General features: G+C 68.2%; 70 protein-coding genes and 1 tRNA gene (1 of these 71 running past the window's edge). 39 read left to right on the forward strand and 32 right to left on the reverse strand.

Going from position 1 to position 89,907, the window contains the following annotated elements; all coding sequences use genetic code 11:
* The 7 genes from L8G49_RS04345 to L8G49_RS04375 form a co-directional block, all read left to right on the forward strand.
* Positions 1 to 615, forward strand: partial view of a ribonuclease gene (locus tag L8G49_RS04345; protein ID WP_242182694.1) — the 3' portion only. 354 nt of this gene lie to the left of the window's left edge; the window shows 615 of its 969 coding nt (coding positions 355-969); its start codon lies off the left edge, out of view; it ends in the stop codon at positions 613 to 615.
* Positions 615 to 800, forward strand: a complete 186-nt coding sequence (gene yacG, locus L8G49_RS04350; protein ID WP_242182696.1) for a DNA gyrase inhibitor YacG — start codon at positions 615 to 617, stop codon at positions 798 to 800. The genes L8G49_RS04345 and yacG overlap by 1 nt, the downstream gene beginning before the upstream one ends.
* Positions 801 to 840: 40 nt before the next feature.
* A tRNA-Phe gene (locus tag L8G49_RS04355) sits at positions 841 to 916 on the forward strand.
* A gap of 249 nt (positions 917 to 1,165) precedes the next feature.
* A complete protein-coding gene (locus L8G49_RS04360; RefSeq protein WP_242182699.1) occupies positions 1,166 to 2,206 on the forward strand; it encodes a hypothetical protein in 1,041 nt (346 codons plus the stop codon).
* Between the two features lie 524 nt (positions 2,207 to 2,730).
* Positions 2,731 to 3,492 carry an SDR family NAD(P)-dependent oxidoreductase gene (locus tag L8G49_RS04365; protein WP_242182701.1) on the forward strand — a complete coding sequence of 254 codons (762 nt, stop codon included), beginning with the start codon at positions 2,731 to 2,733 and terminating at the stop codon, positions 3,490 to 3,492.
* 79 nt (positions 3,493 to 3,571) lie between these two features.
* Positions 3,572 to 6,046 carry a DegT/DnrJ/EryC1/StrS family aminotransferase gene (locus L8G49_RS04370; RefSeq protein WP_242182703.1) on the forward strand — a complete coding sequence of 825 codons (2,475 nt, stop codon included), beginning with the start codon at positions 3,572 to 3,574 and terminating at the stop codon, positions 6,044 to 6,046.
* Complete coding sequence (locus L8G49_RS04375) at positions 6,043 to 7,113, forward strand: glycosyltransferase family A protein (RefSeq protein WP_242182705.1); 1,071 nt, start codon at positions 6,043 to 6,045, stop codon at positions 7,111 to 7,113. Before L8G49_RS04370 ends, L8G49_RS04375 begins: the two co-directional genes overlap by 4 nt.
* A 314-nt stretch (positions 7,114 to 7,427) precedes the next feature.
* Here the strand turns inward: L8G49_RS04375 and L8G49_RS04380 are convergent, their stop codons facing one another.
* From L8G49_RS04380 to L8G49_RS04390, 3 genes are read right to left on the reverse strand one after another with little or no spacing between them, the layout of a single operon-like run.
* Complete coding sequence (locus L8G49_RS04380; protein ID WP_242182707.1) at positions 7,428 to 8,033, reverse strand: alpha-ketoglutarate-dependent dioxygenase AlkB; 606 nt, start codon at positions 8,031 to 8,033, stop codon at positions 7,428 to 7,430.
* A gap of 59 nt (positions 8,034 to 8,092) precedes the next feature.
* A complete protein-coding gene (locus L8G49_RS04385) occupies positions 8,093 to 9,481 on the reverse strand; it encodes an ATP-binding protein (protein ID WP_242182709.1) in 1,389 nt (462 codons plus the stop codon).
* A complete protein-coding gene (locus tag L8G49_RS04390) occupies positions 9,468 to 10,145 on the reverse strand; it encodes a response regulator transcription factor (protein ID WP_242182711.1) in 678 nt (225 codons plus the stop codon). Before L8G49_RS04390 ends, L8G49_RS04385 begins: the two co-directional genes overlap by 14 nt.
* Positions 10,146 to 10,315: 170 nt before the next feature.
* On the opposite strand from L8G49_RS04390, the gene L8G49_RS04395 reads away from it, so the two are divergent.
* Complete coding sequence (locus L8G49_RS04395; RefSeq protein ID WP_242137789.1) at positions 10,316 to 10,882, forward strand: DNA starvation/stationary phase protection protein; 567 nt, start codon at positions 10,316 to 10,318, stop codon at positions 10,880 to 10,882.
* A gap of 352 nt (positions 10,883 to 11,234) precedes the next feature.
* Here L8G49_RS04395 and L8G49_RS04400 read toward each other — a convergent pair whose 3' ends face one another.
* The 4 genes from L8G49_RS04400 to L8G49_RS04415 are packed head-to-tail and all read right to left on the reverse strand — an operon-like array spanning position 11,235 to position 15,935.
* Positions 11,235 to 12,776: a DHA2 family efflux MFS transporter permease subunit gene (locus tag L8G49_RS04400; protein WP_242182713.1), complete on the reverse strand. Its 1,542-nt coding sequence runs from the start codon at positions 12,774 to 12,776 to the stop codon at positions 11,235 to 11,237.
* Positions 12,773 to 14,029: an HlyD family efflux transporter periplasmic adaptor subunit gene (locus L8G49_RS04405; RefSeq protein ID WP_242182715.1), complete on the reverse strand. Its 1,257-nt coding sequence runs from the start codon at positions 14,027 to 14,029 to the stop codon at positions 12,773 to 12,775. The genes L8G49_RS04400 and L8G49_RS04405 overlap by 4 nt, the downstream gene beginning before the upstream one ends.
* Positions 14,026 to 15,456, reverse strand: coding sequence for an efflux transporter outer membrane subunit (locus tag L8G49_RS04410; protein ID WP_242182717.1), 1,431 nt, complete (start codon positions 15,454 to 15,456; stop codon positions 14,026 to 14,028). Before L8G49_RS04410 ends, L8G49_RS04405 begins: the two co-directional genes overlap by 4 nt.
* On the reverse strand, positions 15,453 to 15,935 hold the full coding sequence (locus L8G49_RS04415; protein ID WP_242182719.1) for a MarR family transcriptional regulator: 483 nt from the start codon (positions 15,933 to 15,935) through the stop codon (positions 15,453 to 15,455). The genes L8G49_RS04410 and L8G49_RS04415 overlap by 4 nt, the downstream gene beginning before the upstream one ends.
* Positions 15,936 to 16,246: 311 nt before the next feature.
* Between L8G49_RS04415 and L8G49_RS04420 the strand changes: the two genes are divergently transcribed.
* From L8G49_RS04420 to L8G49_RS04435, 4 genes are read left to right on the forward strand one after another with little or no spacing between them, the layout of a single operon-like run.
* On the forward strand, positions 16,247 to 17,326 hold the full coding sequence (locus tag L8G49_RS04420) for an efflux RND transporter periplasmic adaptor subunit (protein WP_242137793.1): 1,080 nt from the start codon (positions 16,247 to 16,249) through the stop codon (positions 17,324 to 17,326).
* The gene (locus L8G49_RS04425) at positions 17,326 to 20,388 is read left to right on the forward strand and encodes a CusA/CzcA family heavy metal efflux RND transporter (RefSeq protein ID WP_242182721.1); all 3,063 of its coding nucleotides are present in this window, start codon (positions 17,326 to 17,328) and stop codon (positions 20,386 to 20,388) included. Before L8G49_RS04420 ends, L8G49_RS04425 begins: the two co-directional genes overlap by 1 nt.
* A complete protein-coding gene (locus L8G49_RS04430; RefSeq protein ID WP_242137795.1) occupies positions 20,385 to 20,660 on the forward strand; it encodes a hypothetical protein in 276 nt (91 codons plus the stop codon). Before L8G49_RS04425 ends, L8G49_RS04430 begins: the two co-directional genes overlap by 4 nt.
* Positions 20,657 to 21,931 carry a TolC family protein gene (locus L8G49_RS04435; RefSeq protein WP_242137796.1) on the forward strand — a complete coding sequence of 425 codons (1,275 nt, stop codon included), beginning with the start codon at positions 20,657 to 20,659 and terminating at the stop codon, positions 21,929 to 21,931. Before L8G49_RS04430 ends, L8G49_RS04435 begins: the two co-directional genes overlap by 4 nt.
* Positions 21,932 to 22,017: 86 nt before the next feature.
* On the opposite strand, the gene L8G49_RS04440 is transcribed toward L8G49_RS04435, so the two are convergent.
* Complete coding sequence (locus L8G49_RS04440) at positions 22,018 to 22,617, reverse strand: L,D-transpeptidase family protein (protein ID WP_242137797.1); 600 nt, start codon at positions 22,615 to 22,617, stop codon at positions 22,018 to 22,020.
* A gap of 265 nt (positions 22,618 to 22,882) precedes the next feature.
* Here L8G49_RS04440 and L8G49_RS04445 point away from each other — a divergent pair, with 265 nt between their 5' ends.
* From L8G49_RS04445 to L8G49_RS04460, 4 genes are all read left to right on the forward strand, one after another.
* Complete coding sequence (locus L8G49_RS04445) at positions 22,883 to 23,530, forward strand: murein L,D-transpeptidase catalytic domain family protein (protein ID WP_242182723.1); 648 nt, start codon at positions 22,883 to 22,885, stop codon at positions 23,528 to 23,530.
* Between the two features lie 108 nt (positions 23,531 to 23,638).
* Positions 23,639 to 23,881, forward strand: a complete 243-nt coding sequence (locus L8G49_RS04450; RefSeq protein ID WP_242137799.1) for a hypothetical protein — start codon at positions 23,639 to 23,641, stop codon at positions 23,879 to 23,881.
* A 97-nt stretch (positions 23,882 to 23,978) separates the two neighbouring features.
* Positions 23,979 to 24,962 (forward strand): polysaccharide deacetylase family protein, encoded by a 984-nt coding sequence (locus L8G49_RS04455; protein ID WP_242137800.1) that lies wholly within the window; start codon positions 23,979 to 23,981, stop codon positions 24,960 to 24,962.
* Positions 24,959 to 25,741 carry a glycoside hydrolase family 75 protein gene (locus tag L8G49_RS04460; RefSeq protein ID WP_242137801.1) on the forward strand — a complete coding sequence of 261 codons (783 nt, stop codon included), beginning with the start codon at positions 24,959 to 24,961 and terminating at the stop codon, positions 25,739 to 25,741. The genes L8G49_RS04455 and L8G49_RS04460 overlap by 4 nt, the downstream gene beginning before the upstream one ends.
* A gap of 95 nt (positions 25,742 to 25,836) precedes the next feature.
* On the opposite strand, the gene L8G49_RS04465 is transcribed toward L8G49_RS04460, so the two are convergent.
* Entirely contained in the window at positions 25,837 to 26,844 is a 1,008-nt protein-coding gene (locus L8G49_RS04465) for an NAD(P)-dependent alcohol dehydrogenase (protein WP_242137901.1), read from the reverse strand.
* A gap of 145 nt (positions 26,845 to 26,989) precedes the next feature.
* On the opposite strand from L8G49_RS04465, the gene L8G49_RS04470 reads away from it, so the two are divergent.
* Complete coding sequence (locus L8G49_RS04470) at positions 26,990 to 27,838, forward strand: oxidoreductase (RefSeq protein ID WP_242182725.1); 849 nt, start codon at positions 26,990 to 26,992, stop codon at positions 27,836 to 27,838.
* Between the two features lie 268 nt (positions 27,839 to 28,106).
* Here the strand turns inward: L8G49_RS04470 and lysA are convergent, their stop codons facing one another.
* The 5 genes from lysA to L8G49_RS04495 form a co-directional block, all read right to left on the reverse strand.
* Positions 28,107 to 29,411, reverse strand: coding sequence for a diaminopimelate decarboxylase (gene lysA, locus L8G49_RS04475; protein WP_242182727.1), 1,305 nt, complete (start codon positions 29,409 to 29,411; stop codon positions 28,107 to 28,109).
* Entirely contained in the window at positions 29,404 to 29,664 is a 261-nt protein-coding gene (locus L8G49_RS04480; protein ID WP_242137804.1) for a hypothetical protein, read from the reverse strand. The genes lysA and L8G49_RS04480 overlap by 8 nt, the downstream gene beginning before the upstream one ends.
* On the reverse strand, positions 29,661 to 30,182 hold the full coding sequence (locus L8G49_RS04485; protein ID WP_242182729.1) for an SAM-dependent methyltransferase: 522 nt from the start codon (positions 30,180 to 30,182) through the stop codon (positions 29,661 to 29,663). Before L8G49_RS04485 ends, L8G49_RS04480 begins: the two co-directional genes overlap by 4 nt.
* Before the next feature lie 35 nt (positions 30,183 to 30,217).
* Positions 30,218 to 30,490: a hypothetical protein gene (locus L8G49_RS04490; protein ID WP_242137806.1), complete on the reverse strand. Its 273-nt coding sequence runs from the start codon at positions 30,488 to 30,490 to the stop codon at positions 30,218 to 30,220.
* Between the two features lie 140 nt (positions 30,491 to 30,630).
* Entirely contained in the window at positions 30,631 to 31,674 is a 1,044-nt protein-coding gene (locus L8G49_RS04495; RefSeq protein WP_242137807.1) for a rod shape-determining protein, read from the reverse strand.
* A 394-nt stretch (positions 31,675 to 32,068) separates the two neighbouring features.
* Here L8G49_RS04495 and L8G49_RS04500 point away from each other — a divergent pair, with 394 nt between their 5' ends.
* Positions 32,069 to 32,365 carry a hypothetical protein gene (locus tag L8G49_RS04500; RefSeq protein ID WP_242182731.1) on the forward strand — a complete coding sequence of 99 codons (297 nt, stop codon included), beginning with the start codon at positions 32,069 to 32,071 and terminating at the stop codon, positions 32,363 to 32,365.
* 18 nt (positions 32,366 to 32,383) lie between these two features.
* Here the strand turns inward: L8G49_RS04500 and L8G49_RS04505 are convergent, their stop codons facing one another.
* On the reverse strand, positions 32,384 to 34,690 hold the full coding sequence (locus tag L8G49_RS04505; RefSeq protein ID WP_242182733.1) for an EAL domain-containing protein: 2,307 nt from the start codon (positions 34,688 to 34,690) through the stop codon (positions 32,384 to 32,386).
* Positions 34,690 to 36,318 carry a ShlB/FhaC/HecB family hemolysin secretion/activation protein gene (locus L8G49_RS04510; RefSeq protein WP_242182735.1) on the reverse strand — a complete coding sequence of 543 codons (1,629 nt, stop codon included), beginning with the start codon at positions 36,316 to 36,318 and terminating at the stop codon, positions 34,690 to 34,692. The genes L8G49_RS04505 and L8G49_RS04510 overlap by 1 nt, the downstream gene beginning before the upstream one ends.
* 189 nt (positions 36,319 to 36,507) lie before the next feature.
* On the opposite strand from L8G49_RS04510, the gene L8G49_RS04515 reads away from it, so the two are divergent.
* Complete coding sequence (locus L8G49_RS04515; RefSeq protein WP_242182737.1) at positions 36,508 to 38,601, forward strand: FecR family protein; 2,094 nt, start codon at positions 36,508 to 36,510, stop codon at positions 38,599 to 38,601.
* Positions 38,602 to 38,646: 45 nt separating this feature from the next.
* Here the strand turns inward: L8G49_RS04515 and L8G49_RS04520 are convergent, their stop codons facing one another.
* The 3 genes from L8G49_RS04520 to L8G49_RS04530 form a co-directional block, all read right to left on the reverse strand.
* A complete protein-coding gene (locus L8G49_RS04520; RefSeq protein WP_242182739.1) occupies positions 38,647 to 39,129 on the reverse strand; it encodes a hypothetical protein in 483 nt (160 codons plus the stop codon).
* A 35-nt stretch (positions 39,130 to 39,164) separates the two neighbouring features.
* The gene (locus tag L8G49_RS04525) at positions 39,165 to 39,458 is read right to left on the reverse strand and encodes a hypothetical protein (protein ID WP_242182741.1); all 294 of its coding nucleotides are present in this window, start codon (positions 39,456 to 39,458) and stop codon (positions 39,165 to 39,167) included.
* Positions 39,459 to 39,746: 288 nt separating this feature from the next.
* Positions 39,747 to 42,818 (reverse strand): TonB-dependent receptor, encoded by a 3,072-nt coding sequence (locus tag L8G49_RS04530; protein WP_242182743.1) that lies wholly within the window; start codon positions 42,816 to 42,818, stop codon positions 39,747 to 39,749.
* A gap of 171 nt (positions 42,819 to 42,989) precedes the next feature.
* Between L8G49_RS04530 and L8G49_RS04535 the strand changes: the two genes are divergently transcribed.
* From L8G49_RS04535 to nagE, 6 genes are read left to right on the forward strand one after another with little or no spacing between them, the layout of a single operon-like run.
* Positions 42,990 to 43,997 carry a N(4)-(beta-N-acetylglucosaminyl)-L-asparaginase gene (locus L8G49_RS04535; protein ID WP_242182744.1) on the forward strand — a complete coding sequence of 336 codons (1,008 nt, stop codon included), beginning with the start codon at positions 42,990 to 42,992 and terminating at the stop codon, positions 43,995 to 43,997.
* Positions 43,998 to 44,029: 32 nt separating this feature from the next.
* Entirely contained in the window at positions 44,030 to 44,767 is a 738-nt protein-coding gene (locus L8G49_RS04540) for a copper homeostasis protein CutC (protein WP_277923101.1), read from the forward strand.
* A 49-nt stretch (positions 44,768 to 44,816) separates the two neighbouring features.
* Positions 44,817 to 45,887 carry an SIS domain-containing protein gene (locus tag L8G49_RS04545; protein WP_242182746.1) on the forward strand — a complete coding sequence of 357 codons (1,071 nt, stop codon included), beginning with the start codon at positions 44,817 to 44,819 and terminating at the stop codon, positions 45,885 to 45,887.
* On the forward strand, positions 45,884 to 47,041 hold the full coding sequence (gene nagA, locus L8G49_RS04550) for an N-acetylglucosamine-6-phosphate deacetylase (protein ID WP_242182748.1): 1,158 nt from the start codon (positions 45,884 to 45,886) through the stop codon (positions 47,039 to 47,041). The genes L8G49_RS04545 and nagA overlap by 4 nt, the downstream gene beginning before the upstream one ends.
* Before the next feature lie 54 nt (positions 47,042 to 47,095).
* Entirely contained in the window at positions 47,096 to 49,618 is a 2,523-nt protein-coding gene (gene ptsP, locus L8G49_RS04555) for a phosphoenolpyruvate--protein phosphotransferase (protein ID WP_242182750.1), read from the forward strand.
* On the forward strand, positions 49,615 to 51,336 hold the full coding sequence (gene nagE / locus L8G49_RS04560) for an N-acetylglucosamine-specific PTS transporter subunit IIBC (protein ID WP_242182752.1): 1,722 nt from the start codon (positions 49,615 to 49,617) through the stop codon (positions 51,334 to 51,336). Before ptsP ends, nagE begins: the two co-directional genes overlap by 4 nt.
* Positions 51,337 to 51,444: 108 nt before the next feature.
* On the opposite strand, the gene galA is transcribed toward nagE, so the two are convergent.
* Together galA and L8G49_RS04570 are read right to left on the reverse strand one after the other, a co-directional pair.
* Positions 51,445 to 54,372: a beta-galactosidase GalA gene (gene galA, locus L8G49_RS04565; protein ID WP_242182754.1), complete on the reverse strand. Its 2,928-nt coding sequence runs from the start codon at positions 54,370 to 54,372 to the stop codon at positions 51,445 to 51,447.
* Between the two features lie 36 nt (positions 54,373 to 54,408).
* The gene (locus tag L8G49_RS04570) at positions 54,409 to 55,146 is read right to left on the reverse strand and encodes a GntR family transcriptional regulator (RefSeq protein WP_242182756.1); all 738 of its coding nucleotides are present in this window, start codon (positions 55,144 to 55,146) and stop codon (positions 54,409 to 54,411) included.
* A gap of 244 nt (positions 55,147 to 55,390) precedes the next feature.
* Between L8G49_RS04570 and L8G49_RS04575 the strand changes: the two genes are divergently transcribed.
* From L8G49_RS04575 to L8G49_RS04605, 7 genes are all read left to right on the forward strand, one after another.
* Entirely contained in the window at positions 55,391 to 57,745 is a 2,355-nt protein-coding gene (locus L8G49_RS04575; protein WP_242182758.1) for a family 20 glycosylhydrolase, read from the forward strand.
* Positions 57,745 to 60,348, forward strand: a complete 2,604-nt coding sequence (locus L8G49_RS04580; RefSeq protein ID WP_242182760.1) for a glycoside hydrolase family 2 protein — start codon at positions 57,745 to 57,747, stop codon at positions 60,346 to 60,348. The genes L8G49_RS04575 and L8G49_RS04580 overlap by 1 nt, the downstream gene beginning before the upstream one ends.
* Positions 60,345 to 62,894, forward strand: a complete 2,550-nt coding sequence (locus L8G49_RS04585; RefSeq protein WP_242182761.1) for a glycoside hydrolase family 3 C-terminal domain-containing protein — start codon at positions 60,345 to 60,347, stop codon at positions 62,892 to 62,894. Before L8G49_RS04580 ends, L8G49_RS04585 begins: the two co-directional genes overlap by 4 nt.
* Positions 62,891 to 64,321, forward strand: coding sequence for a glycoside hydrolase family 125 protein (locus L8G49_RS04590; protein WP_242182764.1), 1,431 nt, complete (start codon positions 62,891 to 62,893; stop codon positions 64,319 to 64,321). Before L8G49_RS04585 ends, L8G49_RS04590 begins: the two co-directional genes overlap by 4 nt.
* The gene (locus L8G49_RS04595) at positions 64,318 to 66,642 is read left to right on the forward strand and encodes a GH92 family glycosyl hydrolase (RefSeq protein WP_242182766.1); all 2,325 of its coding nucleotides are present in this window, start codon (positions 64,318 to 64,320) and stop codon (positions 66,640 to 66,642) included. The genes L8G49_RS04590 and L8G49_RS04595 overlap by 4 nt, the downstream gene beginning before the upstream one ends.
* Positions 66,643 to 66,656: 14 nt before the next feature.
* Positions 66,657 to 68,585: an alpha-L-fucosidase gene (locus L8G49_RS04600; RefSeq protein ID WP_242182767.1), complete on the forward strand. Its 1,929-nt coding sequence runs from the start codon at positions 66,657 to 66,659 to the stop codon at positions 68,583 to 68,585.
* 150 nt (positions 68,586 to 68,735) lie between these two features.
* Positions 68,736 to 71,129 carry a DUF3772 domain-containing protein gene (locus L8G49_RS04605; RefSeq protein WP_242182768.1) on the forward strand — a complete coding sequence of 798 codons (2,394 nt, stop codon included), beginning with the start codon at positions 68,736 to 68,738 and terminating at the stop codon, positions 71,127 to 71,129.
* A gap of 82 nt (positions 71,130 to 71,211) precedes the next feature.
* Here the strand turns inward: L8G49_RS04605 and L8G49_RS04610 are convergent, their stop codons facing one another.
* The 4 genes from L8G49_RS04610 to L8G49_RS04625 form a co-directional block, all read right to left on the reverse strand.
* A complete protein-coding gene (locus L8G49_RS04610; RefSeq protein ID WP_242137829.1) occupies positions 71,212 to 72,015 on the reverse strand; it encodes an IclR family transcriptional regulator in 804 nt (267 codons plus the stop codon).
* A 144-nt stretch (positions 72,016 to 72,159) separates the two neighbouring features.
* Positions 72,160 to 73,110 carry a 3'-5' exonuclease gene (locus L8G49_RS04615; protein ID WP_242182769.1) on the reverse strand — a complete coding sequence of 317 codons (951 nt, stop codon included), beginning with the start codon at positions 73,108 to 73,110 and terminating at the stop codon, positions 72,160 to 72,162.
* 14 nt (positions 73,111 to 73,124) lie between these two features.
* The gene (locus L8G49_RS04620; protein WP_242182770.1) at positions 73,125 to 74,135 is read right to left on the reverse strand and encodes an alpha/beta hydrolase-fold protein; all 1,011 of its coding nucleotides are present in this window, start codon (positions 74,133 to 74,135) and stop codon (positions 73,125 to 73,127) included.
* A gap of 143 nt (positions 74,136 to 74,278) precedes the next feature.
* Positions 74,279 to 74,845, reverse strand: a complete 567-nt coding sequence (locus L8G49_RS04625) for an ankyrin repeat domain-containing protein (RefSeq protein WP_242137832.1) — start codon at positions 74,843 to 74,845, stop codon at positions 74,279 to 74,281.
* Positions 74,846 to 75,014: 169 nt separating this feature from the next.
* Between L8G49_RS04625 and L8G49_RS04630 the strand changes: the two genes are divergently transcribed.
* Complete coding sequence (locus L8G49_RS04630; RefSeq protein WP_242182771.1) at positions 75,015 to 76,625, forward strand: M28 family peptidase; 1,611 nt, start codon at positions 75,015 to 75,017, stop codon at positions 76,623 to 76,625.
* Positions 76,626 to 76,851: 226 nt separating this feature from the next.
* Complete coding sequence (locus L8G49_RS04635; RefSeq protein WP_242137834.1) at positions 76,852 to 77,178, forward strand: hypothetical protein; 327 nt, start codon at positions 76,852 to 76,854, stop codon at positions 77,176 to 77,178.
* Positions 77,179 to 77,299: 121 nt separating this feature from the next.
* Here L8G49_RS04635 and L8G49_RS04640 read toward each other — a convergent pair whose 3' ends face one another.
* Positions 77,300 to 77,491 (reverse strand): helix-hairpin-helix domain-containing protein, encoded by a 192-nt coding sequence (locus L8G49_RS04640; protein ID WP_242182773.1) that lies wholly within the window; start codon positions 77,489 to 77,491, stop codon positions 77,300 to 77,302.
* A gap of 105 nt (positions 77,492 to 77,596) precedes the next feature.
* Between L8G49_RS04640 and L8G49_RS04645 the strand changes: the two genes are divergently transcribed.
* Together L8G49_RS04645 and treF are read left to right on the forward strand one after the other, a co-directional pair.
* A complete protein-coding gene (locus L8G49_RS04645) occupies positions 77,597 to 78,013 on the forward strand; it encodes a TonB-dependent receptor (protein WP_242182775.1) in 417 nt (138 codons plus the stop codon).
* Between the two features lie 58 nt (positions 78,014 to 78,071).
* Complete coding sequence (gene treF / locus L8G49_RS04650; protein WP_242182777.1) at positions 78,072 to 79,667, forward strand: alpha,alpha-trehalase TreF; 1,596 nt, start codon at positions 78,072 to 78,074, stop codon at positions 79,665 to 79,667.
* A 151-nt stretch (positions 79,668 to 79,818) separates the two neighbouring features.
* On the opposite strand, the gene L8G49_RS04655 is transcribed toward treF, so the two are convergent.
* Both L8G49_RS04655 and L8G49_RS04660 read right to left on the reverse strand, forming a co-directional pair.
* Entirely contained in the window at positions 79,819 to 82,314 is a 2,496-nt protein-coding gene (locus tag L8G49_RS04655) for an FtsX-like permease family protein (protein WP_242182779.1), read from the reverse strand.
* Positions 82,311 to 83,015 carry an ATP-binding cassette domain-containing protein gene (locus tag L8G49_RS04660; RefSeq protein ID WP_242182781.1) on the reverse strand — a complete coding sequence of 235 codons (705 nt, stop codon included), beginning with the start codon at positions 83,013 to 83,015 and terminating at the stop codon, positions 82,311 to 82,313. The genes L8G49_RS04655 and L8G49_RS04660 overlap by 4 nt, the downstream gene beginning before the upstream one ends.
* A 44-nt stretch (positions 83,016 to 83,059) precedes the next feature.
* On the opposite strand from L8G49_RS04660, the gene L8G49_RS04665 reads away from it, so the two are divergent.
* Both L8G49_RS04665 and L8G49_RS04670 read left to right on the forward strand, forming a co-directional pair.
* A complete protein-coding gene (locus tag L8G49_RS04665; RefSeq protein WP_242182783.1) occupies positions 83,060 to 83,677 on the forward strand; it encodes an arylesterase in 618 nt (205 codons plus the stop codon).
* A gap of 4 nt (positions 83,678 to 83,681) precedes the next feature.
* The gene (locus tag L8G49_RS04670; RefSeq protein ID WP_242182785.1) at positions 83,682 to 83,942 is read left to right on the forward strand and encodes a hypothetical protein; all 261 of its coding nucleotides are present in this window, start codon (positions 83,682 to 83,684) and stop codon (positions 83,940 to 83,942) included.
* Between the two features lie 231 nt (positions 83,943 to 84,173).
* Here the strand turns inward: L8G49_RS04670 and L8G49_RS04675 are convergent, their stop codons facing one another.
* Positions 84,174 to 84,782, reverse strand: coding sequence for a peptidylprolyl isomerase (locus L8G49_RS04675; protein ID WP_242182787.1), 609 nt, complete (start codon positions 84,780 to 84,782; stop codon positions 84,174 to 84,176).
* A gap of 338 nt (positions 84,783 to 85,120) precedes the next feature.
* Between L8G49_RS04675 and L8G49_RS04680 the strand changes: the two genes are divergently transcribed.
* Positions 85,121 to 87,313: a xanthine dehydrogenase family protein molybdopterin-binding subunit gene (locus L8G49_RS04680; protein WP_242182789.1), complete on the forward strand. Its 2,193-nt coding sequence runs from the start codon at positions 85,121 to 85,123 to the stop codon at positions 87,311 to 87,313.
* Positions 87,314 to 87,517: 204 nt separating this feature from the next.
* Here L8G49_RS04680 and L8G49_RS04685 read toward each other — a convergent pair whose 3' ends face one another.
* From L8G49_RS04685 to L8G49_RS04695, 3 genes are all read right to left on the reverse strand, one after another.
* On the reverse strand, positions 87,518 to 88,462 hold the full coding sequence (locus tag L8G49_RS04685; RefSeq protein WP_242182791.1) for a WGR domain-containing protein: 945 nt from the start codon (positions 88,460 to 88,462) through the stop codon (positions 87,518 to 87,520).
* 13 nt (positions 88,463 to 88,475) lie between these two features.
* On the reverse strand, positions 88,476 to 89,381 hold the full coding sequence (locus L8G49_RS04690) for a diacylglycerol kinase family protein (protein WP_242182793.1): 906 nt from the start codon (positions 89,379 to 89,381) through the stop codon (positions 88,476 to 88,478).
* A gap of 134 nt (positions 89,382 to 89,515) precedes the next feature.
* The coding region (locus L8G49_RS04695; protein WP_242182796.1) for an aldo/keto reductase at positions 89,516 to 89,907 on the reverse strand (392 nt) is incomplete at its 5' end.

An 89,907-nucleotide genomic window follows, 5' to 3' on the forward strand; every position in this document is an offset into this window, starting at 1 on the left:
CGAATCACCGCCAGCGGCATCCCCGTCCGCACGCTCCATCCGCACGAACCCGATCTGCTCGAGGCGGCGGGCTGGTCCGAGCTGCTCGAGGAAGCGATGACCGGCGACATTCCCTTCCACGGGCCGGTCGGCGGCGCGCTGCGGATGAGCCCGACGCCCGCGATGACGCTGTTCGACGTCGACGGCTATCCCCCGCTCGAACCGCTCGCGCTCGCGGCGGCAAAGGCGGTCGCGGCGGCGATCGTGCGGATGGACATCGGCGGGTCGATCGGCATCGACTTCCCGACGCTCACCGGCAAGGCGGCGCGCGCCGCGGTCGATGCCGCGATCGACGCTGGCCTCCCGCAACCGTTCGACCGGACCGCGATGAACGGCTTCGGTTTCGTCCAGATCATCCGCCGTCGCCCGCGCGCGTCGCTCCCCGAACTGCTCCGCGCAGATCCGGCCGCCGCGCAGGCGCGCGCGCTGCTGCGGCGAATCGAACGGACCCCGCCGCCGGTCCCGGCGAATCACCGAATCGCGGCGCGAGTCCATGCGACCTTGCGCGCGCACCCGGACTGGACCGCCGCGCTTGCGAAGCGTACCGGCGTCACTCCCATCTTCGAAAGCGTCTGATGCCCCGCACCAAACCCTGCCCGCTGTGCGGAAAACCGCCGTCCGCGGCGCATGCGCCCTTCTGCAGCCAGGGCTGCCGCGACCGCGACCTGCTGCAATGGCTGGGCAAGGGCTATGCGATTCCGGTGACAACGCCGCCCGGAGATGAAGAAGACGGGCTAGACAGCACGAAATCAGCCGACTAAGAGGCCGCTTCCCAGACGGCCCCGGCGGGTCGCCCGGTGTGCCCGAGTAGCTCAGTTGGTAGAGCATGCGACTGAAAATCGCAGTGTCGGTGGTTCGAATCCGCCCTCGGGCACCATTCTCTCACGGTGGTGATCCCCTGTTCGATGTGGCGTCCTGCAAGGCCGAGCCGCAGCACGGGATATCGTCCATTCCACCCAAGCCCTCGCGTAGGACAGGACGATCATCGGCCAGCGACGCCGATCGTTTTGTTGCCCGCCGCCCTGCCAATCCAGCCCCTTGCAAGTGTCTAGGCCTTGGGCCCTGACAACACGCACCGCGCGGCGTTGCCGGACAATTCCGTTCGGGGCGGCCCAAGGGAGAATGGATGTCCTGGCGGAAGAAAGTGGAAGCCCACATCCTGAAGCGCCTGCTCGCGCTGGTCACCAAGGATTCCCGGCCGAACCTCAACGCGCTCAACGACGTCGTCAAAGACATTCGCATCATCGAACTCAATATGAAGGCCTTTGGCTACGACTTGGCACGCCGGATGGCGACCGCGCTGCCGCCGCGATCGGGCACCGGCGCGCAGTTCGTCGGGCTGGCGTCCAAGGCAGCCGTGCAAAACGACATCGAAAGCGACTGGACCGCGCATTGGGCCGCCGAGCTCAAGACCAGCGTGATCTATCACCGCAAATTGTGGGAACTCGCCTATGTCTTGCAGGCGATCTTCGAACACGGCCTGATGGAACCCGGACGCCGGGGCCTTGGCTTCGGTTGCGGGGCGGAACCCATTCCGAGCTACCTCGCATCGCGTGCCGTCCTGGTGACCGCCACCGACACCTCGACCGAGAGCGCGCATGCAGCCGGCTGGATCGACAGCGACCAGCATCTCGGATCGGCCTCGAGCCCCTTCCTTTCGCACCTCGTCGATCGGGACACGTTCGATCGATTTGTGGTCACCGATACCATCGACATGAACGCCGTGCCCGACACGTTTCGCGACTATGACTTTTGCTGGTCGATCTGCGCGCTGGAACATCTGGGCAGCATCGAACGCGGGTTCCGCTTCATCGAACGGTCGCTGGCCACCCTGCGCCCCGGGGGCCTCGCCGTCCATACGTTCGAACTCAACGTCGAGAACGACGGGCCGACTCTGGACAATTGGATCACGGTGCTGTTCCAACGCAACCATATCGAAGCGTTCGCCGCCAGAATGGCGGCGCAGGGCCATGTCGTTTCCCGCCTCAATTTCGACTATGGGACCGGCGCGATGGATACGTTCATCGACCTGCCGCCGTGGTTGCACGACATGTCCGCGGAAGACCGTACCCGCCTCGGAGCGCCGCTGCACCTGAAGCTCGCGATCGATGGCTTCATCTCGACCTCCTTCGGTCTGATCATCACCAAGGGGGCCGAGGACCGCTAGCGCCGCCGACCGCGAGCGACCGCGCAGCGGATCCGCACGGCGCCTGTGCCCGCCGCCCGGCGAATTCGTCCGCGCCCTCGGGAAACCCGCAGTATAGCAGAAATAGACCCGCCACGCCGCATCTTGCCTCGCCTTGGAAGAATGTCGGCGTGACTCTGCGCTTTGCATGAACGTGCTTTGGTCCTGGCGGCGTGAAGCCGAAGCGGCGACGAGACGAGCCTTGCGGGCGTTGGACGCCCCTGACGGTGCGAATGCCGTTGTCCGGAACCGCAGCACCGGGGTCGTGGAGCTCGGAACCTCTCCGGGCAAAATCCTGGACGGTCCGGTTTGCGATGGCGCATCCCCCGTCACCGGACCTATGCTCCTGCCGACCCGCATCCCTGCCGGCTGCTGGAACAACCGTTCGACGGAAGCATTCCGATGAGACCGTGCCCAAGGGCAGTATTGACGATGGCCGCGAACAAGGTGCTCGGGTCCATCGCGACCCAGCTGCCCCCCTCCAAATCTCAATGGATTCAACACGCATGACCCAGACCAAGCGCACTGCCTTCATCACCGGCGGCACTGCCGGAATCGGCGCGGCTGCCGTTCACGCGTTCGTCGCCGCCGGCTGGCGCGTCGTCACCACCGGCCGTCGCGCGGACCGGCTCGCCAAGCTGCGCGAATCGCTGGGCGCGGACAACGTGCACACGCTGACGTTCGACATCCGCGACAAGGCCGCACTGGACAGCGCGATCGCCGGCTTGCCCGCGGCCTTCGCCGACATCGACCTGCTGATCAACAACGCAGGGCTCGCGCTTGGCACGTCGCCCGCCGATGAGGCGAAGCTCGACGACTGGCAGACGATGATCGACACCAACGTTACTGCGCTGGTTACCGTGACGCGGCTGCTGCTCCCCGGGATCGTCGCGCGCAAGGGTGCGATCATCAACCTGTCATCGGTCGCGGCGACCTACCCCTATGCGGGCGGCAACGTATATGGCGGGACCAAGGCGTTCGTGCGCCAGTTCAGCCTCGGGCTGCGCTCGGACCTGCACGGCAAGGGCGTGCGCGTCACCTCAATCGAGCCCGGCATGGTCGAGACCGAATTCACCACGATCCGCACCGGCGGCGACAAGGCCGCGTCAGACAAGCTGTACGGCGGCGTCAACCCGATGACCGCCGAGGACATTGCGTCGACCATGCTATGGGTCGCCGAACAGCCGAAGCACCTCAACATCAACACACTGGAACTGATGCCGGTCAACCAGTCGTTCGCCGGCTTCGCGGTCGCGCGCGAGGGATGATATCGCGGGCGTAACGCCTTTTTAGGGGGCGGTGGGGCACAAGGCGCGGGACCATTCCCGAGCCAGGCGGCCCCATTCGATGCAGCGCTACCCCCTGATTGCCCCAAATCCCCCGAGGCTGAGCGAGCGGGTCGCCGCGCTCCGGCGGGTCGAAGCCTCGGGCATTTACAGCAATCACGGCCCCGAAGTCTGCGCGTTCGAGGCGGAGGCGACCGAACGCATGTTCGGGGGGCGGGGCGCGTGCCTCGCGGTTGCCAATGCGACGCTGGGCCTGATGATCGCGCTGCGCGAGGCGGCGGGCGACAAGCCCGGCACGCGCTACGCGCTGATGCCCGCGCTGACCTTCGCGGCGACCGCGCAGGCGGCGCTGTGGGCGGGGCTGACCCCGCTGATCTGCGACATCGACCCGTCCGACTGGACCGCCAGCGCGGCCGAGGAGGAACGGTTGCTCGCCGATTATGGCGACCGGATCGCGGTGATGCTGCCTTATGCCACCTATGGCACCGCGATCGACCTCGACCGCTATGCCTGGTTGCAGCGGCAGACCGGGGTCGGCGTGGTGATCGATGCCGCGGCCTCGCTCGGCACGATCGACGAGAGCGGCGCGGGGTTCGGCAGCGGTGCCCCCTTCGCGGTCGTCTATTCGATGCATGCGACCAAGACCTTCGCGGTCGCCGAGGGCGGGCTGATCCATGCGGGCGACGCGCGGCTGATCGACCGGTTGCGCGCGATGACCAATTTCGGGTTCGAGACCGGGCGCAGCGCGACGCTCCCAGGGATCAACGCCAAGCTGCCCGAGGTGATCGCGGTGATGGCACGCGCCAAGCTCGCCGAGATCGATGCCGTGTGCGATCATCGCGCGGCACTGGAAGAAGCGTATCGCGCACAGTTACGGGGCGTCACGTTCCAGCAGGGCGAAGGCCGCCGCCGCGCGAGCCAGTTCATGCCGGTGCTGCTACCCGAGCATCTCGCGGGGCGGCGTGATGCGATCAGCGCGGCGATCGAGGCGGCGGGCGTTGGCGTCGGCCGCTATTTCAGCCCGCATCTCGGCGAACAACCGCTGTTCCAGCGCTGCGCCACGATCCTGCCGACGCCGCACGCCGATGCGATCGCGGCGCGCTCGCTGTCGCTTCCCGTCACCGATGCAATGACGGTCGAGGACGTCGCGGTGATCGCCGAGCGCGTCAACCGCATCCTCGCCGCCGAAGCACGCGTTCCGGCGCGCCCGCGTGGCCAGGCGGTCGCGTCGGTGCTGATCGTGGGCGGCGGGCCGGCCGGCACCGCCTTGCTCACCGCCGCCAGCAAGCGCGGACGCCTGCCCGATCTCGCGGCTTCGGGGCTGGTCGTCGCCGAACGCGGCGGCGCCCTCGGCGAGGGGCGGATCGGGCGCTATGCGATCACGTCGGACAGTACGGCCGAGACCTTCCTGAGCGCGGTAAAGGACAATCCGCACCCCGAGATCGCAGCGCTGGTCGATCACCCGACCGGCCGCGCGGTCGGGCAGCATATCGGGGCGCTCGGCGTGCCGCTGATCGAGGCGGGACCGTTCGTCCGCGCAACGGGCGAGCGGCTGCACGGCCTGATCGGTCAGCACGGCGGGACCGTGCTGACCGGACATGAGGTACTGCGCTCGACCCGGACCTCCAGCGGCCTGTGGTCGAGCCGGCTGCGGCGGCTCGCCGACGGGCAGGAGTTCGACCAGATGTCGCGCGCGCTGGTCGTCGCGACCGGCGGGCATCAGCCGCTCGATCGGCTCGCGGCGCAGCGAATCGGCGGCGTGTCGCTCGTCAGCGACGTCGGCGACCGGCTGATCCAGTCGGACGAGGCGCTGGCGCTCGGCGGCCCGGCGCGGATCATCGACCTGCTCACGCGCAAGCGCGATCCGAAGATCGTGGTGATCGGCGGCTCGACCAGCGCGCTCGCGACGATCGTGCTGCTGCTCAAGACCAGCGCGATCCCGTTCGGGGCGAACGCGATCACCCTGCTCCACCGCCGCCCGCTCCGGCCCTTCTACCCCACGCCCGAGGCGGCGCATGCCGAGGGCTTTACCGATTTCGGCCCGGACGACATCTGTCCGGTCAGCGGGTTCGTCTATCGCCTGGCGGGGTTCCGGCTCGAGGCGCGCGACCTCGTGCTGCGGATGCTCCGCGTCGACGGGCGCACCCCCGACCCGCGGGTATTCGCGCACCGCGTCTCGGCCGAGAACGATGCGGTGGCGCGTACCGCGCTTTCCGAGGCCGACCTGGTGATCGCGGCGCTCGGCTATCGTCCGCGCGCACATGACCTGCGCGCGGCCGACGGCAGCGCGATCACGCTCGCCGCACAGGACGGGCGGGCGATGGTCGACCGGCATTGCCGGATCGTCGACGCAGCCGGCGATGCGATCCCCGGGCTGTACGGGATCGGGCTCGCCGCGGGGTTCGTGCCATGGGGGCACCTCGGCGGCGAAGCGAGTTTCTCGGGCCAGGCCAATGGCCTATGGCAATGGCAGAACGATGTCGGCGCGATGATCGTCGATCAGGTGCTGGGCGAAGCGCAGCGGGCGGTCGCATGACCGATCCCGTCGTCAGCGTCCTCATCCCGACCTACAATGGCGCCGCGCTGATCGGAGAGACGATCGCGTCGCTACAGGCGCAAACGCTCGGCGCGTTCGAGGCGATCGTGATCGACGATTGTTCGCGCGACGACACCGCCGCGGTGGTCGCGGCGATCGACGACCCGCGGATCCGCCTGATCCGCGCCGAGCAGAACCGCGGCGTCGTGCTGACCCGCAACGCCGCGCTGGCGCTGGCACGCGGGCGCTGCATCGCCGCGCTCGACCAGGACGACCTGTGCCATCCCGAACGCTTCGCGCGGCAGGTCGCCTATCTCGATGCGCATCCCGGCATGGCGCTGGTCGGCACCGCGACCAACGTGCTGCAGGATGGCGCGATCCTGCCGTCCGCGCTGGCGCCGGTCTCGACCCCGCTGCTGATCCAGTGGCTGATGCGGATCGAGAACCCGCTGGTGTGGTCGTCGGTGATGATCCGCACCACCGCGGCACGGCAGCTCGATCCGTTCAATCGCCCGGCGCTGCAATATGCCGAGGACTTCGACCTGTACCACCGGATCGCCGCGATCGGCGGGGTCGCACGGCTCGATGCCGAATTGCTGACCTACCGGCGGCATGGCGACGGTGCATCGCAGCGGCAGGTGCTGGCGATGCGCGACAGTGCCACGCGCGTGCTGGCGGAGGTCTATGCGCCGCTGTTCGGCGAGACGGCGGCGGCGGTCGCGGGGCTGATCGTGCGGCATGTGATGGGGCAGGAACCGGTCGGTGATCGCGCGACGCTCGAGCGGATCGGCGATGCGTTGGTGCGATTGCAGGAGGACTTCCTCGCCACGCACCGCCCGGACAAGGCGAGCAGCAAGCTGATCCGCTGGGAAACCGCGCGCCGCTGGGCACGGATCGGGCGCGCGGGGCTGCGCACCGGGGGGTTGCGGCTGGGCGACGCGACCGGGGTGCGACCGAACCATCTCGGGCTGGGCTATGCCGGGATCGAGGAGCTGGTGCTGTCCCGACTGGTGGGAACGGTCCGCGCGGTGCAGCGCCGGCGCGCGGCGCGATCGGCGGCGCGGTAGGGCTCGGTTGGGTGAAGCGCCGTCACCCCGGCGTAGGCATGGCCTCTGCGAAAGTCGCACTGTTGCTCCTTCCCGTCACCCCGGCGCAGGCTGGGGCCGCCATGCAAGGGGGCAAAACCGGTGATACCGCACGCAGCCGTCTCGCCGCGCCCGGATAACCACACGGCCCCGGCCTTCGCCGGGGTGACGGATGCGGGATCGAGCGACTTTCGCAGCGGTCGCGCGTACGCGGGGGTCGCCATGCAACAGCAGCCGACGGACAGACCGGATGCCACACCCCCGGCGGCCCCTGGCTGCGCCGAGGTGACGGCTGGTCAGCGCGCACGCTCGTCCCGCTCGCGCGCGGAAAGGCTACGGAACGTCACCGACCAGCGCGTTTCTTCAATTGGGGCGATGCTATGCTCCCAATCCCAGCGTGCCTCGCCCGAGAGATGGTAGATCGAACGCGGCTCCAGCGGTTGGGTCTCGCGGCGATATTGGATCCGGCCGTCGCGTTCCCCGGTCCGCCGCCGGAACCGCATCGCCGCCGGCGCGCCGAGCGACAGGCCGACCACATGGTCGAACATCGGGCGGTCGCGATGCCAGCCGATCCCCGCGCCCGGATCGTAGCGGATCACCAGCGCCTGGACGAGCGCATCCGCTTCCAACCCTGCAAAAGCCGCCGCCCGCGCGCGGATCGGCAACAGCGCGTCCGGCATCGGCTCGGCCGCGGCGAAAGTCCCACGCTCGAAATCATAGTGCCAGCCGAACGACGCGGTCAGCCGCTTGCCCAGCCATTGCTGGAAGCGAAACGGAGCAAGCCGCGCGGAATCGACCAGCGCAATCAGCGCCGCCTCCTCCGCAGCGGCAAGGAACCGCTCCGCCGCCGCCAGCCCGGGCAGCAGCGGCGTCGCGAACAGATCGATCTGAGACGAAGCCATGCGCCCGATATAAGGACGCGGCGCCGCACACCAAACCCGCCCGCCCGAGCCTGCCCGGATCAGTCGTGCGCCGCGCCCGATCGAACATGCGGGATCGCGATGGTGATCGCGCTGCCCTGCTCCGCGATCGCCAGCGTGAACCCGTGGAGGTCGGCGATCGCGCGGACCAGGCTGAGCCCCAGTCCCGTGCCCGGCACGTTCTGCAGGCCCCGCGCGCGGAAGAAGCGCTGGAACACCCGCTCGCGGTCGGCTTGGGCGATGCCCGGCCCGGCGTCCGCCACCGTGATCCAGGCCCCGTCCGCGCCGGTACGCAGCGACAGCGTCACGCGGCCGCCCGGCGGACCGAACTTGACCGCATTGTCGATCAGGTTGGACAGGGTCTCGCCCAGCAGATCGCGGTCCGCTGCGACCGTGGCGGCCCCCTCGATCTCGATCGCGAGGGTTCGTCCGCTGTCCTCGGCGACCGGGGCGTAGAGCTCCCCGACATCGCGTACCAGCGCGGCCAGATCGACTGTCGCGAACCCGGCGCATTTGGCGCGGTGTTCGATCTCGTGGATGCGCAGCAGCGCGGCGACGATCGCCAGCGCCTGGTCGACGTCTGCCAGCGTCGCCGCGCCCGCGCGGGCAAAGTCCTCGCGCGTCTCGGCGTCGTCCATCTCGCGCTCGACCCGCGCGCGCAGCCGGGTGAGCGGGGTGCGGAGCTGGTGCGCGATATCGTCGCCGATCCCGCGGACCTCGCCTACCAATGTCTCGGTCCGATCCAGCATCGTGTTGATGTGCGCGCACAATTGCCCGAAACTGTCCGGATGCTCGCCGACCGGCAGGCGCTTGGTGAGTTCGCCGCGGCTGATCTGTTCGGCGAGCCGGCGGACCGCGTCGATCTGGCGTCCGGCGCGCCGCGCGGCGAACCAGCCGCCCAGCATCGCAAGCAACAGCCCCGGCACCAGCGCGAACAGCAACGTCCGCTCGACGATCCGCTGCGCCTGCTCGCTGTCGTCGAGATCGATCCCCGAGAACAGCAATTGCGCGCCCGGCAGCCGGCACAGCCGCGCGCGCGCGACATCGGTCGACTTGCCCGGCAAGGCGGTGGGGGTAACAGTGGCGGTGCCGATCCCGCCGACCGGAATATTGGCAGGCAGAACCGCGACATTGCCGTACAACACGCGGCCGCGCTCGGTTGCGATCGCAAGGAACCGGTCGCGGTGGATGTCGAGCTCGAGCTGGCGGTGCAGCTCCATCGGCCGCGCGCCCGGCGCGAGCGCGGCGAAAGCGGTGCAATCGTGGTGAAGCGCCTCGTCCAGTTCGCCGCGATGCCCCTCGCGCGCCGAAACCCAGAACAGCGCCGCCATCACCAGCGACTGGACCGCGAGCAACATCGCGATCGCGACGCCCCACCGGACCAAGGCGCCGCGACCGATCACCCGTGCCATCACCTCACGCAGGGGCATCGAAGCGATACCCTTCCCCGCGCACGTTGCGTATCAGCGGCAGGTCGCCCTCGCCATCGACCTTCCGGCGGAGGCGGCTCATGTGGACGTCGACGACGTTGCTGCGCGGGTCGAAATTATAGCCCCATACGTCCTGCAACAGCATCATCCGCGTGACGACCCGACCGGGCCGGCGCACGAGATATTCGAGCAGCAGCAGTTCGCGCGGCAACAGCTCGAGGTCGCGCCCGTTGCGCATCGCGCTGCCGCCGAGCAGGTCGATGTCGATCGGCCCCGCGAACAGCCGCGTCTCGCGCCCCTCGACCGGGCGGCGCAGCAATGCCTCGATCCGCGCGAGCAATTCGATCAGCGCGAACGGCTTGGGCAGATAATCGTCGCCGCCCGCGCGCAGGCCGCGCACCCGATCGTCGAGGCTTCCCATCGCGCTGAGCACCAGCGCGGGCGTGCGGATCCCCTCGCTGCGCATCGTCGCGATCAGGTCGAGCCCCTCGCTGTCCGGCAATTGCCGGTCGACGATCACCAGATCGTTGCCATTCGCGCGGATCGCGGCAAGCCCGCCTTCGCCGGTCGCCTCGCGCACCGCAACATAGCCCGCGCGCGTCAGCCCGAGCAGGATCTCCTGTGCGGTACCGTCGTCATCCTCGATCAGCAATATTGTCGCCACGCGCCTGCGTCCCCGGTCGATCGCTGCCTAACGCGTCGCGTAGCACAGCGGGTGCGGCGCGGGACTGTGAATTGGCGTTCATTTTGTTGCGATGATTTAACCCGATCCGGCCGGAACTGTGAGGGGCTCGCCCCGGTTCATGGGGTCTTCCCAGAGTATGAGGACCGAGTATGAAGCTTCTTCAAACGAGCGCAGCAATCCTGCTCGCCACGATCGTAACGCAGGCGCCGGCGTCGGCGCAGGACCTGTCGATCTACCGTTCGGCGCAGGCCCCGCGACAGGTGCCGCTGACCGCCGACAAGGCGCGCCCGACCGCCCAGGCGCTCCAGGCGACGCTGTACGAGCTGATCGGGCTGCAGCAGAACATCCAGCAGTTGCACTGGAACGTCACCGGCCCGACGTTCTATTCGACGCATGAAATGCTCGGTGAGTTCTACAAGACGGTGGCCGGCTATATCGACACGGTCGCCGAGCGGAACCGGGCCCTTGGCGTGCCGGTCGACGGCCGTCCGTCGGCAGTCGCGGCGAATGCGCAGTTGCCCGAACTGCCGTTCGCCGAGACCAAGGACGCCGAAGGGCTCAAGATGCTGACGGTCGCGTTCAAGACCGAGAACGACCGGATCTACGCCCGCATTAAGGCGACCGAAGAGACTGATCCGGTGACGTCGAACATGCTGCAGGAAGTGGCGCATGACATCGACAAGCAGCTGTGGATGCTGCGCGCACACCAGCTGTAATCGACGGCGGCGGTCGCGGCTTGAAAGACTTGCCGCGCCCGTGCGTCGTTCTCGCGGGGACGAGTTTCCATCATCGCAACGGTCGGGTCTCGTTCGGTCCGCCAGCCGAAGTGGATCCCCGCCCCCGCGAGATCGCCGAGAAAGTCGCTCTCCCCCCGCCCGTCACCCCGGCGCAGGCCGGGGCCGCCATGCTGGCCAGACGCAGCCGGGGATACAGGACTCGATCGCACCGCCTCGCCCGGGCAACTAACCAGTTCCGGCTTTCATCCGCATGACGGGAGGAGTTGGCGCGGCTTGCGCAGAAGGCTTGCGGAGACGGCTTGTGGAGACGGGGGAGGACACGGTGATGACCTCAGTCCGCCGCCACCACCAGGTCGCTCGGCGCAGGACGGCGCGTCAGCCAGATGACACCGATCATCACCACCGCCATCCATCCGCAGATCCAGAACAATTCGAGCGACGACAGCAGATACGACTGGTTGACGATCTGCCGCATCACCGAACCGGCGGCCTGCTGCTGCGTCATTCCGGCATTCTGCAACTGCCCGATCGCCTGCCGGTAGATTGGCGAATAGTCGGTCCCGACCTCCGTCAGCCGCGTCTGGTGCAGCGCCTCGCGCCGGTCCCACGAGGTCGTGATAATCGACGCGGCGAAACTCCCCGCGGTGATGCGCGCGAAGTTCGAGATGCCGCTTGCCGAAGGCACCCGGTCGCCCGGAATGCCGTCGAACGAGATGGTGACGAGCGGCACGAAGAACATGCTCATCGCCAGCCCCTGCAACAACAACGGGAACATCAGCGTCCAGAAACTCGCGTCGGGCGTGTATTGCGACCGCAGGAAATACGAACCGGCAAAGGCGAGGAACGCCATCGTCGTCAGCCAGCGCGGATCGATCTTGAGCCGCCCGACGAACGGCGTCGCTATCACCGCGACGATCCCGCTCGGCGCGGCGACGAACCCAGCCCAGGTCGCGGTGTACCCCATCTGCTCCTGCAGCCACAGCGGGAGCAGCAGGTTGTTCGCGAAGAACAGCGCGTAGCCAAGGCACAACGCCAGCGTCCCGAACGCGAAGTTGCGCCGGCGGAACAGGCTGAGGTCCACCGCAGGGTTACCGTCGGTGATTTCCCAGATCAGCCACGCGGCGAACCCGACCAGTGCGCAGACCAAAAGGATCACGATCAGCGGGTTGTTGAACCAGTCGCGATCCTTGCCGAGATCGAGCATCGTCTGCAGGCTGAACACCCAGAAGGCGAGCAGGATCAGCCCGACTGTATCGATCGGCAATTTGCGCGTCGGGGTCTCGCGGCTCGCGAGCAAGCGCCACGACACGAACGCGCAGGCGATGCCGACGGGGACGTTGATCAGGAAGATCCAGCCCCAATGATAATTGTCCGAGATATAGCCGCCGAGCACCGGCCCGAGCACCGGCGCGGTCAACGTCGTCATCGACCAGATGCTGAGCGCAGTGCCGCGTTTATGTGCCGGAAAGATCGAAATCAGCAGCGCCTGGCTGCCCGGGATCATCGGCCCCGACACCGCGCCCTGCAGGATGCGGAAACCGATCAGCGACGACAGGTCCCACGCGAGGCCGCACAGCAGCGACGCGATCGTGAACAGCACCACCGACACGGTAAAGGTGCGCACCACGCCGAAACGCTGCATCAGCCAGCCGGTGAGTGGGACGGTCACCCCGTTGGCGACCGCGAACGACGTGATCACCCACGTGCCGTTATCGGTCGAGACGCCGAGGTTGCCCGCGATCGTTGGCAGCGAGACGTTGGCGATCGTCCCGTCGAGCACCTGCATGAACGTGCCGAGCGCGAGCGCGATCGAGGTGACCGCAAGTGTCGCGCCGCGAAGCGGGGCCGCCCCCGCGCCGGCGGGTGCGCTCACCGATCGCGCCCGAGGTTTTGGGTGATGATCCGGCGGACCATCGCATCGACTTCAGGGCCACCGTCGAGGCTTTGCTGGACGCCGCCTGCAGGCGCGGTGCTGCCTGCGACCATCGGGCCGGAGAGGTTGGTGGTCGAGACGATCGCATTCACCGAGAGGCCGATCCGCAGCGGATGCGCGCGCAGTTCGGCGGGATCGAGCGCGATCCGCACCGGCACGCGCTGGACGATCTTGATCCAGTTGCCCGAAGCGTTCTGCGGCGGGAGCAGCGAGAAGGCGTTGCCGCTCCCTGCCCCGAGCCCGAGCACCTTGCCGTGGAAGGTAACGGCCTTGCCGTAAACATCGGCGGTGATCGTCACCGGCTGCCCGACGCGGAGATGCTGAAGCTGCGTCTCGCGGAAGTTGGCGTCGATCCACAGGCTGTCGAGCGGCACCACCGCCATCAGCGGGGTTCCGGCGGCAACACGCTGACCGAGCTGGACGGTGCGCTGCGCGACGATCCCCGCGACCGGCGCGACGATCTTCATGTGGCTGCCGTCGATCGCGGCGCGGCGCACGTCGGCGATTGCGGCAAGGACCTGCGGGTTGTTGGCGATGTCGGTGCCGGCGACCGTGCTCGCTGCCTGCGCCTGACGGGCACGGGCGAGCGCAACGGCGGCGCGCGCGGTGGCGATCGCGTCGGACGCGTGCGACAGTTCCTCGCCCGAGATCGCGCCGTCGCGCGCTGCGCCCTGGCGGCGGGTGTAGTCATTCTGCGCGCGCGACAGGTCGGCCTGCGCCTGCGCGATTTCCGCACCCGCCTCGTCGACCTGCGCATGCGTCGAGCGGACTGCGCGGACCGCACGGCCGAGCGCCGCCTCGGCCGCATCCATCTGGACGCCGACCGTGGCCGGGTCGAGATCGATCAGCGGCTGGCCGCGCTTGACCGACTGGGTGTTGTCCGCGTGCAGTGCGAGGACGGTCCCACCGTCGCGTGCCGTCACCGAGACGACGTTGCCCGCGACATAGGCGTCGTCGGTTTCCTCGGTCGCCGGCGCGGTGAACACGCTGATTCCGTACAGGATCAACCCGATCAGCACGACCAGTGCGAGGATCAGGAACCCGATCCGCCGGATCCGCGACCGCCGCTTGATCGCGGGGTCGACCGGCGTGGGGGGCGGTTCGGCGGCGATCGGCTCGGGGCCGACGACGGGGTCGATACGCTCGGCGGTTTCCGCTTCGCGCTTCCAGTCGGTGGGGGTCTGGTCGTTCATGATGCGCTGTCCGCAAGGGCCGCTGCAGGCGGCGGGGAAGGTTCGAAACCACCGCCAAGCGCGGCGATGAGCTGGATGCGACGGGTCAGCGCATCGGACTGGAGCCCGACCAGCGCCTGTTCCGCCTCGAGCAGGCGGAAGCCCGCGTCGATGCTGTCGAGTTGCGAGCCGAGCCCGGTCGAGACACGGACCTGATCGAGCCGCACCGTCTCGCGCAGACCCGCGACGACGCGGCGTTGCGCGAGCGTATCCTGGTCGGTCGAGCGGACCTGAGTCAGCGCATCCGCGGAATCCCGCACCGCGCCGAGCACCGCATCGTCATAAGCGGCGACCGCCTCGTCGAGCGTCGCGGTCGCGCCGCGATATTGCGCCTTGAGCTTGCCGCCCTCGAAGATCGGCACGTGGATCGCCGGGCCTGCGCCATAGGTTCGCGCGCCGAGATCGAAGAAGCTGCCGAGCCCGAGCGCGGCGAAGCCTGCGAGCGCCTGGATGCTGACGTTGGGCAGGAAGTCCGCGCGGGCGACCTTGCGGCCCGCGGCGGCGGAATCGATCCGCGCCTGCCCGGCGAGCAGATCGGGACGCCGCCCGAGCAGGTCGGCCGGAAGTACGTCCGGGACCACCGGCGGCGCATCGAACGCCAGTTTGGGACTGCCGACCTGCGGGTAGAAATCCGCGCCGCGCCCGACCAGAGCGGCGATCGCATGGACGAGCAATTCGCGCTGCGCGACCGCGCGGGTGCGCGCCTGATCGGCTTCGGCGAGCAGCGTCTCGGCCTGGCGCAGCTCGAACTGGCTGGCGAGCTTGTTGCGGATCCGCGAGTTGACGAAGCCCAGCGCCTGCCGCCGCGTCGCGACGAAGCTGTCGGCGACACGGATCAGCTGGTCGGCGCGTGCGAGCCCGACCCAGGCCTGCGCGATCGAGGTCGATACCATCAGCCGCGCCGCCGCCGCATCGAGCGCCGCCGCCGCCACATCGGCGCGCGCGCCAGCCACCAGCGCGCGCTGGCGGCCGAACAGGTCTAGGTTCCAGTTGAGGTTCGCCTGCACCGACGTGGTCGGATAGGCGTTGCCCGCATAAGGCGGCGGGTAAAGCGAGCGCTCCGGGAAGCGCTGATACGTCGACTGGCCGTCGAGCGTCACCTGCGGCAACTGGTCGCCACGCCGCACCCCGAGCGTCGCCTGCGCCATCCGCACCCGCGCAAGCGCGCGGTCGAGCGACGGATTGGCGGCGAAGCCCATCGTTACCAGCGTATCGAGCTGCGGATCCTTGAACGCGGTCCACCAGTCCGCCGCGATCGGCGCGCTGGTGTTGCCGAGACCAAGCGTCGCCGGCTGCACCTGCGCGACCTGCGGCGGATCGTGCGGGACCGCGGCGCAGGACGACAGCAGCACCGCCGCGAGCGATACGAGGCCGATCGCGCGGGTCACTGCACCACCTCCGCCATCGGCGCATCGCCCGCGACGCGTTCCGCGACCGCGAGGACACGCGCGAGCATGTCGACGAATTGCTGCGCCTCCGCCTGGGAGAACTCGGCCATCACTTCGTTCCAGGCACTGACGACATTGTCCTGCAACTTTGCGACGGTTGCGCCGCCGAGATCGGTGGATACGAGGCGAACGACGCGGCGATCCTCGCCGCTGCGGTCGCGCGTCATCAGGCCACGCGTCTCGAGCACGTCGATGAGTCGTGTGGTCGCTCCGGTCGTCAGCCCCAGCTCGCGTGCGAGTTCACCCGCGTTGCCGACCATCCCGTCGCGCACGACCTTGATCGCGACCCATTGCTGATAGGTCAGCTCGCGCCCCTCGATGCGCGATTCGACATAGGCCGACATCGTCTTGTCGAGCCGGCGCAGCAGCCGGCCGGGCGCACGGCTGGCCGCGCAATCCTCGACGTTGAACACCGCCATCTATCTTAGTCCTCATTAGCTGCAGGTGCAGATACATCGTGCGAAGGTATTTGCAAGGTGTTGTATGAAAATGTTGCCGAGTTTGTTGCGGGAGGTGCCCTTGGCGGGCCCGTCGCCCCGTCCCACGCCGGAGCGGCTGCATTCGCGTCACACCGTTTGCCCGTTGCCCGACGGCCCCGGCCTTTGAAGGATTACGGGCGGGCGGAGGATGAACTCGCGTTCACTATATTACCGCCAATTAACACGACCGCGCGCGGTGATCCCGATAGGAGAGCGCCTTCCCGCGACGGGTTGCGGGGGACAGGATACCGATGCTTCCCAGATCCGAACCGTTTCGTCGCCTGTTCCGAAGCCGCCTGCGCAGCGCCGGACTGATCGGCACCGCGCTGGCGTCGATCGCGGCGACCGTGCCCGTCGTCCACCTCACCCCGCAACAGACCAAGGCCCTTGCGATCCGCACGGCGCGCGCCGAGCCAGCCGCCGACATGCCGGTGGCGATCGTCCCGGCCACGGTCCAGCCGCCGCTCGGCGCGCGGCGGGCGGTCGCCGCGCCGTTCCAGGGAATCGTGCGACAAATTTTCGTCGTCCAGGGCCAGCGTGTGCGCGCGGGCCAGCCGCTTGCGGTCGTCGCGAGCCGCGAAGTGCTCCAGACCGGCGCCGAACTCGCCCGCGCCCGCGCGCGCGCGCAGCTCGCCGGATCGACCGCCGCGCGCACCGCCGCGCTCGCACGGGCCGGCGTGATCGCCGAAGCCCGCTCGGAAGAGGCCAAGGCCGCGGCTTATGAAGCGCGCACCGTCGCGACCGAGAACGCGCGCATCCTCGCGCTCGGCGGCGCGGACGGGCGGTCGGGCACCTATACGCTCCGCGCGCCGATCGCGGGAACGGTCAGCAGCATGGCGATCCAGGCGGGCGGGACGCTCGACGGGATGGCCGCGCCGTTCGTGATCGATGCCACCGGCCAATATGCGCTGACCGCGCAACTTCCCGAACGCTATGCCGGGCAGGTCCGCAGCGGGATGCGCGTGGTCGTCGCGCCCAACATTTCCGGCAAGATCGTCGCGGTCGGCACCACCGTGGATCCCGCGACGCGCTCGCTGTCGATCGGCGCCACCCTTCCCGGCGGCCCCGGCATCGTGCTCGGCCGCGCGCTGTCGGCGACGATCCTCGCGCCGCCCCCGACCGGTGCGGTGCAGATCCCCGCGGGCGCGCTGACCAGCTATCAGGGCCGCTGGTACGTGTTCGTCGTCACGCCGCGCGGCTATGTGCCGCGCCGCGTCGAGATCGCCGGGCGCAATGCGCAGCGCGCGGTCATCTCCACCGGACTGCAGCGCGGCGAGACGGTCGCCACGACCGGCGTCACCGAACTCAAGTCGCTGGTCACCAAGCGCTGATGCTGCGGACGCTGGTCGCCTGGGCGCTGTCGGCGCGGCTCGCGGTGATCGCGCTCGCGGCGATCCTCGTCGCGCTCGGGGTGATGGCGTATCGCGCGCTCCCGATCGACGCCTATCCCGATATCTCGTCGACCCAGGTCAAGATGATCCTGAAGGCGCCTGGGATGACTCCGGAAGAGGTCGAGACCCGCGTCGTCACGCCGATCGAGACCGAGATGCTCGGTATCCCGAAGCAGGCGATCCTGCGCTCGACCGCCAAATATGCGATCGCCGACGTCACGATCGATTTCCAGGACGGCACCGACATCTACTGGGCGCGCCAGCAGGTCGCGGAACGGCTGACCGGGGTGATGGCGGACCTGCCGCCCGGCGTCACCGGCGGCCTCGCGCCGATCTCGACCCCGCTCAGCGACGTCTACATGTTCACGATCGAGGGACCGCTCTCGCTCACCCAAAAGCGCACGCTGCTCGACTGGACGCTGCGGCCGGCGCTGCGCACCGTCCCCGGGGTCGCCGACGTCAATTCGCTCGGCGGCCTTGCCGAGAGTTTCGAGATCAAGCCCGATGCCAATGCGCTGGCGGCGGCGGGGATCACGATCGCCGATCTCAAGACCGCGATCATGAACAACAACCGCAACGACGGCGCGGGCCGCCTGACCGAGGGCGAGGAAGCGCTGATCGTCCGCGCGACGGGCGCGGTCGAGGCGCCCGAGGACGTCGCGCAGATCGTCATCAAGTCAGGCCCCACCGGCATCACCCGCGTCGGCGACGTCGCGCAGGTCGTGACCGGATCGCTGACCCGCTACGGCGCCGTCACCCGCTCGGGTCGCGGCGAGGCGGTCGAGGGGCTGGTCATCGCGCTGAAGGGTGCGGACGCGAGCAAGGTGGTCGAGGGCGTGCGTGCCAAGCTGGCGGGCGTCACGCTGCCCAAGGGCACGCATCTCAACGTCTTCTACGATCGCTCGCAGCTGATCCACAGCGCGGTGTCGACGGTCGAGGAAGCACTGCTCGAGGCGACGGTGATCGTCATCGTGCTGCTGCTGATCTTCCTCGGCGACTGGCGCGCGGCGTTGATCGTCGCGTCCACCTTGCCGCTCGCCGCGCTGATCACCTTCATCCTGATGCGCGCGTTCGGCGTCACCGCCAACCTGATGAGCCTCGGCGGACTCGCCATCGCGATCGGTCTGCTGGTCGACGGGTCGGTCGTCGTGGTCGAGAATATCGTCGAGCGGATCGCCGATCCCAAGCTCAAGCCCGAGCGCCGGCTGCACCGCATCTTCGTCGCGGTCGGCGAGGTGATCGTTCCGGTGAGCGCAGGCATCGTGATCATCGCGCTGGTGTTCCTCCCGCTGCTGTCGCTGCAGGGGCTGGAGGGCAAGTTGTTCGCGCCGGTCGCGCTGACGATCGTGTTCGCGCTCGCCGGGTCGCTGCTCGTCGCGCTGACGCTGGTGCCGGTGCTTGGCTCCTACGGGCTCAAGGCGCATTCGGCCGACGACAAGGAACCGTGGGTGATGCGCCACGTCCGCCCTGCTTATACCAGGGCGCTGGATGCGGCGTTCGGGCACAAGGCAATCGTCGGGATCGGCGCGGGCGTGTTGCTGGCGATCGCGGTCGTCGCCTATCTGATGGTCGGCAAGACCTTCATGCCGACGCTCGACGAGGGTTCGGTCGTGATGCAGCTCACCAAGCTGCCGTCGATCGGGCTCGACCACAGCCTCGCCGACGACATGGCCGCGCAGCGCGCGGTGATGCGCGCGGTGCCCGAGGTGACCAACATCGTCTCGCGCACCGGATCGGACCAGATCGGGCTTGACCCGATGGGGCTGAACGAGACCGACAGCTACGTCACGCTGAAACCGCGTGGCGACTGGCGCAAGGGCGACAAGGAATGGCTCGTCACGCAGATGCGCGACGCGATGAACGGGCTCCCGGGCGTCCAGCCGAGCTTCACCCAGCCGATCGAGATGCGCGTGTCGGAAATGCTGACCGGGTCGCGCGGCGATCTCGCGCTCAAGATCTTCGGGACCGACAATGACCAGCTCGCGCAGATCGCGGGCAAGATGAAGGCGTTGATCGCCGCGACCAAGGGCGCGACCGACGTCCAGACGCTGGCGGAGGATCACGTCAATTATCTCGAGCTCGGGATCGACCGGCTTGCCGCGGGCAATGCCGGGATCCCGGTGTCGGACGTGCAGGACGCCCTGCGCGCGCAACTCGAGGGGCTCGACGCCGGCGTCGCGCGGATCGGGCAGCGCCGCGTGCCGATCACGATCCGCGGCAGCGACGACATCCGCCAGAGCCCGACCGCGTTCGAGGACCTGCTGGTGCGCTCCCCTACCGGTACGCTCGCGCATGTCAGCGACCTCGCGCATGTCTCGCGCAAGGATGGACCGGTACTGATCACGCATGAGGACGGGCAACGCTACGCGCTGGTGCAGGCCTCGGTCACCGGCCGCGATCTCGTCGGCTTCGTGCAGGAAGTGCAGCAGAAGGCGCAACAGCAGGTCAAGCTGCCGGGTGGCTATCACTTCGTCTGGGGCGGGCAGTTCGAGAACCAGCGCCGCGCGTCGCAGCGGCTGATGATCGTCATCCCGATCGCACTCGCGCTGATCCTGCTCGTGCTGTTTGCCACGCTGCGGTCGATGCGGGCGGCGCTGCTGATCCTCGCCAACATTCCCTTCGCGATGGTCGGCGGGATCGTCGCCTTGCTGATCACGTCCAGCTATCTTTCGGTCCCCGCTTCGGTCGGCTTCATCGCTTTGCTCGGGATCGCGGTGCTCAACGGGCTGGTGATGGTCTCGCACATCCGCGACCTGCGCGACGACGGGCGCTCGCTGCACGATGCGGTCCGCGACGGCGCGGAGCGGCGGTTGCGGCCGGTGCTGATGACCGCGACGATCACCGCGGTCGGGCTGGTGCCCGTGCTGTTCGCGACCGGACCGGGGTCGGAGATCCAGCGGCCGCTCGCGATCGTCGTGATCGGCGGGTTGATCACGTCGACGCTGCTGACGCTGATCCTGCTGCCGATCCTGTACGAACGCTTCGGGGAGGCGAAGGAATGACCCTGCTGATCGAAATCCTGTGCCTTCCCGACGATGCCGACGACCTGATCGTTGCCCTCTGCGAGGGCGGGATCGACACGTGGATCGCGACCTATCCGATCGAGATCGCCCCGGAGCACCTGCGCGACGCGAGCGTTCGCGAGCAGGTAACCGGGCGCCAGAAGCGGACCGTGCTGCGCTTCACCGCCGAGGAGTCCGCGGTCGATGTCGTTCGCGACGTGGTCGAGGACGGCACGATCTGGCACGCCGTCGCGCTGGCGGCAAAGGCATGATCGGGCGCTTTGCCCTGCTGCTGTGCGTCGCGACCCCGGCGCTTGCGCAAAGCACGACGCCCGCAATGCCGACGCAAGTGATCGACGCGGCCGATGCCGCGCTTCCCCCGCTCGCCGCGGTGTCCGAGGCGCTCGACAACAGCCCGTCGGTGCGCGAGGCGGCGGCGCGCGTCGACGCCGCGCGCGGCCATGCCGGCGTGCTGAGCGCGGGCCCGCACGAGTTCACCGCGACCGGCTCCTACGTCCGCCGCCGGGTGACGGGCGAGACGACCTACAACGAATTTGACATGACCGTGCTCAAGCCGTTCCGCCTGCCGGGCAAGGCCGCGCTCGACCGCGCGGCGGGAACCTATGAGATCAAGGCGGCGCGCAACATGTTCGCCGATGCGCGGCATCAGGCCGCTCTGACGCTGGCGTCGGGGTGGTTCGACTGGCTGGCCGCGCACGAACGCGTGACGATCGCGCAGCGCGCGCTCGACGTGCAGCAGCGGATTACGACCGGCATCGGACTACAGGTCCGCTACAAGGATGCGAGCCGGCTCGATGCCGACCGTGCAACGTTGGAACTGGAGACCGCACGGAGCGAACTGGCCGACGCAAGTGGCGCGGAAGCGGCGGCAGCCGCGACGCTGCGCGCGATGTTCCCCACGCTCGAACTGCCAAGCGAGATCCCGTCCCCGCAACCGATCCGCGCCACCCCGGAGCAGCTCGCCGGCTGGCGCGACGACATTCTCGGCGACAGCCACGAGATCCGCGCGGCCGAGGCGACCGCGCAGCAATATCATGCGCTGGCGACCCGCGCCCGGCTGGATCGGCGCGCGGATCCCTCGGTCGGGGGGCGCGCGTTCAGCGAGCGCGGCGGCAACGAGGTCGGCGTCGGCGTGGTCGGGGTGTTGCCGTTCGGCGGGCGCTTCCGCAAGCCGGCGGCGGACCAGGCGCTGGCAGAGGCGGGCGCGGCCGACCAGGCGCTCGCGCGGGTTCGGCGCGAGATCCTCGCGACCGCCGATACCGATCTGGTCCAGGCGCGCGCGGGATATGCGCTGTTGGAGTCGGCACAGCGCGCGGTGGTCGCGGCGCGGGCGGCGATGGCAAAGCTCGAGGAAGGGCGGCGGCTGGGCGGGGTCGATCTGTCCGCGCTGCTGTACGCGCAGCGGCAGGTGCGCGATGCGGAGAAGATCGAGGCCGAGGCGCGGGCGCGGGCGGCGCGGTCGGTCGCTAAGCTGCGGATCGACGCGCATCGGCTCTGGGCGCCGGCCGAGGCCGACGACTGAAGGGGATTTGCGGGTTTTCGCCAGGGAACAGGCAGGTTTGTGCCGGTTCCCGCCCACCGGCAACGCAGGAAAGCCTTTACGGCGCGCTACCGAGTATAGGCCACGGGCGTCACAACCGGGCTGGTATCGGTGCCCCCATCATCGCCCGCACCGTCAACCGGCATCGCCAGTTCGACCGATTCATCGGTCACCGTGACCCGCGCGCCAAGTCTGGTGATGCCGTACAGCCGCTTGGCAAAGGCGATCGGCACGCGAACGCATCCGTGCGACGCCGCATATCCCGGGTCGCGCCCCGCATGGATCGCAACGCCGTCCCACGTCAGTCGCTGCATGAACGGCATCGGCGCAGCGTCATAGATACTTGATGTGTGATCGACCTCCTTCTGCAGGATCGTGAACTCGCCGGTTGGCGTCTCATGCCCTTCCTTGCCGGTCGACACGGCAGACACGGCGATGAGCCGGTTGCCGCGATAGACGAACAGCTTCTGGTCGAACAGGCTGACCACGATCCTGACTCCGGAGGCTTCGATCGCGGCGTTGCTCCACAGGTAATCCCCCGCCGTCATGGTCGCGATAGCGTCGCTGGTCGGCACGGTAGTGCGCGCCTGCACCGCTACGGGCAACACGGCCAAGCCGACAGTGATCACCGCGACGGCAAGGCCGCGGCGCGGATGGATCGAGACCATGTCGCACCTCTAGATCAGGATTAAGCCGGAAATTCTCGCGAAACCGCAAGCGACTCGTTGATGGATCTCCAACGCGACGGGTTGACTTTTGCTCCAAGCCAAAATCCGTCCCACTTTGCGACGAAGTGCCCAGGACTCACGATGGAACCCGGTCAAGAACGGGATCTAATGGTGTCGGTTAAGACACCGATACCCATTTCCATGCTATAGAATTTACCATCCAACGTTGAGGGACATGTTCCAAACCGTGCAAGATCAACCTCTTATGCTTACGCGCCGGGCTTTCGGCGGCTCTGCGCTGACGCTGCTCGGCGCCTCGACCATCGTTCCCGCACGGGCGCAGGCGCCCGTTTTCGCGCGCGGCCCGGCGCCCGCGACGATCCAGCCGCTCGCCTCACGGCGGGTCGTGCGTCCCGATCTGCTTCGCCATGCGCTCGCTGCCTTGCAGCGCCATGGTTCGCAAATTCCGTATCACGATCGTATCGCCATCGCGGATTTCTCGCTGCCGTCGTCACAGCCGCGCTTCTACCTCGTCGACATGGCAAACGGCATGGCCACGACCCTGCTCGTCGCGCATGGCAGCGGCAGCGACCCGTCGCACACCGGTTATCTGCAGCGTTTTTCGAACAGCCAGGGTTCGAACGCATCCAGTGAAGGCGCGTTCGTCGCGTCCGATTATTACGTTGGCAAGCACGGCCGTTCGCAACGGCTGGTCGGGCTGGACTCGACCAACTGCAACGCGCTCCAGCGCGCGCTGGTCGTGCACTCGGCATGGTATGCGGACCCCGACATGGTGCGTACGCATGGCCAGCTCGGTCGCAGTCAGGGCTGCTTCGCGGTCAGCGAAGGCGATCTCGACCAGGTGTTCGCGCGGCTTGGCCAGGGGCGCATGATCTACTCGGCGAAGGTCTGAGCGAACCGGGCCGGTTTGGCCGCAGCATGACAGGAAGTTCATGCGGGTGATGGTCCGTCGTCATCGATGCCGGCGCAGGATTGGAATCCACCAGTGTTGAGGGATTTCATGTACAAGATCTTTGCTCCAGCGCTCGCTGTCGCCGCCCTTGCCGTCAGCGGCGTGGCACTCGACGCGCCTGCCTCTGCCAAGGGCTGCATCCGCGGCGCGGTTGCCGGCGGCGTTGCGGGCCATTACGCGCACCATCACGCCATCGCCGGCGCCGCGGCGGGCTGCGTGACCGCGCATTATTACTACAAGCACAAGGCCAAGGCCGCCGCCGCCGCACAGGCCAACGCGGCGCACCGCTAAGGTCCGGCATCGTCCCCACGCCCGTTTCGTCCAATTCGCTCGCGCGGGGAATACGGAGCCGGCGTGGGGCCGCTCCTACGCTATCCGGAGGCTGACCATGGCGCGCAAACGGACGATCCGCAGTGGCTTGCGGATGATGACAGCTCTTGCTCTCGGCCTGAGCACGGTCCCCGCGTCGGCGGGCACCGTCGCGCTGACGTTCGACGACCTTCCGGTGTTCGGCAAGATGACCTCGGCCGCAGATGGCGCGGTCGTCACCGATACGTTGCTCGCCGGCCTCAGGCGCAACCATTTCAAGGCAACCGGCTTCGTCAACGAGGTCCAGCTCGCCGCGCCCGACCATGCGCAACGCGTCCAGCTGCTCGTGCGCTGGCTCGATGCCGGAATGGACCTCGGCAATCACAGTTATTCGCACCTGTCGCTCAATGCGGTCCCGGTCGAGGCCTATATCGCGGACGTCGCGCACGGCGCGCAGGAAACGTCCGCGTTGCTCGGCGCGCGCGGGCGGCAGGAGCGGTGGTACCGGTATCCCTATCTCGAAACCGGGCTGACGATGGCGGCGCGCCAACGGTTCGAAGGCTGGCTCAGGACGCATGGCTATCGCGTCGCGCCGGTGACGATGGAGAATTCCGACTGGCGCTTCGCCGCGCCATATGACGACGCGATGGCGCGCGGCGACCATGCCGAGGCGCGGCGGATCCAGCAGGCCTATCTCGCTTTTACCCGCCGGATCGTGGCCTGGTATCAGCAAGCCGGGCGCGCGCTGCTCGGCCGCGAGCCCGCGTTCGTCTTTCTGCTTCACGCAAGCCGGCTCAACGCCGCGAGCATCGACTCGCTCGCCGCGATCCTGCGCGCGCAGCATCTGCGGGTCGTCCCGCTCGATACCGCGATGCGTGATCCCGCCTATGCGATTCCCGATACCTATGTCGGGCCCAATGGCGACGGATGGCTCGACCGCTGGGCGCTGACGCTCCACCGGTCGTTGCCGTACGGCTCGGTCCCGACCGTACCGCAGACGATCGCGACCTACGATGCGCGGCTCGAGGGCGCGACCGATCCCCGCGCAGCGGCGGCGTCATGAGCGGGCGCGGTCTTCTCGTTGGCCTTATGCTGACGCTGGGCGTGGCAACCGTATCGGTCCCGGTACAGGCAACGCCCTCCCCCTGGCCGGCGGGTGTCGCGCTGCCTGCCGGCGAACCGCTCGATGAATCCTATCGCCAGGAATTCGGCGTATGCGACCGTGCCGACCGCTTCCACGGCCATGCCGTCCATGGCTGCCGCAACGACCCGAACGCGGTCACCGCGCTCCGCCGCCTGCCGGGCGGGGCGATCGCCTATGTCGCGAAGCTCGCGGTCGATCTCGACGGATCGCCGTTCGCATGCAGCCCCGATCATGGCGCGATGGACCAATGCCCGACGTCGCTGATGCTCCCCGACGGCAAGGGTGGCGAAATCCCGGTCGATGCGGACAAGATCCCCTATGTGGTCATTCCGTGGGAGGGGCCGCATGACGAAAAGGGACGCTTCACCAAGCTGACCGGGGTCGATGTCGGCGATTTCGGCGTGGTGATCGCGCATGGCCGGACGATCCCGGTGATCGTCGCGGATACCGGACCGTTCGAGAAACTGGGCGAGGGATCGCTCGCGCTGCACCGCGCGCTGGGGCGTGAACTGTGTATCGCGCGGAGCAACGCGGGAACGTGCCGCCGCGTGATCGAGCGGATGGAGAGCATCGGCGGCGACGTCACCACCGTGCTGTTCCCGCACAGCGCGCGCGAGGGAGTCACCCCCGCCAATATCGCGCAGATCGTGCGCGAAGAAGGGCTGCGACGCTGGCAGGCGTTTCAATCCAACGGATAGCGCATCGAATGGCGGGTAACAGCCCGTCACCCCGGCAAAGGCCGAGGTGACGGCAGCGTTCGCCACCCCGACCGAGGACATCGCGCTCTACCCCGTTACACTTCGATCCCGATCTTGCCGAAGTGCCCCCCGCTCGTCTCGTAGCGGAAGGCCTCCGCCAACTGCTCCAGCGGGAAGCGACGATCGACCACCGGCCGGATCCCGCTGGCGTCGAGCGCGCGGACGAATTCCTGTTGCTCGCGACGGCTACCGACGATCAGGCCCTGCAGGCGTGCCTGCCTGGACATCAGCGCCGCGGTCGGCACCTCGCCCGCACCGCCCGTCAGCACGCCGATCAGCGAGATATGCCCGCCGACGCGCACCGCCTCGATCGATTGCGCGAGCGTACCTGGGCCACCGACCTCGACGACATGATCGACCCCGCGTCCGCCGGTCCAATCGGCGATCGCCTTGCCCCATCCCGGCGTGGTGCCATAATTGAGGCAGAAGTCCGCCCCCAGCGCCTTCGCGCGCGCGAGCTTTTCGTCGGAGGAGGAGGTGATCGCGACCACCGCGCCCATCATCTTGGCGATCTGCAGCGCCCAGATCGACACCCCGCCGGTGCCGAGCAGCAACACGGTATCCCCGGCCTTTAGCTTGCCGTCGACGACCAGCGCGCGCCATGCGGTCAGCCCGGCGGTGGTGATCGTCGCCGCCTCGACCGCGTCATAGCCCTTGGGCGCACGAGTGAATGCGGTCGCCGGCAATACCACCGCGTCGCGCGCGAAGCCGTCGATCCCGTCACCGGGGGTGCGGCTGAAATCGCCGACGGTCGGCGTACCGTCCTGCCAATCGGGGAAGAAGCACGACACGACCATGTCGCCGACCGCAAATTCGCTGACGTCCGCGCCGATGGCCTCGACCGTGCCCGCGCCATCGGCCAGCGGAATCCGCCCCGATGCCTCGCCCATCCGTCCGGTCACCACGCCGAGGTCATGGAAGTTGAGCGAGCTGCCCTGCACCTTGACGCGGATCTCGCCCGGTCCCGGCTGCCCCGGATCCTCGCGTTCGCCCGCTGCCAGCTGGTCGAGGTTCATCGGGTTGCCTACAATCATCGTCCGCATCATGATCTCCTTTGCGGGCACACCGGCCCGTCGCTGGGCGCTCAACGCCCCGGGACTGGGACCGCTCCCATAAAAGCGGTGAACTCCCGGGCGGATCGGCCGTTGTGTCGCCGAACCCATCCTGCATCAGCAAGAGTATCTGCGCATGACCTTCTCCCCATCCCCCGTCTGGCTGGTAACGGGTTGCTCGACCGGTTTCGGACGTGATCTCGCCAAGCTGATCGTCGATCGCGGCTGGCGCCTTGTCGCGACCGCGCGCGACGCCGACCGTGTCGCCGACCTCGCCGACGCCGCCCCCGACCGCGTCCTCGCGCTGGCGCTCGACGTGACCAAGCAAGACCAGATCGACGCGGTGGTGCAGGCAGCGGCCGAGAAGTTCGGGCGGATCGACGTGCTCGTCAACAATGCCGGCTATGGCTATCAGAGCACGATCGAGGAAGGCGTCGAGGCGGAGATCCGCAACCAGTTCGACGCCAACGTCTTCGGCCTGTTCGCGATGACGCGCGCGGTGCTGCCGCACATGCGCGCGCAGAAGAGCGGGCATGTCATCAATATCACCTCGGTCGCGGGGTTCGTCGGCTTTCCGGGGTCGGGCTATTATGCCGCATCGAAGCATGCGGTCGAAGGCTTCTCGGACGCGCTGCTCGCCGAGGTCGGGCCGCTCGGGATCGACGTCAGCTGTGTCGAGCCGGGGCCGTTCCGCACCGACTGGGCCGGCCGATCGCTCCAGCAGACCGAGAGCCGCATCGCCGATTATGCCGACACCGCCGCCAAGCGCCTTGCGGATACGCGCAGCGGGAGCGGCAAGCAGGCGGGCGACCCCGTCCGCGCGGGCGAGGCGATGATCGCGCTGACGGTCGATCCCAACCCGCCGCGGCACCTGGTGCTCGGCAAATGGGGGTATGACATGGTGACGGACAAGCTAAAGGCGCGCCTGACCGAGATCGAGCAGCATCGCGACGCGAGCCTGGCAGCGGATTTTCCGGAAGGCTGAGCGCGGCTACTTGCCGCGCATTCGTGTGATGACAGGAACCCAGGGTTGAGGACGGTGACAGACGTTGCGTCCGGAACGCCCGGGTTCCTGCCCGCGCAGCAACTGGGGGGAATGCGTCAACCGCCGCCACGGTGTTTTACGTCCGTCTCCGTCCCCCCGCAGGTCAGTGACAGCCGGCCCGAAATCCGCGGCCGTGGCGGCGCGCGCCGGGCGTGATCATCCTCCTGCTCCGCTGGGCGACGCGGCAGCAGCAGCCGCACCCGCTTCATCACGCCGCACGCCGTGGCGCGACCGGCGCCATCCAGAACGGCAGACGCTGGTGCCCGAGCATCGCCTCGGGCGACACGCGTTCCGCCACCACCGCGAACCGGTCGCCATCGACCAGCACCTCGGGCACCAGCGCGCGGCAATTGTAGGTCGACGCCATCGTCGCGCCATAGGCCCCGACCGTCTTGAACACCGCGAGATCCCCGGCACGCACGCAGTCGATCTCGCGCGCGGTCGCGAAGGTATCCCCGCTTTCGCAGACCGCGCCGGCAATGTTCGCGGTCATCCGTCCCCCCGTCGGCACGACGCTCGCGAAGTCGTGGAACGCGTCGTACAGCGCGGGCCGTGCGAGGTCGTTCATCGCGGCGTCGACGATGACGAAAGGATGCGTCGCCCCCGGCTTGACCCAGGTCACCTCGGTCAGCAGCACGCCCGCCGCCGCCGCGATGAAGCGGCCCGGCTCGAACGTCAGCGTGACGCCCCAATCGCGCGTGACGCGCTCGACGATCGCTCCATAGGCTGCAACGCTCGGCACAGCGTCCGCAGGTGCATAGGCAACGCCGAGCCCGCCCCCCAGATCGACATGGTCCATCCGGTGCCCCGCCGCGCGCAGCGTCGCGATCAGCGTACCCACGCGCCGATAGGCGATTTCGAGCGGACCGAGGTCGCTCAACTGGCTGCCGATGTGGATCGCGATCCCACGCAGGTCGAGCCCATCCAAGGCCGCAAGCCGCGCGTAGATCGCGGCGGCATCCTGCCAGGCGACTCCGAACTTGTTCTGCTTGCGTCCGGTGGAGATCTTGGCGTGTGTCCCGGCATCGACGTCCGGGTTGACGCGCAGCACTGCGGCCGCGCGGATCCCGCGTGCCGAGGCGAGCGCGGCGAGCATCTGCCCCTCCTCCTCCAACTCGAGGTTGAACTGGCCGATCCCGGCATCCAGCGCGGCGGCGAGTTCGTAGCGAGTCTTGCCGACCCCTGAATAGACGATCGCGGCGGCGGGCATTCCGGCCGCGAGCGCGTGGAGCATCTCGCCGCCCGAGACGATATCGGCGCCATAGCCCTCCGCCGCGAGCAGCCGCAGCACCGCCAGATTGGGGTTGGCCTTGACCGCAAACGCCAGCCGCTTGCGCGGAACGCCGGCGAGCGCCGCAGAAAACGCGCGCGCAGCGGCCCGCATTGCGGCACTCGAATAGACATAGGCCGGTGTGCCAACCGCCCGCGCGATGACCGGCAGCGGAACGCCCTCGGCATGGAGCACGCCGTCGTGCAGCGCGAACGGCTCCGCGGGCCGACTTGGTTTATCCACGGCGCCCGTCCATCCGGCGGGACCGGCGTGCATGAATCGACTGGGGCAGGCTGCGGTGGCGGCTGCGCTCGACCCGGAAGGCGGCGGGAACGCGCTTGCCCTGCACGACCAGCACGAACCCGAACAGCGCGAGGAGGAACCCGGCCAGTCCCGGCACCGAGCTTTCCCCGAGCCGGCTGCTCACCCCGATCGCCGCCCCCGCGACGAACAGCGCAACCCCCAGGCTGCGCCACGCAATATCGCGCTGGGTCATGCCACCTTCCCCAAGGCGCCGACGTCCGTGGCAGCGGGGTCCGCGATCAACGTCCGTCCAGCGCAGGCGACCACGCGCGCCGCCGCGACGTCGCCCGACGGGCCGTGCCACAGCACGATATCGGCAGGCAGCGCGCATTCCGTCTCCAGCGCCGCGACGAGATCCCCCGTCTCGAACGCAATGCCAATGGCGGGATCGTGCAATCGTGCGGCCGTCACCCGCGCCCGCGCGACGTCGCGCGGCGCGGTGTCGATCCCACGTGCCTCGATCGCGGTGAAGCCGAGCGCACGGGCATGACGCACCGCGCACAGCAACAGCGTACCGCGGCCGCAGTCGGCATCGACGATGCGCACACTCCGGCGGTTGCGCGCGCGCAGCGCGGACAGCGCGGCGGACACCGCCGACCAGCGCGGATCGCGCGACGGCGCGGAATGCCGCGCGAGCGACGTCCGACGCGGTCCTGGGACGGCGCGCGCGCGGACGGGCGCGGCGACGCAATGATCAGCCAGATGAGTCATGGAATTGTCCTGGAATATGAGGCGTGCCGGCGCGATCAGGCGGCGTGGCGCAGATGCTGCGCATTTTCCCACGGCTCGACCCGCGCGAACGAGATCGTCGGGACGAGCGGGGTTTCGACGCGCACGATGGTCGCGCCGCGGAGCGAATGGCCTTCGCTGCGCGCAAACGCCATCGCCGCGGCCTGCGAAATGAAGCGTCCCTCGAGGCGTCCGCCGCTATCCTGGACGAGCCAGTGTCCCGCGGTATCCTGCCCGACTTTCAGCACGCACGAGGGTTGGTCGGGCTCCGGATCGATGGTCGAAAGCATGGCACGGCTCCTGCGCCCGATCCTGCCGCGCCGCCGATGAAACCCGGCGGCCACGCGATCGGGCTGGCCTTCAGATAGGCCTGCCGCGCATTAAGGTTCGAGATCGATCCGGCGGGGTAGGCATAAAGACCCCGTATAGATCAGGCGGTCGTCAGCACGCCCTGGAACACCTGGTCATCGAGCGCCTGCCCTGCCCCGATCGCGACGCAGGTCAGCGCGTTCTCGGCGACGATCACTGGCAGCCCGGTCGCCTCCGACAACACTGTGTCGAGCCCGGCGAGCAGGCTCCCGCCCCCGGTCATCACGATCCCGCGATCGAAAATGTCCGCCGCCAGTTCCGGCTCGGTCTTCTCGAGCGCGGAAAGCACCGCCTCGATCACCTGCCCGACCAGATCGGCGAGCGCTTGCGCGATCTCGGCCTGGTTGACGGTGATCTCGCTCGGCACGCCGTTAAGCAGGTCGCGTCCGCGCACGCGCATTTCCTTGCCGACGCCATCCTCGGGCATCAGGGCGGTGCCGATCGCGAACTTGATCTGCTCGGCGGTCGCCTCGCCGATCATCAGATTGTGCTTGCGGCGGATGCTGGAGGCGATCGCATCGTCCATCCGGTCTCCGCCGACGCGCACCGACGTGCTGTACGCGAGCCCGCGGAGCGACAGGATCGCGACCTCGGTCGTGCCGCCGCCGATATCCACCACCATCGCGCCGATCGGCTCGGCGACCGGGAGCCCCGCGCCGATCGCGGCGGCCATCGATTCCTCGATCAGATGGACCTTGCGCGCTCCCGCGTTCATCGTCGCCTGGCGGATCGCGCGGCGTTCGACCGGGGTTGCGCCCGACGGGATACAGATGACGATCTCGGGCCCGCGCGACAGCCAGTTGCGCCCGCCGTTCACCTTCTCGATGAAATGCTTGATCATCTGTTCGGCGACATCGATGTCCGCGATCACGCCGTCGCGCATCGGGCGGATCGTGCGGATCGCGTCCGGGGTCTTGCCGAGCATCAGCTTGGCCTCCGCGCCGATCGCGCGGACGCGTTGCACACCGTCGAGCGTCTCGAGCGCGACGACGGAGGGTTCGTTCAGGACGATCCCCTTTTCGCGCAGGTAGATGACGGTATTCACGGTGCCGAGGTCGATCGCCAGGTCGCTGGAGGAAGGTGACAACAGGCGAGACAAGCGCATGGGCATACAATCTTCAAAACGTCGGGAAGTACAGGCCCCCCGGGGCGAACGGAATGTCCTTCGCCGTGGTCCCCAGTACGCGGGCGGTCAAGCCCGTCTGCGTCAAAACGACCGTTGGCGGCGTTCCGTCGTCTTCGCCGGGCCGTTGGTCGCAACGATGCCACCGTTCATCCGACGGCGCAATCGGATCGGCCTCGTCTCAGCTGCGCAGCGGGGGGGTACGGTCATGCACCCCCACGGATCGACGAACATTGGTACCCCGTGCGACATGTTGGGGGAACCTCCCAAACCATCGATCCTGCGCTCTTCCGCGATATTCCCCGATCCCTGTGTGTTAGGCAAATGGCACACTAATCGCATTGCCATCGGCAGCGCCCCGAATGGTCGGTGCGCAATGTCGATCGGGACCTGCATGAAACATTTCGCACTGGTTGCCGCCGCAAGCGTGGCGCTGGCATGGTCTGCAACGGCATCGGCCGCGCATCACCGCAGGACTGTCACCGATGCGTACCGGGTCCAATACGCCGGAACGCGCGACGTCTATTGCCTCCGTGCGTTTGCCGATCCGGCGCCGGCCGATCCCACGCCGCGGAACGCTGGCGATCTTTGCCGCGCTCGCGCGACATGGGCCCGGGACGGGATCCAGATCCACGATCCGCAGCGCGACCCGGTCGCGACGGCGCGCCGCTGACGGCATCCCGCCCGGGTCTCAGGCGGCGATCGCGTCGTCCTCCAGCAGCGCCAGGAACTGCGCCAGCGGGACCGGACGGCTGATGAAATAGCCCTGGATCACATCGCATCCGCAGGCCTTGAGGAACGCCAGGCAGTCGGCATCCTCGACGCCTTCGGCCACGACCTTGAGGCCGAGATCGTGCGCCAGTTCGATCGTCGAGCGGACGAGCACGCCGTCGTTGCGGTTGCGGTGCGCATGCTGGACAAAACTGCGATCGATCTTGAGCTCACTCAACGGCAGCTGGCGCAGGTAGGTCAGCGTCGATTGCCCGGTCCCGTAATCGTCCATCGACACTGCGATGCCGAGCGCGCGATAACGTTCGAGCGCGGCGATCGCGCTGGCCGGATCCGACATGGCGGCGGACTCCGTCACTTCGAAGATCAGCGCCGTCGCGGGGACGCCCGACGTGCGCAGAATGTCCGCGACCGTGGCGTTGAACGCCGCATCCGACAACAGCTTGGCCGAGATATTGACCGCTGCGGTGATCGACCCGTGGCTCACGCGCCAGTCCGCCAGATCGCGCACCACGCTGCGCAGCACGTGCAGCGTCAGCGGCCCGATCCGGTTGGTCCGCTCGGCCAGCGGAATGAACGTGTCGGGGCCGATGAAACCGTGGTCGGGATGCCGCCACCGCACCAGTGCCTCGGTGCTGGTGATGCGGCCAAGCGCAAGGTGGTATTTGGGTTGATAGAACACCTCGACATGCCCCGCTTCCAGCGCGGCGTCGAGATCGCCCATCAGCGAGATCGACCGTTCCAGGTCCTGGTCGTCGACCACGCTGTGCCGCCACAACACGCCCGCGCGCGACGCCGCGTCGGCCGCGAGCGCCGCATCGACCAGCAGGCGTTCCCGGCTGGCGCTCTGGCCGGTGGCGACCCCGATCGACACGGCAACGTCGACCCGGCGCCCAGCCACCTCGACCGGCTGGAGCAGAAGCGCGCGCAGACCATCGAGGCTATCGTCGACCGGTTCGCCGGACGGGAGCAGGAAAGCCAGGTGCCGGTCGGCCGTGCGATACAGCCGCTGCTCCTGAGCGATCAGCGCAAGCCGCTCGGACACGCGCAGGATGACGTCGCCAACGCGTTCCGACCCGAGCACCGCGAGCAGGCTGTCGTGATTGTTGAGCTGCGCCACCACCAGCGTGGTTGCCATATCCTGCGCAACCGGCGCCAGCAACGATCGCGCATTGGGCAAGCCGGTCGATTCGTCGAACAGCCGCTGGGTGCGGAAACGGCCGGCGATCTCGCGTCCACCACAGGCCGCACCGGTCAGCGCAACCATCGTGAGCGCCGCGCACAACGGATAGGTGACTTGCACCCAATGCTGCGCGATCAATACGATGGCAAGAATGCCCGCTAGCGCCGCGATCGTGCCGATCAGCAGGGTGATCCCGGAACGCAAACGCACGATCCCCAGCGCACTCAGCAGGGCCAGCGCGAACGGCACGATCCACGATCCCCACACGGGCACGCCGCGCAAGAGCGTCTCGGCGGCGATGGCCTGGACGATGACCCCGGGAATGACCCCCCATTGCGGGGTCGCATAGCGGTCGCCCATCTCGATCGCGGTCGCACCGATCAGGATGTTGCGGCCCCGCACCGCTTGCGGGTCGAACCGTCCGTCGCGGACATCGATGAAGCTCAGCCGCGGGATCGTTGCAGGATCGATCGCCATGTCGATCGGGAAATCCGCGCCCGCGGTTCCCGAGCGTTGCGCGATATAGGCCGATAGTGACGGGCGGGGCGTTCCCACCGTCATCGTCGCAAACGGCATGGATCGCACCTGCCCGTCCGGGTCGGGCGCGATGCTGACCGACGCCAGCGCGACGTGTGGCCGCAACGGCGCGATCGGCAGCGCATCGACGATACGGTCCTGCCGCGAGTTCGCCGACTGACCGAACGTGGGGAGCGCGACCTTACCGTCGGCCCGGGCCAGCGCCGCGGCGAGCGCCTGGTCGCCGGCAGCGTCCGATGCGGAGGACAAGTCGACGTCGAACACGATCGAGCTCGCGCCCGCCGCGCGCAAATGGTCGACCACGGCGGCATAATTGGCGCGCGACCACGGCCAGCGCTTGATCGCCGCGGCGCTTTGCGCATCCATCTCGACCACCAGCACGCGGCCGCTCGCCGCGCGGTGGACCACGCCGAAACGCGCGGACGACAGGATCCGGTCGAACGCCGCGCCCGTCGGGCTGAACGCCAGAACGATTCCCACGAGCAGGACGACTGCCAGGATCACCGCGCTCGACCAGCGCCGCCCCTCCCGCACGAGCGCGCGTTGCATCAGAACACCCGGGACAGTCGAAAGGACAGGCGCGGATTGCGGTTGCCGGTATCGAACCGGTCTGCGTTGAGCGGGAACGCCAGTTCGACCATCCCGTCGACGCGTACACGACCGAGCCGCAGCCCCGTCGCGGTCGACAGCAGGGCGCCCCCGCCCCGCCCATCGCGCAGGTTGCCGACATAGCCGCCATCGATCGATCCGTAGAACTGCAATCGGTCGATGATACCGGGCAGCACCGCACCGGCATCCGCCCGAAACTCCCCCGCCCCAAGGATCCCGTCGTCCCCGGTGCGCTCCGCATAGTCATAGGCACGCCCGAACGCAGGGCCGCCCGCCCCGATCTCCATCGTGGCGAGCAACGGACGCGACGCGAGTTGCGCTTCGGACGACAGGACAAGGCTGAAGTGCCGGGCCAGCGGCTTGGCCCAATCGAGCGCATAGCCCCAGGTGACGAAGCGGGCATCGCCGTCGCTTCGCGACGTTCGCGCATCGCCTTCGTGCGTCACACCCGGGATCGGCAAGCCGACCACCATCGCCACTTCGCCGGTCAGCACGCCCCCGCCCGCAGCGGTCGAGCCGTTCACCGAACCCGTCAGCGTTGCCAGCCGGTCGTTGCGGAACGCGCTGCCGAGCAAGGTCTGGTCACTCCGCAATCCGCGAAACTCGACGTTCGCCCAAAGACTGCGCGTCCGGCTTCGCACCAGCGGCGTGGATGCGCGCACCGCCGCATCGATGCTTTCCCCCACGACGTTCAGCGCGGAAAGCGCCGCCCCGGGGTTGGCGCGGCCATAGGAGGCGGAGGCGGACAGCACGCTGCCGTCCGCATCCACCGGCGCGCTGTAGCGCGCCCGCACGAAGACGAATTCGGACGGCTGAAACGGCGTCTGCGACGACAGCAGGCCCAGTTCGTCGCCCGGCTGAAACACGCCGCGCGCGTTTGCCAGCAGCGTCGTCCGAATCGGGCCGATCTCCTTGCTGCCGCGATTGTCGACTTGCGCATAGGCGCTCAGCCGGTCTTCCGCGATCGTCACCAGCAGGATCCCGAAGCCGTCCTGTCGAATGAGCTGGCTGGTCTTGACCGACACCCCGGGAATATCGCCGACGAGCAGGATCGCGCGCTCCAGGGCTTCGCGCCGAACCGGCTGCCCGGTCACCAGCGCCCGCGTCAGGATCCGGTCGGCAAGCGCGTTGACCGCGCCGATCACGCGGACCGCCGAGATGGTGCCGGCGTCCAGGCGGACGTGCAGAACGCCGCTGGCGAGAGCCTGTGGGGCGACATATGCGCTCGCGAACGGAAACCCCGCCTTGCGCGCCGAATCGGCAACCGCGCGGGACAACGCGGCGAGATCGTCGCGCGCCAGATTCCGCCCGATATACGGCACGATCGCGGAACTGAACGCGCTGCGCGGGACCTCCGGCGCACCATCCACGACGATCGCGGCCGCGACCCATGGCGCGGCCTCGAGCGGCGGCGCGACGTGTGCCGCGGGGCCGGTGATGATGGGTGTTTCGGGGGCGCTCTCGGGTTGACCGGGCCGTGGCAACGCCCGCTCGAGGATCGACGGGTCCGCCTGATTCAACCGTGTCTGCGCCTGGGCCACCGCCCCCGGCCACACGGCGGCCGTCACGCCAACAAATCCGCAAGCTGCCCCAAAACGCATTCGAAATCCTTCTCTGATCCCCCGTCGATATCGGCCAAGCCTTTGCAAAAGGTTGATTTCTAAAAGGGATAACGCTGGATTCACCGGATTTTTGAACGCAATCGCAAAGCTCTGCGTCGTTATCGGACGGTGTCAAAGGTCTGGTTGGAGTGACGTGTGCGCAAGCGATTGATCGCGATTTTGGTGGCGGGTTGCTCGTCCGCAGCGCTGGCCGGAGAACCCGGCTGGACCGTCAGCGAAACCAGTGGCCCGGTGCAGATCGGGCATGGCGGTTTATCGAAGATCGCGACGCGTGGTCTGTCGATCGGTGCGGGCGACACGGTGACGACTGGGCCCGGCGGCCGTGCCGTCCTCGTCCGCGGGACCGAATATATGATGGTCGCCGCCCGCTCGCAGTTGCGCCTGCCCGAAGCGGTGCAGGCCAACGGCTTTACGCAGATGGTCGAGGATTTCGGCAACGTCGTCTTCATGATCAAGAAAAAGATGACCCCGCATTTCGAGGTGAAGACGCCGTATCTCGCCGCCGTCGTCAAAGGCACGACCTTCTCGGTTGGCGTCACGTCGGCCGGGGCATCGGTCCAAGTGCTGGAAGGCGCGGTCGACGTCGCGACCAGGGATGGCGGCGCACACGACCTGTTGAAGCCCGGCTCGGTCGCGATGGTGGGCGCGGGCGACCGTTACCGGATGCGCGTCGAAGGGAATGGCGCGGCCCGGGTGATCGTCTCCCCCGCGGCCCCCGCCGCCGTCACGCCGACCGCCCCCGCAACCGCACCCGCCGCCGAAAACGGAACCGGCGCGCCGGCCGCAGCGCCGAGCGCCGCCCCGACCGTGGTAGAAACCGCGGCGGTGATCGCCGCCGCCGTCTATGAGGCGCCGGTATCGCTCGCGACCGTGACCGGCGGGCTGGTCAACGGCACGATCGGTGGCCAGACCGCGGCGACCGACCTTGCCGAATTGGCCAGCGCAACCCGGATCGCGACCGAAGGGTCGACCACGACCGTCAAGGCGGTGGAAACCGCCAACCGCGCGATCGCGGCGGAGGACGCGCGCGACCAGGCCAACGCCGCCGCGCAACGCCAACGCGACGCAACGATCGCCGCGACACAGGCCAAGGCCGATGCCGACAAGGCGGCCGTCGATGCCGCCTCTGCCGCGCAGCGCGCGGCGGAGGCTTCGGCCCGCGCCACCGCGGACAAGGCGACCAGCATGGCCGATGCGGCGTCGTCCAAGGCACTCGCCGACCAGGCCGCACGCGACGCCGCGGCAGCGGCGGACCAGGCCGCGCGTGCGGACGCCGACCGGGTCGCCAAGGCGGCGATCCAGGCGCAAGCGCAGGCGGCCGCCGCCGCCGCCGCTCGCCTGTCGGACGAGGTCACCCGCGCCGCCGCCGATCGATCGGCGCAGGACAGCGCCACTGCGGCTGCCACCGCCGCGGCCGCCGCAAGCACCCTGGCCGACGCGCAAAAGGCAGCCGACGCCGCGGTTGCGGCGGACGCCGAACGCGCCAGCAAGCAGGCCGAAAAGGCCGCGGCCCAGGCGGCATCGGACAAGGCGGCAAGCGACGCCGCCAAGGCCGCGCGCGATGCAGCGAGCGCCCCGTCCGATGCAGCGGCGCAGGCTGCGGCGGATCAGGCCGCGCGCGACGCGGCCAAGGCGGCCGACGACGCCACCAAGGCCGCCGCAGACGCCGCGCGCGCGGATTCGGACAAGGCCGCGAAGGATGCGGCGAAGGCCGTCGCCGACCAGGCCGCCGCCGCATCGAAGGCCGCGGAGCAAGCCGCCAAGGATGCCGCCGACAAGGCCGCGAGCAACGCGGCCGCCGTGGCGGCACAGGCGTCCAAGGCGGCGAACGACGCTGCCCAGGTCGCGGCCAAGGCCGCCGCCGATGCCGCACAAGCCGATGTGGACAAGGCGGCCAAGGACTCCGCGAAGGCCGCCTCGGACAAGGCCGCTGAAAAGGCTGCGAAGGACGCGGCAAAGGCCCAGCAGGACGCCGCCAAGGCCGCCAGCGATCAGGCCGCGAAGGCCGCCGATGACGGCGCCAAGGCGGCGGCCAAGGACGCCGCGAAAGCCGCCGCCGACCTTGCCAAGCAACAGGAACAAGCGGCGCAGGCCGCAAAGGCGACCGCGGATGCCGCGGCGGCTGCGGCCGCCAATGCCGCCAAGACCGTCGTCGACGCCGTCTCGCAGGCGGCGCAGGGTCTGCTCAAGGGCAATGGCAAGGGCCTTGCGCTCGGGTTGTTCAAATGACCCGGGACGACGCGGGGCGGATGCGAGCGATCTCGCCGCGTCACCCTAGACGACGTGCGGGTCGCCCCATCGATTGAGGCCGGGCCGTTCGGGATCGGGTGCCGGGCACCGTTCAGTGGGGAGAAACGCCTTCTTCTCCACCGCGCAACTGCACAGCCCGCACATCTTGCCCCCTCTGCCCGCCACGGCCTTTTGCAGGATCTGGCCCGGCTCGGCGAGGTGCGGACATCGCCGGCATGCCGCGACGCGCGCCTCCAGCGTCGGCACGTCGACCGGTCGGAACCCTACGGCGGCCCATCGCGCGATCGCCGAGCTCAGGTGCCGGATCGCGACACAGGTCGCCGGGGCGGTCCATTTGGGAAGCGCTCCGGTTACCGTCGCCATCATGGATCGTACGGCGGACGCATCGTCCCGGACGGCCATCATCCGATTCAGGAACAACGGATCGGCAGCGGCCCGTTCCACCACGGTGTCCGCAATGTCAGGAAGATCGAGGATCCGCTTCAGCGCGGCGGAAAGCATCGCCAAGTCGGACGCGCGATCTTCCTGCACGAAACCGGCCCTCAAACGTCGACCAGGATCGTTTGCTCCAGTTTCTCCTGGGTCAGACAGCCTTCGATGGCGTTGTTGAGCTGGCTGTTGATCGTGCTGCACGGAACGAACCAGGGACTGTCGGTACATTGGACCGACAGCGTCGATGCACCCGGATTATAGTTCCACGCAAAAGTAAATCCGCTGACCGTTACACTACCGCTGTTGGTGTTGATGGTCACGCCGTGCGACGCGGCCGCGCTCTTGATGCATTGCCACGCTGACGCCGTGACATTGCCATATGATAGCATTGCACACGCTGACATGATGCGATCTCCGATCCTATGATTGATGTCGATTGATTTCGACACCGTCATGAGGTCTCAAAGGCACCTTATGGTCAACACCATGGCATCAGATCGGATGCGACTGTTCTAGTTGCTGCTTCAAACGCGCCATTTGCTCGATATTGGAGCATTCCGTAGGCCGGCGAAGCGGCACCACCGCCGTGCTCTCGACGACGCCGCTCGGGCGAACGTCGTTCGGACCGTCGGCTGGCCAGCCGCCGGCCGCGAGTCGGGGTGGAAGCGCCGGAACGCTCCCACCCGTCGTCTTCAGAAGTTGGCCGTGAAACCGACGGCGATGTTGCGTCCCAGCGAGTCGTACCGCTGCGGGATGGTGTTGCTGCGCGCGAGACTGATGTTGTACGAATCCGGTACGATCGGCGGAGTCTTGTCCAGCAGGTTGTTCGCGATCAGCCGCATCGAAAGCTTCTTCGTCACCGCGAAATTGAGCGCCAGATCGAAATAGCTGATCGGTGCCACGCGATAATAGCTGGTCAGGACCCGGTCGGCGGTGCCGCCGATTGCGGGATCGCCGGAATTGTTGGCGTTGGTCAACGACCCGACGTAGCGCCAGTTGAACGACGCCGCGAAAACCTTGTCGAGCGTCGTGTAGGTCGTGCGCAGGCCGTGGCTCCACTTGGGGATCAACTGACCACAGCCATTGCCGTAATAGCCCGCGCAATTGCGCGACGGCTGCAGCGGGGAATCCTGACCACCGGCGAACGTGGTCAGCGAGCCGTTGAAGCTCCAGTCGATCTTGCCGATGGCTTTCAGGGACAGCGAATATTGCGCCTGGAAATCATAGCCGCGCGCAATCGACGTGTAATAGTTGGTCGTGCCCTGCCGGATGAAGCCGGTAGTCGGATTGGAGGCCGCCGAGGAATAGAGCGTGCCGGTGCCGGGATTGCGCACGATGCCCTGGCAGAAGAACTGGTCGCCGCCCGAGCGCAGGCAACCATCGGTATAATAGCTGTAATCATTATAACCGAGCGAGTTGTCGATCTTGATCCGATACCGGTCGACCGAGAAGACCAGGCCGCGGACGAAGCGCGGCTTGACCACGATGCCGTAGGTCTGGGTGTAGGCCGTCTCCGGCTCGGACGTGAACCCGCCCGAGCGCACCGTACAGGCGCTGGTGCCGTTCGGCGTGGTCCCGTTGGTGCAGAGCAACGTCTGGCTGCCGTACAGCGCGTCCGAGAGGCCGGTCGCGCGGCAGACGTCGCGCGAGGCGATCGGTGCGCCATAGGTGGTGCCGTTGGGACCATTGGTGACGGTGGGTGCGCAGAAATCCTGGAAGGAGCCCGAACCGCCAGAGGCAAAGTCGATGTTGGTGGCCTGGCGGATCTCGACCACGGTCGGCGCGCGCTGCGCCTTGTTGAACGACGCCCGGAAGGTCAGATCCTTGATCGGCGCATAGATGCCCTCCGCCTTCCAGGTGTTGAAGGTGCTGGAATTGCTGCTGTACTTCGAGATGCGATAGCCACCGTTGAGCTGCACCAGTTCGGCGAAGCGCTTGTGCTCGACCAGAGGGACCTGCGCCTCGATATTGCCTTCCCAGACGTCCTGGCTGAGGAAGGAATTGTTGCCGCCGAGCGCAGCGCGATAGGCACTGTCGGCGCTCGATTTCAGCGTGTCCTTGCGATACTCGGCACCGAGCGCAATCGCGACGCCCTGGTCGGCAAACGGCGATGTGATGCCATATTTGCCGAGATCACCGCTGACGTTGGCAAGGACGTCGTACAGCGTGCCGGTGGTGACCGACGTGCCGGTACCGAACAGATAGTTGATCAGCGCGGGATCGGTGTTGCCTGCGCTGAAGGCGTCGAAGGGCACGCAGGCAGGATCGCTCGTTCCGGCACAGGTCGGCGCGGCGCGCGTCCCGCCGACGTTGATCGCATTCTGCAGGTTGGTCGCGTTGACGAAGCTCGGCGTGTAATCCTGATGATTGCGGGCATAGACGCCGCCCAGATCATAGGTCCACGCGGAGCCGATCTTGCCGCGGACGCCGCCGGTCAGACGGACGCCGGTGTTGACGTACGTGTCCGGCCGGTCCGTATTCTCGCCCAGGCGATAGTTCAGGCCGATCGGGACGCTCGTGGTACCCGCGCCGCAGCCGATTGCCGTGGCCTGCGTGCCCGACAGGAACGGATTGTTGCAGTTGACCTGCACCGTTCCGCTCGCGATCGTAGGATAATTGTTATACGATTTGTCGCGGAACCAGATGCCCGAGGCGTAGAGTTCGACATGCGGCGCGACGTCGTAGCTGACGAAGCCGCCGGCATTCACCCGCTCGGACGGGCGCTGGTAGGCGTAGCCGCTGAAATAGTTGGAAGCGTTGCCGACCCCTGCGCCAAACGGCACGAAGGTGCGCGTGCCGTTTGGATTGTTGACATATTGCGCCCCTTGCGTGGCACCGGTCTGCGACGTGATCAGGCCGCTGGTCGAGCTGCTCGGCGTCAGGCCGCAGGACAGCGGACCGTTGGCCTGCAACTGGGTGATGTAGCAGCCCGAGTTCGAGCGGTCGGTCAGCCCGACTTCGTCGGTCTTGCGGTAATTGACGAAGCCGTTGATCCGCAGAGCGCCATCGAACAGCTTCTTTCCGACGGTCAGGGTAACGTCACCACGTCCACCGTCGTTGATCAGGCCGCGTGGGCTGGAGAAGCCCGCCGCGCGCGCCAGCGGCGAAACCACCGTGTCCTTGTTCTCGTGGTTGTAGAAATTGTAGTTGCCGTCGATCTGCACCCCTTCGAAGTCCTTGCGGAGAACGAAGTTGACGACACCCGCGATCGCGTCCGATCCGTAGACCGACGAGGCACCGCCGGTCAGCACGTCGACCCGCTCCAGCAACGACGGCGGGATGATGCCAACGTCCTGGCCGTTCTGCGTCCCGAGCCGCTTGCCGTCGATCAGCACCAGCGTGCGTTCGAAGCCCAGGCTGCGCAGCTTGATCCGCTGGCGGCCATCGGAATCGTTATAGGTCTGCTGGCTGTCCGGCGCGACCTGCGGGAGGCGGTTGAGCACGTCCTCGACGTTGGTCGGTGCCTGGGCCTTGATGTCCTGCGCCGTGACCGACGTGATCGGCGCGGCCGATGCCATGTTGGGACGGGTGATGCGCGTACCGGTTACCGTGATATCGCCGTCGTTTGCCGCGGGTGCCGGTCGGCCGGCGATGATGTTCGCCTTGGTTTCCGTGGCGACGCTCGGATCGGCCGCGGCATCGGGCGTACTGGTCGTGGGCGCCTGCACCGCCGCGGCCGGATCCGCCTGTTGCGCATGGGCCGGAACCGCGAAGGCGAGCGCAACGCCCATGGCGGTTACTGAAACGGAATTCTTGAACGGCATAAATTATCCCCGCCTGATGCAGACGCCCGCTTTTCGCGTGACTGCCAGATGCCATAAGGTTCCATTTAAAAAATGATTTGGTCAACACCTAAACAATACCAAATAATACCTCTTGTGGCATTTTCGCGACGTGTGGCATGATCGCATCAGTAGGATGTATCGGGGGGCGCCATGACCAGTAGACGTTCGTTGCTCGCGCTCGCCTCTGGCATGATCGGGGTGCTGCCCGCAGCCAAGGCGTTGGCGCGCACGACCGCGGCGGGTGCCGGCGGAGCGCGCGTCCTGTCGACATGGGATTTCGGCGCGGCGGCAAACGATGCCGCCTTCGCGCGGCTGTCGGCCGGCGCCTCGCTGATCGACGCGGTCGAGGCGGGCGCTATGGTCCCCGAAGCGGATCCGACAAACCATTCGGTCGGGTACGGCGGGTATCCCGACCGCGACGGCCACGTCACGCTGGATGCGGTGATCATGGACGATGCCGGCAACGTCGGTGCGGTCGCGGCGCTGGAAGATACGGTGCATGCCATTTCCGTCGCCAGGCGCGTGATGGAGCAGACGCCCCATACGATGCTGGTCGGCGAAGGCGCGACACGGTTCGCGCGGGCACAGGGCTTCCCGCAGCGTAACCTGCTCACGCCCGAGGCCGAGAAAGCGTGGCGCGACTGGCTGACGACCGCGCATTATCGCCCCGAGGCGAACAGCGAGAACCGCCGCGCGCGGACGCCGGGGGGCGCGCTCGACCATGACACGATCGGCCTGCTCGCCCGCAATCCCGACGGTCGTCTCGCCGGCGCCTGCACGACATCCGGCATGGCGTTCAAGATGCGCGGTCGCGTCGGGGATTCGCCGCAGGTCGGCAGCGGGCTGTATGTCGAGGCTGGCGTCGGTGCGGCGACCTCGACCGGGCTCGGCGAGGAAGTGACGCGGATCGCCGGAACCGCGCGCGTCGTCGCGTCGATGCGCTCCGGGAAATCGGCCCAGGCCGCGTGCGAGGAAGTGGTCAAGCACATCGCCAGCTTGCGCGGCAACGCCATTCGCGGCGTGCAGGTCGGGTTTCTCGCGCTGGATCCGCGCGGTAACGTCGGAGCATTCTGCCTGCTCCCGGGATTTACCTACGCGGTCACGGACATGGCGGGACGGACCACGATTCACAAGGGAACGTCGCTATTCCAGGCGTAGCCGCAGGCTCGCGGCGCCGCCCGGGCGCCACGCTGGAAGTCTGCGTCGAGACGATCGCGGGACTGCAGGCGGCGGCAGAAGGCGGCGCGGACCGGATCGAATTATGTGCCGCGCTGTCGGTTGGCGGCCTGACGCCGCCGGGATCGCTGATCCGGGCGGCCGCCACGGCGCCACTGCCGGTGCACCTGCTGGCCCGCCCCCGCGCCGGGGGCTTCCAATACGACGGCGCCGAACAGGCGCTGATCGCAGACGACGTGCGCGCCGCCGCGGAAGCGGGCCTCGCCGGGGTCGTGATCGGTGCCAGCACGCCGCAGCGAACGCTCGACGCCCCCGTGCTCGCGCGGCTGATCGAACACGCCAGGGCGCTGGGCAATGCGCGGGGCGAGCGCGTGGCGGTGACCCTGCACCGCGCCTTCGATCTCGTCCCGGACCCGCGTGGCGCGCTCGAGCTGGCGATCGCATTGGGCTTCGACCGGATCCTGACCTCCGGTGGGATGCCCCGCGCGATCGAGGGCGTGGCGACCTTGGCAGCGTTGCATGCCCAGGCCGCCGGAAGGATCACCATCCTGGCGGGAAGCGGGATCAACAGCGAGACCGCCCCTGCCATCCTCGCCGCCGGGATCGGCGAACTCCACGCCTCATGCCGAACCGTTCGCCGCGGTGCGGACGACACGCCGGAACGCCGCTTCGGGTTTGTCACCGCGGACAGCGGCGAAACCGATGCCGATCGCGTCGCGGAACTCGCTCGCCTCATCCATTTCCTTGCTTGAGCAGTACCAATATATAACCTACGCTCAGAGCGAATTGAACGGACGGGCCATGTACGACACCAATCCTGATGCAGCGACCGCCCCCGGGGCACCCACGCTCATGTTCCAGGAAGCCGCGGAAGCCAGCGCCGCGGTCGAGCGGATGCTTGCCGCGAACGGCCCGGCGTTCGTCCGCCTCGGCAAACTGCTGCGCGATGCGCCGCCGTCGGTCGTGGTCACTTGCGCCCGGGGGTCGTCCGACCACGCCGCAACCTACGCGAAATATCTGATCGAAACGCGGATCGGCATTCTCGTCGCCTCCGCCGCGCCATCGGTCGCGTCGGTCTATGCGGCACCGGCGGCGCCGGGGAACGCCTTGTGCATCGCGATCTCGCAGAGCGGCCGCAGCCCGGACCTGCTTGCCACGGTCACTGCGCAAAAGGCTGCCGGGGCGCACGTCGTCGCGATGGTCAACGACACGACGTCCCCGCTCGCCGGGATGGCGGACACGCTGATCGCACTGTCGGCCGGCACCGAGCGATCGGTGGCCGCGACCAAGTCGTACATCACGTCGCTGGCCGCGATCGCCGCGCTGGTCGCCGAATGGTCGCTCGACGAGTCGCTTGCCGATGCCGTCATCGCGCTGCCCAAGTTGCTCGACCGGGCCTGGGGGTTCGACTGGCAACCGGTCGGGGACACGCTGCAGGATGCGACCAACCTGTTCGTCATCGGACGCGGCCTGAGCCTGGCGGTGGCGCAGGAGGCAGCGCTCAAGCTCAAGGAAACCTGCGGCCTCCATGCCGAGGCGTTCAGTTCGGCCGAAGTGCGGCACGGACCGATGGCGATCGTCGGCCCGGGCTTTCCGATCATCGCGTTCGCGACGTCCGATGCCGTCGGGGATGACGTTCGCGCTGTCGCGGCGGAATTCGCCGGTCGTGGCGCCAAGGCGTGCCTTGCCGATGCCCGCGCCGACGGTTCGACGCAGACCGCGACGGCCGTTCCCGCCGCCAGGGCCGATCCGGCGATCGAGCCGATCCTGATGATCCAGAGCTTCTACCGAATGGCAGATGCCCTTTCCCGTGCGCGCGGCTATGATCCCGACGCGCCGAGCCATCTCAGCAAGGTAACCCGGACGCTATGACTTCGTACAGTTTCGTGAACGGCCATATCGTCACCGCGGGCGGAGTCCGCGATGCGGTGACGATCGACGTCGAGAACGGCGTGATCGTTGGCCTGCGCGACGGTGCGGCGGCCGGCGCGACCGATCTCGATGGCGGGTGGATGATGCCCGGGTTCATCGACACGCAGGTCAATGGCGGGGGCGGCGTGCTGTTCAACGATGCGCTGACCGTCGCAGGCATTGCGGCGATCGGCGATGCGCATCGCCCCTATGGAACCACCGCCTATCTGCCCACGCTGATCAGCGATTCGACCGATGCGATCGCGCAGGCGCTCGACGCGACCGACGCGGCAATCGCGGCGGGCGTCCCCGGAGTCGTCGGCGCGCATATCGAAGGCCCGGTGATCAACGTGACGCGCAAGGGCATCCACGACCCGAAACACTTCGGGACGCTCGACGACCGGCTGATGGACGTGTTGCTCAGGCCGCGCCGTGGCCGCGTCATGGTCACGCTCGCGCCGGAGATCGCGCCGCTCGACCGGATCACCGCCCTGGCGCGTGCGGGCGTGCGCGTCAGTCTCGGCCACAGCGATGCGACCCATGCGCAGGCGCGGGACGGCTTTGCCGCGGGGATCACCGGGGTGACGCATCTGTTCAACGCGATGTCGCCGCTGGTGCATCGCGCGCCGGGCGTGGTGGGCGCGGCGCTGGATGACCAGCAGGTGTATTGCGGACTGATCGCGGATGGCTTCCATGCCGACGATGCGGTGCTCCGCGTCGCGCTGCGGGCGCGTCCGCTCGACCGGATGATGCTGGTGTCCGACGCGATGCCATGCGTGAATGCGCAGGTGAAGGACTTCGTCCTGCAGGGTCGCGCGATTCACGTCGAGGGCGGGCGCTGCGTCGGGGCCGACGGGACGCTGGCTGGATCGGATCTCGACATGGCGCGCGCGGTGCGCAACACCGTCTTGAACCTTGGCGTAGCGCCGGAACAGGCAGCGGCCATGGCGGCGACCAACCCGGCTGCGTTCCTCGGGCTGTCGGCGGTACGGGGCAGCCTTGCGCCCGGCCAGCGCGCGGATTGGGTCATCCTCGACACGGGGTTCCAGCCGCATACCACGACGATTGGCGGCGCGGTTGCCGCAACCGCCCGCCGCGACATCGTTCCAGCCTGATAACGGCGCGTGCCGCCTGCGGCACGCTCCCCCCCCCCCGATCGAGGAGACACCATGGCGCCGATCATCCTGTCAGCACCTTTGGAAGGTTGGGTCACCCCGCTCGAAGCGGTGCCCGATCCGGTGTTCGCGGGACGGATGCTCGGCGACGGTATTGCGATCGATCCGACCGGGGACACGCTGCACGCGCCATGCGCCGGGCGCATCGTCGGCCTTCAGTCGACCGGGCATGCGATCACGATCGAGGCGGAAAACGGCGCCCAGATCCTGATGCATCTCGGGATCGACACGGTCGCGCTGGACGGGCGAGGCTTCACCCCGCTGGTCGCGATCGGGGATGAGGTTGCTTCGGGGGATCCGCTGATCCGGTTCGACCTCGACCTGCTGGTCCAGTCGGCGCGGGCGGTCATCACGCCGATCCTGCTGACCGAGACCGGCGGGACCGTCGTGTCCGATATCGCCGCGCCGGGACCGATCGCGGTGGGTGCCGCGCTGATGACGCTGCAACCGACGGCGACATCCGCCGGGGCACCGCAGGAACCGCACGATGCGAGCGGCATCAGCGCGACGCGGACGCTCCGGATCGACCTGCCGCATGGCTTGCACGCCCGTCCCGCCGCGCGCATCGCCGCGCTGGCGCGCGAGCGCGATGCCACGGTGACGATCGCCAAGGGGGATCGCTCGGCCTCCGCGCGCAGCCCGACCGGGATGCTTGGTCTCGGCATCGCGTTCGGTGACGAGATCACGTTGAGCGCGCACGGGGACGATGCCGACCAGGCGCTGGACGCCCTCGTCGCGCTGATCGCCGGCGGCATGGGAGAAGCGCCAGCGACACCAGCGATCCCCTCCCCTTCTCTGCCCCCGTCGCCGGTCCCCGACGATCTGGCGCCCGGCACGATCGGCGGCGTCTGCGCGGCCCCCGGGCTCGCGGTCGGGCCGGTCCGCCAGCACCGGACCGCCGATATCGAGGTTCCTGTACATGGGCGCGGCATCGCTGTGGAAACCCAGGCCTTCGACGACGCGCATAGCCAGCTGGTGCAGGACGTCGCGCGCCAGGCGCTCGCAGCGCGGGGGCCGGCGCAGGCCATCCTTCAGGCGCATGCGGCGCTGCTCGACGATCCGGAACTGCGCGAAGCGACCAATGCGGGTATCGCGCGCGGCGAAAGCGCAGGCCATGCGTGGCGCATGGCGATCCGGCAGCAGGCGGACATCCTCCGCACGGGCGGCAACGCCCGGCTGGCCGAGCGGGCGGACGACCTGCTGGACCTGGAACGACGCCTGCTGGCGCTGCTCGTTGGCGCAGCCCCGACCGCCGACCTTTATGCCGTCGGCACGATCCTGATCGCGGACGATCTGTTGCCGTCCGATCTGATCGCCATTCCGGAAGGGCTGGCGGCCTTGTGCATCGCCCGTGGCGGACCGACGTCGCACGTCGCCATCCTCGCGGCGTCGATGGGCCTGCCGACGCTGGTCGCTGCCGGTGCCGCCGTCCTCGACATCGCCGAGGGCACGCGGATCATCGTCGACGCGAACAAGGGCCGGCTACTGTCGCATCCGACCGCCGACGAGATTGCCGTGGCCGAAGCGCAACAGGCCGCGACCGCGCGCAGGCGCGCCGATGCGCTCGCCACGGCGGCGGCAGCGTGCCACACCGCCGACGGCACGCGGATCGAGGTGTTCGCCAATCTGGGCGCGGCATCCGAAGCCGCACCGGCAGTGGCCAATGGCGCCGAAGGCTGCGGCCTGCTCCGCACCGAATTCCTGTTCCTGGACCGCGACACCGCCCCCAGCGTCGCCGAGCAACATCGAGATTATCAGGCCATCGCCGACGGGCTCGCAGGACGCCCGCTGATCGTCCGGCTGCTCGACATCGGGGGCGACAAGCCGGCCCCATATCTGACGATGGCGGCCGAGGAAAACCCGGCGCTGGGCTTGCGCGGCATTCGCGTCGGGCTGGCGCATCCGGCATTGCTGGAGGATCAGTTGCGCGCGATCCTGCAGGTGCAGCCGATCGGCCAGTGCCGCATCATGCTGCCGATGGTCGCGCGGGTCGAGGAACTGCGCGACGTTCGGCGCGTGCTGGACCGGCTGAGCGCCGAGATGGAGATCGCGACGCCGATCGCGCTCGGCATCATGGTCGAGACGCCCGCCGCCGCGGTCACTGCCGACACGCTCGCGCGCGAGGCGGATTTCCTGTCGATCGGCACCAACGACCTGACGCAATATACGCTCGCGATGGACCGCGCGAACCCCGCAGTCGCCAGCGCGCTCGACGGATTGCACCCGGCGGTGCTGCGCCTGATCGCGCAGACCTGTCGTGGCGGTGCGACGCATGGGCGATGGACGGGGGTGTGCGGCAGCCTCGCTTCCGATCCGCTCGCGGTGCCGATCCTGCTTGGGCTTGGCGTGACCGAACTCTCCGCCGCGCCCGCAATGGTCCCGACGATCAAGGCGCGCGTGCGCGAAATATCTCTCGAGGCCTGCCGCGCGCATGCACAGGCGGTCCTCGCCTGTGCCTCCGCGCCGGAAGTCCGCACGCTCGCCCGACGCTTTGCCTCCGAGGAGACCCCGGCATGAAACCGAACCTTGGCGGACTGCAATCGCTCGGTCGCGCGCTGATGCTGCCGATCGCGGTCCTGCCGATCGCCGGGCTGCTGCTCCGCCTGGGCCAGCCCGACCTGCTCGGCATCCCGTTCATGGGCGCGGCGGGCCAGGCGATCTTCGACCATCTCGGTCTGCTCTTCGCGCTCGGCGTCGCGACCGGTTTCGCGCGCGATGGCAATGGCGCGGCGTGCCTCGCCGGTGTCACCTGTTTCCTGGTGACGACCGAGGCGGGCAAGACCCTGCTGGTGGTGCCGCCGTCAGAACTCGCCGGCTTCACCGGACCCGCGGTCGATCTCGCGACCGCAGCGTGGAAGGCGAAGGTCATGGCCCGCCTCGACGTACCGATCGGCATCCTGTCGGGACTGGTCGGCGGGCTGTTCTACAACCGCTTCTCGGCAATGAAACTGCCCGAATATCTGGCGTTTTTCGGCGGCCGGCGGTTCGTGCCGATCATCAGCGGGCTGGCCGGACTGGTGCTCGCCGCCGTCGTCGGTTTCGCGTTTCACGGGATCAGCGCGGCGATCGACGCGATCAGCCTTGCGGCGACCGGCGCCGGCGCCCCCGGCGTGTTCGTCTTCGGCCTGTTGAACCGCCTGCTGCTCGTCACTGGACTGCATCACCTGCTCAACAACATCGCGTGGTTCGTGGTGGGCGACTTCCACGGCACGACCGGCGATCTGCGCCGCTTCTTCGCGGGCGACCCGAGCGCGGGCAGCTTTATGGCGGGGTTCTTCCCGGTGATGATGTTCGGCCTGCCGGCGGCGTGCCTCGCCATGTACCATGCGGCGCGGGCCGATCGGCGCAAGGCGGTCGGCGGGATGCTGTTTAGCCTCGCCCTGACGTCGATGCTGACCGGCGTGACCGAGCCGATCGAATTCAGCTTCATGTTTCTCGCGCCCGTGCTGTTCGTGATCCATGCGGTGCTGACCGGATTGTCGATGGCGATCATGGACCTGCTCGGGGTCAAGATGGGGTTCGGCTTTTCGGCGGGGCTGTTCGATTATGTGCTGAACTTCGGCAAGGCGACCCGCCCGCTGATGCTGCTGCCGATCGGCGCGATCTATTTTGCGCTCTATTACGGCCTGTTCCGGTTCTTCATCCAGCGGTTCGACTTGCCGACTCCCGGCCGCGAACCACTGTCCGAAACGCTGGTCGCGGTGGCGCCCGTCGCGCCGGGCGGGCGGGGGCAGGCCTTCGCCCAGGCGCTCGGCGGCGCGGGCAATCTTGCATCGGTCGGGGCGTGTACGACGCGGCTACGATTGGTGGTACGCGACCAGGCGCTGGTCGATGACGGGGCGTTGAAGGCGCTTGGCGCGCGCGGCATGATCCGTCCTTCGGCGACCGCGCTACAGGTCGTGCTGGGGCCGGTTGCGGACATCGTTGCGGTCGAGATCCGCGATGCGCTCGCCGCCGGAATTCCGGAGTCCCCCGCCGCGCCGCGCGTCGAGGCTCCGGCCGCAGTCGCGGATCTGGCGCTGGCCATACCGCTCGTCGCGGCGCTCGGCGGGGCCGCCAATATCACGGGCAGCACGCGCCATCACGGCCGCTTGAGGATCGCGCTGCGCGATGCCGCGGTGGCCGACGATGCGGCGCTCGGGGCGTTGCAGTTGCACGGGGTGGCGCGCCCCAGCCAGAACGTGCTGCATTTGCTGGGTGATGACGAACTGCTGGGACGCCTGGCGAACGGCTGAGGCTGGCCGGGCCGCCATCGAACGAGCGCGCCGGCGACCTAGGGTGCGGAGCGGCAGGCTCCTGCGCCTTCGGCCCATCGAGACCGGCCGCAGGTGACCGCGGCTGCGCTACGCCGCCGAAAGCGTCACCGGGCCGACGATGCCCGAGGCGGCATGACTGTCCGCCTCGAGGATCAGGACGATCTGTCGCGCCCCCGCGCCCGGGGCGATCCGCGCGTCGATCGGTGCCGCCGCAACGTCCGCCTTGGTCGCGATGCGCTGGCCGTCGACCCATAGTTCCCCGCGCCCGACGACGGACGCGAAGTGAACCCGCCCCCCGCCCGCGCCGAACGCGCGCCACGGGACGATCGCGGTCCGATAGATCCGCCACCGCCCCCCATCACCGCCGCCGCCGTCCCCGCCGGGTGTTGCCGTTCCGCTGGCGACGAACGCCCAGCTGTTATTGTCGCCGTCGCGTGGCGCGAGGTCGGGCGAGGGCCGTGCGTCGAACGGCATCGATCGCCGCCACTGCGCGATCCGTTGCTGCGGCGCGGTGACCGCCACCTGCGCGGGTGCCGCGATGCCAAGCCGATCGATCGTGATCCGGGCCGGCGCAAGCCCGGGGGACCGCGCCTCGATCACGATGCGTCCCTTGCCGGTGTCCGCCCGGACGATCGCCTGCGCCAGACCGTTGAACAGCGAACGGGCGCCCGCGTCCGCGGCCGACTGTTCGGGTTCGTGACAATTGGGATCGCCATTGCCCAGACCGATGATCGCCGCGCCGGACACCGCGAAACGCACCGGCAGGTTGGCGGTCGGGACATGCCGCCCGCGCGCGTCGATCGCGTCGACCGAAACCGGCTGCGTATCCTCGCCGTCCCCCGCCATCATGCTGCGCGCCGGGGTCAGCCGCAGCGCGACGGGTGCGCCCGTCGTTTCCTGGACGGCGCTGGCCACCGTCCGCCCGCCGCGCGTCGCCACCACTTCGATCCGCCCGGCGACATAGGGAACGCTCCAGCTGTTCCCCATCATCCGGTCGACCGGTTGCGTGCCGAGGACGCGACCGTTCAGGCGAAGCGTGACCTGCTCGACATTGCTCATCACGAAGACGACGATCGGTTGCCCCTCACGTCCCGGCCACGTCCAATGCGGTGCCAGGCTGACGACCGGAGCGTCGTCGACCCAATGCGCGCGATGGATGTCGAATGCGGTCTTGGGGAATCCACACAGGTCGAGAATACCGAAAAAGCTGGAGATGGTCGGCCAGGCATACGGCGTCGGTTCGCCATGATAGTCGAAGCCGGTCCAGACGAACCCGCCCGCGACGAAGGCACGGTCCGCGATCTTCTTCCACGTCGAGCGATGCGTGTCGCCCCAGCTCGTGACCTCGACGTCGTAGGACGAGGCGATATGCCGCGCCGGGTCTCCGCTGAAGGCGCCGCGCGTCTCATACGCGCTGGTATCCTCCGAACTGGTCATCGCGCGGGCCGGGAACATCGCGTGGAAGCGGTCGTAATCGTTCTGATAATAATTGAACCCGGTGACATCGACGACGTTCGCGACCGTGACCGGATCGAAGAACGACCCGTTGAGCGCGGCAGTCACGGGGCGGCTGTCATCGAGCGCGCGCACCGCATGCGCCATCCGGCGCACCATCTCGACCCCCGCCTCGGTCGCCTGCATCGGTTCCTCGTTGAACACCGACCACAGGATGACGGAAGGGTGATTGCGATCGCGCCGCACCAGCCATTCGAGCTGCGCCAGATAATCGGGCGCGGGGTTGAACTGGCGGTTCTCGTCCATCACGACGAACCCCATGCGGTCCGCCAGATCGAGCAGTTCGGGCGCGGGCGCGCCGTGCGAGCAGCGGATCGCATTGCATCCCATCGCCTTCAGCCGCTCGAGTCGCCAGCGCAGCAACGCATCCGGCACTGCCACGCCCACGCCGGCATGATCCTGATGCAGGCAGACGCCTTTGATCTTCACGTGACGTTCGTTGAGGAAAAACCCCTGGGCCGGATCGAACCGGATCGTCCGAAACCCGATCGCCACGCGGCGTTCGTCGACCACCGCGCCGTCGCGGCGCACGCGGGCGACGAGCGTGTATAGCTTGCTCTGCTCGATCGACCAGAGATCGGGGGACGGGACGTCCAGCGTCAGCGTCGCGACCGAGTCCTCGAGCGCGCCGACCACTGCGGACACCGCGGCACGAGCGATCGTATGCCCCACCGCATCCAGCAGCATTGCCTCGACCGTGACCGTCGCCGGCGCATGGTCCACGCTGGTGAGCGTGGCCACGACCGGCACGTGCCAGCGCCCGTCACCATCGCGGCGCGGGTCGGCATGCAGGCCATCGCTCGCAATCGCGACCGCGGCGCGACGGACGAGCCAGGCATGGCGATAGATCCCCGCGCCTTCATACCACCAGCCCTCCATCGCCTGCGCATCGACCCGCACCGCGATGACATTCTCCGCATCGCCAAAGCGCGCGAAAGGGGTCAGGTCGACCACGACGCCGGTGTAGCCCGACCAGCTATGCGCCGCGACGCTGCCATTGACCCAGATCGTCGCATTGGTTGCGATCCCGTCGAACTGCAGCTCGATCTTCTTGCCGCGATCCGCCGGATCCAGACGCAGCGTCCGCCGGTACCAGCCGATCCCGCGCGGCCGATACCCTTGAGAGATATTGGCGGTTTCGACGAACGGTTGTGCTGCAGCCCAGTCGTGCGGAAGGCGCACCGGCAGCCAGTCGGAATCGTCGAACGCCATCGCAGCGGCACCCTGCGCGTTGCCGGCCTTGACGCTGAGATAGGTCTGTTCGTGGTTCGCGGGCGCCACCGCGACGACGTCGCCCTCATGGAACTGCCATCCGCGCTCCAGTCGAACCCGCGCCGGATCGGACTCCGGCAGAACCGGGGGGAGCGCATGGGTCGGACGCGGCATCGGGAGTCCGCCCGCGTCGCCGGAGACGACAGGCCCGGGAAGCCGCGCCAGGCTGCCGCTCGCCACCCCCGCGGCGCTGGCGGCGGAGGCAAGCAGAAGCTGGCGACGGTTCATGACCCTATTCCTTTGGAACGGCGTCGACGGCAACGCTCAGAGATCGGATAGCTCCGCGACGAAATCATAAGCGTCGCCGCGATAATAGGACCGCGTGAACTCGGCCGCGCGGCCGTCCTTGAGGAACCCGCGTCGCTCGATCAGCAGCCCGGGATGGCCGGCATCGACGCCCAGCATCCGCGCATGTTCCGCCCCGAACGGGATTGCACGCAGCCGCTGCAACGCGCGCACCGGGCGACTCCCGGCCTTGTCGAGCGCGGTGTAGAGCGATTCCTCGACCGCACCGATCGTTGGCAGGCAATAGCCGGCGATGGTCGAGAATTCGAGCGCCATCGGCTGCTCGTCGGCAAAGCGGATGCGATGGAAACGATAGACCGGCGTACCCGGGGAAAGACCCAGCGACATCGCTTCCTCGGGATCGACCGTCCCCGTCGTGCGGCTGATCCAGCTGCTCGACGCGGTCTTGCCGCGCGCCGCCATGTCCTCGGAAAAGGACGACAGCTTCGAGAAACTCTTCTCGACGCGCCCGGTGACGAACGTGCCCGCTCCCCGCCGCCGCGTCAGCAAGCCTTCCTCGACCAGCCCGCCGATCGCCTTGCGCACGGTGATGCGCGAAACGTCATAGTCGGCCGCAAGGTCGCGTTCGGCCGGAATCGCATCCCCCTGTGCCAGCAGGTCCTGCCCGATCGCGTCGCGGATCAACTGCTGGAGCTGCAGATACAATGGGGCGGGATTGCCCTCCCTGAACGTGCCGATCTGATGCGTAAATGCCAATGCCCATCCCCCTGGCGAGCATGCGATGCCTCTCCTCGCCCGCATGTCCCTCTTGCCGGGCAGCCTAGTCAATGTCCCGGAGGTGATCAATCGGGATAGTCCCTCCTCAGATTGGTATTCTCGCCATTGTGGAACCTGGCGATTGCAACACCACGGATACCGCCGGACCGCTTGCAAGTGGACTTATATTGGTTACACCCCGTAGCGGGATGCGTTGTAGCGTGACCGAGCGGAGGAACGAGGCATGGCAAATTCTGCGCGCACGCTGGGGCGGTGGCTCGGCGCGATCAGCGCGCTGTGTGCCTGCTCGGCGGCGGTTGCCGCCTCCGCGCCATCCGTGCCGGCCGCGATGCCGCTACTCCCGCTTCCCGCCGAAAGTGCGCCAGCGTCGGGATCGGTCACGGTTGCGACGGGCACCGGCATTGCCACGCCCCCCGGCGATGCGGAAGCCGCATCCGCCGCGCGATTGCTGATCGATCGGGTCGCGACGACGCGCGGGATCGCGCTACGGACGGTGTCGTCGGCAGCGACGATCCGCTTCGTCCGCGACCGCACCATCACGGGACCGGAGGCATATCGGCTCGAGATCGACGCCACCGGGATCCGCATCGCGGCAGCGACCCGCAGCGGCTTTTTCTACGGTGCGATGACGCTGGCGCAGTTGCTCAGCCCGGACCAGGCGTTCGGCCAGCCGGTGACGCTCGCCGGGGTCACGATCGAGGACGCGCCGCGCTTTGCGTGGCGGGGGCTGATGGTCGACGTCGCACGGCATTTCCAGCCGCTGCCGTCCTTGTACCAGATCGTCGACCAGATGGCGGCGGTGAAGCTCAACGTGCTGCATCTGCACCTGACCGATGATCAGGGCTGGCGCTTCGAGGTCAAGCGCTATCCGAGGCTGACCGCGCTCGGCGCGTTCCGGACGCCGCCGTCCGCTGGCGGACCGGCGCCGACGACGCGGATCGGCGGTTTCTATACCCAGGACCAGTTGCGCGCACTCGTGCGGTACGCCAGCGAGCGCGGGATCACGATCGTTCCGGAGATCGATCTGCCCGGACATGCCCAGGCGCTCGTCGCGGCCTATCCCGAGCTCGGCGTGCTGGGCGACCAGCCGGCGGTGTCGCACGATTGGGGGGTGAACCCCTATCTGCTCGACCCCGGGCCAAGGGGCGTCGCGTTCGTCGAGCATGTGCTGGACGAACTGATCGCGGTATTCCCCGGCAGCTACGTCCATCTCGGCGGGGACGAGGCGGTCAAGGACCAATGGGAACGCGCGCCGAAGGTCCAGGCGCAGATCAAGACGCTGGGACTGAAGAACGAGAATGCGCTGCAAAGCTGGCTGATCGACGCATTCGGCCGCTACCTCGCCACCAAGGGACGACGGTTGATCGGCTGGGACGAGATCCTCGAGGGCGGGTTGCCGCCGTCCGCTTCGGTCATGTCGTGGCGCGGCGAACAGGGCGCGGTCGATGCGGCCAACGCCGGGCACGATGTAGTGCTGTCGCCAGCCCCGACGCTCTATCTGGACAATCTGCAAAGCGACCAGGGCGACGAACCGCCCGGCCGGCTCGCCGTCCAGACGCTCGCCGACCTTTACGCCTATGACCCCCTGCCCAAGGGGATCGACGCGGCCCGCGCCAGGCATGTGCTGGGCGCGCAGGCGAATGCCTGGAGCGAATATCTCGTGACGCCGTACCAGATGCAGCATGCGCTGTTTCCGCGCGCGGCGGCGCTGGCGGAAACGACGTGGTCCCGCGCGCCGCGCGACTTCGCCGGCTTCACGAACCGTCTTGCCCGCCAGGTCGCGCGCTGGCGGCGCAGCGGGATCGAGGTGGCGGACAGCGCCTTTGCAGTGACCTATGCCGTGCAGGGCACGCGCGGCGACGCGCTGCGCAAGGGCAAGGTTGCCGTCGCGCTGAGTACGCAGGCGCCGGTGGGAACGATCCGCTACACGCTCGACGGCAGCGCACCGTCCGCCAGGTCGCCAGCCTATCGCGCACCGCTGAACCTGCCCCCCGGCGCGACCATCAAGGCCGCCGCGTTCGATGCCGACGGGCGCGCCACGGCCCACGTTCGCGATTTCGCGACGAGCCGGGCCGCCTTGCTGAACCGCACCCCGGCGGACCTCGTCGCCTGCCCTGGCCAGACGCTCGCGCTGCGGATGCCGTTGACCCCGGATGCCGAAGCCTATGGTCCCGCTTTCCATGTCGCCCTGTTCGACACGTGCAGCGTCTATCCGGCTGCCCCGCTCGACGTGGCGACGGGCTTTACGGTCGACGTCGCGCGGTTTCCGCGTAATTTCGGGCTGGCGCACGAGACGGCCGATGTCCGGCAACACTATCGCGTCACCGCGTTCGGCGAATTGATCGTGTCCCTTGGCTGTCCGGTACAGCAAAAGGGGCCGGCCGGTCCGAGTAGCTTAGCGCCGGTAGTCGTGGCGAGTTTTCCCTTGCCTGACCCGGCGAAGACACCGACGCGCATGACATTTTCGGGTACGCTACCCCGAACGAGGGGGGATCAGGATCTATGCTTCCAATTCACATCGCCGGCCGCCGGCCCGAACTACGCGCTCGCGTCCGTGCAACTGAGCGAGCCCCACTGATGCGCCGGTCGCTGCGAACCGCTTTGCTCGTAGCCCTTCTGGCCGGCATTGCGGCGCCCGCCGTCGCGGCCCCGCGCTCGGCAATGAGTCTCGACGATGGCTGGCAGGCGCGCATCGCGCCGTCCGACGGTACCGCCGTCGCGGCGCATCGCGGCGAGGCGCGCTGGTTCCCGGCCAAGGTGCCCGGCAGCATCCAGCAGGACCTGATCGCGCGGCACCGCGTGCCCGACCCGTTCCTGTCGACCAACGAAGCCGCGATCCAGTGGGTCGGACGGACCGACTGGCAATATCGGCGGACGCTCCAGGTCACGCCGGCGTTGCTTGCGCGGGACCATCTCGATCTGGTGTTCGACGGTCTGGACACCTTCGCCACGGTGACGATCAACGGCCAGACGGCGCTCAGCGCGGCGAATGCGCATCGCCGCTTCCGCATCGACGCCAAGCGCTTCCTGAAAGCCGGCGCGAACGAGATCCTCATCACCTTCGCCGCACCGATCAGGACGCTGCAGCCGATGGTGATGGCGCAACAGCAATCGCTTCCGGGCGAGTATGACTCGGCGTTCGGCGACGAACCCAAGGGACGGCAGACCTCCCCCTACATTCGCAAACCCAAATATCATTACGGCTGGGACTGGGGTCCCCGAATCCTCAACGTCGGACCCTGGCGCCCGGTGCGGCTGGAGGCATGGGACAGCGCGCGGATCGATACGCTGCGCGTCGAGCAGGACGCGCTGTCGGACGCCGAGGCGCGGCTGTCCGCCAAGGCAACCATCCAGGCGGATCGGCCGGGCATTGCGCAGGTCCGCGTCACCCTGACCGCTCCGGACGGGGCGCGGCAGGACGTCGTGCAGCAGATCACGCTGGCGGCGGGCGCGAATGCCGTATCGCTGCCGATCACCGTTGCGCGCCCGGAGCGCTGGCAACCCGTGGGCTATGGCACACAACCGCTGTACCGCGTCACGGCCGCGCTCACCCAGGACGGCACCGCGACCGACACCGCCGAACGCCGCATCGGATTGCGCACGGTCGAGCTGATCCGCGGTGGCGGCGCGATGGGGTTCCGCGTCAACGGCATCCCGATCTTCGCCAAGGGCGCGAACGTCATTCCATTCGACAGCTTCCCGACGCGCGTCACGCCCGCATCGATGCGCCCGCTGCTCACGGCGGCGCGCGACGCCAACATGAACATGCTGCGCGTCTGGGGCGGCGGCTATTATCTCGATGACGCCTTTTACGACATGGCCGACGAAATGGGCCTGATGGTGTGGCAGGACTTCATGTTCGGCGGTTCCGTCACGCCGCCCGACGCCGCCTTCCGCGAGACCGTCCGGATCGAGGCGGAGGAACAGGTCGAACGGATCGGCAATCACCCGTCGATCGTCCTGTGGTCAGGCGGCAACGAAATCCTGGCCGGCTGGGAAAACTGGGGCGATCGCAAGGCGTTCAAGAAAGCCGTCGGCGCAGACGAGCAGGAGCGGATCGGTGCCGGCATGGCGGTGCTGTTCGACCGCGTCCTGCGCGATGCAGTGCTGACCCGCGCGCCGGGCACGCCCTATTGGCCGGGTTCGCCCTCGACCGATTACGACGGCCCGGTCGATACGGATGCCGCCGGGGATCGCCATTTCTGGGACGTCTGGTCCGGGTCCAAGCCGGTCGAGCGCTATCTCGATTCGTGCCCGCGCTTCATGTCCGAATATGGCTTTCAGGCGATGCCCGACATGGCGACGGTCCGCGCGTTCGCGGGCAAGGGGCCGCTGAAACCCGACAGTGCGGTGCTGAAGGCGCACCAGAAATTTCTGGCGGGCGAAGGCAACGACCGGCTGTTGCTGTACATGCGGGACCGGTTGGGCGAACCCCGGGACATTGCCGACTTCGTCTATCTCAGCCAGGTCAACCAAGCCCAGGCGATCGCGCTGGCCGCGCTCCATCACCGTTCCTGCCGCCCGGTGACCATGGGGTCGCTCTTCTGGCAGCTCAACGACGTATGGCCGTCGATCTCCTGGTCGAGCATCGATCATGACGGTCGGTGGAAGCTGTTGCAATTTGCCGCGCGCCGTTTCTTCGCGCCGCAGGTGATCGTCGCCGAACACACCGGGTCGACCACGCGGATCGCGCTCGTGTCCGACGCGACCACGCCGACACCGGCGCGCTGGCGCGTTCGGGCATTCGACATGGTGGGCAAGCCGCTGGCCGAGCAGGGCGCTGCGGCGACCATGCCCGCACTGTCGGCGACCGACGTGGCGAAACTCGACGACGCCACGCTGTTCGCCGGGGCCGATCCCGCGACCAGCTATGCGATGGCCGAGCTGCTCGTCGGCGATGCGGTCGTCAGCCGCGCGATGATCGAGCGCGGGGTTCCCAAGACGATGCACTATCCCGACCCCGGGCTCAGCGCGACCTGGGACGGAAACAGGGTGACGGTTCGCGCCACTGCCTTGGCGCGCGCGGTCATGCTCGACTTCGGCGACGTCGGGGCGCATCCTTCGGATGACGGGTTCGACCTGTTGCCGGGTGAAAGCCGCACGCTCAGCGTAACCTCCAAAGCCTCGCCCAAGGCGCTTGCCGCCGCCCTCACCCTCCGTTCGCTGGGATCCCGTCGATGATCTGGCTCTTGCTCGCGGCCGAAGCCGCTCAAGTCTCGCCCAACCTTGCCACCATGACACCGGAGCAGAAGGCGGCGCAGCTCCAGAGCAGCGCCCCCGCCGATCCCGCGGCCGGGCTTCCGGCATATGACTGGTGGAGCGAAGGGCTGCACGGCATCGCCCGCAACGGCTATGCCACGGTATTCCCGCAAGCGATCGGCATGGCGGCGACCTGGGATGCGCCGCTGGTCAAGCGGATCGGGGATGTCGTCGCGACCGAAGCCCGCGCCAAGTTCAATGCGCAGCCGGTCGGCGCCGATCGCAAGATCTACGAGGGGCTGACGATCTGGTCGCCCAACATCAACATCTTCCGTGATCCGCGCTGGGGCCGCGGGCAGGAAACCTATGGCGAGGATCCGTATCTGACCGGGCGGCTCGGCGTCGCCTTCGTCACCGGCCTTCAGGGGCCCGATCCCGCGCACCCGAAGGTCATTGCGACACCCAAGCATTTCGCGGTGCACAGCGGCCCCGAGGCCGGGCGCGACAGTTTCGACGTCGACCCGTCCCCACAGGATCTGGAAGCGACTTACCTGCCCGCGTTCCGCATGACGGTGACCGAGGGCAAGGCGCAGTCGCTGATGTGCGCGTATAATGCGATCCTCGGCGTCCCCGCCTGCGCCAATGCCCCGTTGATGATCGACCGGCTCCGGCGTGCGTGGGGCTTCACCGGCTTCACCGTCTCGGATTGCGACGCGGTCGCCAACGTCCACATGTTCCATCATTACCGGCTCGATGCAGCGGGCGCGGCGGCGGCTTCGCTCAAGGGCGGGACCGATCTGAACTGTGGCACCACCTACGCGGCGCTGCCCGAAGCGCTGAAGCGCGGGCTCGTCACGCAGCAGGAGATCGATACGGCGCTGGGCCGCGCCCTGTCGGCGCGTCGTGCGCTGGGCATCGCTTACGGCGCGACCAGCCCGTGGTCGCGGATTTCGCCCAAAGAGGTCGGCACGCCCGATCATCACGCGGTCGCGCTCGAAGCGGCCCGCAAGGCGATCGTGCTGCTCAAGAACGAAGGCAACCGGCTGCCGCTCAAGGCGGGCACGCGAATCGCCCTGATCGGTGCCGATGCCGACGATGTCGGCGTATTGCAGGGCAATTATCACGGCACCGCGATCACGCCGGTCACCCCACTGGAGGGGCTGCGGCGTCAGTTCGGCACGGCCAACGTGCGCTATGCGCAGGGATCGCTGCTGGCCGACGGCGCACCCGTGCTGGTGCCGGAAACGGCGTTGCGCGCCAACGGCGCCGCGGGATTGCAGGCCGACTATTTCGCTGCGCCGGGCTTCGCGGGCCAGCCCGTCGTGTCCCGTCTCGAACGCACGATCGATCACGATACCAACCGCGCACCACCCGCCCCCGGGCTCGGCGCGCAGTGGAGTGCCCGCTGGACCGGCGCGCTCGTTCCCCCCGGGGCGGGCAGCTATCGCCTCGTCATCGATGCGCCGGCGTGCTGGAAATATTGCAAGTCCCACGACGCTGCGCGGTTGTGGATCGACGGCAAGCCCTTGGCGGAAGGCGAGATCAAGAAGGGCCAGATCGACGTGCCGTTCACCAGCGACGGACGCGCGGTCTCGTTCCAGCTGGAACTCGACCACGTCAGCGACGATAGCGGCGTACGGTTGATGTGGCTGCCGCCGGCAGAACCCTTGATCGCCGAAGCCGTTGCTGCCGCCAAGGCGTCCGATGTCGTGGTCGTCTCGGTCGGCCTGTCGCCCGACCTCGAGGGGGAGGCGCTGTCGATCAGCGTTCCCGGCTTCGTCGGCGGCGACCGTACCGACATCGCGCTGCCGTTTGCGCAGCAACGGCTGATCGCGGCGCTCAAGGCGACCGGCAAGCCGCTCGTGCTGGTGCTGACCAGCGGCAGCGCGGTCGCGCTCGACCCGAACGACGCCGACGCGATCCTCGCCGCCTGGTATCCGGGTGAATCGGGCGGCACCGCGATTGCCGAGACGCTGGCCGGGCGCAACAATCCTTCGGGGCGCCTGCCGGTCACCTTCTATGCCCGCACCACCGACCTGCCCGCCTTCGTCGACTATGGCATGAAGGAGCGGACCTATCGCTACTTTACCGGCACGCCCGCCTGGGGCTTCGGCCATGGGCTCAGCTATACGCGCTTCGGCTATACCGCGCCGGTCTCGACCCTCCGGGTTGCGGCCGGTCAGCCCGCGACCGTCCGCGTCCGCGTCGCCAATACCGGACCGCGCGACGGCGAGGAGGTCGTGCAGGCGTATCTCGTCCCGACCGTAAAGCCGGTCGGCGGGATGACGTCCCCCGTGCTGCAGCGTCAGTTGGTCGGGTTTACCCGGATTGCCATCGCCAAGGGCAAGAGCCGCGAGGCGGCCTTCACGCTCGATCCGCGCAGCCTGAGCCTCGTCGCGCACGATGGCACGCGGACCGTCGAACCGGGCAGCTATCGCCTGTTCGTCGGCGGCGGCCAGCCCGACACCGCACCGGGCGCATGGATCGACCTGACGATCACCGGGACTCGCCAGGAGCTGCCGAAATGATCCTCACCCGGCGCGAGGCGCTGGTCGGTGGCGTGGCTGGTGCCACCCTGGCGGCATCCCCGGCGCTGGGGACTGTCCCTTTTCCGAGCCAGCGCCCCGATGCCAGCGCGCGCCGCTTCACCAGTCGCGCGGTCGAACGCGAGATCGCGCGCGTCTCGGCGAAGATCGGCGACGCGAAGCTGCGCTGGATGTTCGCCAATTGCTACCCCAACACCCTCGATACGACGGTGCGCTTGCGCACGATCGACGGCGCGCCCGATGCCTTCGTCATCACCGGCGACATTCCCTGCCTGTGGCTGCGCGATTCCTCCGCACAACTGACGCCCTATCTCCACCTCGCACGCGAGGACGCGCCGCTCCGCACGGTGTTCCGCGGCCTGATCGCGCGACAGGCGCGCTCGATCCTGATCGATCCCTACGCCAACGCCTTCATGGAGGATCCGTCCGCCAAGACCACGCTCAGCTGGGCGCTGACCGACAAGACCGAGATGAAACCCGGCGTCGCCGAACGCAAATGGGAGATCGATTCCCTGTGCTATCCGATGCGGCTAGCGCATGGCTATTGGCAGGCGACCCGCGACCCAACCCCGTTCGACGCGCGCTGGGCGGCGGCAGCCCGGCTGAGCATCGCGACCTTCCGCGCGCAGCAGCGCAAGGACGGTCCAGGCCCCTACCGTTTCTTGCGCGTCAGCGACCGCAATATCGAGACGATGCCGCTGGAAGGCCTTGGCAACCCGTCGCGCTCCGTGGGGTTGATCCACTGCGGTTTTCGCCCGTCGGACGATGCCTGCCTCTACCCTTTCCTGATCCCGGCCAACCTGTTCGCGGTGACGGTCCTGCGCGAGCTTGCCGTCGTCGCGCAGGGTGCGTGCGGTGACGCGGCGCTGGCGCAGGAGGCCACCGCGCTGGCCGACGAAGTCGCGCGGGCGCTCGCCGAGCACGGCCGGATGCGGCTGCGCGACGGCAGCGACGTGTGGGCCTATGAGGTCGATGGCTTCGGCAATGCGATCTTCATGGACGACGCCAACGTGCCGTCGCTTTCGGGACTCGGCTACCTCGGCTGCGTTGCGCCGAACGATCCGCTATGGCTGCGCACGCAGGCCGCGGCGTGGAGCCCGGCCAACCCGTATTTCTTCAAGGGCAAGGCGGGCGAAGGCATTGGCGGCCCGCATGTCGGTCTGCGCCAGATCTGGCCGATGTCGCTGATCGTCCGCGCGCTCTCGAGCGATGACCCGGCGACGATCCGCGCCTGCCTGAAGACGTTGCGCGATACCGATGCCGGCACCGGCTTCATGCATGAGACGTTCGACCAGGACGATCCCGCGCAGTTCACGCGTTCCTGGTTCGCTTGGGCCAATGGCCTGTTCGGAGAGCTGATCGTTCGCATCGCCCATACCCGCCCCGCCTTGCTGGAAGCCCCGCTGTGACCATCGACCGCCGTACCCTGATCGGAAGCTCCGCCCTCGCGCTGCTCGCCGGCGCGCTGCCCGCACGGGTCGTCGGCAGGCCGACCGTGCCGCGCACCGCGCCCAACCTGTTCGTCGGCACCGGCGGTGACGGCCATACCTACCCCGGCCCGACGCTGCCGTTCGGCATGGTGCAACTGGGGCCGGATACCGATGTCGAGCGCTGGGCGACGTGTTCGGGCTATCACCACGGCGACGGCTCGATCATGGGGTTCAGCCACACCCATCTGTCGGGCACGGGAATCGGCGACATGCTCGACGTGCTGGTGGTGCCGACGACCGGACCGGTACAGTTGCTGCCGGGGCCGCTCGACAATCCCGATGCGGGCTATCGCCAGCGCTATGCGAACGAAGCCGCCGAGCCAGGGTCGTACCGCGTGCACTTGGAATCCGGGGTCGCCGCCGAGCTGACGACGACCGAGCGGACCGGCTGGCATCGCTACACTTTCCCTCGCGGGGCGGGGCACGTGCTGATCGACCTGTCACATCTGGTCCACGATACCTCCGACTCGGCGCCGCTGATCGACGACGCAACGCTTGCGATCGATGCGGACGGGACGATCACCGGCGGCCGACGGGTGTTCCGCTGGGCGAAGGGCCGGCGGATCCATTTCGCGCTGCACTGTTCGCGGCGGCCGGACCGTGTCACCTTCTACGCCGACGGCGATACCGAGCAGCCCGCTGGGACGCAGCGGATTGCCGGCAAGCGCCTCAAGATGGTGCTCCACTGGACCGATGCGGGGGCAGCACCGATCGTGCTGCGCTGTGGCATCTCGGGCGTCGACGTCGCGGGCGCACGCGCGAACCTGGCGGCCGAAGCGCGCGACTGGGATTTCGACCGGGTCTTGCGGACGGCGCGCCAGCGCTGGGCAGAGGCGCTCGGCGCGGTACAGGTCACCGGCGGCAGTGCCGACCAGCGCACGATCATGGCGTCCGCGCTGTATCACGCGCAATTGGCCCCGACGCTGTTTTCCGATGTCGACGGTCGCTACGTCGGTCTGGACGGGCAGATCCACACCGCTCCGCGCGGCGGGGCGGCCTATAGCAGCTGGTCGCTGTGGGACACCTACCGTGCGCTCCACCCGTTGCTGACGCTGATCGCGCCGGAACGAACCAAGAGTTTGATCGACGACCTGATCCGCCAGACCCAGCAATCGCCGTTCGGCCCGCTCGTCTGGCCATTGCAGGGGAAGGAAACCGGCACGATGATCGGCTGGCACGGCGTCGTCCCGCTGGCCGAGGCGCAGGCGAAGGGCATCCCCGCCGATTACGCCGCCGCCTGGCCCGCGACCGCCAGGCGCAGTTTCGATGTCACCGCCCCCGACAAGGACAACAGCCTCGGGCGCGATCTGTACGACCGGCTGGGCTACGTCCCGGCGGACGCCGTGTTCGAAAGCGTCAGCCGGACCCAGGAATATGCCTATGACGACTGGGCATCGTCGCATCTCGCGCGCACCGCGGGGGCGGGCGCGGCGGCCGATCGGCTGCTCAAGCGGTCCGGCAATTGGCGCAACGTGATCGACCGCGAGACCGGCTTCGCGCGCCCGCGCTTTACGGACGGCAGCTGGTGGACGCCCTACGATCCGATCCAGCTGGGGCACATGCCCAAACCGTGGTGGCGGGATTATACCGAGGCGAACGGCTGGCAGGCGACCTTCCTCAACCAGCACGACATCTATGGCCGGATCGCGCATGTCGGCGGCGACGCGGCGTTCGCGGCAAAGCTCGACGCGTTCTTCTCCGCACCCTCCACGCTACCCAGGAATGCGCCACCCGACATTTCCGGCATGCTCGGGCAATATGCGCACGGCAACGAACCCGACCAGCATGCCGCGTATCTTTATGCCTATGCCGGCCAGCCGTGGAAGACGCAGGCGATGGTGCGGCGGCTGTGCGCCGAAATGTATCGCAACGCGCCCGACGGCATCATCGGCAATGACGATTGCGGCCAGATGAGCGCATGGTTCGTCTTTTCTGCGCTCGGCTTCTATCCGGTCGACCCGGTCGAGGCGGCCTATGTGTTCGGTGCCCCGCTGTTCGACCATGCGACGGTGCGGGTCGGCGCGGGTCGCACGCTGACGATCGAGGCACCCGGCAATCGTGCCGATACGCCCTATGTCACGGCGGTCACGTGGAACGGCAAACCCTGGACCAGGAGCTGGATCGACCATCGCACGCTGAGCGCGGGCGGCACGCTGCGCTTCACCATGTCGGCCACGCCCAACCGAGATTTCGGCGCCGCACGCGCCGATCGCCCCCCATCCTTCGGCCATTCGGCCTGATCCCGGAGATCCAGATGCCTCATCCCTCGCGCCGTGGCGTGATCGCCTCCGGCCTCGCCGCCACCTCCCTGCCCACGCTCGCCACCCCTGCGCTCGCCAGGGCAACGGCGGGCGCCCCGGCGCCCTGGGGCGCAACGCCCTCGGCGCGCCAGCGCGCATGGCACGAGCGCCAGCAATATGCCTTCATCCATTTCTCGATCAACACCTTCACCGACAAGGAATGGGGGTATGGCGACGAGGATCCGGTGCTGTTCAACCCGACCGACTTCGCGCCCGACCAGATCGTCGCGGCGGCCAAGGCGGGGGGGATGACCGGGATCATCCTGACCGCCAAACATCATGACGGCTTTTGCCTGTGGCCGACGTTGCTCACCGAACGCTGCATCCGCAACACACCGTACAAGCACGGCAAGGGCGACATCGTCGGCGAAATGGCAGCGGCGACGCGGCGCGCCGGGCTCGCGTTCGGACTGTACCTGTCGCCATGGGACCGACATCATCCCGACTATGGCCGCCCGGCCTATGTCGACTATTTCCGCAAGCAAATCGTCGAGCTCTGCACGCGCTACGGCGCATTGTTCGAATTCTGGTTCGATGGCGCGAACGGTGGCGACGGCTATTACGGTGGCGCGCGCGAAACCCGCAAGATCGACGCGCCGGCCTATTACGACTGGCCAACGACGATCGCGCTGGTGCACAAGCATCAGCCGATGGCGTGCACCTTCGATCCGCTCGGCGCGGATATCCGGTGGGTCGGGAACGAGGACGGCGTTGCGGGTGATCCGTGCTGGCCAACCATGCCCAACCATCCCTACGTTCAGTCCGAGGGCAATAGCGGCGTACGCGGTGCCCCCTTGTGGTGGCCTGCCGAGACCGACGTGTCGATCCGTCCCGGCTGGTTCTACCACGCCGACGAGGACGGCAAGGTGAAGACCCCCGAACGCCTGCTGAAGCTGTTCGACGAATCGGTAGGGCGCGGCACCAACCTCAACCTCAACCTGCCGCCCGATCGGCGCGGCCGGATCCCGGACACCGACGCCGCCGTCCTCAAATCGTTCGGTGCGGCACAGGCGACGACCTATGCCACGAACCTGGCGCTCGGCGCGGTCGCGCACGCGAGCGCGGAACGCGGCGCGGCGTTCGCCGCCGCGCATGTGCTCGACGGAAACAGCGACAGCTACTGGTCCACGCCCGATGCAATCCACACGCCGACGCTGACGCTGGACCTGCCGCCGGGGCGGAGCTTCGACCTGATCCGGTTGCGCGAACATCTGCCGCTCGGCGTCCGCGTCACCCGCTTTGCCATCGATGCCGAGGTCGATGGGACGTGGCAGACGCTGGCCGAGCATCAGGGCATCGGCGCGCAACGCATCATCCGCCTGCCCCGCCCGATCGCCGCGCGTCGGCTCCGGCTGCGGATCCTGGAGGCACCCGCCTGCCCCGCGATCCGCGAATTCGCCCTGTTCCGGCAGGCCGCGCCCGTCGCCGTCGTCCCGAGCACCAGGACCGACCCGACGATCCTGTCGACCGCCGGCTGGCGGATCGTTGCCGCCTCGGCCCCCGGTGCCGAGGCGCTGCTCGACGATGACGCGGCGACGCGCTGGACGACGCCCGCCCCCGGCGCCGGCAAGCCGGCAAGCGTCACGATCGACATGGGGCAGCAGGTCCGGCTCGGCGGGATCAGCATCACGCCATCCCGGACGCTCGACACGGGCGTTGCCCCCCCGCGCGACTATAGCTGCGAGACGAGCACGGACGGGACGCATTGGGAAGCGGCCGGCGCGGGTGAACTCGCCAACATTGCCTATGCGCTGGCCACGCAGCGCCTCGCCTTCGCCAGGCCGCGCCCCGCACGGTGGCTGCGCCTGTCGTTCGGGGCGACCGCGGTTCCTGCGGCGTCCCTCGCCCTGGCAGGCGTCGGCGGCTTCATCGCGCCGCGATGACGTTGCCGGGGCGCAGATGCCGCGGCAGGGTGACCCAGCGGAATGCGGTCACCCGGTTCACAAGGCGCCTTGCGGTGCCGGAATGACCGCGGATGTTGCGCCCCGGTCCGCGTTGGCGCAGGGGAACGGTCCCTCTCCGGCGGACCTGTGATGCCTGTGTTGACGACCTGCCTGCGCCTGATCGCGACCGCATTGCTGCTCCTGAGCGGCAGTGCGGCGGTCGCTCAAACCCCGTCGGTCGCGGCGCTATCCCTGCAACTGCGGCAGGCCGAGGTCGACTTGCGCGCGGTCGACGCATCGCTCGACGACCGCGTCGATGCCGATGCGCAGAAAGCACTGCGCAGCCGCGCGCTCGCCGCGCAACAGGTCGCGACCGATGTCACCAGCCAGCTCCAGCAGCAGGAAACCCTGATCGATGCGCGGATCGCGGGGCTTGGGCCGATAACACCCGGCGTCAGCGAACCGCTCGAGATCAGCGTGCAACGCAAGAGCCTGGCCCAGCAGCGCAGCGTGATCGATTCCTCGATCAAGCGCGGGGGCCTGGCGAATGTCGAGGCAGGGCAGCTGCTCGACGAGATCGACCGCAGTCGCGCGGAACAGTTCAACGAAAAGATCACGGCCCAGGTCGCTTCGCCCGTCACGCCCGCCTTCTGGCGCGCGATCGTCCAATCGTTGCCGCGCGACCTGCGCCGGACCGGGCTCTTCGTATCGCAGGGGACGCAGCAGATCCGTGCGCAATGGCATGGTAGCCTGCCCTGGCAGATGGTGCTCGGCATCATCCTGGGTCTCGTCTTGCTGTTCCCCGTGCGCGTCCGCGCGCGCAGCATCGGTCAGCGCCTGCTGGTCGAAAGCGCGCCGGGACACCGCGTCCGACGGTCCGCCAATGCATTGTGGCGGGTCATCGTGGGAACGCTCGCGCCGCTGCTCGCGGCGGCGGCGCTGGCACAGGGACTCCGCTGGTCGGGATTGCTCCCGACGCGGTGGAGCAGCTTGCTCGACGCCTTCGTCTCGGCAACGGGGTTCTGCGCGTATACCGCCGCCGTCAGCGGTGCGTTGTTGATGCGCAACGGCGCGTCCTGGCGTGTCGCGCCGATCGACGACGAAACGGCCAGCGCGCTACGCCCCTTGTCCTGGGTCCTCGCCGGCCTGTCCTTTGCCAGCATCGTGGTCGGTGCCTTCAATACGGCAATCGGCGCCAGCCAGGCCGCCCTGATCGCGACACAGGCGCTCAACGCGTTGCTGCACCTGTTGCTGATCATCGTCTTCCTGGTCGTCCTCGGACGCCTGCGCGCCAAGCGGGCCGAAACCGAAGAACCTCAAAACGTCAAGACCAGCGCGGGGATCGGGCTCGGGACGCTGCTCGCCTGGGTGCTGGTGGCGACCGCGCTGGTCGGATTGCTGCTGGGCTATATCGCGCTCAGCCTGTTCGTCGCCTGGATGATCGCCTGGGCCACCGTGCTCGGCACGACGCTGTACCTGCTGACGGCCGCCGTCGACGACGTCGCCACAAGCATGTTCGTGCGCGACAGTCGGCTGGGAGTCACGCTGACCCGTGCCCTTGGCGTCCGTCCGAGCATGGTCGACCAGTTCGGCGTGCTGCTTTCCGCCTTCCTGCGCGTCGCGCTCGTGCTCGTGGCGCTGAGCCTGCTGGTCACGCCGTTTGTCGGCACGACCGGATTCGGCACGGTGTTCGGCCGATTGGGCGTGCTTGCCCAGGGCGTCGAGTTCGGCGGCGTCTCGATCGCGCCGGCCAACATCCTGCGCGGCATCGTCGTGCTGTTCATCGGCCTCGCACTCGTGCGCGGGTTCATGGGTTGGCTCGAGACGCGTTACCTGCCGATCACGGATCTCGATGGAAGCGGTCGCAATTCCGTCAGCCTCGTCGCGCGCTACGTCGGCATCGCGGTCGCCTTCATCTGGGCGCTCGCCTCGCTGGGGATCGGGGTCGAGCGCGTCGCGCTGCTGTTGTCGGCCCTGTCGGTCGGGATCGGATTTGGCCTGCAGGCGATCACCCAGAATTTCGTCTCGGGGCTGATCCTGCTCGCCGAGCGTCCGATCAAGATCGGCGACCTCGTCCGGGTGGGGAACGACGAAGGTGACGTGAAACGGATCAGCGTACGCTCGACCGAAATCGAGCTTCCCGATCATTCGACGCTGATCGTACCGAACTCGGAACTGATCACCAAATCGGTCCTCAACAAGACCTTGTCCAATCCGCTCGGGCGGATCCAGATCAAGTTTTCGGTACCGCTCGAAAGCGACGCGCCGGCCGTGAAGGCAATGGTGCACGAAGCCTTCGCCGGGGAAAGCGCCGTGCTGGACGATCCGGCCCCGGCGGTGTTCATCGATGCGATCATGGACGGGCGGATCGAATTCAACTGCTTCGGCCACGTCGTGCACCCGCGGGCCGCTTATGCGGCGCGGAGCGCGGTGCTGATGACGTTGCTCGAACGCTTTCGCAAGGAAGGGATCGACATCGGGACCGTGCCGCAGCGGATCGAATGGATTTCGCCGCAGACCCTGGCACCCCCCGCCACGGACTGACGGACGCACAGGCGGCGCGAAGGCGGGACCAAGCGCAGCAACGCCCGATTGGCCGGCCGGAGCCGGCTACGGCCACGGAATATCAGGAAGACTGCCGCGAAAGGCGCTGGGGGTTGAACCCCAGCGTTGCGGATATGGCATCGGCGGCGCCGCGCAGCAGCGTTTGCCCTGTCTCGAAATCGACCTTCTGCGACCCGTCGATCAGCTCGAGAAACGGGATCGTCAACGCGCCCATCGCCATGCCGTCAAACCCGAAAACCGGGAAACTGATGTCGGTCACGCCATGCGTGATCGGGCTCGTCCGCCGGTCGAACCCGCGGGACCGGATCGTGGCCAGTCGCTCCGTCAGCATGGCGCGATCGATCGCGGCATCCTGCAACGCCTCGGCCTGCGCGATGACGGGATCCACGCGGTCCGCCGCAAGGAACGCAAGGATGACATGCCCCGAACAGCTGCGCAGGATATCGATCGTCGCGCCGAGCCGAAGCGAAAACCCGCGCGTACCGGGGTTTTCCTCGCGCGCGATCACCAACCCCTGTGCGCCGTTGAGCACGACCAGATGGCAGGACTGGCCGGTATCGAGTGCCAGCCGCCGCATTTCCGGCATCGCGGCGTCGACCAGATTCTGCGCCGGCGTGGCGCGATAGGCCAGATCGAGCAGCTGATAGGCGACCGTGTACCGATCCGACTTTGCGGACTTCTGCAGATAGCCGAGCTGTTCCAGAACGATGACGATGCGGAACAGTTCGCCAACCGAGCGATCGAGATACGTCGCCATTTCGCTGACCAGCGCCCCGTCAGGGTGGCTGGAAAGCATGTTGAGGATCTCGAACGCCTTTTCGATCGCTGGCGCAGCGTAAGTGCCCTTCGGGCCCGGTCGGATCATCGTGCTACCTCGGTCATGCGCCGAGCATGACGGCGAACGGGGACCGCGGTCAATCCGGCAAACCCGCCAAAGCCGACAACGCGACCGTCCGTGCAGGCGCAGCAATCGGCCCAGGCGCGGCGCGGCCGGCCCGCGGACCTCCGGTTAGCGCGCACCGAGCCCCGCGAGACGCGCCCGGACCTCGTCTTCCGACACGATCTCGATGACACCCCCGCCCCGCCGCAATGCGTCGACCCGCCGGTATTCGGCATGTGCCGTCACATATTGCCCAAACGGCTGGTGGTTGCTGATGACGAGCTGCGTCGTGGTTGTTCCAACGGATGCCACCACGCGCGCACCGGCCGCCGCGAGCAGCCTGGCCAACGCTCCGTCTCGCGGCGCGCCGAGAATCGCGACCCGCTCCCCCTTCAGCGGGCCGCCCGCCGCCGCCTTGGGCGCGGGTCCGGCGCGCCTCCGGGACGGTGCAAGCCAACCGGCGAGATCGATGCCCGTATGCTCGATCGCCCGGACGATCACCATGCCCGCCGCCCGCGCGTCGCTCAGCGCATCGTGATGCTTATGGCGAACCCCCAGGAATTTCGTCAGCACGTTGAGCCGGTGGCTCGGCAGTTCGGGCCACGCACGCTTCGCCACGCGCACGCTGTCCAGCCAGGTCGTTTCAATCTCCGCGCGGTCATGCACCCGACAGGCCGCCCCCAGCGCCCCCTTGTCGAAAAACGAGTGGGCCACGGTGATACGGCCGGAAAGATGGCCATCGATGGTGGCGTGAACGGCGCCGAAGGTCGGCGCGCCTGCGATATGATCGCCGGTTATCCCGTGCACCCGGATATTGAACGAAGAGAACCGGTCGAGGGGATCGATCAACGTCTCATACTCGAAGACCTCGACCCCGTTCTTGAAACCGACGATGCCGATCTGGCAAATGCTGCTGACGCTGGAGCAGGACGTCTCGACGTCGACGACGACGAAATCGGCGTCGGACTTTCCCAAGGGTGTCGGGAGGACGGCAGGAAGCGGGTTTTCGATCGGACGCATGGTTGGCGCCATATCCTGCCCCGGCGCAAAACACATCGGGTGATTGCGGCCGCCGGGCATCCGATCGGCCCGGCCTAGCGCCGGTAGTCGCGCCACAGCCACGCGAGCGCGTCCGGCAGCGTCTGCATGATGACGTCGCCGTCGACGTGCCCGGCATCGGCCGCAACGACGTAGCGGTAATCGTAGCGCCGGGCCTCCAACGCCGCTGCCATGCGGTCGTTCGCGAGCGGCCAGTTATGAAACGTGCCTTCCGGATCCTGCCAGTGGAGATCGTGCGCCCCCACCTCCATCCAGACGCGGATCGGCTTGCGGGTGGTTTCCGGAATGAGGTGGGTCGCATAGTCCCACGCTCCATGCGGAGTCCGGGGATCGACGGGCGCGGCCTGGTTCACGAACGTGCCCGAATAGGACAGCACCTTGCGATACCATTCGGAGTGATACCACGCCATCGCGAAGGCCGCCGCCGCCCCGGAGCTGCCGCCCATGGTCGCACGGCCCTCCGGGTCGCGCGTAAAGCGGACGCCGTAGAGGCGCGTGACCTGCGGCAGGACTTCCTGCTCCACGAACTCGGCATAGCGGCCCGACATGGTGTCGTATTCGAGACCGCGCTCGGACCCCTGCGCGTCTCCGCCACCGGACTGGATCAGGACCACCACGATCGACGGCACGCGGTGCGCAGCGATGAGGCCGTCGAGCGCCGCCGCCACGCGCGCAACATAGTCGCGCCCGTCCTGCACGACCAGCAACGGCGCTGCGGTTCCCGGACGGTAGCCGGCCGGCGTATAGACGAAGACCTCTCGCCGATAAGGGCCAGGCTCCGACTGCTGGTCCGCGGGCGCGGCCAGCCGATTGCCATAGGCGTCGCGGCGGCGTGTGGTCGCGGTGTCGAGCTGCCGGATGCCCGGATAGATCCGGCTATCGGCCGATCGCAGGATGAAGCTCCTGATCGTGCCGTGCGGAATGTCCGCGCGGGCCGTGAGCTCGGGTGCGTCGTGGTAGGGCAGCGCGATATGGCGGGTGTCGGCCTGCGCCGGGACGGTGCCCGCCAACAGCAACGCCAGGATGATCGCCGGTCGCTTGCGCATCGATGCCGCTCCATGATCCATGCCGTCGCCCGGCACGCCTGCCGATGTGCATCAAGTCTGCGGCCGCGCCAATGGCCGGTTGGCCAGTGGAGCAAAAAGCCGCTGCCCGATCCGTGTCGCGCGCCTGCGCGTCGAGGACCGTCTCAGTCGGATGAGGATGCCCGGATCGCGTCGCCGGCATGGGCTGCGGCCCGGTTGATCAGCTCGACCATCGCGGCATTGCCTTGCCCGGCCGCGATGCTGGCAAGGCTATTGCCCCCGGCATCGACCACGTCGGCTTCGGCGCCCGCCGCGACCAACATCTCGACGATCGCGCCATGGCCGAACATGACCGCGTTCATCAGCGCGGTCTGGCCGGCCAGATTGCGCATATTCGCGTCCGCACCCGCATCGAGAAGAAGCCGGGCGATGGCGGCATAACCCTTGAACGCCACGCCCATCAGGGCGGTATTGCCGCGCGCGCCATCTCCCGCATCGGCATCCGCACCATGCTCCAGCAGCACCGTCGTGGCGGCAGGGTGCCCGTTATAGCTTGCCAGGATCAACGGCGTGTACCCCTTGGCATCCCGCGCATCCACGTCGGCGCCGGCCTGCAGCAGTGCCGGGATGACGTCGTCCCGTCCGAGGCGTGCAGCCTGATGCAACAAGTCCTGGAGCCGCTCGGGGGATGGCAAAGGCGGCAGTTCGGCCTTCGTATGTGCGTCTGACACCGGAATTCCTCGCAAGTCTGGTATCGGGAACGATCCGCACGGCCGAGCGGCTCCCCCGACCGTCAAGAAAATCGCCGGGACGCAGCATGCCCTCGTGCCGGAACCGTAATTCAGTCGCGCGGTCAGATGGCGGTTGCCATGGCGGCACGGCTTCTCGCAAGATGCAGGCATGCTCATATCCCTCGTCGCGCTCGCCGCTGCCGTCTCCCCGATCTCGGCCGATCGGATCAAAACCGATGTCAGGACGCTGTCGTCCGATCCGTTCCTCGGCCGGGGGCCGGGCGAAGCGGGTGAGGACAAGACGATCGTCTACATCGCCCAGCAGTTCGCGGCGGCGGGACTCGAACCTGCCGGCGACCATGGCAGCTGGTACCAGGACGTGCCGCTGGTCAGGCTCGACCGTCGCCCGGGCGCCACCTTGACCCTGCAGTTCGGGGACTGGCACCGGTCCTTGGCGCTGGGCCGCGATGCGACCCTGGGTTTCCGCAATCCGGGCGACACGAAGCTCTCGGGCGCGCCCCTGGTGTTCGCCGGGTACGGGATCGTCAACGCGCGCCTGGGATGGGATGCTTACGCCGGCATCGACATGCACGGAAAGGTTGCGGTCGTGCTGGCCAACGATCCCGACTTCGAGGCCGGGCGCGATCTCGGCTTCGAGGGGCGCAGGCTCGCCTTTGAAGGCCGCGTCGGCGAGAAGTTCGCGGCCGCGGCCAAAGCAGGTGCGGCAGGCGTCCTGGTGATCCACGAGGATGCGGCGGCGAGCTATCCGTTCCTCCAGCTGGCCAGCGGCGACGCCTTGCCGACCATGGTGATCGCACCGCTTCAGCCCTCTGCCGGCTTCATGCTGTCCGGTTGGCTCAGGAATGACGTCGCTGTCGAAATGCTCAGCCACGCGGGGCTCGACCTCGCCGCGCTGAAGGTCCGGGCGCGCGATGCGGCGTTCCGCGCCTTCCCGCTCCGCGACGGCAGCGTCACGGCAAGCGGAAGCGCCACCGCAACGTCGATCGTCAGCCATAACGTGCTCGGCAAATTGCCCGGGGCAAGCCGGCCTGACGAGACCGTTCTCTATGGCGCGCATTGGGACGCAAACGGGCAGAACGGTCCGGTCGCGGGCGACGGCATTCGCAACGGCGCGGTCGACAATGCCACCGGTACGTCGGAACTCATCGAGGTTGGCCGCGCGATCGCCCGAGGGCGGCGGACCGCGCGAACCGTGGTCTTTGCGGCCTGGACCGCCGAGGAAAAGGGGCTGCTCGGGTCCGAATATTACGCCGCCCACCCGATCTACCCGCTCGCCACGACTGCGGCGGTGATCAACCTGGACCCGCATGTGGTGCTGCCCGCGGCACGGGACATCGAGCTGATCGGCGGTGGCCGCGTGTCGCTCGAAGCCGATCTGCGTCGCGTCGCGGGCGCCCATCGTCTGAGCATCGTCGACGAGCCGGCGATCGAGGCCGGATGGTACTTCCGGTCGGACCAGTTCTCCTTCGCCAAGCGTGGCGTCCCCGCCATCACCTTTCGTGCAGGTCGAAACCTCGTCGAAGGCGGGACCGCGAAAGGCGCCGCCCTTGTCGCCGACTACAATGCCAGCCGCTACCATCAGCCGAGCGATGCGTTCGAGCCGTCATGGTCGTTCGCGGGCACCGTCCAGGAAGCGACCGTGGCGTACGAACTCGGCGTACAGGTGGCGAATGCCGCCACGTGGCCAAGCTGGAACACCGGCACCGACTATGCGACGCTTCGTGCGGCGACCAACGGCGACCGCAAGGTTTTGCAATAGGGTTTGAAAACCCGTTCACGCCGATCCGCCGCGAGGATCCCCCTGCTCGTGCCGCGCGCATCGCAAGCCGTTGCCGCCCTCCGGCCACCGGAAGCACCCCCTGAGCCGCCGGCCGTCGCCGACAACGCCGACGCGTGAACCTTGGCTGCACAGTGCATTCAGGCCGTGCGCATCGGCTCGGCTGCATATCATCGTCATCGGCCGTTTGCCGATGAGGAGAGAGTTCATGTTTCGCAAGCTGATCCTGACCGCGTCGCTTGGCGTTTCGGCGCTGGTCGCGGTCGTTCCAAACGTCGCCGCCGCGCAGAGTTACGGACGCTGGAACGCGCAATATTATTCCGGCGATGGCTATCGCGATCGTCACGACGACGACAGGCGCGGTTACGACGATCGCGGCGGGTATCAGGAGCGCCAACGGTGGATTGCCCATCGCCGCTGGGAGCAGGAACATCGTCGCCGGGAATGGCAGCGCGAGCACTGGCGCGATGGCTACGACCGCCACGATGGCTGGAACCAAGGTCGGGGCCGCTGGGAAGGCCGCGAGGACTATTGAGTTCCCTCGATCCGACGAAGGTGCGCCCGGTCAGCAATGGCCGGGCGTTCCCGTATCGGGCGCGTTGCCCTCAGTGGCCCGGATGCCGCCAGCGGACTCGATGGTCCGCCCGACAGACCGCTCAGACCGAACGCACTTCGACCTCGGTCTCGGCACCGTCCCACTTTCCCGTGAGTCCAGGCACTTCATCGAGCTGTCGCAGGGCATCGAAGCGCCCGCGTTCCTCGCGATACCGAACGATCTCGAAGCCGTGGCCCTTCAGTTGCGAGACGGCGTCCAGTTCCTGGGCGGTGGCGGTGTTGAGATCGATCATCTTTCCCTGATGCCGCAGTAGCCAGCGATCGGCAACGCCTGTCGGAATTGCCCCGATGCAGCGCGCTCCTTGGAGTCCGCCGAAAGCACCAGGCGGCATCGAACGGTGCAGCTTGCGGTGCGCGGCGTGGTGCAGGACGGCAAGTTCAAGGATTTCGGGACCAACTCCGGCAACAGCGTCAACCGCCAGCCGAAATTCCAGATCGCCGCGACCCCGTCCTACACCTTCCGGAGCGCCTGGGGTAAGGCGCGGCTGTTCGGGACGTTCACGCATATCGGCAACCGGTTCGCCGATATCGAGAACCAGCAGCGGCTCGGCAGCTATGAGACGGTCGATCTCGGTGCGTCGCTCGACCTGAACGATCGTTTCTCGCTACAGGCGACGGTCGAGAACTTGACCGATACGCTCGCGTTGACCGAAGGCAATGTGCGGACGGTCGGTTCGGCCAATTCCGCCGGGTTCTTCCTGGGCCGCCCGATCTTTGGCCGGCACGCGACGATCACCGCAGCCTACAAGTTCTGACCTCCTGCCGGTCGGGGTTCATGCCCCGACCGGGCACTACGATAGCGAGTTGCTCCTCATGACCTTGCGCCGATCCCCCGCCCTGCTGCTCACCGCGCTGTCGATCGCGCTGAGCGCGCCCGCCGTCGCGCGCGAGACGACGCCCGCGCTCGCCGCCAGCGCGGTCCGCACGCCCGAGGACGTCTACGGCCCGCTGTACCGCGCGGTCGAGCTCGCGCGGGTATTCCCCGACAGCAAGACCTTCGCGGACTTGGTCCCGCTTTCGGCACCCGACGCGATCCTCCAGGCGTATCGCACCGAGGCACCGCAAGGCCGCGACGCGCTCGCCGCCTTCGTCGCGCGGCATTTCCGCAAGGTCGGGGACGCGGACACGCGCAAGCTGTCGATGCGCGAGCATATCCGTGCGCTGTGGCCAGTGCTCGCCAAGCCGCCGATGGCGGTCGTACCCGGCTCGTCCGCGCTGCAACTGCCGCAGACCTATGTCGTGGCGGGCGGGCGCTATCAGGAGATGTATTATTGGGACAGCTACTTCACCATGCTCGGCCTGAAGGCCGATGGCGAACGGCCGCTGATCGAATCGATGCTTGCCAATTTCAGCGCGTTGATCGCGCAATACGGGCATGTGCCGAACGGCACGCGCAGCTATTATCTGTCGCGCTCGCAGCCGCCGTTCCTCGCGATGATGATGGACCTGTCGGAGGCGCATGACCCCGCGCTCGACCGCGAACGCCTCGCCACGCTGAAGGCCGAGCATGCCTTTTGGATGGCGGGTGCGAAGTGCCTCGCCGCCAGCGGTGCGTGCGAGCACGTCGTGCGCATGCCCGACGGCAGCCTGCTCAACCGCTATTGGGACGCCCGCGACACGCCGCGCGACGAATCCTATGCCGAGGACATCGCGACGGCCGCCGCCGCTGCGGGTCGCGCCGCCCCGCAGGTCAATCGCGACCTCCGCGCCGCGGCCGAGAGCGGCTGGGATTTCAGCTCACGCTGGCTCGCCGACGGCAACACGCTGGCGACGATCCACACCACCGATATCGTGCCGGTCGATCTCAACAGCCTGATGTGGAACCTGGAGAAGGCGATCGCACGGCGCTGCACGGCCGTCGGCGACACGGCGTGCGCCCGCGCGTTCGAGACGCGCGCCGCCGCCCGCGGCGTGGCGATCGGCAAATATCTCTGGTCGGCGGGCGACAAACGCTTCGCGGACTGGGACCGCAGGACGGGCAAACCGACGAGCGCGGTCAGCGCCGCGATCCTCTACCCACTATTCGTCGGCCTCGCCACGCGCGAACAGGCCGACGCCACCGCCGCGCTCGTCACCGAAAAGCTGCTCGCGCCCGGTGGCCTGCGGACCACGACGCTCACCACCGGCCAGCAATGGGACCAGCCCAATGGCTGGGCACCGCTGACTTGGATCGGCGTCCAGGGCCTCGACCGCTACGGCAAGACCGCGCAGGCCGAGGATCTTGCCCTCCGCTGGCTCCGCACCGTCTCGCGGTACTACGATGCCAACGGTCGGATGGTCGAGAAGTACAATCTCGAAACCGGGCAAGCCGGCGGTGGCGGCGAGTATCCGGTGCAGGACGGGTTCGGCTGGACCAACGGCGTCACCCGTGCCTTGCTCGAGAAATATCCCGCCTTGGATCATAGCTAGGTAGCCGAGCCTGCCGGTCCCAGCCCTCAGCGCGAGCGGGCGTCGGGACGGCTTGCCCTTGGCCCGACGATCTGCGGGCGTGCCGCATGGCTTCCGGCGATGCTCCGTCCGCGGGTCGCGCCGACGACGGCACCCCCATCGCACCGCACGGTCACAAGTCCCGAAGCGCCGCGGCCGGCTTGGCGCGGAGCGCGGGAAGGCTTCCCGCGATCCCCATCCCCAGCGTCATCGCGACGGCGGTCGCCAGTGTCGCGGCGACGATGTCCCAGCGCGGGGCCCATCCAATCTCGAACACCTGGGTCACCACATACCAGCCTGCCGCCGTCCCGACGGCCAGCGACACCACGACGAGCATCATCGCCAACAGCGCATATTCGAGCGCCTGTGCGCCGAGCACCTGACGTCGGCTGGCGCCGAGCAGCTTGAGGATCACTGCATCATAGCGCCGCTCCCGCCCCGATGCCGATACCGCGCCGATCAGCACCGCGATGCCCGCCGCCACCGTCACCGCCGCGGCCGCGCGGATCGCCACCGCCACCTGGCCGAGCACCGCGCCGATCTGGCCGATCACGTCGCCGACGCGGATCAGCGTGACCGACGGCAGCGCCGCACCGACGCTTTGCATGATGGCGCCATCGCGCGCCGGGGGAGCATAGACGCTGGCGAGCAGGCCATGCGGTGCCTCCTCGATATAACCGGGCGAAAAGACGATCGCGAAGTTGAGACCGAGGCCGCCCCAGTCGATCTTGCGCAAGGCGGCGATCCGCGCGGGCACGTCGACCCCGAGCACCGAAACGGTGATGCTGTCGCCGACCTTGAGACCGAGCGCGGCGGCGGCCTTGTCCTCGAGCGAGACGAGCGGGGGGCCGCGATAGTCCGCCGGCCACCAATTTCCCGCGACGACCGCGTTGCGGGGCGGGAGCTTCGCCGACCAGGTAATCGTGCGGTCGCCGCGCAGCACCCACGCCCCCTCGGGCAGCGTCTTCATGTCGGCGACGCGGTGCCCGCGAAACGCCACGATCGACCCGCGCAGCGACGGCAGCGCCTCGATCGTCGCGGCGGGCGCGGCCTGCCTGACCGCGCGCGCGAAGGTGGCGGCGTCGTCCGGCTGCAGGTCGATGGCGAAGAAGCGCGGGGCCTTGGCCGGCGCTGCGTTGCGCAATTCGGCGGACAAGCTCGCGTCGACCACCGCCAAGGCGACGAACAGCGAGAAGCCGAGGCCAAGCGCCACCACCAGCCGATCGGTCTGCGCGCCCGGGCGATGCAGGTTCGCGACCGCGAGGCGGAGCAACGGCATGCGCGACCGCGGGAGCTTCGCAGCCGCGAGCCGGATGGCGAGGCCGATGCTCCACAACACGGCGATCAGAGCGGCGACCGCGCCGACGAACCCGAGTGCCAGCACCCTGTCCGACGCGGTCAGCACGGCGAGCGCGACCAGCGCCGCGACGAGCACCGCCATCAGCGCCAGCACGATCGTCGATGGCCAGCGGCGCGTCGCGAGCGCATCGCGCAGCAAGGTCGCCGCCGGCACCTCGCGCGCCCGCGCGAGCGCCGGCAAGGCGAAAAGCAATGCCACGAGCAGCGCCAGCAGCGCGGCCGTCGCGAGCGGCACGGGATAGAGCGCGAGCCGTGGCGGCACCGGCAGCGACGCGCCGACGATCGCCGTCACCAGCCAGGGCACGGCCGCGCCAACCAGCAGGCCGCCGCCGATCCCGATCGCGGCGACCATCCCGAGTTGCGCGAGGAAGATCGCCGCGATCGTCCGGGAGGTCGCCCCCAGCACCTTGAGCGTCGCGATGATGCGGGTCTTGCCCGCGAGATAGGCTGCGACCCCGCTCCCGACGCCGACCCCGGCGATGGCGAGCGCGGCAAGCCCGACCAGCAGCAGGAACTGGCCGAACTGGTCGATACTCCGCCGCAAGCCGCCCGCCGCGCGATCGCTCGTCTTGGCCGACCACCCCGCACCGGGCAAGCGGGCGAGCAGGCGGTCCCGCACCGCGCCCGCCGTGGCAGGCTGCACGAGCGCGATGCGATAGCGGCTTTCGTAGAGGCTGCCCGGCTGCACCAGCGCGGTCGCGTCCAACCCCGCGAGGTCGACCAGCGCGGGCGGGCCGAGCGTGAACCCGGCACCGAGCCGATCGGGCTCGTCCGCGATGATCCCGATCACCCGCAGCCACGTCGTGCCCAGCCGCACGCGATCGCCCGGCTTCACGCGCAGCCGCTCGGCCGCCGCCGGCGCAATCGCGATCTCGCGACCGTGCGGCCGCCCGGACAGTGCGCCCGGGGCAAGCCGGAAACGCCCGACCAGCGGCCACGCCGCGTCTGTTCCGCGCAGATCGACCAGCATGGCGGGAGTGCCGGGGCCCGTGCTCATCATCCCCCGCATCGCCACCGTCTCGGATACGCGGCCCGCCTGCGCGAACGCCGCCAGTTCGGCCACGGTCGCGCGGCGCTGCGATACGGTGAACTCGACATCGCCGCCCAGGATCTGCCGGCCGTTCGCATCGAGCGCCGCGATCATGCTCGCGGCCAGGCTGCCGATGCCGGCCAACGACGCGGTGCCGAGGAACAGGCACGCCACCAGCAGCACCAGCCCGCGACCACCGCGTCGCAGATCGCGCAGCGCCAGCCGCCAGAAGATGCTCAAACGCTGCGCCGATCCGCGGCGATGCGACCATCCGCCAGCGTGACGACGCGCGCACACCGCGCCGCCAGGGCGGGATCGTGCGTGATGACGAACAGCGTCGTCGCGCTGGCGGCATGCCGTTCGAACAGCAGATCCATGATCGCCGCCCCCGTCGCGGTATCGAGATTGCCGGTCGGTTCGTCGGCGAAGATCAGCGCCGGCCGCGCGACCAGCGCGCGCGCGATGGCGACGCGCTGCTGCTCGCCGCCCGACAGTTGCGCAGGGTAATGTCCGGTCCGGTGGCCGAGGCCGACCGCGGTGAGTTCCGCCGCCGCTCGACCGAACGCGTCGCGCTCGCCCGCGAGTTCCAGCGGGACCGCGACATTCTCCAGCGCGGTCATCGTCGGCAGCAGGTGGAAGGCCTGCAGCACGATCCCGATCCGTCCACGCCGCGCGATCGCGAGCGCGTCCTCGTCCAGCGTGGCGAAGTCCAGCCCGGCAACCGCGACGGTGCCACCGCTCGGGCGTTCCAGCCCGGCGAGCACCGCCATAAGCGACGATTTGCCCGATCCCGACGGCCCGAGCAGCGCGACGCTTTCGCCCGGAAAGACGCTCAGGTCGATCCCGCGGAGGATGTCCACGCGGGCGGGCGCGCGGCCGAGCGACAGCGAGACGTTGCGTACGTCGATCAGTGCGCTATCGGAAGGGGATGATGTGGTCACACCTCAAGCGATATGGATGGCGGCGAGCAATTGTCCATCTCGCAATGCTGTGCGCCGTGGGATTTGTCCCGAACGCGGAGGCGGCTCCCCGCGTTTCGAACCACGCTCCGGTGATCTGGGCGTTCGGGGACAGCCTCAGCGCGGGCTACGGCCTTCCGCCCGCCCTGGGGTTCACTGCCAGGCTGCAGGCGGCGTTGCGCCGCGCCGGCGTGGCTGCGACGGTGCGCAACGGCGGCGTCGCCGGGGATACCGTCGCCCAGGCCCGTGCGCGGCTGCGGTGGGGCTTGCGCGGGCTCGGGGCGACGCCTGATCTGGTCATCGTGGAGCTCGGCGCGAACGACATGCTGCGAGGGCTTCCGGTTCCGCAGGCCAGCGCCAATCTCGATGCCATCCTGACCGAATTGCACAATCGCGGCATCCCCGTGCTGCTCGCCGGGATGCGCGCCGCACCCAATCTGGGGCCGGATTATGTCGCGCGCTTCGACGGCATGTATCCTGCGCTCGCCAAGGCGCATGGCGTGCCGCGCTATCCGTTCTTCCTCGACGGTGTCGCAGGCGATCGCGCGCTGCTCCAGGGCGACGGGTTGCACCCCAACGCGCGCGGCGTCGAGATCATCGTCCGCCGCGTACTGCCCAGCGTGCGCCGTGCGCTGAGAGGATAGGCCGATGGAGCTCGACGACCAGTTTCGCCGCTATTTCGGCACCCCCGATCTTGCGACGGTGAACGCTGCGGCGTTCGATGCGGGCATCGAGCACATGCGCGTCGACTTCGGATTGGAAAAGGATCGCGACCGGCGCTTCGGCTTGTGGACCCTGTTGCACATGCTGGGGGGCGCTCCCGATCTGGACGTTGCCTTTTCGAGCGAAGCGGATCGGGCGGCGGCGCGGCGGTTCATGGAAATGGCGGAAGGACTGCACGAAGACTGAATTGGGCACGCTGGCCAGCAGCCGCGTCTGTGCGGACTGGTCCTATTGCCATCCTCCGCGCCACGCGCCGCAGCAACGGCAATTCCGGGCCGGCTGCCCCGACGGGTGCACGTATCAACATCGTCATCGCCGCCCGTTACCCGCCAGACGGACGCTTGATCCGCCTGCCCGAGCGCCGCCGGGGTGCCCCACATGGCACGGCGTGAGCCCAGGTGGCCATCCCCATCGCGTTCACGGCGCTGCCCGCCGGGCGGTCAGGATTTTGACGGGCGCCACCGGCACCTCGCCCCTGAACGCCCCGCGCTGGGTTGCCGTCGGGGATGCTGGCGCATCCATGATGCCGACGACGACGTCCATGCCCTCCACGACGTGGCCGAACGCGGCATAGCCCAGATTGTCGGCAGGCTGCCCCTGCCCGGCGTCGAGCGAGCGGGTCTGGTCTCCAACGCTGATGGTGAACTCGCTGCGACCCGTCCCCGGCGCCAGGCGGGCAAGCGAGATCTCTCCATCGGTGTGGTGGAGGCCCGTCTGCGTGGTCGCCTCGTGCGCGATCGGCGGAAGCAGGCGCTGGCGCGCACCATTGGCGCCGAACTGCACGAAACCGAAGTGATCGGCGGCTTTCACCGCGCGGTAAAATTCCGTGCCGTCGAGCTTCTTCTGGTCAACGTACTTGAGGAAATTGGCGGCAGTGATCGGCGCTTTCCCCGTCTCCAGTTCGATCACGATCCGTCCTGCGCCCGTTTCCAGCACGACGCGCGGCAAAGACGGGGCCGGCGTCGCAACCGGAAGCGTCGGCGCCACCGGCCCTTGCGCCACGGCGGGGAAGGCAAGCACCAGCAACAGAGCCGATAGACAGACCTTCATTCTATTCCTTTCGATCCAGCGAACATGTCGTGCATCCCCCCATCCGATATCCGCCGACGATGGGTGCGGCGGCGTGCAGCCGGACGGCTTGCGCCACCGACGTGTCGACGCGGAGCAGGCTCCAGCGATCTGGGCGTCACAGTAGCCTCGTTACCTATCCGGTCAACGACGGCTAGCCCGACAGCGTCAACGACCCGGGCGGTCGGTCGCGGATCCTGGCGTCAGGGCTGGCTCGCAGGATATGGGCCAGCCTCGTTCGCGGGCCGTCTTTCGTCATCGTGCGTTAGACCCTTTCACGACGCTAGGGTGCCGGAATGCCGATGTCGACGGAAGCCATGCCGCCAGCCGCGTTCGGCGTGCGGGAACAGGATGATACGAACGTTGCCCGGGTCGGCCAGTCCCATACCCGTATCGACGGGCCGCTGAAGGTCTGCGGGCTGGCCGAATATCCGGGCGACGTGTCGCTGCCGGGCATGGCGCATGCGGCGCTGGCAGTGAGCGCCATCGCGCGCGGTCGCGTGACCTCGATCGGACGGGACGTGGCGGAGGCTATGCCAGGCGTACTGATGATCCTGACCCACGAGGACGTCGGCGACGCCATCGGTCCGGTCGATCATCTCATGGAAGGCGGATGGGCGAACAGCAGCTGGCGTCCGCTCGCTTCACCCGACATTCGCTATGCCGGGCAGATCGTTGCGATGGTCGTGGCCGAAACGTCCGCGGTCGCCGCGGCGGCGGCGGCGGCGCTCCGGATCGGCTACGCGGGGCAGTCGCCGGTCGCCACGCTGTTCGATCCGCGCTGGGAAACCGCGCGCCTGGCCGACGTCAGCGCTGCGCACCAGGATCGCCGCAAGGGCGACCTGGACGCGGCCATGGCCAACGCCGCGGTGCGGGTCGACAGCCGCTACACGACGCCCATCCAGCACCACAATCCGATCGAGTTACCGAGCACGACGTGCCGCTGGGACGGCGACCAGCTGACGGTGTACGAGCCGACCCGATACCTCGGCGCGGCGCAGCACGGTCTCGCGTCCCAGCTCGGTATCGCGCCGGAACAGGTCCGTATCATCGCCCGTTTCATCGGCGGACACTTCGGCGGCAAGCTCGCGCTATCGCAACATACCGCCATCTGCGCGCTTGCCGCACGGCGGCTGGGCCGGCCCGTCCGGCTCGCGGTCAGCCGCCGCGACCAGTTCACCGTCGCGAACCATCGGACGGAAACCAGCCATCGCATCCGCCTGGGTGCGACACCCGACGGTCGCTTGCTGGGAGTCGGACACGACGCCGCCACGGCGAGCTCGCGGTTCGACGCTTTCGCGATGGAAGGCACGGACGTGTCCACGGCGCTCTATGCAGCGGTCACGGTCGCGGGCGAGGAGCGGCTCGGAAGGGTGGACCGCAACACGCCCGGTCCGATGCGCGCGCCGCCCGAGGTACCGTTCCTGTTCGCCCTGGAAAGCGCGATGGACGAACTGGCGCATGCGCTCGCGCTGGACCCGATCGAGCTGCGCCGCCGCAACGACACGATGGTCGATCCGGTCACCGGCAAGTCGTTCACGACGCGCGCACTGATGCGCTGCTTCGATGCGGCGGCACCGGCTTTCGGCTGGTCCGACCGCCGACCGCAACCGCGCGCGACCTTGCGGAATGGCTGGTGGGTCGGCCACGGCTGCGCGGCGGCAGCGCGCCCCGTCAAGATCGGCCCAGCGGTCATCCATGTCGCCCAGGATGCGACCGGGGCGGTCCGCGTCGAGACCGCGCACCACGAAATCGGCAACGGCCTCTACACGCTGCTCGCGACGCTCGCGTCCGAGCGCCTTGGCGTGCCGCTCGATCGGGTGACGGTGGCCCTCGGCGACACGGCACTGCCGCCGGCCGGTATCTCGGGCGGGTCCGCTACGACCACCAGCCTGGCCAACGCCTTGGCGGAGGCATGCGAAGCGCTGTTGCGCATGCCGGCGGGCGCGCGCGACGTCCGTTTCGATTACCTGCCAGCCGGCGCGACGCCCGCCGCGCTGGACGATTTGCGGGCGGGACACATCAAGTTGCTGCCGGGCTCCGCCGACAAGCTCGCCTGGACGTTCGGCGCGCACATGGTCGAGGTTCGGGTGCATGCCGCAACGGGCGAGGTTCGGGTGCCACGCCATGTGGGCGCCTTCGCCGCCGGGCGGGTGCTGAACCCGATGACCGCGCGGAACCAGTATCTGGGCGGCATGGCCTGGGGACTGAGCTCGGCGCTGTTCGAACGGACCGAGATCGACCCGCGCACCGGCGTCTATATGAACCGCGACCTCGGTGAATATCTGGTTCCGACCTTTGCCGATATCGCGGGTCAGACGGTCATCATGGTGCCCGATGACGACCCGGCAGTGAACCCGCAGGCCGTCAAGGGGCTGGGCGAGATCGGCATCATCGGCGTCGCCGCAGCGGTTGCCAACGCGGTCTTCAACGCCACCGGCGCGCGCATCCGCGACTTGCCGATCAGACCCGAGGCAGCGCTGGGGTAAGCGCCTCACCGCACTTCACTGCCCCGTAATCCGCCTTTCGCCTCCCCTGTCCTGTTCCCCCTTTTCCCACGCCGTGTCCCCATTGCGGCGCTGCCCGCCGTTGGTGCCTGACATTCCGTCAAGAACACCGGTATGATGTACGACGTCACTACACCGATTTGGAGCCAATTGCTGCAACGTGGCCTGATGCTTGCGCCATCCCCACTATACCTCGACATACCCCTTCCGAACCTTTTCGGCGATAAGCTTGGCCGCTTCGCGCTTGGCACGTTCGGGCGTATCGAAGGTTTTGAGCACCGTGCTTCCCTTGGTACCCATCCGGCCGAAGACGACGGTCACATCCAGCCCAGTGACAGCAATCTTCCAGAATTTATCGGAGGCCCCTTGCTGGAAGCGGAATTCGCTAAACTCTGGCCAGGTCGACAGCGGCTCGGCCTTGGCTTGCGGCTTGGGCTCCTTCGGCTCCTTGGACTTGGGCACGCTAACGACCGGGGCCGGCATCGTTGCCCCTGCGAACGGATCATCGTCCACATCGGCGGGATCGCGGTAGAGCGCCGCCTCGATCTGCGCGATCACCGCGCCCGGATCACGCAACCAGCTCTGTGCGGGCACGTCGATCACCTTCCAGCCGAACGCGCGCAGGATCGTGGGCTGGAAGACATAGCGGTCGGCAACAGTGGCGGCGTCGCGGGCATCGAGAAGGATGCCGAGCGCGTACCCGTCGCCGCGCGATGTCAAAATGGCGAGATCGCAACGGAAGCTGGCACTGCCGACATCCGCATGGATCTGGTGGCCGCGTTCCCTCAGTGCACCGGCAATCGCATCGCGCAGCGCGTCGGCGGGCGCCGCGCGGGCAAATACGCGCTGGGCTTCCGGGTTGAGCGTCGCGAGCACCGCCTGGCCATGCGCGGCATCGCCGCGCGACTGCGCCTCGGCAAAGGACAGGAAAGTACGCAGCGCGCGTGCGCCATCATTGTGGGTGTTGGTGATCGCCTCCGCCCGGATGGTCGACACCACCGCCATGTGATGCCGCGCCCGGCTGAAGATGACGTTGAGGCGCTTCTCGCCGCCGCGCTGGTTGATCGGGCCGAAATTCATCGCCATCCGCCCGTTGGCGTCGGGCGCATAACAAATGCTGAGCAGGATCACGTCGCGCCCTCGACTAGGAGAACTCAATCGGCGCGAGCCGCAGCGCTAGCCGAAGCGGCAGATAGCCAACGATATCGCCATCCGACTGCAGGGGGGCAGGCTCTTCGCTTGTTATTTCCAATTCGGTGCAATTAAACTGTTCCACGCCGGGAATTTCTCCGACCGGAAGTCTTCGCAACATCGACCAACAAAGCCGGAAAAAGGTCCGTCTTGAAGCATTTTGCAAGGCGATCACTTCGAAGGTCTGCGAGCGCATACACGCTGTCGGGGCGAGCGACCACGAACCGGCAAAGTAGCGTCCTTTTGCGACATAGACTGCTTCACACACCAATTCCCGTTCGGCATTCTTCAGCGTGATCTTTACACGGGGCCAGCGGATCAAGAACCCGCAGACGGCAACGATATATGCCGCCCTGCCGATGAGCCGCTTCAGGGCGAGGGAGACGGCAGCGACCGCGTAGCTGTCAGGACCGACGGATGCGCAACTTGCCATCGGAACGTCGCCAATAAGACCGACATGATGATACCCCCGGTGATCACCCTTCAGCACACGCTGTACGAATGCCGCCGGGGCGATCGAATATCCAATCTCTCTCGCTACGAGGTTGACGGTTCCGTTCGGATAGACGCTGACGGAGATTTCGCGGCCAGATTCAATGAGCGCGGCAAGAACGTGACGCAGTGTTCCATCCCCGCCAGCACAACAGATATGCTGCGCGCGTCTGTCGATCATAAGAGGCTTGGACCCGTGGTCGCCGTTGAGAACGGTTATACCCTCAACCATGAACCTGCGTCGCAAGGCGGCCACGCGCCGGCGCGCGATCCAACCGGCGTGTGGATTGCTGAATAGCTGTACGATGCTGATCGTTGCCTGCGGCGTGCCGTCGAGCTGCGTTCCGGTCGTGGATCCGAGGTACATCGCGCTGAAGTTTCGCCTTTCGTCGTGCAGGTTTGGACACGACGACGTCAGCTTTCTGCTGACGTGGCAAAATCGCTCCAACGTCGGGCCTACACTTTTGGTGGCCTAACCTCGACAGCTACGTTCGTTAAACGCTAGCCGCCGAAGCTGCGTGGGTCCGGTCCCAGCCGTCCAACCGGCGAGTCGAGCGCGTCGATAGCTGCCATGTCCTCCTCGTCCAGGATCAAATCCAGCGCTGCGAAATTGTCCGACAGGTGCTCCAAGTCGCTCCCCTTGGGAATGAGGGCCAAACCGTGCGCGAGATGCCAGGCAATCACCACTTGTGCAGGACTGCGCCCATGCTTGTCCGCGACCCGGACGATGGGCGCGCGTGTAAGCAAGTCCTTGCCTTGACCGAGCGGGCTCCAGCTCTGCGTCACGATCTTGTGCGCCTCGTGATAAGACCGCGCTTCGCGTTGCTGGAAGCCGGGATGCAGCTCGATCTGGTTGACCGCCGGAACGACGCCCGTCGCTTCGACGATCCGCG

This window comes from Sphingomonas sp. CARO-RG-8B-R24-01, from assembly GCF_022662295.1.
Classification (GTDB): domain Bacteria; phylum Pseudomonadota; class Alphaproteobacteria; order Sphingomonadales; family Sphingomonadaceae; genus Sphingomonas.

Bases quoted from the DNA above. Each gene is read 5' to 3' on its own strand.
- yacG (WP_242182696.1), top strand. From the start codon at position 615: ATGCCCCGCACCAAACCCTGCCCGCTGTGCGGAAAACCGCCGTCCGCG.
- L8G49_RS04360 (WP_242182699.1), top strand. From the start codon at position 1,166: ATGTCCTGGCGGAAGAAAGTGGAAGCCCACATCCTGAAGCGCCTGCTC.
- L8G49_RS04365 (WP_242182701.1), top strand. From the start codon at position 2,731: ATGACCCAGACCAAGCGCACTGCCTTCATCACCGGCGGCACTGCCGGA.
- L8G49_RS04370 (WP_242182703.1), top strand. From the start codon at position 3,572: ATGCAGCGCTACCCCCTGATTGCCCCAAATCCCCCGAGGCTGAGCGAG.
- L8G49_RS04375 (WP_242182705.1), top strand. From the start codon at position 6,043: ATGACCGATCCCGTCGTCAGCGTCCTCATCCCGACCTACAATGGCGCC.
- L8G49_RS04380 (WP_242182707.1), bottom strand. From the start codon at position 8,033: ATGGCTTCGTCTCAGATCGATCTGTTCGCGACGCCGCTGCTGCCCGGG.
- L8G49_RS04385 (WP_242182709.1), bottom strand. From the start codon at position 9,481: ATGCCCCTGCGTGAGGTGATGGCACGGGTGATCGGTCGCGGCGCCTTG.
- L8G49_RS04395 (WP_242137789.1), top strand. From the start codon at position 10,316: ATGAAGCTTCTTCAAACGAGCGCAGCAATCCTGCTCGCCACGATCGTA.
- L8G49_RS04405 (WP_242182715.1), bottom strand. From the start codon at position 14,029: ATGAACGACCAGACCCCCACCGACTGGAAGCGCGAAGCGGAAACCGCC.
- L8G49_RS04415 (WP_242182719.1), bottom strand. From the start codon at position 15,935: ATGGCGGTGTTCAACGTCGAGGATTGCGCGGCCAGCCGTGCGCCCGGC.
- L8G49_RS04420 (WP_242137793.1), top strand. From the start codon at position 16,247: ATGCTTCCCAGATCCGAACCGTTTCGTCGCCTGTTCCGAAGCCGCCTG.
- L8G49_RS04425 (WP_242182721.1), top strand. From the start codon at position 17,326: ATGCTGCGGACGCTGGTCGCCTGGGCGCTGTCGGCGCGGCTCGCGGTG.
- L8G49_RS04430 (WP_242137795.1), top strand. From the start codon at position 20,385: ATGACCCTGCTGATCGAAATCCTGTGCCTTCCCGACGATGCCGACGAC.
- L8G49_RS04435 (WP_242137796.1), top strand. From the start codon at position 20,657: ATGATCGGGCGCTTTGCCCTGCTGCTGTGCGTCGCGACCCCGGCGCTT.
- L8G49_RS04440 (WP_242137797.1), bottom strand. From the start codon at position 22,617: ATGGTCTCGATCCATCCGCGCCGCGGCCTTGCCGTCGCGGTGATCACT.
- L8G49_RS04445 (WP_242182723.1), top strand. From the start codon at position 22,883: ATGCTTACGCGCCGGGCTTTCGGCGGCTCTGCGCTGACGCTGCTCGGC.
- L8G49_RS04450 (WP_242137799.1), top strand. From the start codon at position 23,639: ATGTACAAGATCTTTGCTCCAGCGCTCGCTGTCGCCGCCCTTGCCGTC.
- L8G49_RS04455 (WP_242137800.1), top strand. From the start codon at position 23,979: ATGGCGCGCAAACGGACGATCCGCAGTGGCTTGCGGATGATGACAGCT.
- L8G49_RS04460 (WP_242137801.1), top strand. From the start codon at position 24,959: ATGAGCGGGCGCGGTCTTCTCGTTGGCCTTATGCTGACGCTGGGCGTG.
- L8G49_RS04465 (WP_242137901.1), bottom strand. From the start codon at position 26,844: ATGCGGACGATGATTGTAGGCAACCCGATGAACCTCGACCAGCTGGCA.
- L8G49_RS04470 (WP_242182725.1), top strand. From the start codon at position 26,990: ATGACCTTCTCCCCATCCCCCGTCTGGCTGGTAACGGGTTGCTCGACC.
- L8G49_RS04480 (WP_242137804.1), bottom strand. From the start codon at position 29,664: ATGACCCAGCGCGATATTGCGTGGCGCAGCCTGGGGGTTGCGCTGTTC.
- L8G49_RS04485 (WP_242182729.1), bottom strand. From the start codon at position 30,182: ATGACTCATCTGGCTGATCATTGCGTCGCCGCGCCCGTCCGCGCGCGC.
- L8G49_RS04490 (WP_242137806.1), bottom strand. From the start codon at position 30,490: ATGCTTTCGACCATCGATCCGGAGCCCGACCAACCCTCGTGCGTGCTG.
- L8G49_RS04495 (WP_242137807.1), bottom strand. From the start codon at position 31,674: ATGCGCTTGTCTCGCCTGTTGTCACCTTCCTCCAGCGACCTGGCGATC.
- L8G49_RS04500 (WP_242182731.1), top strand. From the start codon at position 32,069: ATGTCGATCGGGACCTGCATGAAACATTTCGCACTGGTTGCCGCCGCA.
- L8G49_RS04505 (WP_242182733.1), bottom strand. From the start codon at position 34,690: ATGCAACGCGCGCTCGTGCGGGAGGGGCGGCGCTGGTCGAGCGCGGTG.
- L8G49_RS04525 (WP_242182741.1), bottom strand. From the start codon at position 39,458: ATGTCAGCGTGTGCAATGCTATCATATGGCAATGTCACGGCGTCAGCG.
- L8G49_RS04530 (WP_242182743.1), bottom strand. From the start codon at position 42,818: ATGCCGTTCAAGAATTCCGTTTCAGTAACCGCCATGGGCGTTGCGCTC.
- L8G49_RS04535 (WP_242182744.1), top strand. From the start codon at position 42,990: ATGACCAGTAGACGTTCGTTGCTCGCGCTCGCCTCTGGCATGATCGGG.
- L8G49_RS04545 (WP_242182746.1), top strand. From the start codon at position 44,817: ATGTACGACACCAATCCTGATGCAGCGACCGCCCCCGGGGCACCCACG.
- nagA (WP_242182748.1), top strand. From the start codon at position 45,884: ATGACTTCGTACAGTTTCGTGAACGGCCATATCGTCACCGCGGGCGGA.
- ptsP (WP_242182750.1), top strand. From the start codon at position 47,096: ATGGCGCCGATCATCCTGTCAGCACCTTTGGAAGGTTGGGTCACCCCG.
- nagE (WP_242182752.1), top strand. From the start codon at position 49,615: ATGAAACCGAACCTTGGCGGACTGCAATCGCTCGGTCGCGCGCTGATG.
- galA (WP_242182754.1), bottom strand. From the start codon at position 54,372: ATGAACCGTCGCCAGCTTCTGCTTGCCTCCGCCGCCAGCGCCGCGGGG.
- L8G49_RS04575 (WP_242182758.1), top strand. From the start codon at position 55,391: ATGGCAAATTCTGCGCGCACGCTGGGGCGGTGGCTCGGCGCGATCAGC.
- L8G49_RS04580 (WP_242182760.1), top strand. From the start codon at position 57,745: ATGCGCCGGTCGCTGCGAACCGCTTTGCTCGTAGCCCTTCTGGCCGGC.
- L8G49_RS04585 (WP_242182761.1), top strand. From the start codon at position 60,345: ATGATCTGGCTCTTGCTCGCGGCCGAAGCCGCTCAAGTCTCGCCCAAC.
- L8G49_RS04590 (WP_242182764.1), top strand. From the start codon at position 62,891: ATGATCCTCACCCGGCGCGAGGCGCTGGTCGGTGGCGTGGCTGGTGCC.
- L8G49_RS04600 (WP_242182767.1), top strand. From the start codon at position 66,657: ATGCCTCATCCCTCGCGCCGTGGCGTGATCGCCTCCGGCCTCGCCGCC.
- L8G49_RS04605 (WP_242182768.1), top strand. From the start codon at position 68,736: ATGCCTGTGTTGACGACCTGCCTGCGCCTGATCGCGACCGCATTGCTG.
- L8G49_RS04610 (WP_242137829.1), bottom strand. From the start codon at position 72,015: ATGATCCGACCGGGCCCGAAGGGCACTTACGCTGCGCCAGCGATCGAA.
- L8G49_RS04615 (WP_242182769.1), bottom strand. From the start codon at position 73,110: ATGCCCGGCGGCCGCAATCACCCGATGTGTTTTGCGCCGGGGCAGGAT.
- L8G49_RS04620 (WP_242182770.1), bottom strand. From the start codon at position 74,135: ATGCGCAAGCGACCGGCGATCATCCTGGCGTTGCTGTTGGCGGGCACC.
- L8G49_RS04630 (WP_242182771.1), top strand. From the start codon at position 75,015: ATGCTCATATCCCTCGTCGCGCTCGCCGCTGCCGTCTCCCCGATCTCG.
- L8G49_RS04635 (WP_242137834.1), top strand. From the start codon at position 76,852: ATGTTTCGCAAGCTGATCCTGACCGCGTCGCTTGGCGTTTCGGCGCTG.
- L8G49_RS04640 (WP_242182773.1), bottom strand. From the start codon at position 77,491: ATGATCGATCTCAACACCGCCACCGCCCAGGAACTGGACGCCGTCTCG.
- treF (WP_242182777.1), top strand. From the start codon at position 78,072: ATGACCTTGCGCCGATCCCCCGCCCTGCTGCTCACCGCGCTGTCGATC.
- L8G49_RS04665 (WP_242182783.1), top strand. From the start codon at position 83,060: ATGCTGTGCGCCGTGGGATTTGTCCCGAACGCGGAGGCGGCTCCCCGC.
- L8G49_RS04670 (WP_242182785.1), top strand. From the start codon at position 83,682: ATGGAGCTCGACGACCAGTTTCGCCGCTATTTCGGCACCCCCGATCTT.
- L8G49_RS04680 (WP_242182789.1), top strand. From the start codon at position 85,121: ATGCCGATGTCGACGGAAGCCATGCCGCCAGCCGCGTTCGGCGTGCGG.
- L8G49_RS04690 (WP_242182793.1), bottom strand. From the start codon at position 89,381: ATGTACCTCGGATCCACGACCGGAACGCAGCTCGACGGCACGCCGCAG.